Genomic DNA, 88,994 nt, shown 5'->3' on the forward strand with positions numbered 1-88,994 from the left:
CGCCGGCCCGCGCCACGTGCACCTGCATGCCTTCAACAGGCTGGCCGTCGGTGGCGCGCAGCAGGCGCGGGATGCGCCCAAATTCGCCTTCCATAAATGTGGGCAACGCAGTTTTGCCGCTGGCAGGGCCATTCCAGTGGTGGCCGTCGGTCTTGATCGTCATTGCGCCCGGCCCGCCGATTTCCACGTTACCGCCCCTGAGGGTGAGGTAGGCGCCGCCCGTGACGACAAACGTGATTTCCTTCTCCGCCATGACGACCACGCGTTCTCCGGCGGTCGCTTTCAGGTCTTTCGCCGCATTCAGTTGCATTTCGTCGTGCTGGCTCTGCATGAGGAATTTGCCTTTGTGTGCGATTTGGCTGATGCCGTCCGATTGCGCGAACAGGGCCAGCGCTTTGCCGGAATGCAGGTGCATGCGCTGGCCGCTGGTCAGTTGCAGGTGTTGCTGCGCGACGCTATCGAGATTCGTGCCGGCATAGCTGACGATGGTAGCGGGCGTGCTCACGGCCACCCCTGCCGGCGCCGTCAGGCTCAGCGTCGCTTGCGCATCCGGACCTGTGCCCAGGCTGGCGTCCAGGTCCGCCTTCAAGGCCACTTGCGGCGCCTCGTCCACCGCCATGCCCTGATGCGCCGCGGCGTACTGCCCCAGCGTTTTGAACAGGTCCAGGCAGTCCTGCATCAAGGCCAGGTGTTCCGCGCTGCCCATTTGCGAGCCGCAGGCGTCCAGGCGCTGCCACGCCGTCAGCAATAGCGATTTGGCGGTGCGGATCGCGCCACTGTCATTGCTGGTCAGTTCGAACCCGGCGCCGCGCGCGGTCGCACTGCCGTTCGAGCGCGGATGCGTCAGGTAGCCGAGGTTCAGCTGGCTTTGCCCATGCGCGCTGGATAGATGGGCACTGATCTGACCTGGCGTATCGTCCATGCGCAACTGGTTGTAGCGCTGGCGATAATTGTTCTCGGCACTTGCCTTGCCGCCTTCCTTGCTGACGATCCCAGACAGATAGCGGTCGCCCGGCAGCTTGCTGACCCGGCTGAACACTGGCGGCGGCGTGGCGCCGCTGTGGGCGCGGCCGATGATCAGCGGTTTATCCGGATCGCCGCCGACGAAGACGCACAGCACCTGGTCGCCCACGCGCGGCAGCGAGATCGCGCCATATTGCATCCCGGCCCAGTGACTGGCGACTTGCACCCAGGCCGAATCGCGGTCGGTGTTGGAGGCGCCGGCGCCGTTCGCATGCGCATGGTCGGCAGGACGGCAGCCGGGAAAACGGATTTTCACGCGCCCCCGTTCATCGCAATGGATTTCCTGGTTGGCCGGGCCGACCACGGTCACTTATTGCATTTCTGTGCGCGGCAGATCGGTGCGGGGATCATAATGCGGCACGATCTGGATGCCGCGCCGCACGCAAGTAAAGCGGTTGGTGTAGCGCACACCGCGCTCCATGCTTGCCTGTTCCAGGCCAGCGTCGGACTCGCGCCAATGATTCAGCCTGAACAGTTTGCGCACCTTGTCATCCACATCTTTGGGCAGATTGTTGTCGGCTTCGACCCGCATTTCTGTGATGACAAAATCGCGGCCTTCGGGCGGATGCCGGTCTATTTCAGGGTGGCCTGTGATGGTGTTCCACTCGCCGACGCACATGTTGCGGTCGCTGCCTTCTCCCTGAAAACACCTGGCGTCGTATTCGTGCCGCAGCATCCGGGACAGGCCGATGTGCCGATAGTCGAAGCCGTCGCGGCCCGTGTGCGGGGCATCGATCAGGTAGTCGTCGAGACTTGCGGCAAATTGCTTGCCAAGTACGCCCTGGTCGTTGACGTTGATGTCTTCGCTGCTGTAGGTGGCCGCGGGAATGTAGTCCCAGGCGCGCCGGGTGACGCTGCCTGGCGTCAGGGTGCGGATGCCATGCCAGGCGGTGATGGTGTCGTGGCTTTCGGTGGCACTGTCGCGGTGAAAGCGCACGGTGCCGGCGGCATTTTGTGGCAGCCTTGTCGCGTTGTCGAACAGGACCAGCGTATGGGCTGGCGTCGTGCCATCGTGGCCGGGCATGCCGCTGCCCGACCGGATGAACCAGGCGATGCCGCGCCGCTTCCACAACCTGCGCAGAAATGCGCCGGTCGATTCGTTGTACTGCATGGTAAAGGCGCGCGCCGGATAGTCCTTCAATCCATTCATGGTGTATGAAAATGCGCGCGCGGCGACGGGATTGGCCAGGCGCCATTCCTTGAGCAGGATGTGCGTGATCTCGAGTTCGTTGTGCCCACGGAAAACGCGCGTATTGCAGGTCTGGTCCAGCATGGAAAAGGCGTCGCGCACCACCAGCCGGTAGCTCGCCAGGCCGCCATCGCTTTGTCCCTCCATCGCCGCGACGACGATGCCGCAGACCGACCGCAGCTTGCCGCTGTCGGTGACGAAATCGACGGCTACCGGTGCCGCGATGAACTGTTTCAGGGCCAGTCCGGCACGCGTCGATACACAGAGTAGTGAATAGTCGATGCCACCAAACATGGTTTCGACGCCACTGACATGTTGAACCAACAGCAGATTTTCCAGCACCGGCCGGCCGAAGGCGAACCGCAGGCGAATCGGGCGGTTCGCATCGGTGAGTGTGGAGGGAGAATTGGACGTGATCATATCGGGTTCCTCGACGTGCGCGACAGGGTGTTGCTTCGTGTAAATTTAGAATTCCCGTTAGTCTGGTGTCGGCCTGGCGCGTGGATTGTGCGGAAGCGCAAAGCATCGACTCAGCGCTTAGCATGCATGCGCGGATGTCTCGAAAATGCCTCGCTTCGACTTAACGCGCACTTGATTCGCCGCGCACCGCTGCATGAATGAAAAGTTTTAAGTGTCAAATACACGTTAAACTGATGTTTTTCCTTCTACATTGTTTCCCATGAGCGAATTCGTCACGACCCGCGTAGCCCGGGGCACCGGCATCATCACCCTGGACCGCCCGCGCGCCCTCAATTCGCTGTCGCTGGGGATGGTGCGTGCGCTTACTGAAACCTTGCTGGCGTGGCGCGACGACGACCGGGTCAATGCCGTCGTGCTAACCAGCAGCAGCGAAAAGGCCCTGTGCGCCGGCGGCGACATCCGCTTCTTTTACGACGCCGGGCGCGCCACGCCCATGGGCGGCAGCGCGCTGCTGGAAGATTTTTTTACCGAAGAATATGCACTGAACCACCTGATCCACTTCTATCCAAAACCGTACATCGCGCTGATGGATGGCGTTGTGATGGGCGGCGGCATGGGCATCGCCCAGGGCGGACCGGAAACCGGCCTGCGCATCGTCACCGAGCGCACCAAGATGGCCATGCCGGAAGTGAATATCGGTCTGTTTCCGGACGTGGGCGGCAGCCATTTCCTGGCGCGCGCACCTGGTCAACTGGGCCATTATCTCGGCTTGACCGGTTTGACCATCGGCGCGGCCGATGCGCTGTATGTCGGTCTGGCGGATTTGTTTATACCGTTTAGTCAGTTGCCGGCATTGCACGCGCTGATCGATGCGACCGAGGGCGCCGCACTGGCCGCGGCGCTGCGTGAATTTGCCGCGCCGTTCACCAGCCAGGCTGGTGACAGTGTTCTGCGTAGCCAGCGCGGCGCCATCGATGCCCATTTCGGCGCCGCTTCGGTGGGCGCCGTTATGGCGTCGCTGGCGCTTGATGGTGGTGCGTTTGCGCAAGCCGCGCTGGCGGCCATGAAGCTGCGCTCACCGCTGATGATGAGCGTGACGCGCGTGATGCTGGCGCGCGCGCGTGGCATGGATGTCGCGGCCTGCCTGCGCATGGAACGGGATCTGGTGCGACGCACGTTCGAGCACGGGGAAGTGATCGAGGGCGTGCGCGCGCTGGTGATCGACAAGGACAATGCGCCGCGCTGGAATCCGGCGGCGCTGGAACAAGTCAGTGCCGAGATGGTGGAAGCGTTTTTTGCGCCAGTGTGGCCGGCGCATGCGCATCCGCTGCGCGCCCTGGCCGACTAGGACTGTTCGCGGTGGCGCAGTACGACGCGCTCGCTTGGGGCGAAGTGCGCCGCCAGCCGCTCTGCCATGTAGACCGAGCGGTGCTGCCCGCCGGTACAGCCCAGCGCCACCGTCAGGTAGCTGCGGTTATCGGTTTTGAATGACGGCAGCCATTTTTCGATGAAATTGCGGATGTCGGCCAGCAGTTCCTTGGCGCTCGGCTGCGCGTCCAGAAACGCGATGACGGGGGCATCCTTGCCAGTCAGCGGGCGCAATGTGACATCGTAATAGGGGTTCGGCAGGGCGCGCACGTCGAATACGAAATCGGCATCGAGTGGCACGCCCAGTTTGAAGGCGAACGATTCGAAGAACAGCGTCAGCGGCGCGTGTTCGATCTCGGCCAATTCCTTGATCCAGGTGCGCAGTTTATTGGCCGACAGCTCGGAGGTATCGATCACGTGGCCGAGCTGCTCGATGGCCGACAGGCGCTCGCGCTCCTCCAGGATGCATTCGATCAGGGTACGGCGCGACGCCGGGTTTTCGCCCGGGCGCAGCGCGTGCGACAGCGGGTGGCTGCGCCGGGTTTCCGAGAAGCGCGCCACCAGCGAATGGGTATTTGCCGTCAGGAACATCACGTTCAGGTCGTGGCCTGCGTCTTTCAGCGTGCGGATGCTAATCGGCAGTTCCGCCAGCGATTCGGCGCTGCGTGCATCGACCGCCACGGCCAGTTGCGTGGTGCCTTCGCTGTCGATTTTGCTGACCAGTTCAGGCAGCAAATCGGGCGGCAGGTTGTCGACACAATAGTAACCTGCGTCTTCGAGGACGTTGAGGGCCACGGATTTTCCGGAGCCGGAGATACCGGTGATGAGGACGATGCGCATGAGCGCATTTTAACCTAATCCCCCGTCATCGCCTGCCGCTGGCGCTCCATGAACTCCTGCAGCGTATCGATCCCGCGCAGTTGCAGGATGGTGTTGCGTACCGCTGCCTCCAGCAGCACCGCGATATTCCGGCCGGCGGCCACGGGAATGACGACTTTGCGAATCGGCAGCCCCAGCACATCCTCGGTCGGGAACAGGAACGGCAGCCGCTCGACTTCTTCTTCCAGTGCCCCGCGCCGCACCAGGTGGACGATCAGTTTCAGGCGCATCTTGCGGCGCACGGCGGTCTCGCCAAAGATCGCCTTGATGTCGAGCAGCCCCAGCCCGCGCACTTCCAGCAAGTTCTGCAGCAGCGGCGGGCAGCGCCCCTCGATCATGTTCGGCGCAATGCGGGAAAACTCTACGGCATCGTCGGCCACCAGGCCGTGACTGCGTGAAATCAGTTCCAGCCCCAGCTCGCTTTTACCGAGCCCGGAATCGCCGGTAATGAGCACACCCACGCCCAGCACATCCATGAACACACCATGCATGATGGTGCGCTGGGCCAGCTTCTTGGATAAATACACGCGCAGGAAGTCGATCACCTGCGCGGCCGGCAAGGGCGTCGAAAACAGCGGGATATTTTGTTCGTCGCAGATGGCGAGAATGTCGGGCGGTGTTTCCAGGCCCTGTGCGATGATCAGCGCCGGCGGACCGCCGCCAATCAGTTCGCCGATGACATGGCTGCGCGAATTGAGTTTGAGGCGCTGGTAGTAATTTAATTCCTGGTGGCCGAACACCTGGATGCGGCCCGGGTGGATCAGGTTCAGGTGGCCGACCTGGTCGGCGGCCGAGACCACATCCCCGGAAATGAGCCGCTCCCCGCCCGGGAAGCCGGCGAACCAGCCCAGCTGCAGCGTTTCGCGATTATCGTCGTACAGCCGTTGGATGGTCAGCGGGGTCTGCAGCATGAAGAGGTGGTTCCTGTCGTATTGGCGCGCACGCGGCCGGTACGAGACAGTTTAGCCCAGAGCCTGCAGGCTGGGTTGCCAATTGATGATGCGCTGGTACACCGTCTCGGCGTCGGGGTCGGTCAGCAGTGCCGTGCGGATGGCTTCATCGGAGAAGAATTCGGCGATTTCCGACAGGATTTCCAGGTGTTGCTGGGTTACATGGTCGGGAATGAGCAGGAAGAACAGCAGGCTGACCGGTTCGCCGTCGGGCGACTCGAACGGAATCGGCTCGACCAGGCGCACGAAGGCAGCCAGCGGCGACTTCAGGCTCTTGCTGCCCTTGATGCGGCCGTGCGGCACGGCCACGCCATGCCCCAGGCCAGTCGAACCAAGCCGTTCGCGCGCGAACAGATTGTCCGACACGGTCGAGCGGGCGATGCCGTGGTTGTTCTCGAAAATCAGTCCGGCTTGCTCGAAAGCGCGCTTCTTGCTGGACACTTCCAGATCGAGACGAACGCTCTCGATGGATAGAATTTTACTTAAGTTGGTCATAACGTACATAAAATGTTGCAGCGCACCACGGCGCTTGCGAGCCCGAATTATAGGCCTGTTTGCTTCGGAAGTAATTCGAATTCTGCGCCGTTGGCGGGAACACCGGCCACCATATATTCGGCAGAGGGTTAAATCGGCCGACGCTGGGCCGGTGCTGATCACGCCCTTGCGCAATTTCTAATGCGAAATCGAATGTTCTCCATATAAACAATTGATGCGGCGAGTGTTGACCGATGAATCACACTGCCTTGCCCAGGTTTTCAGCATTACCCTTGGCGGATAGCCAGCCTTGCGCTGGCGTAAAGGTGCGCGCGCCGACTGTCGCGCCAATGGCACAGCCGCGTGAAGCGGGGCGGCTATTATTGACGTGCCGTGCGCAGATTGCGCGGCGGCGCGCTGCTGAAGTTGCTGCGCCACGGGTTGATGTCCAGCCCGCCACGCCGCGTGTAGCGTGCATACACGGCGAGTTTATTTGGCTGGCACTGGCGCAGGATATCGACAAAGATCCGTTCCACACATTGCTCATGGAACTCATTGTGCTCACGAAAACCGATCAGGTATTTCAGCAAGCCGGCCTGGTCGATCTGGGGGCCCACGTAATGGATCTGCACGCTGGCCCAGTCCGGCTGGCCGGTCACCAGGCAGTTCGACTTGAGCAGGTGCGACACGAAGGTCTCTTCCACCGGCGCGCCGTGGCGGGCGGCGCTGAGCAGCGTGGGCGTGGGCGTGTACTGGTCAATTTCCAGGTCCAGTCGGTCCAGCAGCAAGCCGTCCAGTTCGCCCATCTTGATGCCCTGGAAGGCGTCCGGTGTGGTCAGCACGATGTGTACCGGTGCGCCAAACGCGGCGCCGAGGTCCTGGCGCAGCAGGGCCAGCAGGGCATCCTCACTTTCCAGCCGGGTCTGGTTAAACGAGTTCAGGTACAGCTTGAACGATTTCGATTCGACGATATTCGGCGACTCGGCCGGCGCCGTGATCGACGCAATCGCCACTTGCGGCTTGCCGCGCAGGTTCAGCCACGACAATTCATACGCGTTCCAGATATCGACGCCAAAAAACGGCATGGTGCCGGTCAGGTTCAGTTCATCACGCTTTTGCTGGCGCGGGATCGGAAACAGCAGTTCGGGCGCGTACTGCGTCTGGTAGGCGGAGGCTTTGCCCAGTGGCGAGAGGTCGACGGTATTGCTCATTGTGTGCGTGGTCTATCCAAGAAAAAGTTGATACACGGGGTTCTTGCTTTCGTCCCAGCAGCGATAGCCGAGGGTCGTCAAAAAGCTGCGGAAGGCGTCCATTTCTTCGGGCGGCACTTGCAGGCCCACCAGAATGCGGCCGACGTCGCCCCCCTGGTTGCGGTAATGGAACAGCGAGATATTCCAGTTCGGCGACATGCTGCCGAGGAAGCGCATCAGCACGCCAGGACGCTCGGGGAATTCGAAACGATACAGCAATTCGCCCTCGGCCAAGGCGCTGCGTCCACCCACCAGGTGGCGGATATGCAGCTTGGCCAGCTCGTCGTGGGTCAGGTCGAGCGTGCGGAAGTCGTTTTCTTCGAAGGTGCGCGCCAGCATGCCCGATTCATTGCGGTTGCTGATCTGCACGCCAACGAACACATGCGCCTTGCTCGAGTCGCTGATGCGGTAATTGAATTCCGTCACATTGCGGTTCGCCACCAGCCCACAGAAGCGTTTAAAACTGCCCCGCTGCTCGGGAATCGTCACGCCAAACACGGCTTCGCGCGATTCGCCCACTTCGGCGCGCTCGGCGACAAAGCGCAGGCGGTCGAAATTCATGTTGGCGCCACAGGCAATCGCCACCAGCGTCTCGCCCTTGACCGGGTTTTTCGACATGGCCGAGCGCTCGATATACGCCTTGGCGCCGGCCACGGCCAGCGCACCGGCCGGCTCCAGGATCGAGCGCGTATCCTGGAACACATCCTGGATGGCCGCACAAATGGCGTCGGTGTCGACAATCACGATCTCGTCGACTACTTCCTTGGCGATCCGGAACGTTTCCTCGCCCACCAGGCGAACCGCGGTGCCGTCCGAAAACAGGCCAACGTCGGTGAGCGTCACGCGGTGTCCCGCCTTCAGGCTGCGCGCCATGGCGTCCGAATCGACTGTTTGCACGCCGATGATCTTGATGTCCGGGCGAATGGCCTTGACGTAGGCGCCGATGCCCGAAATGAGGCCGCCGCCGCCAATGGCCACAAAAATGGCGTGGATCGGGCCGCCGTGCTGGCGCAAAATTTCCATGCCGATGGTGCCCTGGCCGGCGATGACGTCCGGGTCGTCGAACGGGTGCACGAAGGTGAGCTTCTGTTCCTGTTCGAGCGTGATGGCGTGATTGTAGGCGTCCGTGTACGACTCGCCGTGCAGCACGATTTCCACGGCATTGCCGCCATGCGCGCGTACCGCGGCAATTTTAAGCGGCGGCGTGGTGGTCGGCATCACGATCAGTGCGCGGCAACCGAGCCGGGCTGCCGACAGGGCCACGCCCTGCGCATGGTTGCCAGCCGATGCACAAATCACCCCGCGCGCCAGTTGCGACGCCGACAGGTGGGCCATCTTGTTGTAGGCGCCGCGCAGCTTGAAACTGAAGACGCTCTGCATGTCTTCGCGCTTGAAGTAAATTTTATTGTTGAAGCGCTGCGACAGGATCGGTGCCAGCTCGAGCGGCGTTTCGGTGGCCACGTCGTAGACGCGGGCAGTCAGGATTTTTTTGAGATAGTCGATCGTCATGGGGTCTGCAAAGTTGGGTCAGTCGATGGCCAGTTGCCTGGAGCCGGTTGACCTGCGTCCTTGCCGGCGGGTGGCCGGTGGGGCAGGTCGCTACGCGGCGCTGGATGGCAGGCTCGGCGTACCGTGTCGTTGCGATGGGTTTGGATCATTATAATTGAGGGCTCGTCCACCGTTGCCAAAGTCCTCATGATAGAAACTGCCGTCCTTTGGCTGCTGAAAGTAATTGCTGCACCCGCTGTCGGCCTGAGCTCGGTGTTCCTGATTGCCTTTGTTTCCGCTACCTTGTTGCCACTCGGCTCAGAGCCGGCCGTGTTTGCCGTCGTCAAGGCCAACCCCGCCCTGTTCTGGCCGGCGATCCTGGTCGCCACGCTGGGCAATACGCTCGGCGGCGCCTTCGACTATTTCCTCGGCTACCGCGCCAAGGTGGCGTTTGCCAAGGAGCGGTCCACGCGCTGGTTCGCATGGCTGGCCCATTACGGCCCCAAGACCATGCTGCTGTCCTGGGTTCCCGGCATCGGCGACCCATTGTGTACACTGGCGGGCTGGCTGCACCTGGCGTTCTGGCCCAGCGTGTTTTATATGGCCATCGGCAAATTCGCGCGCTACATCACCATGACGGTCCTGCTGCTCTACGTGCCGGATGGGTTCTGGCACCGCGTCGGCACGATGCTGAGCTGATAACTACCTTGAATCGAACATGATCGAACTGAAGTATTTTCCAAGCAATTTCTACAAAGTGCAGATGACGGAGCAGCCTTTGTCGTTCACGCGCAAATTTGTGTTCAATACCAATTTGCCGATGACGTCCGGGTGGGCCGACAAATCCGGCGCCACCTGGTGCGCGATGTACCAGAAAGACGGCGTGCTGACGTTCCGGGCCGGGGAGTGGACCTGTCCGATCGACGGCGAATCGGTGTGCACCCTGGTCGATGGCGCGGACGGCGCGGCGGTGTTTGCGGTCAGCGCGCATGGCAAGCTGCTGTTCGAGCATCGCTATACGTTCAAGAAATGGAAGAAGCTGGCGGATCCGGGATATGCGGCCTCCGATCGCCTGACCGACGATTTCTTTGCGTGGCTATGTGACATCTGGACCTCGAAGGCCCCGGTTCAGAACTGAACGCAGGACGGTACGACGTCAACGCGACAGGCCAGTCTGCCATTTTTTCTTTGCCGCGAGTCAAAAATTTGCAAACGGAATTTTTCTCAACGGCACTTTTAAGGCAGAAGCTGCTGTTGGCCAGATTTGCAAACTGAGCCTTGCCCCGACGTGGTGCAGCGCAATACGCTAGAATGACCCTCCCAGGGACAGTCCTTCCAGCCAAGCTCATCCATGAACGCCCCCGCCAATCTCCACGCCCTGCTTGCCGACGCACCCGACGGTTCCACGCCCGATCGCCTGCGCGAAATTCCGTATAACTACACGTCGTTTTCTGACCGGGAAATCGTCATCCGCCTGCTGGGCGAAGATGCATGGCACACCCTCGACACTTTGCGCGGCGCCCGTCAAACCGGACGCTCGGCACGCATGCTGTACGAAGTGCTGGGCGATATCTGGGCCGTGCGGCGCAATCCGTACTTGCAGGACGACATGCTGGACAACCCGAAACGGCGCCAGGAATTAATCGACGCGCTGCATCACCGCCTGGCTGAAGTGGAAAAACGCCGGGTCACCGTCGATGCAGCGGACGGCGACGACCCGCTCGTGTCTGCCACGCGCAGCAACAATGTGGCGACCTTGCTGGCCGCCGCTCGCCGTGCAGTCGATGATTTCGGCAATGAATTCCGCGCCACCTACGACCTGCGCAAGCGCGCGACGAAAGTGCTGGGGCGCTACACCGACAAGCAAAATATCCGCTTCGACGGCATGCACCGCATTTCGCACGTCACCGACGCCACCGACTGGCGCGTCGAATACCCGTTCCTGGTCCTGGTCCCCGACACCGAAGACGAAATGGCCGGCCTGGTCAAAGGCTGCATCGAACTTGGGCTGACCATCATCCCGCGCGGCGGCGGCACCGGTTACACGGGCGGCGCGATTCCGCTCACACCCATGTCGGCCGTCATCAACACCGAAAAACTGATCGATATCGGCGCCGTCGAAATGACCCGATTGCCAGGCCTCGAGCGCGATTACGCCACCATCTGGACCGGCGCCGGCGTGGTCACCAACCGCGTCTCGCAAGCGGCCGAGAAGGCCGGCTTCGTGTTCGCCGTCGATCCGACTTCGGCCCACGCTTCCTGCATCGGCGGCAATATCGCCATGAATGCGGGCGGCAAAAAAGCCGTTCTGTGGGGCACGGCGCTGGACAACCTGGCTTCCTGGAAAATGGTCGACCCGAACGGCGACTGGCTGGAAGTCACGCGCGTCGGCCACAATCTGTCGAAAATTCATGACGCACCGGACGCGACCTTCGAACTGGCCTGGACCCATCCGAACGCAAAAGGCGAAGCGAAGGAAGCGCCGTTCCGCAAGGAGACCCTGGTCATTGCCGGCAGCAAATTCCGCAAAGAGGGTCTCGGGAAGGACGTCACCGACAAGTTCCTGTCCGGCCTGCCCGGCATCCAGAAAGAAGGTACCGACGGCCTGATCACGTCCGGACGCTGGATTCTGCACAAGATGCCAAGTTTTACCCGCACCGTCTGCCTGGAATTCTTTGGCCAGGCGCGCGACGCCATTCCATCGATCGTCGAGATCAAGGATTACCTGGACGGCTTGCCAGCCAAGGGCGGCCCGGCATTCGCCACGCTGCGCCTGGCCGGCCTGGAACATCTGGATGAGCGCTACCTGCGTGCGGTAGGGTATTCAACCAAATCGAAACGCGGCGTGTTGCCAAAAATGGCGCTGTTTGGCGACATTGTCGGCGACGACGAAAACGCGGTCGCGCAAGCGGCCTCGGAAGTGGTGCGCATCGCCAACACGCGCGTGGGCGAAGGTTTTGTTGCCGTCAGCGCCGAAGCGCGTAAAAAATTCTGGCTCGACCGCGCCCGCACGGCGGCCATCGCCAAGCACACCAACGCCTTCAAAATCAATGAAGACGTGGTCATTCCGCTGAACCGCATGGGCGAGTACACGGACGGCATCGAGCGCATCAATATCGAGCTGTCGATCCGCAACAAGTTGCGCCTGGCCGATGAACTGCTCGACTACCTGGCCGCCGGCAATTTGCCCTTGACCGGCAGCGACGACACCGATAGCGACGACATCGCGTCCGGCGTCGGTCCCGAAGAAATGCTGGGCGACCGCGCCCGCGAAGCCAGCGCGCTGGTGACGCAAGTGCAAGGCCGCTGGCGCTGGCTGCTGGCCAACCTGGATTTGCCGGTCAGTGCCGCAAAAGTGGCGCTGGGCGAACACGGCATGCCCTTGTTCAATCACGGCCTCGATGAGCGCCTGCAGGCGCAGCCCGGCGCGACCCTGTTCGACGTGGTGCAAGACCGTACCGTGCGCGTGTCCTGGAAGCAGGAACTGCGCGCCCCGCTGCGCCAGATCTTCAGCGGCGCCGCCTTCCTGCCGATCCTCGACGCGGCCAGCGCCATGCACAAACGCATCCTGCGTTCGCGCGTGTTCGTGGCGCTGCACATGCACGCCGGCGACGGCAACGTCCACACCAACTTGCCGGTCAATTCGGACGACTACGGCATGCTGCAGGAAGCCCACCAGGCGGTCGAGCGCATCATGAAGCTGGCCCGTTCGCTCGATGGCGTCATTTCTGGCGAGCACGGTATCGGCATCACCAAGCTGGAGTTCCTGACCGCCGACGAAATTGCCGAGTTCCGCGACTACAAGATGCGCATCGACCCGGAAGGCCGTTTTAACAAGGGCAAACTGCTCAACATGCCGGGCGCCCCGGCCGATTTGCGCAATGCGTATACGCCGTCGTTCGGGCTGATGGGCCACGAATCGCTGATCATGCAGCAAAGCGATATCGGCGAAATTGCCACCAGCATCAAGGATTGCCTGCGTTGCGGCAAGTGTAAACCGGTCTGCACCACCCACGTCCCGCGCGCCAATCTGCTGTACTCGCCGCGCGACAAGATTCTGGCGACATCGGCCCTGATCGAAGCCTTCCTGTACGAAGAGCAAACCCGGCGCGGCATCTCGATTCGCCACTGGGAAGAGTTCGAGGACGTGTCGGATCACTGCACCGTCTGCCACAAGTGCGTCACGCCGTGCCCGGTGAACATCGACTTCGGCGACGTGTCGATGAATATGCGCAATTTGCTGCGCAAGATGAACAAGAAGAGTTTTAAGCCGGCGAACAAGGCCGCGATGTTCTTCCTGAATGCCACTGACCCGACCACCATCAATGCCACCCGCAAAGCCATGGTCGACTGGGGTTTCAAGGCCCAGCGCCTGGGCAATGGTTTGCTGAAACAATTTGCCAAGGTGCAGACCAAGGCGCCGCCGCCGACCACGGGCAAAGCCCCGGTACGCGAGCAGGTGATCCATTTTATTAACAAAAAAATGCCGGGCAATTTGCCCAAGAAAACAGCACGCGCGCTGCTCGACATCGAAGACGACAAGGTGATTCCGATCATCCGCGATCCGAAGGCGACCAACGCCGACACGGAAGCGGTGTTCTATTTCCCTGGCTGCGGTTCGGAACGCCTGTTTTCGCAGGTGGGCTTGGCCACGCAAGCGATGTTGTGGGAAGTGGGCGTGCAAACGGTGTTGCCGCCAGGTTACCTGTGCTGCGGCTATCCGCAGCGCGGCGCCGGCCAGTTCGACAAGGCCGACAAGATGATGACGGATAACCGGGTGCTGTTCCACAGGATGGCAAATACCCTCAACTACCTTGACATCAAGACCGTGCTGGTCTCGTGCGGCACCTGTTATGACCAGCTGGCAACGTACCAGTTCGACAAAATTTTCCCGGGTTGCCGCATCATGGACATCCACGAATACTTGTTGGAAAAAGGCGTGAAACTCGAAGGCGTGAATGGCACCCGCTATATGTACCACGAGCCATGTCACAACCCGATGAAGCTGCAGGATTCGGTGAAAACCGTGAACGCTCTGGTTGCCACAGTCGACAATGTGAAGATCGAGAAAAACGAACGTTGCTGCGGCGAATCGGGCACCTTCGGCATCTCGCGCCCGGATATCGCCACGCAGGTGCGCTTCCGCAAGGAGGACGAGATGGAGAAGGGCGCCGACAAACTGCGCGCTGACGGTTTTACGGGCGACATCAAGGTGCTGACCAGCTGCCCATCGTGCCTGCAGGGCCTGTCGCGCTACAACGATGATTCGGGTACCACCGCCGACTACATCGTGGTGGAAATTGCGCGCCATCTGCTGGGCGAAAACTGGTTGCCGGAATACGTGGCACGCGCCAACCAGGGCGGCATCGAACGGGTGCTCGTATGACCGCGCAGCAAGGGTGCGAGTTGTGCCTGCCGCAAGCCGCGCCGGTGTGGACCAATGGCCAGTTCAGCGTGATCCTGGTTGACGATGCCAACTACCCCGGTTTTTGCCGGGTGATCTGGCATGACCACATCAAGGAGATGAGCGGCTTGCGCGGCGCCGAGCGCGCGGCCCTCATGGACGCCGTCAACCAGGTCGAGCTGGCACAGATCGAGGTGCTGCATCCCGAGAAGATCAACCTGGCCAGCCTGGGCAATGTGGTACCGCACCTGCACTGGCACGTGATCCCGCGCTTCCTCGACGACGCGCACTTTCCCAGCCCGGTCTGGGCGGGCGCAGTGCGCGCGACCGATCCGGCTATACTGGCGGCGCGCCGCGCGCTGCTGCCGCAATTGATTGCCGCCATCGTGCGGCGGCTTACCTGATAAAGAATCCCATGATTATCCCGACTGAACTGACCGTCCGCCAGCAATCGAAAGTCCTCGACATCACCTTCGAAGATGGCGCTGCCTTTTCTTTGCCATTTGAATATCTGCGTGTGTACTCGCCTTCGGCAGCCGTCACCGGCCACAGCCCGGGCCAGGAAGTGCTGCAACTTGGCAAGCGCGATGTCGGCATCACGGAGCTGGCGCCGGTCGGCAATTACGCCGTCAAGCCGACCTTCACCGACGGCCACGAAAGCGGCCTGTACACCTGGGATTACTTGTACAAGCTCGGGCGCGAACAGGAAGCCCTGTGGGCCGATTACCTGGCACGCCTGCACATTGCCGGTTTTGCCGGCGACAGCGGCCGCATTGCCGGCACCATCACCCGCGGCGCGGCGGCAGCGGCCGATCTCGGGCTGAAAAGCGGCCCGATCGCACGCAGCAGCGGCGGCGGCTGTGGCCACAAGCATTAATATTTTCCTGCGTAACACTTCTTTTGACTTTCCGTAACGCGTTTGCATCGACCTAGTATGCGTGTCATGATCAAAATGACACCGGGCGTTTGCCCGATGCATTTGAACAGGGGAGAGACACATGAGCGTACGCATGATTATATTGTTGGGTATTTTTGTCTGGGCCCCGATGATGGCCTTCCTGGGGTGGAAGTATCTGCAAACCTTCAACGCGGGCTCGACCAGGCGGCGGGTGCGCCGGCCAATGGTCGGCGAGGTTGACAAGCACGCTATCCCGGATGACTCGCGCAGGCGTGTCTACCGCCGCAACTGAGTGGCAACGCATTGAAAATTCAGCCGCCGCGTGCGTCCGTGATTCCCTGGTTGACGCTTGTATAATGAAGGCAGATCAACCCGGCGAAGCGCTATGACCAATAACACCACCCATTTCGGCTACAAAACGGTTTCCGAGGACGACAAGGTCCACGAAGTCGCGAAGGTTTTCCATTCGGTCGCATCCAAATACGACGTGATGAACGACCTCATGTCAGGCGGCCTGCACCGCATCTGGAAAACCTTCACCATCGCCCAGGCCGGTGTGCGTCCGGGCTTCAAGGTGCTCGATATCGCCGGGGGTACGGGCGACCTGTCCAAAGCGTTTGCCAAACAGGCTGGCAAGAGTGGCGAAGTCTGGCTTACCGACATCAACGAATCGATGCTGCGGGTCGGCCGCGACCGCTTGCTCAATGCCGGCATGATCATTCCCACCATGTTGTGCGACGCGGAAAAGCTGCCGTTCCCGGACAATTATTTTGATCGCGTCAGCGTGGCCTTTGGCCTGCGCAATATGACCCATAAAGACCAGGCGCTGGCCGAAATGCGCCGCGTGCTGAAACCCGGTGGCAAGCTGCTGGTGCTGGAATTTTCCAAGGTCGCCGCGCCACTGCAAAAACCATATGACCTGTACTCGTTCTCGGTGCTGCCGTGGCTGGGCCAGAAAATTGCCGGCGACGCCGAAAGCTACCGCTATCTGGCCGAATCGATCCGCATGCATCCCGACCAGGAAACCCTGAAGACGATGATGGAAACGGCCGGGCTGGAAGGCGTCAAATACTTCAATTTGACGGCTGGCGTTGCCGCACTGCACACCGGCATCAAATATTAGTTTGAAGAGGTAAAGCATGAAAAAGTTTTTGATTGGTATGACACTGGCCGTGGCAGCACTTTCCATGGTCGGTGAATCGATCGCCCGCCCGATGGGTGGCGGCCGCTCGATCGGGCGCCAGTCGTCGTCGGTGAGCCGCATGAACGCCCCCGCACCAGCGCCGCGGCCGGCACCCGCGCAAGCCAATCGTCCGGCCGCGCCGGTCGCTGGCGCCCCGGCCACGCCAGTCAAACAGCCGAGCCGGTTTGGCGGCTTGCTCGGTGGCGCACTGCTCGGCCTGGGCGTGGGCGCGCTGCTGTCGCACTTTGGCATGGGCGCCGGTCTGGCCAGTGCGCTCGGTTCGATCATCCCGGTCATCCTGCTGGGCCTGGCGGCGTTCTTCCTGTACCGCTGGTTCCGTCGCCGCAACGCGCCGGCCAGCGCGCCATTCCAGGGGTTTAACAGCAATCCGCTGCCGGCTGGCGGCGCGCCGGAAATCGGTTCGCGGATGGACCAACCCTACCAGCCGCAGCAGCCAGCGGCCGGCGGCTTCGATACGCCGGCGCCGGCGCCGCATGTGCAATGGGGTGTGCCCGCCGATTTCGACAGCGACAGTTTCCTGCGCACTGCCAAAACATCCTTCGTCCGCCTGCAAGCGGCCTGGGACAGGGGCGATGTCGCCGACCTGAACCAGTTCACGACGCCGGAAGTATTTGCCGAACTCAAAATGCAGATCCAGGAACGGGGCGTCCAGAAAGATTTCACCGATGTGGTGTCGATCGACGCGCAGGTGCTGGGTATCGAGACGGTGAACAACGAGTACATGGTCAGCGTGCAATTTAACGGCATGATCAAGCCGGCGGCGGATGCGCTGGCCGAGCCGTTCGCCGAAGTGTGGAACATGAGCAAACCAGTCAATGGCAGCAGCGGCTGGGTCTTGGCGGGCATTCAGCAACTGCCACAATAAGTTCCTTGCCGCACGGTGCAAGTGCTGCAAGCTGGTAAGATCATAGCCGCCCGCAATCGCTGGGCGGCTTTTTTTTTGAGACGCAAAACCATGTCATCGACTCCCTCGCCAAGCTCCCTGTTTCCGCCACGCCTGATCATGCCGGTGGTAGCGGCCATTAACCATTTGCTGGCCCAGGAAGCATGGGCGCGCGTCACGCTGGGCCTGCACGCCGGCAAGGAAGCGCTGATCGACACGGGTGCGGTGCAACTGCGCATGCGCGTGACGCGCGACGGCATGGTCGAGCCCGGCAGCGACGAAACGCCGGCCACGGTCACCATCCGCGTCAAGCTGTCCGACCTGCCGCTGATCCTGCAAAACCGCGAACGCGCTTTTTCGTACGTGAAAATCGAAGGCGACGCCGAGTTCGCCAACACGATCTCGCAGCTGTCGAAAGGCTTGCGCTGGGAAGCCGAGCACGATCTGGAAAAACTGTTCGGCCCGATTGCCGCCACGCGCCTGGCTGAAGGGGCGCGCACGGCGGCCACTGGCGTCGCCGCCACCGGCAAAAAATTCGCCGAGAACGTCGCTGAATACCTGCTCGAAGAACGCGCTGTGCTGATCCGCCCGAGCCAGGTCAGCGACATGGCCGACGATATTACCCGCTTGCGCGACGACGTCGAACGCGCCGCCAAGCGCTTGGAAAAACTTGAGGCAAGGCTGGCGCTGCGCAGCGTCAGCCCGCCCACCCGCAACCTGGATAGCTGATGATATTGAAATTCCTGCGCCTGTTTAAAATCCTGCGCGTTGCAACGCGCTATGGCCTCGACGAAATCGTCATTTCCGGACTGAACGTTCCCCGCACCGCCAGGCTGATCGACCGCGTCGTGTTCTGGCGCGATATCTCCGCGCCACGCGGCGTGCGCCTGCGCATGGCGCTGGAAGAGCTGGGCCCGATTTTCGTGAAATTCGGCCAGGTATTGTCGACCCGGCGCGACCTGATGCCACCCGACATCGCCGACGAACTGGCCGCGCTGCAGGACCGCGTGCCGCCGTTCGACTCCGACCTGGCCATCGCCCAGATCACGCTGGCCCTTGGCGCCCACCCGAACGAACTATTCGCCAGCTTCGACCGCGTGCCGGTCGCGTCCGCGTCGATCGCCCAGGTCCACTTTGCCGTCCTGCGTGACGGCAAGGAAGTCGCCGTCAAGGTGCAGCGGCCCGGCATGAAGAAAGCGGTCGATGAAGATGTGGCGCTGATGGGTGTCGCGGCGAATCTGGTCGAACGCCTGTGGCCGGAAAGCCGCCGCCTGAAACCGCGCGAAGTGGTGGGCGAGTTCGACAAGTATCTGCACGACGAGCTGGACTTGATGCGCGAAGCCTCCAACGCCAGCCAGCTGCGTCGCAATTTCTCGAATTCGACCTTGCTGATGGTGCCGGAAATGTACTGGGACTATTGTTCCAGCAGCGTTATCGTGATGGAGCGCATGCACGGCATTCCGGTGTCGCAAACCGAGCGCCTGGTGGCCGCTGGCGTGGACATGAAAAAACTCTCCAGCGATGGCGTGGAAATTTTCTTCACGCAGGTGTTTCGAGATGGTTTTTTTCACGCTGACATGCACCCGGGGAACATCCTGGTATCGATCGCGCCGGACAGCTTCGGCCGCTACATCGCGCTCGATTTCGGCATCATGGGCACGCTGAATGACTACGATAAAGATTACCTGTCGCAAAATTTCCTGGCCTTCTTCCGGCGCGACTACAAGCGTGTTGCCGAAGCCCACATCGAATCTGGCTGGGCACCGAAGTCGACCCGCGTCGATGAGCTGGAAGCGGCCGTGCGCGCGTGCTGCGAACCGATTTTCGACCGGCCGCTGAAAGATATTTCGTTCGGTCAAATCTTGTTGCGCCTGTTCCAGACCTCGCGCCGCTTTAACGTGGAAGTGCAACCGCAACTGGTGCTGCTGCAAAAAACCTTGCTCAACATCGAAGGTCTGGGCCGTCAGCTCGACCCTGAACTCGACCTGTGGAAAACCGCGAAACCCTATCTCGAGCGCTGGATGGGCGAGCAGGTCGGCTGGCGCGGCATGCTGGAGCGTTTCAAGGCCGAAGCGCCACGCTACGCCCAGATCCTCCCGCAACTGCCGCGCCTGGTCCACCAGGCCCTGGAAAAATCCGCTGACACCCATGAGCACGACCGCGCGCTGGTCCATATCCTGCAAGCGGAATTGCGCCGCACCAATCGTCTGCTGGCGTTTGTCGCCGGCATCGTGGGCGTGACGGCGGTGACCGTGCTGGCGATTCAGGTCTACCTCCACTTCCCTGGCTGGCAATAAGCCATGGCGGACTTCGCCAGCCGCGATCCGCTCAGCCCGGGCTTCTGGGATGAGCGCTTCGCGCAAGGTTTCACGCCCTGGGACCGGGGCGGCGTGCCGGAACAATTGCGCGTATTCATCGCGGCATCAGCGCCATTGGCGACCTTGATCCCGGGTTGCGGCACCGGCTATGAACTGGCCGCGTTTTGCGGCGCCGGCTGGGATGCCACGGCAATTGACTTTGCACCAGTGGCGGTGGCCAATGCACAAGCGGCGTTGGGACCGTGGGCAGCGCGCGTGGTCGAAGCGGATTTTTTCACCTACGCACCGAACGGGCCGCTCGACCTGATCTACGAACGGGCTTTTCTGTGCGCCATGCCGCGCTTGACGTGGCCGCAGGTCGCGGCGCGCTGGGCGGCCTTGCTGGCGCCGGGCGCGCTGCTGGCAGGCTATTTCTTCTTTGATGATGGGGGCAAGGGCCCGCCGTTCGGCATCGACCGCGTCACGCTCAATGGCTTGTTGACGCCGTATTTCGACTGTACCGAGGATGTGCCCGTGGCCGATTCGATTCCCGTGTTCCGGGGCCGGGAACGCTGGATGGTGTGGCGCCGACGCCAAGGTCCTTGCGTGCCGCATGTAGGCTGACTCCGACTTGACGGTGATCCGTGCGCTGATGCGTCTGACATCAAAGCGTCGGTACACTGGCCCTATGCAGTCAGCGGACTGCCCGCCACATTCAACCAATATCAGGAGATTTCCATGCGTAAATCCATCATCGCAGCAACTATTCTTGCAGCCGCGTCGAGCTTCGCGGTCGCCCAGACCACCAGCCCGACCACCAACGGCGGCGTAGTCAATGAAGGCGCTGCATCGACCAGCGGCACCATGGACGCTAGCAACGCGAAACCGGCCAAGCAGACGGGCAAGCACATGAAGTCCTCATCGAAAAAGTCGGACAAATCGACGATGTCGTCTGGCTCGTCGGGCGCCGCGGGCACCACCGGCACCACCGGCACCACCGGCACCACCGCGGCCGGCACCCCCGATCAGACCACGTCGGGCGCCACCCAGCCTGCTGGCGACCCCAGCATGAAGCGTTAATTACACAGGTTTCGTCTCCGGTCCGCCGGAGCCAGCCAGCGTCTGCTTGAACAGCAGGGGCTGGTTTTTTTATTGCCCGCAACGCATCCGCATGGCGCAGGAGAGACCGATACCTTTGACGCCATGACGAACTGCCGTAGACTCCGCCTCCAATATTGTCTTTGCAAGGATCCGTCGTGCCAGAATCATTTACGCAGCTGGAAAAAGACGCGGTCTACCGCGCCATCGCCCAGCGCCGCGATATCCGCCACTTTATCCCAGGCAAAATCGATGCTGACGTGTTGAACCGCCTGCTGCAGGCGGCGCACCAGGCACCCAGTGTCGGTTTCATGCAACCGTGGCGCTTCGTGCGCATCGTGAACCCTGACGTGCGCCAGGCGATCGTCGACCTGGTGGAAGTTGAGCGCGAACACACCGCAGCGGAACTGGGCGAGCGCGGCGCCGAATTCATGCGCCTGAAGGTGGAGGGACTGCGCGAATGCAGTGAAGTGTTCGTGGTGGCACTGATGGACGGGCGCGAAGCGCATATTTTCGGCCGCCGCACCTTGCCGGAAATGGATCTCGCCTCGGTGGCATGCGCGATCCAGAACATGTGGCTGGCATCGCGCGCCGAAGGCCTGGGCATGGGCTGGGTGTCGCTGTTCGATCCGGAGAAACTGGCAGCCTTGCTGGGGATGCCGGCGGGCGCGAAACCGGTAGCGGTGCTGTGCCTCGGCCACGTCGCTGCGTTTTATCCCAGGCCGATGCTGGAAATGGAAGGCTGGGAGCAGCGCGGCGACCTGGCGCGCATGGTCTTCACCGACGCCTGGCCTGCCGCGCTGTAATGCGTCAGCCTTCCGGGCCGCCGCCGCCCGGAGGGCCGCCGGGCCCGCCGCCCGGCGGCCCGCCTTCGCCACGGCCGCGAAAGCGCATGCCTTCGCCTTCCTGTGACGCCTTGCTGGTCGCGCCGCCAAACCGGTACGACAGCCCGACATAAAACACCCGGCCATCGAATTTGCGCGTGCTGGTTTCTTGCAGCGTGACGGAGTCGACCACGGTTTCCATCTTGTTGCTGTTGAACACGTCGGTGACATTGGCCACGAGTGTCAGCTCTGGCGTCAGGACGTGGCGCAGGCTGACATTCAGGGTCCGGTTCGGCGAGCGGTATCCCTGGCCCGACAGCTGCTTGCCCATCATCTGCAAGGCCAGTTGCACCTGCGTGGCCTGGTTAAACGCAATATTCAGGCGCGCGCGGCCACTCAGCGAATTGGCAGTGCGGGTGGTGAAGACGCCGTTCGTATCCTGCGATCGCTGGGTGCTGCGCGCCAGGTTGCCGCTGGTGTTGATCGTCAGCCATGGCGCCACCTTGCCGTTTACGGTGAACTCGAGGCCGCCCGCGTTGCTGCCCTGGCCATTCTGGCGCGTGGTCAGCAGCACATTGTCGGCGATGAAATAACGGTAGTCGACGATGGCGTCCTTGTCGCGCCGGTAGTAGCCGCGCAGGTTGGTTTCCAGGCCGGCCAGTTTGGTTTCGTAGCCCACTTCGACCGAATCGGTTTGCGTAGGTTTCAGTTTCGGATTGCCGGAGAAAACATTGAATTCGTCGCGGTAGATCACGTAGGGGTTCAGGTCATTCGCGTTCGGGCGGCGCAGGCGGTGCGCGTAACTGAAACGCAGGTTCGACTCGTCGCTGACTTTATAGGTGGCAAACGCGCTCGGCATGAAATTGACGTAGCTGTTTTTCGCTTCGACGTTGCCGGTGAGCTGGTGGATGTCGAGGTCGGTGTACTCGGTGCGCAGGCCGACCAGCGCGCCCCAGCGTTCGTTCAGTTTGATCTGGTACGAGCCGTACAGCGCCGCCACGTTTTCTTCCATGTCGTAAGCATTGCTGCGCTGCGCGTTGCGCGTCGGCGCCAGCGTTACCAGGTCGAGATCGTTGTAGACGGTGTCGACATCGCTCTTGTTGGTGGCAATCTTGTAGCCCAGCTTGGCGGTGCCGCCGCCCAGCGGCCGCTCGTAATCGCCCGTGAAATCGACGATGTGGTTGCTGTTGGCGCTGTGCTGCGCGGCGATGCTGTTGCCGCGGTTGCCGACACCAGCGCCAACCAGATAGGTGTTGGCGTAGTCGCTGTCGCTGGTGTTGTTGGTGGCCGAGACGCGCAGGTCGATTTTCAATGTTTCGCCGGGCAGCGCGCCCTTGTGGTCGTAGCGCGCGCCCCAGGCGTAGTTCTTGCTGTCGCCTTCGCGCCGGGTGCTGCGCGTGTAGTCGCCGATGGTGGTGCCGGCAGCGTCGTCGTTGGTGTAGCGGTCGAGCGAACGCTGGTCGTTGCCGCGGCCGTTGTAGTTCAGGCTGGCGGCCAGGGTGTCGGTCGCGTTCAGGTTGTAGTTGACGGTGCCGTTCGCGCCCACCGAATCGTTCAGGCCGGTGGCGCGCGATTGCTGGGTGCTGTGCAGCATGGCGCCGCTCACCGGGTCGAGCGTTTCTCGGTCCAGCTCGCCCGTGGAATTGCGGCCGTCGTGGCGCACGTTCAGGCCGCCCTGGAAGCCCCAGGCGCCCTGGTTGTAGTTGCCCGACGCGGCGCTGTTGTAGCGCCCGGCGGTGCCTGCGTTGGCGTTGACAGTGGCAAAGCCGCCCGCTTTGCGGTTGCGCCGCATGACCAGGTTCAGGATCGGGCCGCCGCCGGCTTCATTGCCGAACTGGGCGCCCGGGTTGTTGATCACTTCCACCGATTCGATGTCGTCGGCAGCCATGGCGTTGAGCGACGCGCCGCGATTGTCCCCTTGCATCATGGCCGACGGCTTGCCGTCGACCAGGATCTGCACATTGCTGCTGCCGCGCAGGGTGACCGTGCCGTCCGGATCAACATTGACCGACGGGACATTGTTCAGCGCGTCCGACGCGGTGCCATTGGTGCTGGAGATATCGGACTTGACGTCGTAGACCTGGCGGTCGATGCGGTTGGTGGGGCGCTCGGCCACCACGTTGACGGCGGGAACAGGGCGGTCGGCCGTCACAGTGACGGCCGGAATTGCCGGCGCGGTTTTCACGGGGGCGCTTGTATCAGTCGTACTGCTTGCAGCTTGTGCGAAAGCATCGTTCTGCAGCAAAACCGTTCCGGTCAGGCAGCAGGTCAAAAGAATTTTTTGCATGGCGTTTCAAGGTGGGCTGGTCGGGGCCAGCCGTGGGTCGGAAGATTCCGCACAATTGTAGCTTGATGGAAAATGTGAAACGTTTTCATTTTCAAAGATTTACACCGCAAACAAGCCGGGCTGTTGTTTTGCAACGGTCGCGTATGATTAATAATATAATCGTCATACGATCAAACCAGACTCAGCAATGTTCTATTCTTTGACCCGCCTGTTCAATGACCAGGCCGACCAGCACCTGCGCGCCAGGCTGCGCACGCTGTACGCTCTCCTGCTTGCGGCCAACCTGGGCGCGTGGGCCTGGGCGTTCGCCGTTTTTCGCGACCATCCGGCCTTGCTCGCCTCCAGCCTGCTGGCCTGGACCCTGGGCCTGCGCCATGCCATCGACGCCGATCACATCGCCGCCATCGACACCGTCACCCGCAAGCTGGTGCAAGAGGGCAAGCAGCCGATTGCCACCGGCTTCTTTTTTGCGCTGGGCCATTCCACAGTCGTGACGCTGATCGCGCTGGCCGTCGGTGTGGCAGCGGCCGCACTGTCGGCGCATTTCGGGGCAATGCAGAATGTTGGGAGCGTGGTCGGCACGGTCGTTTCGGCGTCTTACCTGCTCCTGCTGGCGCTGTTCAACCTGGCCATCCTGGTGCCGGCGGTGCGCAATTTCCGGGCAGTCCAGCGGGGTGGCGCCTTGCACGCCACCGACCTCGACCTGCTCGGCGGCGGACTGGTGTCCCGGCTGTGCCGCCCCCTGTTCCGCCTGGCCTCGCGCAGCTGGCACATGTATCCTGCCGGCTTTCTGTTCGGGCTCGGCTTCGACACTGCCAGCGAAGTGGCCCTGTTCGCCCTGGCGGCGCTGCAACTGGCGCAAGGCGCGCCGTTGTGGTCGGTGATGGTGTTTCCGGCCCTGTTCGCGGCGGGCATGGCGCTGGTCGACACGCTCGACGGCAACCTGATGATGACGGCATCGGGCTGGGCCCAGCGCCGGCCCATTCGCAAGCTGTTCTACAACCTGACCATTACGCTGGTGTCGGTGCTGGTCGCGTCCGGTGTCGCCGCCGTCGAAATCCTGGGCCTGGTGCGCGAGCGCATGGCCCTGACCGGCTGGTTCTGGGTACAGGTCGGCGCGCTCAACGACCACTTTGGTACCCTCGGCTATGTGATCGTCGCGCTGTTCACGGGGACCTGGCTGGTGGCGCTGGCGGTCTATCGCGTCAAGCGCTACGACCGCATTGAGGTCGTCGTTACACCGGGCGGAGCAACGGCGCGCACGACATGATTATCCTTGCCAGCCCATGGGTTCATCCCTAGAATACGAGCCTTGCAACACGTTTCAGGTCCTGCCGGCGCAATCCGGTGGGTTAATTGGGAAGCCGGTCAGTTTGTTTGTCGAACGATTCCGGCACTGCCCCCGCAACGGTATGTGAAGAACAGGACCGCAATACGCCACTGTGCATCAGCATGGGAAGGCGCGGTCCGGGAACGCCGAATCTGGCGCGCCGCTCACGAGTCCGGAGACCAGCCTGAAATTGTATAAAACGTTTGATCCGCGGTGGGCGGTCAGGTGGTTTGCTGCGGTTTCGTTGCGTCTGCACCCATCTGTTGTTCCGTCCTCCGTCGATCGATCCTTGCCGGCCGCCTGTGCGCTGCCGGCGGAAGTCAACGGAAAGACACCATGTCACACGCTCCCATCGTCATCGACCACGCCGCTGCGCCAACCCGCGTTGCCACCGCATCCACTCTGAAAGCTGCCTTGCTCACCAGCGCGCTGGCGCTGGTCCTGTTGTACGGCATGGGCTTCGCACCGATGACAGCGCTGCACAATGCCGCGCACGACAGCCGCCACTCGGCGGGCTTTCCTTGTCACTGACGGCGGGCGTGGCCGGGCGCAATGCGCGCAGCCCGTTCAACCGGATTGTCAGCACGGCGGTGGCGGCAGGTTTGCTCGCTGGCCTGGCGCTGACAGTGGTGCAAAGGATGCAGGTGACGCCGCTCATCGCACAGGCCGAAACGTATGAAGATGCCAGGCCGGTCGCTGCTGTCCATTCGCACGAACCTGCGCACCAACACGAGCACGCAGCCTGGAAGCCTGAAAACGGCGTCGAGCGCACCTTGTTCACGGTGCTGGCCAATACCACCATGGGCGTCGGGTACGGCTTGCTGCTGTGCGCCGCCATGCTGGTGCGCGGCGGCCGCCCGACGTGGCGCCAAGGCTTGATCTGGAGCGCCGCCTGCTACGTGGTGTTTTTTGCGGCACCAATGCTCGGCCTGCCGCCCGAACTGCCGGGCACCGCGGCCGCGCCGGTGGCAGAACGCCAGTTGTGGTGGTCGCTGACCGCCTTGTCCACGGCCGGCGGCATTGCGCTGCTTGCCTTTGGCCGCAAGGGCATGTACGCGCTGGCCGGCCTGATCCTGCTGGCCGCGCCGCACCTGGCCGGCGCGCCGCAACCGCTGGTGCACGCCAGTGTCGCGCCGCCTGAACTGGCGCACGCCTTTGTCGTTGCCAGCGCACTGGCCAATGCCGCCTTCTGGCTGGTGCTCGGTAGCGCCGTCGCCTTCTTCTTCAAGAAATTCGAGTAGCGTCATGCGTACCCACAACCGCCACGTCTTTATGTGCGTGGGCCCGCGCTGTACCGAAGACGGTACGCGCGCCCAGGCCATGTTTGAATACATGGGCACAAAAATCGATGCCCAGCCCGAGCTGCGCGTAAAACGCACACGCACCCACTGCATGGTCGCGTGCCGCACCGAGGGGCCGCTGATGGTAGTCTACCCGGAAGGCACCTGGTACCAGCGCCTCGACGAAGCGGCCATCGACCGCATCATCGACGTGCACCTGGTGGGCGGCGCAGAAGTGAAGGACCTGGTCTTCCACCGCCTCGGTACGGGTGACACGGAGCCGCAGGATGGCTGACGCAGCACAGCTGGTTTTAATGAGCCACGCATCGAACGACTTGACGGTACTGCATCACGCGCTGGCGCAATTGCCACCCGCTCTGCGTGCAGTCGAAGGCGTCAATTTGCAGGCGGTGACGGACATGGATGCGGTGCTGGCAGGGCCACTGGCCAGCGCGCGCATCGTGATCCTGCGCGTGCTGGGCCGCCTTGGCAGCGTGCCCGGCGTGACCGACCTGGTGGCGCACGCGCGCCGCACCGGTGCGCACCTGATCGCCATCAGCGGCACCGGCGAAGCCGACCCGGAGCTGGCCGCCATATCGACCGTCACGCCAGCGGTACTGAGCCAGTGTATCGAGTACTTCCAGGCGGGCGGCAGCACCAACCTGGCGCAGCTGCTGCGCTATCTGTCCGATCATTTGTTGATGACCGGCTTCGGCTACGCGCCGGCGCAGCGCTTGCCCGAGCACGGCATCTACCACCCCGATCTGGCGCCAGACGCCGGCGTGGCCGACTGGCTGGCGCTGGTTGATCCGGCCAGGCCGAGCGCCGGCATCGTGTTCTACCGCGCCCACTGGATGAGCGGGAACACGCGCTTCATCGACGCCTTGTTGGATGCGCTGGAGCAGCGCGGCATGAATGTACTGCCGGTGTTTACGGCCTCCCTGCGCAGCGGCGACGGCGAATTGCCATCGGCCTTGCGCTATTTCCGCGACGCTGGCGTTGATGTGCTGATCAACACGACGTCGTTCGCGATGGGCGAAATCACGCCCGGCGGCGCCACGCCGGCCGGCTGGTCGGTCAGCGTGCTGGAAACCCTGAACGTGCCGGTGCTGCAGGCGATCACCAGCGGCATGACGCTGGCGCAGTGGACGCAGTCGGCGCGCGGCCTCAATCCGCTCGACGCGGCCATGAACGTGGTGCTGCCGGAGTTCGACGGCCGCATCATCACGGTCCCGGTGTCGTTCAAGGCGCGCGCGGCGGGCATGCCGAGCGAAGTGATCGAATACGAACCGGTGCATGAGCGGGTGGCGCGCGTGGCCGGCATCGCGGCGCGCTTCGCACGCTTGCGCTTTGTGCCGAATGCGCAGAAGCGGGTCGCCTTCATGTTCACCAATTCGAGCAGCAAGGCCGCGCAGATCGGCAATGCGGTGGGCCTGGATGCTCCGGCCTCGCTGATGCGCATCCTCGACGCCATGCGCCTGGCCGGCTATGACGTCGGCACGCTGCCGGAGAGTGGCACCGCGCTGATCCACCAGCTGGTGGCGCGCTGTTCCTACGACGAGATCTACCTCACCGGCGAACAGTTGGCCAATGCCGCCGGCCGTGTGCCGGCCGCGCAGTACGCCAGCTGGTTCGCCGAACTGCCGCAGGACATGCAGGCGCGCATGGTCGCGCAGTGGGGCGCAGCGCCAGGCGTGGCCTACCTGCACGACGATCACCTGGCGCTGGCCGGCCTCGAACTGGGCAACACCTTCATTGCCCTGCAGCCGCCGCGCGGCTACGGCATGGATCCGGACGCGATCTACCACCAGCCCGACCTGCCACCGACGCACCATTACTATGCCCTGTACCGCTGGCTGCGCGACGTATGGGGCGCAGACGCCATCGTCCACGTCGGCAAGCACGGCACCATGGAGTGGCTGCCGGGGAAGGGCGTCGGCCTGTCCGAACACTGCTTCCCGGATGCCCTGCTGGGCGACCTGCCGCTGTTCTACCCGTTTATTATTAACGATCCGGGCGAAGGCTCGCAGGCCAAGCGGCGCGCGCACGCGGTCGTGGTCGACCACCTGACGCCGCCGATGACCACCGCCGATACCTACGGCGCGCTGGCCCAGCTGACCCAGCTGGTGGACGAGTACTACCAGGTCGAAGTGCTCGATCCATCGAAACTGCCGCTGTTGCAGCAGCAGATCTGGGAACTGGTCAAGCAGACCAACCTCAATGCGGATTTGCAGGCGCGACTGCTGCACCACGACCATGACCATGATCATGGCCACGACCATCATCACCACGATCACGATCACGATCACGACCACGACCATGAGGACGGCTTGCCGTCCGCGTTGGCGGAGTTGAAGGGCTCGGACGTGGCGCATCTGATCGAAGACCTGGACGGCTACCTGTGCGAACTCGGTTCGGCGCAAATTCGCGACGGCCTGCACATCCTCGGGCGCGGTCCGGATGCGCAGCAGCTGCCCGACATGCTGGTGTCGCTCACGCGCTTGCCCAACCTCGACATTCCTGGTCTGCAGGACGCGGTTGCTGCCCTGTTTGGCCTGGAGATGACGATGCTGCTCGAGCACAAGGGGCGCCGCATCAACGTCACACCCGCGTTGGCGCGGGTCGCGCACAAGGCGATCGTCACGCGCGCCGATGCGCTCGAAGGGATCGATTCCCTGTGCCTGGCCCTGTACGTCCAGCTGCGCGAGCATGCCTATGCGGACGGCGCGATCGACGCCGTGCTTGATCGCGTCTTCGGCCAGCTCGATGTGGCGGCGCCGTTGCTGCAGCCGGCGCAGCGCAGCACGTCGCCGCTGTTGAAACAGATGGGCAAGGCGCGTGTGACGGCGCCACGCGCTGTGCCGGCTGCGCCGAAAGCGCCGCCGGGTTTTGACGCATTGCGCCGCATCCTGCGCTTTGCCTGCACGGAGCTGGTGCCCAAACTGGCGCGCGCCACCGACGAAATCGACAACCTGCTGCACGGCCTGAACGGTGGCTATGTACCGGCCGGCCCGAGCGGCTCACCCAGCCGCGGCATGGCGCACATCCTGCCGACCGGCCGCAATTTTTATTCGGTTGACCCGCGCAGCGTGCCGTCCCAATCGGCCTGGCGCGTCGGCCTGCAGCTTGCCCACGAAGTGCTGAACCGCCACCACCTTGAAACTGGCGCGTATCCGGAGAGTGTCGCCATCAGCATCTGGGGCACCAGCGCCATGCGGACCCACGGCGACGACGTGGCGCAAATCCTGGCGCTGCTGGGCGTGCGCCCGGTCTGGCGCCTGGAAAGCCGGCAGGTGAGCGGCATCGAAGTGATCCCGCTGGCCGAACTGAAACGCCCGCGCATTGATGTCACCACCCGCATCAGCGGTTTTTTTCGCGACGCGTTCCCGCAGCTGATCGACCTGATCGACGAAGCGGTGAACACCGTCATCGCGCTCGACGAGGGGCCGGAAGACAACTACGTGCGCAAGCACTACCTGAAGGAGCTGGAGGACTGGCTGGGGCAGGGCGTGCAGCCGGACGAGGCGAAACAACGCGCCGCGTACCGCGTGTTCGGCGCCAAGCCGGGCAGCTACGGCGCCGGCATCCTGCCGCTGATCCAGCATAAAAACTGGGAAACTGACGCCGACTTTGCCGAAGCGTATGTCAACTGGGGCGGTTACGCCTATGCGCGCGGCGCGCAGGGAAGCGACCAGCGCGACGCCTTCCGGATGCGCCTGTCGACCATCGAAGTGGCGCTGCACAACCAGGACAATCGCGAACACGATATTTTTGACTCGGACGATTACCTGCAATTTCACGGCGGGATGATCGCAACCATCCGCGCCCTCTCAGGCCAGCAGCCGCGTCATTATTTTGGCGACAGCCACGACCCGGCGCGCGCGCAGGTACGCGATTTAAAAGAAGAGAGCCTGCGCGTGTTCCGCTCGCGCGTGGTCAATCCCAAGTGGCTGGCCAGCATCCAGCGCCACGGCTACAAGGGCGGGCTGGAACTGACGGCCACCGTCGACTATCTGTTCGGCTACGACGCCACTGCCCAGGTGATGGATGACTGGATGTACGAAGACGTGGCGCAAGCGTACGGTTTCGACGAGCAGATGCAGCAGTTTTTGCAGGAAGCCAATCCTTGGGCGCAGAACGCGATTGCCGAGCGCTTGCTGGAAGCGGCCGCGCGTGGCATGTGGGCCGAACCGAAACCTGAAACGCTGGCCCAGCTGCGCGCCTTGTACCTGCACAGCGAAACCCTGTTGGAAGCACGCGGCGAAACGGCACGCAATGGATAACGCATTGACTATACCTTTGACCTTTCCTTTTTCCGCCATCGTCGGCCAGCAGCAGTTGCAAACGGCGCTGCTGTTATGCGCAGTCGACCCGGGCATGGGCGGCGTCCTGATTCGCGGCGACAAGGGCACGGCCAAAAGCACTGCGGCGCGCGCGCTGGCAGCCATCCTGCCACCGATCATCCGCGTGGCTGGCTGCGCGTTCAATTGCACGGGTCCGAATGCACACTGCAGCGTATGTACTGGTGAATCTGGTGTCCCGTCGCCGGTCCCATTTATTACGCTGCCGCTCGGCGCCACGGAAGACCGCGTGCTGGGCAGCCTCGATATCGCCAGCGCGCTGCAGGGCGGCAAGCGGGTCTTTCAGCCAGGCTTGCTGGCCGCAAGCCACCGCGGCATTTTATATATCGATGAAGTCAACCTGCTGGCCGACCACCTGGTCGACGTGCTGCTCGACGTCGCGGCAATGGGCGTGAACTCGGTGCAGCGCGAAGGCCTGTCCATCACGCATCCGGCGCGCATCACGCTGGTCGGCACGATGAACCTGGAAGAAGGCGACCTGCGCCCGCAATTGCTGGACCGTTTCGCGCTGATGGTCGAAGTAACCGCGCCGCGCGACAAGGCGGTACGCTCGGAAGTGGTGCGGCGCCGCATCGCCTACGAAGCCGATCCGGCCGCATTTACGCAGCGCTGGGCGCCGCAGCAGGATGCCCTGCGTGCGCAACTGGCGCGCGCGCAGGCACTGCTGGCGCAGGTGGAACTGGACGACGCCATGTTGGATCTGATCAGCCACCTGTGCTGCGAATTCGAGGTCGCCAGCCTGCGCGCCGACATCGTCATGCACAAGGCGGCGCGTGCGATTGCTGCGCTCGATGGCCGGCTGCGCGTGACGCCCGACGACGTGCGCACGGCCGCGACCCTGGTGCTGCCGCACCGGCGCCGCCGCAAACCGTTTGAACAGCCGGGCCTGGACCAGGATAAGCTCGATGAATTGATGCGCGACGCGGCACCACCGCCGCCGCCGCAGGGTGAGGCGCAACCTGACGACGAGCCGGAAGGTAGCGAGCCGGAAGAGCAGCTGTTTGGTACCGGCGCCGCGGCGCCTGCAGCGACCCTGACCGTCGCCTCCAGCAGTGCCTCTGGCATGACCGGCCGGCGCAGCAGCGCTGCCAACGCCGCGCGCGGCCATGTCGTAAGGGCCGTGCCGAACGCGCAGCCGACCAGCCTGGCGATCCAGGCGACCCTGCGCAGCGCCGCCCTGAGGGAACCCGGCCAGCTGAACGTCTCCCGCGACGACCTGCACCAGCAAGTACGGTCCGGCAAAAGCGCCAACCTGATTTTTTTTGTCGTCGATGCCTCCGGCTCGATGGCGGCGCAGCGGCGCATGGAGGCCGTGAAGGGCAGCGTGCTGGCCTTGCTGACGGACGCCTACCAGCGCCGCGACGAAGTGGCCGTGATCGCCTTCCGCGGTCCCAAGGCGCAATTGCAGCTGGCGCCCACGCGCAGCGTCGAGCGTGCCGAGCAGGGTTTGCGCGAGCTGCCCACGGGCGGGCGCACGCCGCTGTCGCATGCCTTGCAGTTGACGCTGGAGACCCTTGCCACGCGTGCCAAGGATGCGCTGCCGCCGCTGCTGGTCCTGCTCACCGACGGCAAGGCCAACGTCGCGCTGGCCGAGGGCGGCGATCCCTGGCGCGAAACGCTGGAACTGGCTGCCAGGCTGGCTGAACGCGCCGTGCCAACGCTGGTCATCGACACCGAAACCGGTTACCTGAAACTGGGCCGCGCCAAGCTGTTGGCGCAAGCCCTTGGCGCGCAATGCCTGACCCTGGAGCAGCTCACCAGTGAAAATCTGGTGTTGACCATCCGCGCGCAACTCTCGAAAGCATCCACATGATTATCTGTATCGGCGCCGGTCCCGGCGATGTCGCCTACCTCACCCAGCGCGGGGCCCAGCTTATCCGCGAAGCCGACGTCGTCGCCGGCTTCGAAGCGGTGCTCGAGGTCGTGCGCAGCCTGATTCCAGCCGCGGCGCAAACCATCACCATGACTTACCGCGACCAGGTCGCGAAACTCGATGAAGTGGCCATCGAACACCACGCCGGCAAGCGCTGCGTGGTGGTATTCATGGGCGACATCCACTTCAGCGGTTTTCAATACCTGGAGCGGGTGGAGCGTGCGGTCGGCCATCCGGTCGAGTCTCTCCCTGGCATTTCGTCGGCGCAGATTCTCGCTTCGCGCGCAAAGGTGTGTTTCGACGAGACGACCTTCATCACCTTCCACCGGCGCGGCGACCTGACGCCCTTCAAGCGTCACCTGGTGCACGTGCTGGAAGACCAGAGGAATGCCATCGTCATCCCGTGCCCGTGGGATGCGGCCCGTTCGTTTATGCCGTGGCATATCGCGTCCTACCTGATGGAGAACGGCGTGTCGCCATTGCACCCGGTCGAGGTATGGGAAAACCTGACGCGGCATGAGGCCGAATGGCATGGCACGCTGGCCGAATGCGCAGAGCACCGCTGCTCGGACATGAGCATCATGCTGATCCGCACAATGGCGCCGATGGCCAGCCAGATCGAGCCGGCGCCATGAGCGGGATTGTTGTCGCCGGTCACGGCAGCCGCGATCCGGACGCGGTGCGCGAATTTGAAGCACTGGTGGAACTGGTGCGCGCACGCGCGACCGGCCAGGTGGTCACGCACGGCTACCTGGAATTTTCAAGCCCGACTATCGACGAAGCCGTGCGCGCCAACCTGGCCGCCGGCAGCACGGAGATCGCGGTGGTGCCGGGCGTGCTGCTGGCCGCACGCCATGCAAAGAACGACATGCCGGCCGAAGTGCTGGCGCTGGCGCGCGATTTCCCGTCCAACGATTTTCATTTCGGGGCGCCCCTCGGCCTGCACCCGAAACTGCTGCAACTGGCGCAGGAACGCATCGTCGCCGCCGAAGGCACATCGACGCAGACCGTGCGCCGGGCCGACACTTGCCTGGTCCTGGTTGGACGCGGCACGACTGATCCCGACGCCAACGGCGACGTGGCCAAGATGGCGCGCATGCTCGAAGAAGGCATGGGTTTTGGCGCCGCCCACGTGTGCTACTCCGGCACGGCCGCGCCGCTGGTGGGCGATGGCCTGCGTGCAGCCGCGCGCATGGGTTATGCGCGACTTGTCGTGCTGCCTTTCTTCCTGTTCGACGGCGTGCTGGTCAAGCGCATCTACGCCGCGGCCGACGACGTGGCCGAGCGTGAACCCGGCATCGAAATTTTAAAGGCCGGTTACTTCGGCGTGCACCCTTTGCTGGCCGACGTCATGATCGAACGGGCCGCCGAAGCCGTGGCCGGGCGCGCCGCGATGAACTGCTCGCTGTGCAAATACCGCGTCCAGATCGTCGGCTTCGAGCAGCAGGTGGGCGAGCCGCAGCGCGCCCATCACGTCGCGGTGCGCGGCTTGTTAGCCAAAGAGGCCGTGCCGGAGGCGCGCATGGCGGCATATGTGCCGCACCCGATCGAAAAAGAGAGCTTTGAGATTATCGCCGCCGGGCGCGACTGGTCGCCGTTTCCCGCTGCCCAGCTGACCATCCTGCAGCGCCTGGTGCACACCAGCGGCGATTTCGCCGCGCCGGACGATATCTTCTTTTCGCCGGGCGCGGTGGAAGCAGGCATGCGCGCGCTGCTGCGCTGCAAGCGCGTGGTGACCGATGTGACCATGGTGCAGACCGGCCTGAAACGCGCGCTGCTCGAGCAGCTGGGGATCGACACCTGGTGCGGCGTGCATGACCGCGAAACGCATTTGATGGCCGAGGCGCTTGGCATCACGCGCTCGGCCGCCGGCATCCGGCGCGGCTTCGAGAAATTCGGCAACGACGTCGTGGTGGCTATCGGCGACGCGCCGACGGCGATTGCCGAAGCGGTGCGCCTGATCCGCGAGCACGGCTGGCGCCCGCAACTGGTGATCGGCCTGCCGGTCGGCTTTGTCGGCACGCGCGAAACCAAGGAACTGCTGCGTCGCTGCCTGCAGGTGCCACGCATTACCAACAGCGGCACCCGCGGCGGCTCGCCGTGGGCCGCCAGCGTGGTCAACGGCATGATGATTGACGCCGTCAACCTGCTGGCCAGTAGTAATGAAAACCTTGACGGCAGCTGAACTTCAACCGTTTGACTTGGGCGTGCTGGCCGGGAATGGCCTGCGGCGCGGGCGTACCACGGGCAGCTGTGCCACCGCGGCCGTGAAAGCGGCGCTCCACCTGTTGTTGTTCGGGGAGCGCAAGTCGCACGTGGCAGTAACGTTACCGGGGCGGGTTTATTACCTTGTGGTGCCGGTGCAAAGCGTTGCGATGCATGACGACGGCAGGGTGCGTGCCGAGGTCTTGAAAGATGGCGGCGACGATCCGGACAGCACGCACGGCGCCACCATCTTTGCCGAGGTGGCGCGCAACCAGGCCGGCGAGATACGGTTCTTCGCCGGCCCTGGCGTCGGCACCGCCACCTTGCCAGGCTTGCGGGTGGCAGTGGGCGAGCCGGCGATCAACCCGGTGCCGCGCCTGATGATGCGCCAGGCGGTGGCCGAGGTGGCGCAAGGGGAGGCCGCTTTCGATCTGACCATCGGCTGCGAGAACGGCGAGGCCATCGCCAGGAAGACCTTCAACCCCAGGCTGGGCATTGTCGGCGGCATCTCGATCCTCGGCACGTCCGGCATCGTCGAGCCGATGTCGCTGGCAACCTGGATCGCGTCGGTGGAAGTGTATGTGCGGGTGGCGCTGGCGGAAGGGGCTTCAAGCGTGGCTTACCTACCCGGCAAAATCGGGCGCGAGTTTGCGCGCGATGTGTTGGCGCTGCCCGAAAAACGGACGGTGCAGATCGCCAATTTTCTGGGCGATGCGCTGGCGTTTACTGAGACGGCATTGGTGGAAGAGGGCCGGCAGCTGGACGTGTTGTGGCTGGCCGGTCACCCCGGCAAGCTGGCCAAGGTGCTGGACGGGTATTGGGATACCCATTCGAGCAAGAGTGCAATGGCGATGGCGGGCGTGGCCCGCGTCGCGCAAGAACAAGGCTTCGCCGCCGATCTGGTGGTGGCGATGGCGCAGGCAAACACAGTGGAAGCGGCAATGGAAACAATCAAGCATGAGGCAGGCGCGCGCGACCTGTGGATCGAAATCGAGCGGCGCATCAGCGCGCTGGTGCAGGCGCGCGTGCCGTCGGTGCGGCGTGTGGAGGTGCGGCTGTTCGATTTGAGCGGCAACCTGCTGGGAGAAGGTGCGTGAGCGCCCTGGGCATGTTCTGGGGCGTGGGCGTCGGCCCGGGTCCGGCCGGCTATTTGCCGCTGGCGGCGCTCGACGCACTGCAACAGGCCGACCTGATTTACGCGCCGCGTGCGCGTGGCGTCAATGCGTCGGTCGCGCTTCAGTGCCTCGCGGGCGTGCCGATCGATGCATCGAAACTGCGCGACATCGAATTCAATATGGACCCGGACCGCTCGGTGCTCACCGAGCATTATTCGCAACTGGCCGACGGCATCGCCGCGCAGCTTCTGGCCGGGCGCAACGTCGCCTATCTGACCATCGGTGACACGCTGACCTATTCGACCTATGGCTACGTGCTGGCCGCACTGCAGGCGCGCGTGCCGGGCCTGCGCCAGCGCACCTTCCCCGGCATCACCAGTTACGCCGCCGCGGCCGCCGCTTTATCGTGGCCGCTGGGCGAAGGCAAGGAGCGCGTGCTGATCCTGCCGTGTCCCGAGACGGCAGCCGAGCTGCGTATCGAAATTGTCACCCACGACATCGTGGTGCTGATGAAGATCGGCGAGCGCTTGCCGTGGGTACTGGAACTGCTGCGCGAGATGGATATTGCGCGCCACTGCGCATTTGCACGCCGCATCGGCCTGGCTGGCGAGATGCTGGCGAACGGCTTGCACGATCTGGATGCGCAGGACGCGATGGGCTACCTGGCCACGATGCTGATACGACGAACACCAAGAGAGGAACGAACATGAAGGTGTACTTTATTGGCGCCGGCCCAGGTGCGGCTGACCTGATCACGCTGCGCGGCGCGCGCCTGCTGGGCGAAGTCGACATGGTGCTGTACGCCGGCTCGCTGGTGCCGGTGGAGATGCTGCAGCACTGCAAACCGGGGGCCGAGTTGATCGACACCGCCAAGCTGGACCTGGAACAGCAGCAAGCCTGCTACCTGCGCGCGCAGGCGGCCGGCAGCGACGTGGTGCGCCTGCATTCGGGTGACCCTGCCATCTACGGCGCGACTGCCGAGCAGATGCGCCGTCTCGACCTGCTCGGCATCGCGTATGACATCGTGCCCGGCGTGTCGTCGTTCACGGCGGCGGCCGCCGTGGTCCAGACCGAGCTGACCAAGCCGGAAGTGTCGCAGTCGGTGATATTGACGCGGGTGTCGGGACGGGCGTCGGCGGTGCCGGAACTGGAATCGATCGCGCGCCTGGCCGAGCACCGCGCCACGATGTGCATCTTTTTGTCCGGCCCGCACCTGAAGAAAATCGTCACCGATCTGCTGCTGCATTATCCGCCCGAGACCCCGGTGGCGCTGGTCTACCGCGCCACCTGGCCTGAGCAGAAGTCGTATCAGGGCACGCTGGCGACGATACTCAAGGACACCAAGCGCGGTGCCTGGAATCTCACCACGATGATGCTGGTGGGCGCGGCGCTGGGCAAGGAGCAGGCGGCCGAATCGAGCCTGTACTCGAAGGATTTCACGCACCTGTTCCGGGTCGTCAAAAAGCCGAAAAAAGTTGCGGCATGACCCTGGGCATCTGGCTGGTGCGCCCGGAAGCCGAAGCGCTGGCCGCCTGCCTGGCCGCGCGCCTGCAGGGCGTGGTACATCGGCCCGTGGGGGAACAGAAGGCGCAGTTTGCGCAGGCATACCGTCGTCACACCCAATGGATTTTCATTGGCGCGTCCGGCATCGCCGTGCGCTTTCTGGACGGCCTGGCGCAGGACAAGCACAGCGACCCGGCCGTCGTGGTGCTCGATGAAGCGGGCCGGTTTGCGGTGTCGATGCTGGCCGGCCACGAAGGCGGCGCGAATGCGCTGGCCTATCGCGTTGCAGCTAGCGTGGGCGCGGTGCCGGTGGTGAGCACCGCCAGTGAAGCATTGAAACCGCTGGTGGTGGGGATCGGCTGCCGCAAGGATGTGTCGCCAGAACGCATCGAAGCAGCGGTGCGGCTGGCACTGGGAGAACACGGCATCGACCAGGTGCGCGAAGTGGCGACCGTCGATCTGAAAGCGAACGAGCCGGGATTGCTGGCGTTTTGCGCGGCCTTCGATTTGCCGCTGCGCGTGTTCGCGCGCGCCACGCTGGCTGCGCGCCCGTGGGTCAGCAAGCCCTCCGACTGGGTGCGCCAGAACGTGGGCCTGGACGGCGTCTGCGAGCCGTGCGCCCTGGTCGCCAGCCCGCGCGGGCGTTTGCTGGTACCAAAAACAAGCCTGGACGGCGTCGCCGTCGCAGTAGTTCAAGATCAATGGATGGAAATATGAGTGGTGTTTTACATTTGGTATCGGTCGGCCCCGGCTTCGACGATTTGATCGCGCCGCGCGCGGTGGCGGCCCTGCAAGCGAGCGACGTGATCGTCGCCTACGAGTTGTACCTGCGCTGGATCGGCCCGCACGTGGAAGGCAAGGAGATCCACACGCCGCCGCTGACGCAGGAACGCGAACGCGCTTTGCTGGCCATCGAAAAAGCGCGCGGCGGCGCGACCGTCGCCCTCATTTCCAGCGGCGACATCGGCATCTATGCGATGGCGGCGCTGGCCTTCGAAGAGATGGGCGAAGACGATACCTATACGGTGAACGTCATCCCCGGCATCACGTCGGCGAATGCCTGCGCGTCGCTGCTGGGCTCCCCGCTGTCGCATGATTTCGCCACGCTCAGCCTGTCCGATTTGCTGTGCCCGTGGGACTGGATCGAGCTGCGCGCGCGCCACATCGCGCAGGCCGACCTGGCCTGCGTCATGTACAACGTACAGAGCGCGGGGCGCCAGCAGGGCGTCTACCGCGTGCTGCAGCTGATGCTCGAATCGAAGGCGCCGCATACGCTGTGCGGCGTGGTCAAAAACGCATATCGTCCAGGCCAGGAGGTCAGCATTCACCGGCTCGACGAACTGCCGCTACTAAAATTCGACATGCTGACGACCATCGTCGTCGGCAACCGTTTTACCAAGCGCAAACGGGGCTTCATCTACACGCCGCGCGGCTACAACGACTGGTCCGACGGCGAAACCGCCGCGCCCCGTGACGTGTTGCCGCAGGGTGCGGCCTGGGTGTTTTCCGGCACCAGCGACGGCAATGCACTCGCTAACGCACTGGCCGAAAGTTTTCCTGTGGTCGTCTCGGCCGCGACCGAACACGGCGGCGCACTGGCCGCCAATCCGAAGCTGACCGTGTGGGCTGGCCGCCAGGGAGTGGAGGCGCGGCGCCAGGCGCTGGTCGCCAGCGGCGCGCGCGTGCTGGTCGATGCCACTCACCCGTATGCGACGGTGATGAGCGAGCAGTTGGTCGGCCTCGCCCGCGAACTGAGCATCCCGTATTTGCGTTACGAACGCGCCAGCGACTATGCGCCGGCCGACGGCGTCTGGCGCGCCACGCCCGAACTGGCGGCGCAGACGGCCATTGCCAGCGGCCAGCGCATCTTCCTCGCCACCGGCTCGAAGGATCTTGCCACTTACCTGCAGGCGCCGGGCGCGCAGGACAAACAATGGTTCCTGCGCCTGACGGCCGACCCGGAATTGATCGAACGCGCGCTGGCGCTGGGGGTGCCGCGCGAACGCATCTGCGCCATGCAGGGGCCGTTTTCCAGCGCCTTCAACGAAGCACTGTGGCGCGACTGGCAGATCGACTGCGTGGTGACCAAGGATTCGGGCGCGGCGGGCGGCTACGGCGCCAAGGTGGCGGCCGCGCGCGCACTCGGCATCGCGCTGGTGGTGCAGGGGCGTCCAGCGCTGGTCTATCCGCGCATGGCCGGCAGCCTTGACGCAGTCTTTGCGCAGCTGCGCGAACTTGGCATCGCATGAACGGACGCATTCCCGTCACCATCGTCACCGGCTTTCTCGGTTCAGGCAAAACCACGCTGCTGCGCAGCCTGGTGGCGCGGCGCCTGGAGAGAAGGCTGGCGATCCTGATCAACGAATTCGGCGAAATTTCGATCGACAGCGCGCTGGTGCAGGACGCGGATGACGACCAGGTCCGCATCCACGATTTCACGCACGGCCTGATCGCATATGGCGACGACAACCAGTTCGTCCCGGCCATGCAGGCGATCGCCGCGCGCCGCGCCCAGGTCGACCACGTGCTGATCGAGACGTCCGGCCTGGCGCTGCCGACTGCCGTCATGGAGCGCCTGCAGGGGCCGGAGCTGGGCGACCATTTCATCCTCGACGCGACCCTGGCCGTGGTCGACACGCCCTTGCTGCTGGCCAGCCAGTTCGACACCGGCGATGCAGTGGCCGCCATGTTCGCGCGTCAGCTGGAAGCGGCCGACGTGGTGGTGCTGAACAAGATCGACGCGCTGGACGATGACGCGCTGCTGCTGGCGGAGGCGCGCGTGCGCGAGGGCGCGCCGAACGTGCGCTTCATCGAACTGGCGTATAAGGCGCAGCTCGACGTGCGCCTGGCGCTGGGCCTGCGCCTGCATCAACCGACGCGTACCGAACACCAGCACGCATACGCGCCGCTGGCCGCCGTCCCGGGGCCGCAAGCGAGCGTGCTGGGTGGCCAGCGCCGTCTCGACGGCCATGTCCACTCCGGCATGGCCGCGCACAGCCATGGCCTGGCGACGCATAAACACTTTCATGAACAGGACCCGGGCTGGTTGTCGTTTGTGTTGCGCAGCGAGGCGCCGCAGGCGCTGGCCGTGCTGAAGGATGCGTTGCAGCAGACGGCGTTGGCGGAGCCGGTCCTGCGCTGCAAAGGGTTTGTGCAGTGTGTCGACAGCGGGACCATGCTGGTGCAGGGGGTGCGGGCGCGGATCGACGTTAAGCCGGATGCATCGAAGCCGGCGCGTTCGGAACTGGTTTTCATCGGTTACCACCTGAGCCGCACGAAAGTCGCCGCCGTGATGTCCCGTGTGACCGGCACGCGCTGGAGCTAGCGACAGGCGAAAAAAAGCCCGCGTGGCGGGCTTCATAATCGCTGCTTCTTGTATGGACGGGTGGCGCCGGGCGCCTTCCAGACTTCTGTTTCTTCCTCGTGAAGAGGTCCTCATTGAAACATCTGGTTTAAGTTTCGGCAACACTTTGTCCGCCATGCGGCGCGAAAAACAACAAATGGATGCGCTGCGCGGGCAGCGCTTGCGGAGGGGGCAGGGCACCTTGGCCGGCTAGCGCCACAAAAGCTTTATAATTCAGGGTTTTGACGATTTTTGCGGAGTATTGAATGCCGATTTATGCCTACCGCTGTGAAGAGTGCGGCTTTGCCAAGGATGTGCTGCAGAAGCTGTCCGACCCGGTATTGACCGATTGCCCGGAGTGCGGCAAAAGCACGTTCAAGAAGCAATTGACCGCGGCCGGCTTCCAGCTCAAGGGGAGCGGCTGGTACGTCACCGATTTCCGCGGCGGCAACAAGCCGCCTGCCACCGGCACGGCTGTCTCGTCTGGCGAGAGCAAGGCCGCCGACACCAAGACTGCCGAATCGAAGTCCAGCGACAGCGCACCGGCAGCAGCGGCCGCCAAGCCGGCGGCGACCGACAGCACCCCGAAATGACTATCTGAAAACACTGGTCCTCACAACAATGCGTAAATATTTTATTACCGGCCTGCTGGTCCTGGTGCCCCTGGCGATTACCGTCTGGGTGCTGAACCTGGTCATCAGCACGATGGACCAGTCGCTGCTGATCGTGCCTGAACGCTGGCAGCCGCATACGCTGATCGGCTTCGAGATCCCGGGCCTGGGCACGATCCTGACGATCCTGATCATTTTTGTGACCGGCCTGCTGACCAATAACCTGGTTGGCAATTACGTTCTGCGCCTTTGGGAGAGCCTGCTCAAGCGGATCCCGGTGGTCAGCTCGCTGTATGGCAGCGTCAAGCAGGTGTCCGATACGCTGTTTTCGTCGTCCGGAAATGCCTTTCGCAAGGCCGTGCTGATTCCCTACCCGCACGCCGATTCGTACACCATCGCGTTCCTGACCGGCGTGCCGGGCGGCGACGTGAAGAACCACCTGGTCGGCGACTACGTCAGCGTGTACGTGCCGACCACGCCGAACCCGACCTCCGGCTTTTTCCTGATGATGGAAAAAAGCCGCGTCGTCGAACTGGACATGTCGGTCGACGCGGCGCTGAAGTACATCGTCTCGATGGGCGTTGTTGCACCAGAATAAAAGAACAACGGCGCCGACCACGGCGTCATATTGACAACTTAAGGATCTAACTATGTCTTCCATGCGTACCAACTACTGTGGCCTCGTGACCGAAGAGCTGCTGGGCCAAACCGTCAGCCTGTGCGGCTGGGTGCATCGTCGCCGTGACCACGGCGGCGTGATTTTCATCGACCTGCGCGACCGCGAAGGCCTGGTGCAGGTGGTCTGCCACCCGGACAATGCTGCTGTCTTCCAGGCCGCGGAAAACGTGCGCAACGAGTACTGCCTGCGCATCACCGGCACCGTCACCAACCGCCTGGAAGGCACCGTCAACAGCAACCTGAAGTCGGGCAAGATCGAAGTGACGGCCACCATCGTCGAAGTGCTCAACGCATCGGTGACGGTACCGTTCCAACTGGACGATGACAACCTGTCGGAAACCACCCGCCTGACCCACCGCGTGCTCGACCTGCGCCGCCCGCAAATGCAGAACAACCTGCGCCTGCGTTACAAGGTGACGATGGAAGTGCGCAAGTACCTCGACAACCTGGGTTTCATCGACATCGAAACGCCGATGCTGACCAAGTCGACGCCGGAAGGCGCACGCGACTACCTGGTGCCGTCGCGCGTGAATGCCGGTAAATTCTTCGCGCTGCCGCAGTCGCCGCAGCTGTTCAAGCAGCTGCTGATGGTGGCCAACTTCGACCGCTACTACCAGATCACCAAGTGCTTCCGCGACGAAGACTTGCGCGCCGACCGCCAGCCTGAATTCACCCAGATCGACTGCGAGACCTCGTTCCTGACCGAGCAGGAAATCCGCGACCTGTTCGAAGACATGATCCGTATGGTCTTCAAGAACACGCTCGATATCGACCTGCCGAACCCGTTCCCGGTCATGGATTACGCCACCGCCATGGGCATGTACGGCTCCGACAAGCCGGACATGCGCGTCAAGCTGGAGTTCACCGACCTGACCGAGGTGATGAAAGACGTCGACTTCAAGGTGTTCGCCGGCGCCGCCAATATGGTCGGCGGCCGCGTGGTCGGCCTGCGCGTCCCGCAGGGCGGCACCATGCCACGTTCGGAAATCGATGCGTACACGCAGTTCGTTGCGATCTACGGCGCGCGCGGCCTCGCTTACATCAAGGTCAACGAGAAAGCCAATGGCCGCGATGGCCTGCAGTCGCCAATCGTGAAAAACCTGCATGACGAAGCGCTGGCCAAGATCATCGAGCAAACCGGTGCGCAAGACGGCGACCTGATTTTCTTCGGCGCCGACAAGGCCAAGGTCGTCAACGACGCGATTGGCGCGCTGCGCGTCAAAATCGGTCACTCCGAGTTCGGCAAAAAGGCTGGCCTGTTCGACGACGTGTGGAAGCCATTGTGGGTGGTCGACTTCCCGATGTTCGACTACGACGAAGAGTCGGGCCGCTGGACCGCCACGCACCACCCGTTCACGGCGCCGAAAGACGGCCATGAAGACATGCTCGAAACCGATCCGGGCGCCTGCATCGCCAAGGCCTACGACATGGTCCTGAATGGCTGGGAACTGGGCGGCGGTTCGATCCGTATCCACCGCGAAGAAGTGCAGAGCAAGGTATTCCGCGCGCTGAAAATCGACGCGGAAGAAGCCCAGCTCAAGTTTGGTTTCTTGTTGGACGCGCTGCAATACGGCGCGCCGCCGCACGGTGGCCTGGCCTTTGGCCTGGACCGTATCGTGACCATGATGACCGGTTCGGATTCGATCCGCGACGTGATCGCGTTCCCGAAAACCCAGCGCGCGCAGTGCTTGTTGACCAATGCGCCGTCGGAAGTCGACGAGAAGCAGCTGCGTGAACTGCACATTCGTTTGCGTGGTGCTGAGCCGAAGGTGGCTTAAACTTATCGCCTCCCTCTGCACGTCATCCCCGCGCAGGCGGGGACCCATAGCAACTTCGCGCAGCGTTATCGCTTCATCGTAAGTGGCATGGATCCCGGCCTTCGCCGGGATGACGGTTTGTAGGTTGGTGGTGGAAGATTGTTCCTATTCCCGCCATGCCATCGCACAAAATCCCCATCTCCATCCTGGTCGTGATCCACACGTCCGACCTCGACGTCCTCCTCATCGAACGCGCCGACCGCGCCAACTTCTGGCAATCCGTCACCGGCTCCATCGACGCCCCCGACGAACCCTTGCTCGAAGCGGCCATCCGCGAACTGTTCGAAGAAACCGGCATTGTTGCTGATGGAGCAAGCATTATCCTGCGCGACTGGTGTCTTTCCAACATCTACGAAATCTACCCCACCTGGCGCCACCGCTACGCCCCCGGGGTCACCCAGAACACCGAACACGTTTTCTCCGTCTGCGTTCCGCGCGACATTCCCATCCTCCTGTCCCCGCGCGAACATGTCGCACACGCCTGGCTGCCGCTGCTGGAGGCGGCCGACCGCTGCTTCTCGTCCTCGAACGCGGAAGCGATCCTGCAGTTGCCACGCCATCTACAATAATTGTCCATAACTGTTGTTCATAAGATACTCAACAGTTTGACTTCCCTGCAATATTGACCTATCGTAAATTCATCCCGCAGGCGTATGCCATGCGCGGACCATCCTGCTGCGTCAGACGGCTGCATTGCCGTCCCGTGTCCGACACAAAGGCGCGCCAACTCTGGGGAGAGAACTGTTGAACAATGCATCAGCGCAGACCGAGCTTCAGGTCAAATCGATGAAGAACGTAAATGGCTTGTTGGAGATCGAATTACCTGGGGGCCTGATTTTGACGGGACCCTGTCTGCTCGCGCCACTGCCGCCCTCTGCCGCATCCCGTCTGCGCGCCGATGCGGTGCCGGATCACCTCTGGATGGTGGACGGCGCCGGGCACGACGTGGCCGCCTAAAACGCGTGACTGGCCTGCAGGCGTGCCAGCAGCGTGCGTTTGACCGGCGCGCTGATGCTGTCGCCTCGAATGCGCGGGCGTGGCGCCGGGACGTCGAAGGTTTCTGTTCCATTTGACCCGAGCAGCACGACCCGGTCGCTCAGGTGCAGCGCTTCGTCGATATCGTGCGTGACCAGTAAAATCGTCAGCCGCCTCGCCGCTGCTACCCGCAGCAGCACATCCTGCAACTGCATGCGCGTAAAAGCGTCGACGCTTGAGAACGGTTCGTCGAGCAGCAGCACGCGCGGCCGCGTGGACAGGCCGCGTGCAATCGCCACGCGTTGTGCCTGGCCGCCCGAGAGCTGGTGTGGCAGGGTGTCGCCGAAGCCATTCAAACCGACGTCGCCCAGCAACTGCTGCTGGTCGGCACCGCCGCCGAACGCGATGTTTTGCGCCGCCGTCAGCCACGGGAACAGGCGCGGCTCCTGGAAAATCAGGCCAATCTCGTCATGTGGCCCCTGGATTGGCACGCCATCGAGCAGCACGCGGCCGCGGTAGGCGGTATCGAGTCCGGATGCGATCGTCAGCAGGGTGCTCTTGCCGCAGCCGCTCGCGCCCACCAGGCTGACGATTTCACCCGCATGCAAGGTGAGCTGGATATCGCGCAGGATCTGACGCTCGCCGTGCTGCTTGCTGGCGATCGATACGTCGAACAGCGCCGTCATGGGTTCGTCGCCTGGAAGCTGTCGCGCCAGGATAAATAGCGCCGCTCCAGCGCGCGCAGGCCGCTGTCGCTGGCTTTGCCCAGCAGTGCCAGCAGCACGATGGCGGCAATCACGATATCGGCGCGGCTGGTTTCGCGCCCGTCCGACAGCAGGTAGCCCAGGCCCCGGCTGGCGGCAATCAGTTCGGCCGCCACCATGAACATCCAGGCCAGGCCCAGGCCATTGCGCAGGCCCGTCATCAGCGACGGCAGCGCGGCCGGCAGCAGCACGCGCCGCAGCAGCGCGCCGCGCCCGAGGCGGTACAGGCGCCCGACTTCGACCAGCTTGCGGTCCACGCCGCCGATCCCGGCCACGGTGCCCATGTACACCGGGAAGAAAGCGCCGATGGCGATCAGGACCAGTTTGGGCGCTTCGTCGATGCCCAGCCACAGCAGCAGCAAGGGCACCCAGGCCAGCGAGGGAATCGCGCGCAGCGCCTGCAGGGTGGGGTCGAGTATGGCATCAAGGCGGCGGCTCAGCGCAACGGCCGCGCCAAGCAGGATGCCCAGCGCGGCGCCGCTGGCAAAGCCGATGGCGACCCGCAGCGCGCTGCTGGCCACGTGCGCGGCCAGGCCATGTTCAGCCAGCGCGATGATCGTCTGCAGCACCTGGCTGGGCGCAGGCAGCAGGTTGGCCGGAACCGCGCCGCTGCGCACGCCCACTTCCGCCGCCACCAGCATGGCCGCCGGCAGCAGCAGGCCCAGTGGGAAGCGCCAGCCGTGCCGCGCCGGCGTTCTCGGCAAGCGCAGTGCGCGCGTGTTCATGTCTTGCGCGCGATGTAGGGCTGGGCGAAGCGGGTGTCGACCAGGCCGTTGATGACTGCGGCAATATCGGTACCCGGCTTGACCAGCGCTTCATCGCGCAGGATCGGCGCGGCCAGCTGCAGCGCTTTGACGTGTTCGCTCGATGGCTGCGGATTGGAAAAGTCGCTGCGCAACTTGATTTGCAGGAGCGCTACCGGCAGCGATACCTTGGCTTCTTCGGACAGGATCTTGGCGCCGGCGACCGGGTTGGCGATCAGCCACAGGCGCGCCCGTTCGTAGTTCTGGATGACCTTGGCCACGGCGGCCGGCTGCTCCGCCAAAAAGGCCTGGCGCACATTCAGGAAGCCGTAGGTATTGAATGCCACATTCCGGTACAGGAGGCGGGCGCCGCCTTGCAGCTCGCTGGCCGCCATGTGCGGATCGAGGCCGGCCCAGGCATCGACCTGGCCCTGTTCCAGCGCTGCGCGGCCGTCGGCATGCTGCAGGCTGACGTGTTCGATGTCGCTGCGCTTCAAGCCCACGCTGGCCAGTGAGCGCAGCAGGAACAGATACGGATCGGTGCCCTTGGTGGCGGCGACTTTTTTGCCCTTCAAATCGGCCAATGTCTTGATCGGCGAGTCTTTGCGCACCACCAGCGCGGTCCATTCGGGGCGCGAAAAGATGTAGGGCGTCGTGATCGGGTTGCCGTTTGCCTTGGCCAGCAGGGCGGCCAGGCCGGCGCTGGAACCGATGTCGATGCTGCCTGCGTTGAGGTATTCGAGCGCGCGATTGCTGCCCGCGCTGAGCACCCATTTGATATCGGTGCCATCAGCCTTGAAGGCTTCTTCCAGCCAGCCGAAGTGGCGCAGCACCAGGCTGGTGGGCGAATAATAGGCGTAGTCGAGGCGCAGCTCTTTCAAGGGTGCGGCCAGCGCCAGGCGCGGCAGGGTGGCGAGGGCGGCCAGTTGGAGCAAGGTTCTACGCTGCATGGAGGTCTTTCAGGAGGGGAGGATCGATGCGGACCTGGCGGCCCGGGTGCTGCGAAGGGAGGCGCGGTCCGGTGCCGAACAGCTGTTCGCGCAAGGTGCCGTCGATGTCGCCCGGGCGGTAGCGGCCGCGTTCCCGCAGCGCGGGCACGATCAGGTCGACCACGTCGCGCATGCTGTCATGGGCCACCGCGAAGGCCAGGTTGAAGCCGTCGATGCCGGTGGCGTCGAGCCAGCTTTCGAGCTGGTCGGCTACCTGGGACGGATCGCCGACGATGATCGGGCCGCGCCCGCCAAGGCCGATGAACAGCGCCGCTTCGCGCACCGTCCACACCTTCGACGGGTCGGCCGCGCTGAGCGACGCCAGCGCCGAGCGGCCGGCGTCCGTGTCGATGTAGTCGATGGTGGCGTCCAGCGCGAGCTTGCTGAAATCGACCCCGGTCCAGCCAGACAGCAGCGTGAGTGCCGCCTCGATATTGATGTGACGTTCATAATCGGCCAGTTTCGCGCGCGCTTCGGTTTCTGTTGGCGCGGTGACGATCAGCGCCTGCGCATACACCAGCAGCGCGTCGCCGTCGCGCCCGGCCGCAGTGGTGGCGGTCCGGGCCTGGTCGACGTACTGCTTGACGATTTTTTTGCTGGGGCCACTGAGGAAGGTGGCCTCGGCGTGGCGCGCGGCAAAGGCGACGCCGCGCGGCGATGCGCCGGCCTGGTACAGGAGTGGCGTGCGCTGTGGCGACGGTTCGCACAGGTGAATGCCCGGTACGGTGTAGTGGCGGCCGCGATGATGGATGGGGTGAACCCGTGCCGGATCGGTGTAGACGCCGCGTTCCTTGTCGCGCACCACGGCGTCATCGTCCCAGCTTTTTTCCCACAATTTATAGACCACGTCGAGGTATTCGTCGGCCAGGTCGTAGCGCGCGTCGTGCCCCAGTTGCTGGTCCAGGCCCAGGTTGCGCGCCGCGCTGTCGAGGTAGCCGGTGACGATATTCCAGCCGATGCGCCCGCGCGTCAGGTGGTCGAGCGTCGAGATGCGGCGCGCAAAAGTATAGGGATGTTCATAGGTCAGCGCCGCGGTGACGCCGAAGCCCAGGCGGCGCGTGGCGTGCGCCATCAGGGGCACCAGCGCCAGCGGGTCGTTCAGCGGCACCTGCACGCCGTGGCGCAGGGCCGCATCGACGCTGCCGGCGTACACGTCGTACACGCCCAGCACGTCGGCCAGGAAAATCGCGTCGAAGCCGCCGCGTTCGAGCAGTTGGGCCAGTTCGACCCAGTGATCGGGGTCGGTGTAGCGATGGCTGGTGTCGCGCGGATGGGTCCAGAGGCCGGGCGACTGGTGCCCGGCCGCGTTCATCTGGAAGGCATTGAAACGGATCGGCTTCATGGCAGGCTGGCCTGTTTTGCCGGGGCGGTTCCTTCCAGCACCAGCTGGTAATCGGTCTTGGCGTAGCCGGCAAAATATTTGTTGGTGACGGCCAGGAATTCGCGCGAGCGGTACGCCGCGGCGATGTCGCGCGCAAACGGTTCGTCCTTGTCGGCCGTGCGTACCGCCACGCGATTGACGTAATTGGCCGAGACCTTTTCCTTGGCCAGCGCGTCGGTCAGTTTCAGGCGCGACGCCAGCGCATAGTTGCCGTTGATGAAGGCGTAGTCGGCGTCATCGAGCGCGCGCGGCAACTGCGCCGCCTCCAGTGGCAGCAGCTTGATCTGCCGGATATTGGCGGCGATGTCCCGTTCGGATGCGCGCACCGGATCGAATTTTTCGCGCAGCTTGATCCATCCGAGCTGGTCGAGCATGACCAGGGCGCGGGCCTGGTTGGTGGGGTCGTTCGGCAGCGCCACCGTGGTGCCGGCTTTTACTTCCGCCAGTGCCTTGTGCTTGCGGCTGTAGATGGCGATCGGCGCGGTCGGCACCGTCACCAGGTCGGTCAGGGCCAGCTTGTGGTCAGCCGAGAATTTGGTGAGGTAGACGATGTGCTGGAACACGTTCGCATCGAGCGCCCCTTCGGCCAGCGCGAAGTTCGGCTGGATGTAGTCGTTGAATTCGATCAGGCGCACCTTATAACCCTGCTTTTCGAGGATGGGCTTGATGCCCAGTTTGACCTGGTCGGCGTAGGGACCGGCACTGGTGCCGATGACGATTTCTTTCGGGTCTTTGGCGTAGGCGCTGGCACTGACGGCGATGGCAAGGGCAAGGGCGGGAATAGCAAGGCGCATGATGGAGGTCCGGTTAGCGTTGGTCGATATGTCTGGCGATGCGGGTGCCGGTGAACTGGATCGCCTGCACCAGCGCGATGAGGACCAGCACGGTGATGACCATGACGTCGGTCTCAAAACGGTAGTAGCCGTAGCGGATGGCCAGGTCGCCGATGCCGCCGCCGCCCACCACGCCGGCCACGGCCGAATACGACAGGAAGCTGATGGCCAGCACCGTCAGGGCCAGCACCAGGCCGGCGCGCGCTTCCACCAGCAGCACGCGCAGGACGATCTGCAGTTCGGAGGCGCCCATCGCGTGCGCCGCTTCTATGACGCCGCGCGGCACATCGCGCAGGTTCTGTTCGACCAGGCGCGCAAAATACGGGATGGCCGCCAGCGACAGCGGCACGGCCGCTGCCAGCGGCCCGATCGAGGTGCCGGCAATGAAGCGCGTGAACGGCACCAGGGCGACCAGCAAAATAATGAAGGGGAAGGAGCGCACCGTGTTGACGAACCAGCCCAGGATCAGCGCGGCGGGGCGGTTTTGCAGCGACTGGCCGTCGGCCACCAGAAACAGCAGGATGCCGAGCGGGCCGCCCAGTACCAGCGCGGACGCCAGGCCGATGCCGAGCATGGTCAGGGTCTGGCCCAGCGCGACCGTCAATTCCGGCAACAGCGTCAAGAATTTTTCAAGCATGGATCGCCTCCTGCCGGGCGGGCGCCGTGCCGTACTGGGCCAGTTCACGGCCCAGCGCGGTACGGCGGATGCCGGTGTCGGCCAGCGCAAACTGCTCGGCAATGGCGCCATCCTCGATGACTGCGACGCGGTTGCAGATGGCGCCGAGTACGGCCAGCTCGTGGCTGACGATGACGATGGTGACGCCAAGTCGCCGGTTGATGTCGCGCAGCGTTGCCAGCAGCGCGCGCGTGGTGTCGGGGTCGAGCGCGGAGGTCGGTTCGTCGCACAGCAGCACCGCCGGGCGGCTGGCCAGCGCGCGGGCAATCGCCACGCGCTGCTTCTGGCCGCCGGACAGCTGGGCCGGATAACTGTGTTCCTTCTCAAGCAGGCCGACCAGTTCCAGGCATGCGTGCACGCGCTCGCGTACCTGCGTGGCCGGCGTCTTGTGAATGCGCAGCGGGAAGGCGACGTTGTCGAACACGGTGGCGTTTTGCAGCAGGTTGAACTGCTGGAAAATCATGCCGATGTTCTGCCGGGCCGAGCGCAGCGCAGCCTTGTTCAGGCCAGTCAGTTCGCGTCCATCGACAGTGACACTGCCGCTGTCCGGGCGCTCGAGCAGATTGATCAGGCGCAGCAAGGTCGATTTGCCGGCGCCGCTTTTGCCGATCAGGCCAAACACGTCGCCCGGCCAGACCTGCAGCGACACATTGCGCAGCGCGTGAAAACGCTGGCCGCGCGCCAGCGCAAACGATTTCTTCGCGCCCTCAATGGTAATAACAGGGTGCATGGTCACGAATACGGCGTCGGTGTCGGCAGGGTGCCGTCCAGGGCGTAGCGGCCCAGGTCGCGGATCTTGTAGTCGATCGGGTCATGCAGCGTGTGCACGCGCGCGTTGCGCCAGAAACGGTCGAAGCCCAGTTTGGCAGACGTGGCGCGCGCGCCGGCCAGCTCGAACATCTGGCTGCTGATTTCGATGCCGGCGCGGTGCGCCAGCGCTTTCGCTTCGGCGCCGGCGACCGCGACTGCTCCCCGTTCCGGTGCCGTCAGGGCGGCGCCGCGCCGGAAGGCCCGTTCCAGCAAGCTGCCTGCGTGGTCGCTGGCCAGTTCGGCGGGCCGCAGCAACAGCCACAGCTGGCCGTAGCGATGCTGGACCAGCGGATCGTCGCTCGCTTTCTCGACCCCGGACGCGAACCAGGCGCGCGCCTGTTCGCTGGTGTAGCTGCGCGCCGCCTCGAACGCGCCCTGTGCGATGCCCAGGTACAGATTGGTCATGATCAGCTGCGCCACCTGCGAGCGCAAGGTGGCCTGCGGCGTGGGGGCTTGTCCCGGCAGTTGCAGCACCAGCTCGCGTGGCAGGTGCACGCCGTTAAACCGCACATTGCCGCTGTCGGTCTGGCGCTGGCCGAAGGCGTCCCAGTCGGGCTGCACCTCGACGCCGGTGGCATTGGCCGGCAGCACGCCGATCAGCGCGGCGCCGGCCGCTTCATCCCAGGCGGAGACGGTAAGCCAGTCGGCGCCCACTGAGCCGGACGAAAAGCTTTTGATGCCATCCAACGTAAAACCGTCGGCGTGCGCGGTGGCGATGGTGCGCTTGTCGAGCGGGTTCAGCGCATTCCCCCAGAACAGCTGGTCACGCACGGTGGCCGTCAACAGGCGGCGCTGTTGTTCCTCGCTGCCATACAGCGTGATGCCGGCCAGCTGAAGGTGATGAAAGCCGAACACGTGGGCCAGCGCGCTGTCGGCCCGGGCCAGGATACGGATCACGGCATACACGGTTTCCCAGCTGGCGCCGGCGCCGCCGAATTCAGTGGGAATCGACAGCGTCAGCAAGCCGGAATCACGGATCAAGGCCCGTTCTTGCGCTGCATGGCCGCCAGCGTGGTCGCGTGCGACGGCCGTCGTGGCGAGGCGCGCGGCCAGCGCGTGCGCAATGCGCAATGGGTCGTCGGTTTGTAACTGGAGCACGGTGTCAGGCATGGAAACGCAATCGTAGGAAGTCGATGTTTCTTATCCTGCGCCGCGCTGCGCGTTATGTGAACGAAGATATCTGCTCATCGATATGCGTAAACCGCGCGAACAAAAACCGTATATCCAATTTCGAAACCATTCGTTTTCATTTCGCCGGGCCAGACGTAGCCTTTGCCACCATCACCACACTTTTACAATATGACTGTCATCCTGATCAGCGGCAGCCCGTCGCCCGCCTCCAGCGGCGCCCGCCTGCTGCACCACATCGGCGCATGCCTCGCATCGCACGGCCATGAATGCATTCGCCTGCAGGTGCGCGACCTGCCCGCCGCGGCGCTGCTGCATGGCGATGGCAGCGACCCCGCCATCGCGCGCGCCCTGGCGCAAGTGGAAGCGGCCGATGCCGTGGTCATTGCCACGCCGATCTACCAGGCATCCTTTGCCGGCATCCTGAAATGTTTTCTCGACCTGCTGCCGCAAGAAGGCCTGGACGGCAAGCTGGTCTTGCCGGTGGCCACCGGCGGCAGCCAGTCGCACCTGCTGGCGCTCGATTACGCACTGCGGCCCGTCTTGTCTGCGTTGGCAGCGCGCTTCATCCTGCCCAGTATTTATGCGGCCTCAAGCCAGCTGGTGTGGCATGCCGAGGACGGCTTGCAGCTCGACGCACCGATCGCCAGCCGGGTCACGCGCGGCGTCGAGCAGTTGTCCGCCGAATTATTTGCGCTGGCGCTGCGCCGCCCGCGCCAACTCGATCCACTCACTGCGATTGCCTGACACCTTATGAGCAAACTGAACGAACGGCGCCACGCCCTCTCCCTGATGGGGGCAAGCCTGCTCGCGGCGGGCTTGTCGACCAAGGCATTCGCCCAGCCGGCGCGCGAGCTGCGCATCGGCTTCCAGAAATACGGCACGCTGACGATACTGAAAGGGCGCGGCACGCTGGAGCAGCGCCTGGCGGAGAAAAACATCACCGTCAAATGGACCGAGTTCCCGGCCGGCCCGGTGCTGCTCGAAGGACTGAACGTCGGCAGCATTGATTTCGGCACGGTCGGCGAAGCCCCGCCGATTTTTGCGCAGGCGGCCGGCGCCAACCTGGTCTATGTCGGTCACGAACCGCCGTCGCCGAAAACCGAGGCGATCGTCGTGCCCAAAGGATCCACCTTGCGCACGCTGGCCGACCTGCGTGGCAAGAAGATCGCGGTGAACAAGGGATCGAACGCCCACTATTTATTGGTCAAGGCGCTGGAGAAAGCCGGGATTGCCTACACCGACGTTCAGGTGGTGTTCCTGGCGCCATCCGATGCGCGCGCCGCGTTCGAGCGCGGCGCCATCGACGCCTGGTCAATCTGGGATCCCTTCCTGGCAGCGGCCGAAAAGCAGCTGGGTGCACGCGTGCTGGCCGACGGCACCGGGCTGGTGGCCAACCACCAGTTTTACCTGGCAGCGCGCCCGTACGCGGAGAAGCAGAGCGAGATCGTCGCCATCGTGCTCGATGAGTTAGCCAAAGTGGACGCCTGGGGTAAAACCCATCCTGCCGAAGTGGCTGCCATCCTGGCGCGCCAGACCGGCCTCGATTTGCCGGTGGTGGAGCTGGCGGCCAGTCGCTACAGCTATGGCGTGACGCCGCTGTCGCCCGCCGTCATCAGCCAGCAGCAAGCCATCGCCGACACGTTTACGCGTTTGAAACTTATTCCCACATCGATCGTGGTCAAGGACGCCCAACTGGCGTCGCGACCTTAGGAGCATACATGAACATTTTCTGGTTTATCCCCACCCACGGCGACAGCCGCTACCTCGGCACCGCCAAGGGCGCCCGCACGGTCGATGCCGATTATTTAAAACAGTGCGCGGTGGCGGCCGATACCCTAGGCTACGACGGCGTGCTGCTGCCGACCGGGCGCTCCTGTGAAGATGCATGGGTGGTGGCGTCGTCGCTGATGTCGGTAACGCAAAAACTGAAATTCCTGGTCGCGATCAGGCCTGGCCTGTCCAGCCCCGGCCTGGCGGTGCGCATGGCGTCTACCTTCGACCGCCTGTCGAACGGGCGCCTGTTGATCAACGTCGTCACCGGCGGCGACCAGGGCGAACTGGAAGCGGACGGCGTGTTTGCCGACCACGCCAAACGCTACGAAATCTCGGACGAATTTTTCCGCATCTGGCGCGCCACCATGGCCGGCGAGGGCGGCGCCGCCGGTTACGATTTCGAGGGCAAGCACCTGCAAGTAAAGGGCGCCAAGACACTGTACCCACCGGTGCAAAAACCGTATCCGCCGCTGTACTTCGGCGGCTCGTCCGAGCCGGCCCACGAGCTGGCGGCCGAGCAGATGGACGTGTATCTCACCTGGGGCGAGCCGCCGGCCGCGGTGGCCGAGAAGCTGGCCGACATCCGCCAGCGCGCAGCAAACCATGGCCGCACGGTGCGCTTCGGCATCCGCCTGCACGTGATCGTGCGCGAGACCAACGAGGCCGCGTGGCGCGCCGCCGACGAGTTGATCAGCCACCTGGACGACGAGGTCATCGCCAAGGCGCAGGCGGCGTTCGCCAAGATGGATTCGGTGGGCCAGCAACGCATGGCCGCGCTGCACGGCGGGCGGCGTGACAAGCTGGAAGTGTCGCCCAACCTGTGGGCCGGCGTGGGGCTGGTGCGCGGCGGGGCAGGCACCGCGCTGGTCGGCGACCCGGAGACGGTGGTGGCGCGCATGCGCGAATACGCAGACCTCGGTATCGACACCTTTATTTTGTCCGGCTACCCGCACCTGGAAGAATCGTACCGGTTTGCCGAACTGGTGTTCCCGCTGCTGGGCAAAGGCAAGGCGGCAGGGGAGCAGTCGATCACCGGACCGTTCGGCGAGATGATGGCCAGCGATATTCTGCCAAAACGCGTCCCCGACCATACCGGGCAGAAGGCGGCCTGATGAAACGCTTGTCCGCACTGGCGCCATGGGCCTTGCCGCTGGCCCTGATCGCGGTGTGGGAAATTGCCGCGCGCATCGGCTGGCTGTCCAGCCGCATCCTGCCCGAACCGTGGGCCGTGGCGCAAGCCTTCTGGACCCTCACCGCCTCGGGTGAATTGTTGCTGCACCTGCGTACCAGCCTCTGGCGCGCGGCCAGTGGATTTGCCATCGGCGCCGGCGCCGGCCTGCTGCTCGGGATGTTGACCGGCAGCGTGCGCCGGGCCGAAACGCTGCTCGACACCACCTTGCAAATGGTGCGCAACATTCCCGCGCTGGCCCTGATTCCGCTGGTGATTTTGTGGTTCGGCATCGACGAATCCGCCAAGCTGTTCCTGCTGGCCGTGGGGGTGTTCTTCCCCGTGTACCTGAATACCTTTCACGGCATCCGGTCGGCCGACCAGTCGCTGGTTGAAATGGCAAAGAGTTATGGCGTGTCGGGCTGGCCCTTGTACCGGGACGTGATTTTGCCGGCCGCCTTGCCTTCCATCCTGGTGGGCGTGCGCTTTGCGCTCGGGCTGGTGTGGGTACTGCTGATCGTGGCTGAAACCATTTCGGCGCAGTCGGGCATTGGCTACATGACCATGAATGCGCGTGAATTTCTCCGCACCGACATCGTGCTGGTCGGAATTTTGCTGTACGCCCTGCTGGGCAAAGGCGCCGATGTGCTGGCGCGCGCCCTGGAACGGCGCTGCCTGCGCTGGAATCCGGCTTACCGCTAAGGAGAAACTGATGAACACCAACCTCCTCGAACAGGACACCCTGGGTGCTGCCGCCGCACGCGGCGTGGCGCTGGCCTTGCACCAGGTGCGCAAATCGTTCGGCACGCGGCGCGTGCTGGACGGCATCGACCTGACGCTCGCGCCCGGCGAATTCGTTGCCGTCGTCGGTCGCAGCGGCTGTGGCAAGAGTACCCTGCTGCGTGCCATCGCCGGCCTCGACCAGCTCGATGCCGGCACCATTCAAGGCAGTGGCGCGATGCGCATGATGTTCCAGGAGGCGCGCCTGCTGCCGTGGAAATCGGTACTCGACAATGTGCGCCTCGGAACTGGGGACAGCCAGGCCGCGATGGCGGCCCTTCAGGCAGTCGGCCTGGCCGGGCGCGCATCCGACTGGCCGGCCGCGCTGTCCGGTGGCCAGAAGCAGCGGGTGGCGCTGGCGCGCGCGCTGGTCCACCGGCCGCCCTTGCTGTTACTCGACGAACCGCTGGGCGCGCTCGATGCACTGACCCGCATCGAGATGCAGCGCCTGATCGAGTCGCTGTGGCTGGCGCGCGGTTTTACGGCGGTGCTGGTGACGCACGACGTCCAGGAAGCCATCGCGCTGGCAGACCGCGTGCTGGTCATCGAGCAGGGACAGATCGCGCTGGATGTGACCATCGACTTGCCGCGCCCGCGCCGGCGCGATGCCGCGTTTGCTGCGCTGGAGACCCGGCTGCTCGATCGCCTGCTGGCTGTTTGAAGCGGGCTGCGCACGATAGACACTTGTTCCGGAATGCAAGTGTCGGATGGGGTTAGAATGTTCCCATGAAGATTCGTGTCGCGACATACAACATCCACAAAGGTGTTTCCTCCATCGGCAACCGTCCCCGCGTGCTGGCGCTCAAAAAAGCGATCGGCCTGTTTGGTGCGGACGTCGTTTTCCTGCAGGAAGTGCAAGGCAAGCACGACCATTTCTCGGCCAAGTTCGGCGCCGAAACGCGCGGACGGCGCCAGTGGCCGGACGGCGCCCAGCATGAATTCCTGCGCGGAGACATGTCGCACTCGGCGTATGGGATGAACGCCATCTATGACCATGGCCACCATGGCAATGCCCTGCTGTCGAGCTTCCCGATTGCCAGCCAGACCAATGATGATGTCTCCGATCATGCTTACGAGCAGCGCGGCATTTTGCACTGCATCCTGGAAACGGAGACTTGCAAGGTGCACTGTTACGTCGTTCACCTGGGCCTGTTCGAAGCCGGACGTGGTCGCCAGACCGATTTGCTGATCCAGAAAGTGCTGGCCACAGCGCCGCCGGATGAACCCGTCATCATCGCCGGCGATTTTAACGACTGGCGCAACAACCTGTCGGCGCGCCTGCGCGAGGCGCTGGGGGTGTGCGAAGTGTTCGATGAACTCGGCAAATCGAATATGATCGGCGATCTCGCACGGCGCCTCGTCGGGCGCGGCAAGACCGTCAACCCGGCGCGTACCTTTCCGGCCGCCATGCCATTGTTGCGACTGGACCGGATGTATGTGCGTGGTTTCAAAGTGGAACAGGCGCAAGTGCTGCACGGCCCGACCTGGGCGCGGCTGTCGGATCACGCACCGATCGTTGCCCACCTCGCGCTGTCCTGATCGGCATGCGTTCGGTCCAATACGTCGCCAACAACACCGTGACGCTGCTGGAAAGCGGCGTGCAGTTTTTCCCCGCATTGCTGGCCGCCATTGATGGCGCCGAGAACGATATCCTGTTCGAAACCTATATCTGGGCCACCGACGAGAGTAGCGCCAAGGTCGAGGCGGCACTCATCGCGGCTGCCAAACGGGGCGTCAAGGTGCGCGTTGTGGTCGACTGGTTCGGGACCGGTAACGCCACGACCAAGCGCTTGCGCGAGGCGTTTTGCAGCAATGGCGTGCATTACCGCGTGTTCAATCCGTGGTTTAGACGCGGCATCAGCCGCACGCACCGCAAGATCACCGTGGTCGACAATGCCATCGCCTTTGTCGGCGGCATCAACATCAACGATGACTGGCTGTGCGACTACAAGCCGGACGAAAAATTGCCGGCGCCACGCTGGGATTTCGCCGTCAAGGTGACCGGACCGCTGGTGGCGCAGATCCACCTGGAAGCCCAGGCGCAGTGGGCGCGCGTTGGGCACCTGGACGTGCTCAAACGCATGAATCTGTTCCGCGTCTTGAAACAAGTGCCGCCGGGCGAGGGCGATGGCCCGATGCAGGCCGGCTTTGTGGTGCGCGACAATTTGCGCAACCGCCGCACCATCCAGCGCGCGTATCTGAAAGCGCTGGGCGGCGCCAAACACAGCATCCTGCTGGCCAACCCATATTTTGCGCCCGGCCGTAAATTCCGCGAGGCGCTGGCCAAGGCAGCCGAGCGCGGCGTCGATGTACAACTGCTGATCGGCGTGGGCGAATTCAAGTTGCAGGATGCCGTGGCGCACTCCTTCTATCCCAAGCTGATGGCGTCCGGCGTCAAAGTGTTTGAATACCGCAAGACCCAGCTGCATGCCAAAATTGCCGTGGTCGACAATGACTGGGCCACCGTCGGTTCCAGCAACTGTGATGGCTTGTCGCTGTTCGTCAACCAGGAAGCGAATGTCGTGGTCAAAGATGCCGCGTTTGCCGCCACCGTGCGGGTGCACATCCAGCGCGGCATCCTCGATGGCGCCGCCATCGGCGACGATGAGTTGAAACAGATGAGCTGGGCGCGCCGGACCAGCTATGCGGGTGCCTATCTTGCCTATAAACTGGCGATGCGGGTTTTTTCGATAGGATATGCATGAGTGACACCAACGTACGCATCGACAAGTGGCTGTGGGCCGCACGTTTCTTCAAAACCAGGTCGCTGGCCACCGATGCGGTCGATCGCGGCCGCGTGCGCCTCGATGGCGACAGCATCAAACCGTCGCGCACCGTCAAGCTGGACGACAAGCTGACCATCGACAACGGCTCGAATGTGTGGGAGGTGCTGGTGACCGGCATCTCCGACCAGCGCGGCTCGGCGACGATTGCCGCGACCCTGTATCAAGAGACGCCCCAGAGTATCGAAAAGCGCGAGAACGACCAGACGGCGCGGCGCCTGTTCCGCGAACCGGCACTCGACATCAAGGGCCGTCCAAGCAAACATGACCGGCGCGCCATGGGCAAGGCCAACGGCTGAGTTCGCGCCGAAGATAGAACCGCGCCTCTAAAGTTCAGGTTTGACTTTTGCGCCCCATTAGATAATAGTACGAGCGTTCGCAATTTTTCGGAACGGTTTGGAACTTGTCGTCATTGCAGGGGCATCACATCACTACCACAGCCAAATTCATGCGCAAGGGAGAACTGACACGGGCAGCGATTCTCGATGTCGCGCTCGAGCTCGCCAGTCGCGAAGGCCTCGAAGGTCTGACCATCGGCCTGCTCGCGGACAAGATGAACATGAGCAAATCCGGCGTGTTTGCCCACTTCGGCTCGCGCGAAGACTTGCAGATGGAAGTGCTCAAGCTCTATCACCACCGTTTCGAGCAGGAAGTATTTTTTCCCAGCGTGAAAGAATCGCGCGGCATTCCGCGCCTGCAGGCCATGTACGCCCGCTGGATTAAGCGGGTATCGGTGGAAATTGCCTCGGGATGCATCTATATTAGTGGAGCCGTTGAATACGACGACCGCCCCGGTCCCATCCGCGAAGAGCTGGTGGCCATGGTGCGGGCCTGGCAGGGCGCGTTGCTGCGCTGCGTCCAGCAGTGCATTGACGCCGGCCAGTTGCAGCCCGACACCGACGCCCAGCAAATGGTGTATGAAATGTACGGGCTGATCCTGGCCCTGCACCACGATGCGCGCTTCTTGCGCCGCCCCGGCAGTGTCGACCGGGCCAAGTTAGGATTCGACCGTCTGCTCGAGAATTACCGCAATACCAGTCAAGTGAGTGTCAGCCTGGAAGGCTGATACTCGTTCCGCTTCAGATTCAATTTAAAACCACACGCTTTTCAGGAGATCACCATGGGTCAGTACGTCGCGCCAATCCGGGATATGCAATTCGTCCTGCACGAGTTGCTCAATGTTGCCGAGGAATTCAAGGGCATGCCCAACCATGAAGAAGTCGATGCCGACATCATCAATCAGGTCCTGGAAGAGGGCGCCAAGTTCACCCAGGACGTGCTGTTCCCGCTGAACCACTCGGGCGACCGCGAAGGCTGCCATTTCGATGCCGCCACCAACACGGTCACGACCCCGAAAGGTTTTAAAGAAGCGTACCAGCAGTACGTCGACGGCGGCTGGGCTGCGCTCGGTTGCGATCCGGAATACGGCGGCCAGGGCTTGCCGATCACGCTGAACAATTCGTTCTACGAAATGCTGAACTCGTCGAACCAGGCGTGGACCATGTACCCGGGCCTGTCGCACGGCGCCTACGAGTGCCTGAAAGAACACGGCACCGACGACCAGAAAAAATTCTACCTGCCAAAACTGGTCTCGGGCGAGTGGACCGGCACCATGTGCCTGACCGAATCCCATTGCGGCACCGACCTCGGCATGCTGCGCTCGAAAGCGCTGCCGCAGGACGATGGCTCGTGGCTGATCACCGGCTCGAAGATTTTTATTTCGGCCGGCGAACACGACATGTCGGAAAACATCATCCACCTGGTGCTGGCCCGTGTGCCGGATGCGCCGGAAGGCTCGAAAGGCATCTCGCTGTTCCTGGTGCCGAAGTTCCTGCCGAATGCTGACGGCAGCGTCGGCGAGCGCAATGCCATTACCTGCGGCGCCATCGAAGAAAAGATGGGCATCCACGGTAACTCGACCTGCCAGATGAACCTGGACGGCGCACGCGGCTGGATCATTGGCCAGCCGAACAAGGGCCTGAACGCCATGTTCGTGTTCATGAACGCGGCCCGCCTGGGCGTGGGCATGCAGTCGCTCGGTTTGACCGAAGTGGCGTACCAGAACGCACTGATCTACGCAAAAGACCGCATTCAAATGCGCAGCCTGTCGGGCGTGAAAGCACCGGACAAGCAAGCCGATCCGATCATCGTGCACCCGGACGTGCGCAGGATGTTGCTCACTGCAAAAGCATATGCCGAAGGCGCGCGCGCTTTCTCGTCGTATGTCGCGTTGCAGATCGACCGCGAGCTGAACCACACCGACGCCGATGTGCGCAAGGAAGCCGCCGACGAAGTCGCGCTGCTGACGCCTGTCATCAAGGCCTTTATTACCGATAACGCCTGGATTGCCACGTCGGAAGCCATGCAAGTATTTGGCGGCCATGGCTACATCAGCGAGTGGGGCATGGAACAGTATGTGCGCGATTCCCGTATCAACATGATCTACGAAGGCACCAACACCGTGCAGTCGCTCGACCTGCTGGGCCGCAAAATCCTGATGGACAACGGCGCCAAGCTGCGTAAATTCGGCGAGAAAATCAAGGCGTTCGTCGAAGACAACGGCCTCGACGAAAACATGAGCGAATTCATCACGCCGCTGGGCGAGCTGGGCGACAAGGTCACCAAGCTGACCATGGAAATCGGCATGAAGGCGTTCCAGAATCCGGACGAAGTCGGCGCCGCCGCCGTGCCTTATCTGCGCGTGGTTGGTCACCTGGTGTACAGCTACTTCTTCGCCCAAATGGCCAAGATCGCGCTGGAGAAGCAGGATTCGGGCGACACGTTCTACAAGTCGAAACTGGGCACGATCCGTTTCTACTTCGCGCGCCTGTACCCTGAAACCGCGATGCTGATCCGCCAGGCCCGTTCGGGTTCGGCGAATTTGATGGCGATGGAAGCTGACCTGTTTTAAATAACCCCCTCCCGCGTCATCCCCGCGAAGGCGGGGACCCATACCATGCGCGCAGCACCACCAAAGCATGCGTGCTACAGGCCCCCGCCTCCGCGGGGGTGACGAAGCAAACAAAGGAAACTATTTATGTCGAATTTCACCGTCAAAAAAGTCGCCGTCCTCGGCGCGGGCGTGATGGGTGCGCAGATTGCTGCGCACTGCGTCAACGCCAAGGTACAAGTTGTCCTGTTCGACCTGCCGGCCAAGGAAGGCCCGAAAAACGGCATCGTCCTGCGCGCCATCGAAAACCTGAAAAAACTCTCGCCTGCCCCGCTGGGCAACAAGGACGACGCTTCCCTGATCGAAGTCGCCAACTACGACGACAACCTCGATGTCCTGGCAGGCTGTGACCTGATCATCGAAGCCATCGCCGAGCGCATGGACTGGAAACACGACCTGTATAAAAAGGTCGCGCCGCACATCGCGCCGAACGCGATCTTCGCCTCGAACACCTCGGGCCTGTCGATCAACAAGCTGGCCGACGGCTTCGACGCCGAATTGAAGGCACGCTTCTGCGGCGTCCACTTCTTCAACCCGCCGCGCTATATGCACCTGGTCGAACTGATCCCGACCGTCGACACCCGTCCTGAAATTCTCGACCAGCTCGAAACCTTCCTCACCTCCGTGCTCGGCAAAGGCGTCGTGCGCGCCAAGGACACCCCGAACTTCATCGCCAACCGCGTCGGTATCTTCGGCATGCTGGCCACCATCCACCAGGCCGAGAAATTCGGCCTGTCCGTCGACGTCGTCGATGACCTCACCGGCGCAAAATTGGGTCGCGCGAAATCCGGCACCTTCCGTACCGCCGACGTGGTCGGCCTGGACACGATGGGCCATGTGATCAAGACCATGCAGGACACGCTGCAGGACGATCCGTTCTTCAGCATCTATAAAACGCCTGACGTCCTGGCCAAGCTGGTTGCAAAAGGCGCGCTGGGTTCGAAAACCGGCGGCGGCTTCTACAAAAAAGTCGGCAAGGATATCCAGCGCCTCGACTTCGCCACGGGTGAATACGTCACCGGCGGCGGCAAGGCCGACGACATCGTCGCGCGCATCCTCAAAGAAAAAGACCCGGTTAAAAAATTCAAGGCCATGCGCGCATCGACCAATCCACAGGCGCAGTTCCTGTGGGCGATCTTCCGCGACGCCTTCCATTACATTGCCGTGCACCTGGGCAGCATTGCCGACAACGCGCGCGACGTCGATTTCGCGATGCGCTGGGGCTTCGGCTGGAACGTCGGCCCGTTCGAAACGTGGCAGGCCTCTGGCTGGAAGCAGATCGCCGAATGGGTCAAGGAAGACATCGACGCCGGCAAGGCGCTGACCAATACACCGCTACCAGCATGGGTGTTCGAAAAAGACGGCGTGCATACGCCAGAAGGTTCGTACTCCGCCGCCAGCAACAGCTATGTGCCGCGCTCCACCCTGCCAGTGTACGAGCGCCAGGCGTTCCGTGCGCCGGTGCTGGGCGCGGGCGGTCAGGATGCCAAGACCGCTGGCACCACCGTGTTCGAAGACGAATCGGTGCGTCTGTGGCACTCGGGCGATGAAGTCCTGGTCATCTCGCTGAAAACCAAGATGCACGTCATCGGCGATGGCGTCATCAAGGGCATCCAGCGCGGCCTGCTTGAGGCCGAAAAAGGTTTCAAGGGTCTGGTGATCTGGAATACCGACGCTGCCGAAGGCGGCGCCTTCTCGGCCGGCGCCGACCTGCAATCGGCCCTGCCAGCCTTCATGGCCGGCGGCGCGAAAGCGATGGACCCGATCATCAAGGAGCTGCAGGACACCTTCATGAAGATGAAGTACTCGAACGTGCCGGTGGTGGCTGCTGTCGCGGGCCTGGCACTGGGCGGCGGCTGCGAAATGGCGCTGCATGCGTCGAAACGCGTGGCGTCGATCGAGTCGTACATCGGTCTGGTGGAAGTGGGCGTGGGCCTGATTCCTGCCGGGGGCGGTTTGAAGGAAGCGGCAGTGCGCGCCTTCACGGAAGCGAAGGGCAACGACATCCTGCAATTCCTGAAAACCGGCTTTACCAATGCGGCCACGGCCAACGTGTCGAAGTCGGCACTGGAAGCGAAAGCCATGGGCTACCTGAAGGAAGACGACATCATCGTCTTCAACGCCTACGAGCTGCTGCACGTGGCCAAGGTACAGGCGCGCGCCATGTTTGACGCAGGTTACCGGGCACCGGTCCAGCGTCCGGTGGTGGCCACGGGCCGCTACGGCTGGGCGACCATCCGTGGCCAGCTGGTCAATATGCGTGACGGCGGCTTCATCTCGGCGCACGACTACAAGCTGGGCGACATGATCGCGGAGATCGTCTCCGGCGGCGATATCGACCAGGGCAGTGTCGTGAACGAACAGTGGTTCCTCGACATGGAGCGCAAGGCTTTCCTCGAACTGCTGAACAACCCGAAATCGCAGGAACGGATCATGGGCATGATGCAGACCGGCAAACCCGTTCGCAACTAATCGCCGAAACTACAGGATAAAAACCATGAGCAAACAACTTCAAGACGCCTACATCGTCGCCGCGACCCGCACGCCGATCGGCAAAGCACCACGCGGCATGTTCAACAAGACCCGCCCGGACGACCTGCTGGTGGCCGCCATCCGTGGCGCCATGGCTGCCGTGCCGAATCTGGACCCGGCACTGATCATCGACGCCATCATTGGCTGCTCGTTCCCGGAAGCCGAACAGGGTTTCAATATTGCCCGTAATTCGGTGATCCTGGCCGGCTTGCCAAACACGGTTGGCGGCGTGACTGTCAACCGCTACTGCGCCTCGGGCATCACCTCGCTGGCCATGGCTGCGGACCGCATCCGCGTCGGTGAAGCCGACGTGATGATCGCCGGCGGCGTCGAATCGATGTCGATGGTGCCGATGATGGGCCACCACCCGTCGATCAACATGAACACGTTTAAAGACGAAAATGTCGCGCTGGCCTACGGCATGGGCCTGACCGCGGAAAACGTCGCCAAGCAATGGAAAGTGTCGCGCGAAGACCAGGACGCGTTTGGCCTGGAATCGCACCGCCGCGCCATCGCCGCCCAGCAGGCCGGCCTGTTCAAGGACGAGATCACGCCGGTCGAAATCACGACCCGCACGCCTGACCTGACGACCGGTGAAATCAAGGTCAAGACGCGCATGGCCGACACCGACGAAGGCCCGCGCGCTGACGCAAGCATGGAAGGTATGGCCAAGTTGAAGCCAGTCTTCGCTGCCAAAGGTACCGTCACCGCGGCAACGTCGTCGCAGATGTCCGACGGCGCTGGCGCCCTGATCCTGGTCAGCGAAAAAATCCTGCGCGAGCACAACCTGACACCGCTGGCGAAATTTTCGTCGTTCGCCGTGCGCGGCGTGCCGCCTGAAATCATGGGCATCGGACCGAAGTTCGCCATTCCTGCCGCGCTGGCCGCGGCCGGCATCACGCAGGACCAGCTCGACTGGATCGAACTGAACGAAGCATTCGCCGCCCAGGCCCTGGCCGTGATCCGCGACCTGAACCTGGACACCCGCAAAGTGAACCCGATGGGCGGCGCAATCGCCCTGGGCCACCCGCTCGGCGCCACCGGCGCGATTCGCGCCGCCACGGTCGTCCACGCACTGATCCGCAACCAGCTGAAATACGGCATGGTCACGATGTGCGTCGGCGCCGGCATGGGCGCCGCCGGTATCATCGAACGCGTGTAAGTTACAGCGCGATCTGACAGAAGGGCGCTGCGGGAAACCCAGCGCCCTTTTTATATCGTTACACGCGAACCGTCACCCCGGCGCAGGCCGGGGCCTATACCACGCTAGCTAAATCGCCAGCGCAAAAACAAAAGGGACACAAAAAAATGGATATCCTCAGCAAAACCGAAAACGGCGTCCTCACGCTCCAGTTCAACCGCCTCCCGCGCAAAAACGCCATCACCGCCGTCATGTACCAAACCATGGCCGACGCCCTGGTCGCCGCCAACGACGACAAGACTATCCGCGCCATCCTGCTCGCCGGCCAGCCCGAAATCTTCACCGCCGGCAACGACCTCGACGACTTCATGAAGAACTCGGCCCCGGTCCCGGGTGTGGCGCCTGAAAGTCGACCTGTATTCCAGTTCATGCGCGCCCTGATCGGCTGCACCAAACCCGTCATCGCTGCCGTTTCGGGTGCTGCCATCGGCATCGGCACCACGCTGCTGCTGCACTGCGACCTGGTCTACTGCGCCGACAATGCCAAATTCTCGATGCCCTTTGCCCAGCTTGGCCTGTGTCCGGAATTTGGTTCCAGCCTATTGTTCACGCAACTCGCAGGTTACCCGCGCGCCGCCGAAAAACTGCTGCTCGGCGACGCCTTCACGGCCCAGGAAGCGTTCGAGATGGGCCTGGTCTCGAAAGTATTGAGCGCCGACGAGCTGCTGCCGTTCGCGCAAAAACAAGCCGCGCGCCTGGTTGCGCTGCCAGCCGCCTCGGTGCGCACCACCAAGGCGCTGATGCGAGCGCCACGCAAGGAAGCCACGCTGGCCGCCATTGCCGCCGAAAATGCACGCTTCGGCGCCATGCTGCTGGCGCCGGAAGCGAAGGAAGCCTTTACGGCGTTCTTCGAGAAGCGCAAGCCGGATTTTTCGACGTTCGACTAAGCGTTGCGCCCTGATGGCGACGCGCAGACCAAAGGCAAACGCCTGCCGCGTCGCCGCATTTCAGTGCGCCCCTCTGGCCGATGACATTCCAGGAACCACGCGGCGCCTCCTGCATGACGTGCAGTGGTGTGAGACGCAAGGCGTCGACCTGGTGGTATTTCCCGAATGTTTTTTGCAGGGATACACGACCGATCGGCATCTGATTGCCAACCGGGCCATTGCGGCAGACAGCCCGCAATTGCAGGCATTTGCAGCGACGTTTGCAGGGCTGACCCCCGATCTGATCGTGGGCTTCATCGAGCGGCGCGCGAACGGTTTTTACAATGCGGCTGCCGTCATCCGCGGCGGCGAGCTTGTCGGCATCTATGCCAAGAATCACCCCAACGAACAGGCGTTTTTGCCCGGAAATGCCAGTCCGGTCTTCCAAACACGCGCTTTCACCTATGGCATCAACATCTGCGCCGATGCCAATTTCCCCGCTTGCGCCCAACGCGTTGCCGATCTGGGCGCGCAACTGATCTGTTATCCGCTGAATAACTTGCTGGCGCCAGCCACCGCCGATCGATGGCGTGCGCGCAGCGTTCTCAATCTCCAGGCGCGTGCTGTTGAAACCGGGTGCTGGGTCGTGTCGTCCGATGTCGTCGGGCACCACGACGCGAAGTTGAGTCACGGTTGTACCTGTATCGTGAGCCCGGTCGGCGCCATCGTGGCCAGGGTGATGGAAGGACGTGAGGGCGTGATCGTCCACGATATAGAATAAACTTTTCGTGTTCCTGGCAGCCGGCTCGTGCACCCGGGCTAATGCCATTCGACAAGGCAGACGATCATGCGAGTCACGCTCGCGGCATCCTTATCGGCCATTGCGCTGTTGTTCGGCATGTTGGCGCTATTCGAGGTCGGACGACGCATCGGCAAGCGGGGACTCGCGCGTGACAGCGACGGCGTGGCGAAGGGCACCGGTCCGGCCGAGGCGGCCGTATTCGGCTTACTCGGCTTGCTGCTGGCATTCACGTTTTCCGGCGCCGCGTCGCGCTTTGAAGCACGGCGCCACCTGATCACCGAGGAGGCGAATGCGATCGGGACGGCCTACCTGCGCATCGACTTGCTGCCCCGTGACTCCCAGCCGGAAATGCGGCAACTGTTTCGCCGCTACCTGGACCTGCGCATCGCTACCTATCAGGATGTGCAGGACGGCGCCGGCATGCGCGCCAGGATTGCAGAGGAAACGGCCTTGCAAAAAAAGATGTGGGCGGCGGCAATCGCTGCAAGCGCAGGCGACGCCAGCGGACACGTGGCGCGCGTGCTGCTCCCGGCACTGAACGCGTTGATCGACATCACCACGACCCGGGCCACGGCGACGCAGAACCATCCGCCCCGTATTATTTTTCAGTTGCTTGCAAGCCTGTGCCTGGTCAGCGCGGCGCTGGTCGGCTACATCACCTGCGCCACCGCGCGGCGCAACTGGTTTTCGATGCTGATTCTCGCGATCAGCATGTCGCTGACCTTTTACGTGATCCTCGACCTGGAGAACCCGCGCTTGGGGCTGATCCGAATCGACGCGGCCGATCAGGTGCTGGCCGAGCTGCGCGAGAGCATCCGGTAACCGTGCCAGCAGTCCTCGGCGCGAGCTGGGAACAGGGCGCGTAAAGTTTTGCGCAAACCAGCCGTTAATGGAGCAGATAGCGGCGCCCGTTCCGGATTGCCGACGCCCTGTATTGACTCTCCCGCGAGGCTGTTTTGATCGTTACCGACTCCCCTGATTTCTGGGCCATGATGGCGCAGATTGACATCATCGACCGCCACGGCCCCGCGCCGGCGGAGCTGGTGCGTTATGTCGGCATGGTCAATACGGCCTTGCAGGTGGAGGCGATTCCGGGTGCGGCCGAGGCCCCGCCCGACTTCCTGCGCGACATGCAGACGGCGATGGCGCACATCCCTTCATCGGTTCTCGCGATGCTCGATGGCGCGCTGCTGGGGGTGTATTTCAGTACCGGGCTGGGGTCGTCGGCCATCACCGACGTTATCGTCAACCATGACGGACAGATACTCGGCTCCGTGGTGATGCTGGACCTGGACGCGTTCATGGACCGCACCGCAAACGCCTGGGCCACCTGGAAGGAAAACACGCCGTTTTCAAGCAGCTCGCAGCTGCGCCTGGAAGTGGAAATTGCCGATGGCGCCGACAACACCCGCGCGAATGCCATGCAGTTCTTGCTGCTGCATGAATTCGGCCATGTGCTCACGGCCGGTAAACAGTTCTTGCCGATCTGGTGGCTGCCGCCGGAAGCCATGAAACAGACCGGCGACTATGATTTCCTGCGCCTGGGCTGGCAGATCGATGCGGACAAGCGCATCGTGCCCAAGCTGGAAGAGGATTTTGCGGAGCGCAGCGGAATTTTTTATTACGCTACCCAAGGCCTGGACGACGCCGCCATGCTGTCCGCGTACCGCGCGCTGCAGGACACGTCTTTTCCGTCGCTGTACGCGTCGACCAACGCCTTCGACGACTTCGCCGAAACGTTTGCGACCTACGTTCATTCGGTCATGCTGGGCAAGCCGGCGCGCGTGCGCATCGTCAGCGATGACAGCGTGTACCTCGAGCGTGAATCGTTCTGGTCGAGTCCGCGCTCGGGGCCGAAGCGGGCGTTCATGCAGGCCTTATTGGCCGCTTGAGCCCGCGCCCCAAATGCGTCACCCTCGCGCAGGCGGGGGCCCATACCACCTATGACGAGTGTAGCGATAAAGCGAAGGTGCTATAGGTACCCGCCTGCGCGGGTATGACGGTTTTTAGGCCAACCGTCCAGGCACGCTGCATCAAGCCACCCGCGTATCGCCCCGCACGCTTTCGAGCAGCGCGCGAAACGCCGTGAACACCTTCTGCATGACCGGTTTCTTATAGGCGTACATGTCGACCGGGTCCATCCCGTGCACGATCATCGCATTGTCGATCTCGAAAATGAGCAATTGACCGTCCGCGGTCTCGGCGCAATCGATGCCGACGTACTCGAGGCCGATGCGGCGGTTGATTTCCGCCAGCGCGGCGCGGTGGCGCTTGGCGAATTGCTGGTCGAAGTGCAGCATGCATTCGGCTTCCTGCTGGCGCTTCTCCAGGCTCTCTGCCATCCCCGCATTCAGGTAGTGGATCATCCAGTGCTTCGAAATGGCAAAGTGACAGATGTAGGGCACCCCTGCGATAAGCACCACACGGTACTTGCGAAACAGGCCGTCGGCACCGCTGTAGTCGATGAAGCGCGACAGGTAGAACTCGTCCCCGCCAACCCGGTGCAAATACGCAGCCAGTTCGCCGGAATCGGCTACCTTGTCCAGGTTCGTACCCGCATGCGAACCCAAAGGCCGCACGATCAACGGAAACGCGTCGCCCGGCAGCAGTTCCTGTACCGTGATATCGCCTGCCGCCAACGCCCCCAGCGAACCGCGGTCGGTGCGGATGGTCTTTGGCAGCAGCATGCCGTCCACGCCTGCTAGCGCCGCGCAGACGCCGTCGCGCGACAGCACCGCGATGTGTTCGGGACGATTGATGACGGGCCGCGGCCAGTTCGCCACCAGTTGCGCCACCAGCGGCAGCAAGTCGCGGTTCGCTTCCGATTCGGCAATCGCGACGAGCAGCACGTCGTGGTCCGGTACCGTCTCCGGCCATTCGGTATCGAGCGTCAGGAACAGCATGTCCAGCGCCACGTCCGCGTCTTCCAGCAGAAATTCGATCGGCGTATTCGACATCAGGTCGCCCGGTCCCATGATGGTCAGCAGGCGCAATCGCGTGGGCAGTTTCGAGGGGATCGTGTACAGCGGATCGATGCGGATCGCTTCCATCTGCACGGCCAGCGCCGCCTCGCGCTCGCCAGTTAATTGCAGCACCGTCGAAAAATCGAATACGGCGTTAGCGTCGTCCGGATTGGCCTGGGCGCGCGCCAGCAGTTCGGCGCCGAGGGGCCGCAGGTCGACGTCCATGAACGCCTGGCGCATCAGCGGCGCGACGCCAATCAGGGAGGAAGTGGAGTGCATGCAGGGTCTTTGGTATAGGTGTAACCGGCCGCGATGACGGCGGCGATGAGGATCTCGATGTCGGCGTCTTGCGTACGGTGGTTGACGATGGCGGCGCGAATGGCCAGCTTGCCGTCGATGACGGTGGTGGACGGCGCGGCAATGCCTGCTTCGTGCAGGTCGGCCACGATTTCGCGGTTGATGCGGTCGGCATCGCCGCACACGTAACGAAAGCAGACGATGTTCAGCGCCACCGGCGCGAGCAGTTCCAGTTCGGGCGACGCGTCCACCCGGTCGCGCAAATAACGCGCCAGCCGGCAGCACTGGCTGATCGACGCGCCGATGTGCTCGGTGCCCAGCACCGTGAACGTCATCCAGGTTTTAAGGGCCCGGAAACTGCGCGACAGATCGGGACCCAGGTCGCACGGCCAGACATCGCCGCCGGCCAGGCCACGCGCGTCGCGCTGCAGGTAGTCGGCCGAGGCGGCAAACGCGGCGCGGTGCTGCGCGCCGTCGCGCACCAGCAGAAAGCCGGCGTCGTACTGGACTTGACCCCACTTGTGGAAATCGAAAGCGAGCGAATCGGCGCGCTCGATGCCGGCCAGCAGCGGCGCGATATCGGGCGCCAGCATGCCCAGCGCGGCGTAGGCGCCGTCGACGTGGAGCCAGATTTTTTCACGCGCGGCGAGGTCGGCGATGTCGTGCAAGGCATCGACCGCACCGACATCGACTGTCCCGGCGCTGCCGATGACCAGGAAGGGCGTGCGGCCGGCGCCGCGGTCGGTCTTGATCTGGCGCTGCAAGGCCTTGACGTCCATCTGCTGGGCCGCATTGACCGGGATGCGGCGCAGGGCATTGCTGCCCAGCCCCGCCATTGACATCGCGCGCGCCACCGAGTTGTGCGTGGCAGCCGAACAGTAGGCCACCAGTGCGGCGCCTTTTTCGCCCAGCCCGGTACGCCGGTAATTGGCGCCCAGCGCATGGGTCAGCGCAACCAGCAGACCCATGTAGTTGGCCATCGAGGTGCCGGTAACGAACACGCCGCTGGCCGTGTCGGGAAACGCGAACAGTTCACGCATCCAGCGCACCACCTGCGCTTCGACTTCGAGCGGCATCTGGTCGCGCCCGCCGACGTTGGCATTCAGGCCGCCGGCCAGCATGTCGGCCAGCATGCCGACCGGCGTGCCGCCGCCGTGCACCCAGCCCATGAAGCGGGGGTGGGTATTGCCGACCACGTGCGGCAGGATGTCCTGCATGACGCTGGCGTGCACGCTGGCCAGCGCGCGCGGCGCGGCCGGCAGCGGCGCATGGAACAGCTGGCGTGTGGCGGCGGGAATCGGCTGCCACACCGGGCGCGCGCGGATGTGTTCGATGTAGTCGAGCATGTCGGCGAGCATCTGCTGGCCCTGCTGGCGAAAGGCGGGCCAGTCGCGTGGGTCGAGGTTGCCGTCGGCGGGGGAGGTTGAGTCACGATGCATGTATCGACTGTACCAGATCGCTTGCGTGGCGCGAAACTGCAGTATGCACGGTAGATGGTACGAAACGCTTTATACTTTAATTTTGTAAACACGCGGCGGCCACGTGATGCGAAACACCGTTCAGCAAGCTCACCCCTCGTTTTTGTCCGGTGGCGGCGAGATGGGCGCCTTGATGCGCGCATTCGACTGGGCCGCAACACCGCTTGGGTCGCCGCACACCTGGCCGGCGATCCTGAAAACCAGTGTCCGCATGCTGTTGACCAGCAGTCACCCGATGTTCATCTGGTGGGGGCCGCAACTGATCCAGTTCTACAACGATGCCTACCGGCGCACGATGGGGCCGGAACTGCACCCGGGCGCGCTCGGCCAACCAGGGCGCGAATGCTGGCCCGAGACCTGGCACATCATCGGTCCCGATATTGCGTTCGTCATGGAAGGACGTGGCGCCACGTGGCATGAAAACACGCTGGTGCCGTTTACGCGTCACGGCAAGCGCGAAGAGGTGTGGTGGACTTTTGGTTTTAGTCCGATCGAGGATGACGCTGGTGTCCATGGCGTGCTGGCGATCTGTTCCGAAGTGACCGAAGCCCACCGCCATACGGCTGAGCTGGAAGAGAGTTACCGGGCGCTGGTGGCGTGGATGGAGTACGCGTTCTGTGTGCTGGAGGTCCTGTTCGACGCTGCCGGGAAGGCGGTCGACTACCGTTACCTGGAGACCAATCCGGCTTTCGAAAAACAAAGCGGCATCGTCGGCGCAACCGGCCGCACGATCAGGCAGATCGTGCCGGACATCGAAGACTTCTGGCCGCGCATGTACGGCGAGGTGGCACGCACCGGTACGCCCCAGCGCGCGGTGCACCAGGCCGCCGGCCTGGGCAAGTGGTTCGAAATTTTCGCCTTCCGCATCGGTGCGGAAGGCGCGCACAAGATCGGCGTGCTGTTCAAGGACGTCACCGACCAGACCCGCGCGGCCGAGGCCCTGCGCGGCATCGCAGCACGCCAGGAGGTGTCGCTGCGCCTGGCCGATGCGCTGCGCGACCTGTCCGCGCCCGACGACATCGTGGCCACCGCGTGCCTGATCCTGGGCAGTGAGCTGGGTGTCGCGCGGGTGCAGTACGCGGCGGTCGACGCCGCCCAGCAAGGCTTCCTGGTGGCCCTGGGCTGGTGCCGGGCCGGCGTCGCGCCGATGCCGTCGACCACCTTGCGCCTGAACGACTTCGGGCCGGAGGTGGTGACGGCGCTGTTCAATGGCGAAGCGATGCGGGTCGACGATGTGCGCACCGATCCGCGCACGGCGCCTTTCGCCGCGGCCTATGCCGGCATCGGCGTGCGCGCCAACCTGGCCATTCCCGTGCTCAAGGGCGGCGAGCTGGTCACGATCTTGAGCCTGCACGACGATGTCGCGCGCGCGTGGAGCGACGAGGATGTGCTGGTGGCGCGCGACATGGCCGAGCGTACCTGGAACGCGATGGAGACCGCGCGCGCGCAGGAAGCCTTGCGCCTGGCAGTGCGGCGCAAGGACGAATTTCTGGCGATGCTGGCACATGAATTGCGCAATCCGCTCGCGCCGATCAGCGCAGCCGCCCAGCTGATGACGATGTTCGAGCTGGCGCCCGCCAGGGTGCGCCAGACCAGCCAGGTGATCCAGCGCCAGGTCGCGCACATGACGGCGCTGGTCGACGATCTGCTGGACGTGTCGCGCGTTACGCAGGGACTGGTGCACATCACGCGCGCACCGCAGGACATGCAGACCATCCTGGCCAACGCAGTGGAGCAGTCGCGCCCGCTCATCGAGGCGCAGGGTCACCTGCTGTCCATCGCGCTGCCGGCGCAAGCGGCGCAGGTGGACGGCGACGCCAAGCGCCTGGTACAGGTATTTGTCAATTTGCTTAACAACGCAGCCAAATACACGCCGGCCGGCGGTGCCATCCGGCTGACGATGGACGCCGACCAGGACGAGGTACGCGTCATGGTCGAGGACAACGGCGTCGGCATCACGCCCGAGCTGCAGCCCTGTATTTTCGATATTTTTACCCAGGGCGAACGCAGCATCGACCGCGCCACCGGCGGACTTGGCCTCGGGCTGGCGCTGGTCAAAAGCCTGGCCGAGCTGCACCACGGCAGCGTGACATGCGTCAGCGCCGGGGTGGGACAGGGCAGCCGCTTTACGGTGCGCCTGCCGCGTTGCGCTATCGGCGTGCAGGCCGCGCCCGTTGGCGCGCCGGTGCCGGCTCCCTCAGCCACGCAGGGAGCATTGCGCATCCTGCTGGTCGACGACAATATCGATGCGGCGCACATGCTCAAGGATGTGCTGGAACTGGGCGGTCATGAGGTCGCCGTTGAACATGACCCCTTGCGCGCCATCGAACGGGCCGCGCACGGGCAGTTCGACGTCGGCTTGCTCGACATCGGTTTGCCCGGCATGGACGGCAACGCGCTGGCGCGCCACCTGCTCGCGCAAGCGGCCACCAGGCACATGGTGTGCATTGCCGTGACCGGTTACGGGCGCGAGCAGGACCGCGCGGATGCGCTGGCAGCGGGCTTCCGGCACCACCTGGTGAAACCGGTCGACGTCGGGCACTTGACCAGCCTGCTGGCGCGCCTGCACCAGCCATAAGGCCAGTGTCAGTGTCACAATGAATGCGCTACACTGACCGCTCGTACCGACAGCGGAGGTCACCATGGAATCGCGCCTGCACCAGATTTTCCCGTCGCTCACCGAAGACCAGTTCGCCATCCTGCAGCGCTACGGCGAGCGCCGCCAGATTCCCGCCGGCAGCGTGTTGTTCACGCAGGGCGAGCGCCATATCGCGATGTACGTGGTGCTGGCCGGGAAGATCGAAATCTCCCGCGGTAGCGCCATCGCCTCGCACGTGATCGGCACGCACGGCCCCGGCAGTTTCACCGGCGAAGCGGGCACGCTGGCCGGCCGCGCTGCCATCGCTACCGGCACCGCGTTGGTCGATTGCGATGTGATCGTTATCGATGAGGTGGCGTTGCGTACCCTCGTGATCTCGGAAGCCGACCTGTCGGAGACCATCATGCGCGCCTATATTTTGCGCCGGATGGTGTTCATCGCAGACGAGACCGGCGGCCTGATCCTGATCGGCTCGCAGGACGATGCCGAGACCCTGGGCCTGCGCTCCTTCATCACCCGCAACGGCCAGCCGGCGGCGTATTTCGACGTCGACCGCCACCCCGAAAGCGCGGGCCTGATGGCGCGCTTCGGCATTCTTCAAGGCGAGACGCCAGCCATCATCCTGCCCGACGGCCAGGTGTTCAAGCGGCCCACCATCCGCGCGCTGGCCGATGCCACCGGCATCAGCCCGGACCGGCTCGACGGGCGCAGCTTCGATGTCGTCGTGGTCGGCGCCGGCCCCGGCGGCCTGGCCGCGGCCGTGTATGCCGCCTCCGAAGGCCTCGCGGTCGCCGTGCTGGAGCGCGCCGCACCCGGCGGCCAGGCCGGCACCAGCTCGAAAATCGAAAATTACTTTGGCTTTCCGACCGGGATCTCGGGCCAGGCGCTGGCTGGACGCGGCCTGTCCCAGGCACGCAAATTCGGCGCCGAAGTGGCGGTGCCCGTGTTCGCCGTAAAGGTCGACTGCGCTGGCGAGCATGCCAACGGTTACGCCATCACGCTCGATAACGACGAGACCATCCATGCGCGCACCATCGTCGTGGCCACCGGCGCGCGCTATCGCAAGCCGCCCTTGCCGGAGCTGGCGCGCTACGAAGGGCGCGGCATTTATTACAGCGCCGCCTTCATGGAAGCGACCTTTTGCAAGAACGAAGAAGTCGTCGTGGTCGGCGGCGGCAATTCAGCTGGCCAGGCCGCCGTGTTCCTGTCGCGCCATGCGCAGCACGTGCACATCTGCGTGCGCGGGCCGGGCCTGGCGGCCACCATGTCGCACTATTTAATCCAGCGTATCGACGCGGCGCCGAATATCACGCTGCATGCGCACACCGAAGTCTGTGCCCTGCATGGCGACGGCCACCTGGCCGAAATCGCCCTGTGTACCCATGGCGCCGCAGCGCAGCGCCTGCCGGTGCGCCACCTGTTCCTGTTCCTCGGTGCGGAGCCGAATACCGATTGGTTGAATGCCTGCGTGGCGCTGGACGACAAGCAGTTCGTGCTGACCGGGGCCGACGTGCCGCCACAGGCATGGTGTTCGGCGCGCGCGCCGTTTGCGCTGGAAACGAGCCGGCCGGGCATTTTTGCGGTGGGCGATGTGCGCAGCGGCTCGGTCAAGCGGGTCGCCGCGGCGGTCGGCGAGGGCGCCGCCGCTGTCGCATCGCTGCACCAGGTTTTAGCTTTGTAAAGACTGTCAATCAGGGCCAAAAGCCCGATAATGCGTTTTTATTCAGGAGACCAGCATGGCCAACGACGAGAACAGCAAGGCAGACCAACCGGCCAGCCCGGCGCGGCGCCGCATTTTCCAGGCCGCTGCCGCCGTGGGCGTGGCGGGCGGCTTGCCCTCGCTGACTGAGGCTGGCGCCAGGCCGGCATCGGCCGGCTCGCTCGACGCCAAGCTGAAAGCCAACGTCAAAAACGTCGTCGTCATCTACCTGGAAAACCGCAGTTTTAATAACCTGTTCGCCGATTTTCCCTGCGCGACGCCAGCGCCGGCACCCACTGCCCAGAAAGACCGCGACGGCAGCGTGTTGCCGACGCTGCCGAAGATCTGGGGCGGCATGGTGCCGGGCCGCCAGAACCTGGGCGGCAAGGAGTACCTGATCACGGAAGACCAGGTCAGCGGCCTGCCGAATGCGCCGTTCAAACTGACCGATCTGGACGGCAAGCCGCTGCCGGAAGGCGTCGTCACGCGCGACCTGTGGCACCTGTTTTACCAGAACCAGATGCAGATCAACGGTGGCCGCAACGACGGCTTTGCAGCCTGGGGCGACACAGGCGGGATGGTCATGGGCTATTACGGCGAGAGCAGCAAGAACCTCGGCTTGTGGCAGATCGCCCGTGAATTCACGCTGTGCGACAATTTTTTCATGGGCGCGTTCGGCGGCTCGTACCTGAACCACCAGTTCCTGATCAGTGCGCGCGTGCCGGTGTATCCGGATGCCGCCAACTCGCCGGCCGCGAAAAAAATCGCCGTGCTGGCCGATGGTCCCACCGGAGTGCGCCTGGCGGTGGCGGCCGATTCGCCCGCCTCGGCGCTGGGCGGCAAGCCGAAATACGTGAACAGCGGCGCCATCACGCCGGACGGTTTTGCCGTCAACACGATGGCGCCACCCTACCAGCCAACCTGGGTGCGTCCGGCCCCCGGCGGCGACCCGGCGCACGCCGACCCGAGCGATGCATCGGTGCTGCCGCCGCAAACCTACGACACCATCGGCGACCTGCTGTCGCGCCGTGGCGTCGACTGGGCCTGGTACGGCGGCGCCTTCCAGGCTGCGCTCGACAAGCGCGGCGAAGGCACCAAGCCAAACTTCCAGGCGCACCATCAGCCACTCAATTATTTCAGGCAGTTTGCGCCGGGCACGCCTGCGCGCGCAGCCCACCTGCGCGACGGCGGCCTGGGCGACAGCCCGATCTCGAACAAATTCATCGCCGACGTGGTTGCCGGAAAACTGCCGCCAGTGGCGTTCTACAAGCCGCAGGGCAATCTGAACCTGCACGCGGGTTACTCGGACATCGAATCGGGCGATGCGCATATTGCGAATGTCATCGAACACCTGAAAAAATCGCCGCAGTGGAAGAACATGGTCGTGCTGATCACCTTCGACGAAAACGGCGGCTGGTGGGATCCGGTGGCGCCGCCGCAAGGCGACCGTTGGGGCCCGGGCACGCGCATTGCCGCGCTGGTCGTCTCGCCGTTCGCCAAGAAGGGTGCGGTCGACCATAATTTCTACGACACCACCTCGATCCTGCGCTTCATCACGCGCGTGCACAGCCTGCCGCTGCTGGAAGGCATCGTCACGCGCAACGAGGCGTTTGCCGCGCGCGGCGCGCGTCCACCCGGCGATTTGACGGGTGCGCTCAGCTTTCGCGCGTGACGCCTAATTCATGCTTATTCCGGATATCTAAGTTTATTTCCAACGGGCTAGCGTGCGCTGCCTCGACAATTGCGTCGATAAACTTGTGGTTGCATTGATATTGATCAGTTGGTAAGAATTTTCTTCCACTGTCAACAACATCAGACCAACCACCGGAGCAAAAAAGCATGGAAAAGCATAAAGTATTGAAGGCAATGATCAGCGCCGGCGCGGCCGCCATCATGTTCGGCACGCTGCCCGTTTCGGCGCAGACCAATCCGACCAGCGACAAGGCGAACAGCAACCCGGAAACGAATATCCCGCAGGACGGTACCAGGCAGTCCGGCATGAGTGGGATGGCCGGCGCCACGGCCAGCGGCAGCATGCTGTCCAGCGCCGACAAAAAAGCAATCATCGACATGGGCATGGCGAACATGGCCGAAGTGGAAGCGGGCAAGATGGCCGTGACCAAGTCGCAAAGTGCCGACGTCAAGGCGTTTGCCCAGCAAATGATCGATGACCATGGCAAGGCGCTGGCCGACGTGCAGGCGCTGGCGCAAATGAAGGGCGTGACGCTGTCAACCGAACTCGATGCCAAGCACAAGGCCATGGCGGCCAAGCTGGATAAGCTGTCAGGCGACAAGTTCGACAAGGAATACATGAAGAACGCCGGCGTGGCGGATCACAAAGCGGTGCACGCAACGCTGATGAAAGACCAGAAAGCCGCCAAGGATGCCGACGTCAAGGCGCTGGCTGGCAAGATGCTGCCGACGGTCGAGCAGCACATGAAGTCGGCAGAAATGATCACTGCCAGGAAGTAATGATGGACTGATAAAAGCCCGGTGCGTGTCCGGGCTTTTTTTTTATTCAGGCTGTGGTGATCGCGCCTGCATGAGCGCGCCGATCTTCACACCGGCGCTTTCGGCACTCAGTCTGGCAGCAATTTGCACCCGGTCGGCCGCGCTGTCGTCCTGGTTGATCTTCCACTTGCCGTCCAGGCGCGCGAGCGGGATTTCGATGCCGACGATGGCGCTCAGCATGGCGTCGATATACGGCCGTGGTGCGTCCTCGACGGCCCAGGGTTCCGCGCGCGGCGCTTCGAAGCGGTCGGTCAGGCGATTGACGAAGGCCAGCAGCCACTCTTTGTCCTCGATCGCCGTCAGGGTGCCGCTCGCGTGCACGGTGGCGTAATTCCAGGTCGGGACCACTTTGCCGCTGATGGCTTTTTCGGCGAACAGCGACGGCGAGATGTAGGCCGACGGACCCTGGAAGATCGCCAGTACCTGCGTGCCGGTCAGGCGCCACAGGGGATTGGCGCGCGCGACGTGCGCGCGCAGCACGCCGAACGGCGCAACTGCGGTGGGCGCGCCCAGCTCGAACGGGATGTGGTCGGCCGCCAGGCCATCGGGTCCGTGCGTGACCAGCGTGCCCAGCGGGTGCTGGGTGATCAACGTATGCAGCACATCGAGGCGGGTTTCGACGAAACGGTGCGGGTTGTACATCAGGCGTGCTCCTCGATGACGATGACGGTTTTCAGGGAATTGGCAATATAACAGCGCTCGTGCGCTGCGTGGTGCAGGGCCGCGATGGCAGCGGCATCGGGCAGATTGGCTCCACTGAACGCCAGCGCGGGACGCAGGCGGATCAGCGTCATGGCGGTCTTGCCGTCGGCATCGACATCCATCTCGCCGATGGCCGGATCGTCATAGGCATCGACAATGTAGCCGTGCTGCGCGGCCAGGGACAGAAAAAACAGCATATGGCAGCTCGATACGGACGCGACCAGCGCTTCCTCAGGGTCGACCGCCGCCGCATCCGACATCGGCAGCGGCACCGACAGGGGAGAGGAGGATGCGGGCACGGTGGCGCCGCCATCGAAGTCCCAGGTATGGGCGCGGCTGTAACGCTGGTCGAGGAAGGGTTGCTTGCCGCGGCGCCAGGCCAACCGCGCTGTGAACTGTTTCATGCTGTCCTTTCAAAGGGTTTTCAAAGAGCGTTCACGGCTATGGTAACGCGATATACTTGGGCCATGACGATTACCCGCTGCAGCTGGGCCAATATGGCCAATCCCCGCTACCTTGCCTACCACGACAAGGAATGGGGCGTGCCCTGCCACGACGAAAACATCCTCTTTGAAATGCTCAACCTGGAAGGCGCACAGGCCGGCCTGTCATGGGAGACCATACTCAACAAACGCGATACCTACCGGCTCGCTTTCGATGGCTGGGACCCGGAGACCATCGCCGCCTACGGCCCGGACAAGGTGGCCGAGCTGCTCGCCAACCCCGGCATCGTGCGCAACCGCCTGAAGGTGGCGGCCACCATCACGAATGCCCAGGCTTACCTGCGCCTGCGCGCGCAGGGACAAACGCTCGACAGCTATCTGTGGGCCTTCGTCGACGGCCAGCCCATCGTCAACCGCAGCGGCGAACGGTTCGCCAAGACCGAGCTGTCCGACCGCCTGTCGAAAGATTTATTGAAACGCGGTTTTAAGTTCGTCGGCTCGACCATCATCTATGCTTACATGCAGGGCATCGGCATGGTGGACGACCACCAGCCGCAGTGCTTCCGCCACGCGTCCCGCTAATGGACTGGCAGGGCCGCAAACGATTTACCCTGTTTGACGCCGACTACGGCGACGGCAGCGGCTGCGCCGCGCGCATTGCGCAATGGCGCGCCGACCCGGCTCGCTCCACCCACTTGCACGTGATTGCCGTGGCCAACGGCCTGATGCCCGGCTTTCACCGCATCCCCCAGCCAGACAGCGCCGTCACGCTCGACCTCATCGCGCTGCCGCTGGCCGACGCGCTGGCGCAAATGACGGCCAGCCTGGATGCGATCCGTCTGCACCACGCTACGGGCCTGGCGTTCGCGCGGCCGCTGGCGCGCATCACGGCGCTCGGTGCACGGCTCGACGCGGCCGGGCTGGACGCTGCGCAAATCGACGCATTGCAAGCGCAAGGGTTTGTTTTCGATGGCCAGCAAGCCCGCTTCGCCAGCCGTAAGCCGCGCCTGGCCACCACGCCGGTACCGGAGCGGCGCGCCGTCGTCATTGGCGCCGGCCTGGCGGGCGCCGCCGCCTGCGAGCGCCTGTGTGCGCGCGGCTGGGACGTCACGCTGGTCGAACGCCACGCGGCGCCGGCAATGGAAGCTTCGGGCAACCTGGCCGGCATCTTCATGCCGCTGCTCTCGCGCGACGACAATATCCCGACCCAATTGACGCGCGCCGCGTATCTGTACGCGCTGCGCTATTGGGACACACTCGGGGGCATCGGCGCAACAATCGAGGGTGCCGCGTGCGGTGTTCTGCAACTGGCGCGCGATCCGCAGCATGCTGTCGTCCAGCGGGCGCTGGCCAGCGCGACCGCCTATCCGCCGCAATTTGCGCAGTGGCTGGAACGGCCCGATGCCGAAGCGCGGCTGGGCCATCCCGCGCCCGATGGCGGCTGGCTGTTCCGCCAGGGCGGCTGGGCGCGTCCGGGCAGCGTGTGCGACGCCATGCTCGATGCCTGTGGTACGCGCCTGACGCGAAGCTTCAACAGCGGCAGCGTGACGCTCCAGCGCGCCGGTGCCGGCTGGCTGGTCAAGAATGCAGCAGGTGAGACGATCGCCAGCGCCGCCACCGTCATTCTCGCCAACGGCCCCGGCGCGCGCGCGCTGGCGCAGGCGCACACGCTGCCCCTGTCCGCGGTACGTGGACAGGTGACGCATATCGACGCCGCCACTGCCCCCGCGCTGCCGCTGGTGCTGTGCCGCGAGGCCTACATCACGCCGCCATCCCAGGGCGTTTGCAGCTTCGGCGCCAGCTACGATGCCGACGCCGATCCCGAACTGCGCGCCAGTAGCCAGCAAGCCAACCTGGACAATATCCGCGACCTGCTGCAGGACGCCGGCATCGGCGTCGGTGCGCCTTTGCGCGGGCGTGTCGGATTTCGCTGTGTCGCGCCCGATCGACTGCCGCTGGTGGGCCGCCTGCCCGACGTCGACGCCGCCGGCGGCCGCGAACGCCTGCGCGAGGTGCCGCGCCATCCCGGCCTGTATGCCTTGCTGGGTTACGCATCGCGCGGCCTGATCTGGGCGCCGTTGGCGGCCGAACTGCTGGCGGCCCAGCTCGAAGGCGAAGCGCTGCCACTGGCGGCCAAGCTCGTGGACGCGCTCGACCCTGCCCGCTTCGTGCTGCGCTCGCGCCGTATTCAACAAAAACCAACAGATGGCGACGACTTCTGATCCAATAGCACAAAGCACGCGCAGCGCCACCGTATAATTGGCTTGCGGCAACTCTTTGCCGGATCGGAGGGCAGTACTGATGGACGACACGCCGCACGCACACGACCTGTTCGTGTTCCTCGCATCGACCGCGCACGACATGAAAAATTCGATCAGCGTGGTGTCGGGCACGCTGGAGCGGCTGCTGGGCGATGCCGCACCCGGCTCGCCGCTGCGCGACAGTGCAGCCTATCCGGAGATGGCGCAGATGCTGTATCAGACGCGCCGCCTGAACGACAACCTGATGCAACTGCTGGCCCTGTACAAAGACGTCGGCACGCCCGCCTATCCGCTCGATATCGCTTTCACTGACGTGGCGCAGCTGGCAGAGCAGGTCGCCGCGAATAACCGCGTGTTGCTCGAAGCGCGCGATATCACCCTGGAGATCGATGCGCCGCCCGGACTCTGCTGGCACCTCGATGAAGACCTGGTCATCGGCGTGGTCAACCACGCCATCAACAACGCCACGCGCTACACGCGCGACCGCATTCGGCTGTCGATGATGGGGGGCGACGGCATGCTCGAGATTCGCGTCGAAGACAATGGCGCCGGCTTCCCGCCCGCGCTGCTGGCCGCCGGCGCTGTTGCCGGACGCACGCGGGCGGTCGATTTCGGCGCCAACAGCGCCGGCCTGGGCCTGTATTTTGCGACCGAGGTGGCGAAGATGCATGCCCACCGCGGCACGCCCGGCACGGTGCGCCTGGAGAACGGCGGCCGCTTGAGCGGCGGATGCTTTGTGTTGCGCTTGCCATGAACACGCGCGAACCGCCGGCGACGACGCTCAAGGAAGTGTCGTGGGCCGACAAGAGCTACCTGATCGTCGACGACTTCGTCGGCGTGCGCCAGCTGTTGCGCGAGAGCCTGCGCAACCTGGGCGCCCGGAATATCGACCAGGCGTCCTCCGGCGGTGAAGCGATGAATCTGCTGGGGCGCATCCGCTACGACGTGGTGCTGTGCGATTACAACCTCGGCGAGGGAAAAAATGGTCAGCAGGTGCTGGAAGAGGCGCGCCAGCGCAACCTGCTCAACCCCAGCAGCGTGTGGATGATGGTGTCGGCCGAAAAGAGCACCGAGTCGGTGATGGGGGCGGCCGAGCACCAGCCGGACGCCTACCTGATCAAGCCGATCACCGAAGGCGTGCTGCTGACGCGCCTGAACCGGGTATGGCACAAGAAGCAGGTGTTCCGCCCCATCGACCAAGCCTACGGCGAAAAGGATTATTTGCGCGCCGCGCGCCTGTGCGACGAAGAGATCGCGCGCGGCGCGCAGAAGGAGGGCGGCAACGTGCACCGCATCGAACTGCTGCGCATGAAGGCGCGCCTGATGGAGAAAAGCGGGCAGCCGATCAAGGCGCGCGAGGCGTACGACGAAGTGCTGGCCGAACGCGAGTACCAGTGGGCGCGCACCGGCCTGGCCAAGATCCGCATGGCCAACGGCGAGCTGGAACAGGCACGCCAGCTGTTCCAGGGTGTGATTGCCGAAAATCGCCATTACATCGATGCCTACGACCAGCTGGCGCTGGCCTACCAGCAGATGGGGCAGCTGGAGGAAGCCTGTTCGGTGCTGGAACGGGCAGCGCGCCTGTCGCCCAATTCGGTGCCGCGCCAGCGCCATTTCGGACAGGTGTGCCTGAAACTGGGCAATGTGGGCATGGCGGAGAAGGCGTTCAGAAAATGCATCGCGATCGGTGAATACTCGTACCTCAAAACGGCGGACGCTTATCTGGGCCTGGCGCGCGTATGCGGCATGAAGAACGAACCCAAGGAAGCCCTGCTGCTGCTCGGCCACGCCCAGCGCGAGTTCCCGACCGACGACGTGCGTCTGCGCGTCAAGATCACCGAGGGCATGGTCTACCACGAGACCGGCGACTACCGGCGTGCGCGCAAATCCGGCGACGAGCTCGAGGAAATGCTGGCGCTCAGTCCCCAGCGTCCCGACACCGCCACCTGCATGGAGATGGCAACGCTGCTGTTTGTCGTCGGCGTCAAGGAGGCGCCGGTCGAGTTGCTGTGCTACGTGATCCGCAACAACCACGACAGCCTGCTGCTGCAGGACGAGGTCCAGCGGATTTTCGACAAGGCGCGCATGGGCGAGGAGGGCGTCGAGCTGATTCGCGCATCCAAAAAAGAAGCGGCCGACCTGATGAACCAGGGCGTGCTGCTGTGGAAAACCGGGAAACTCGACGAAGCAATCGCCTGGATGCGCACGGCGCGCGCCACCTTGCCGAACAACCTGCGCATCCTGTTCAACGCAGCGCAAATACTGGTGTCGGCGATGCAACAGAACGGTTATCAGATCATGCTGGCCGACGAGGCGATCGAGGTGCTGCTGCATGTCGACCGCATCCATCCGGGGCAACAGCGCTTTGCGCAGTTGATGGAGCAGCTGGCCTTGCTGGCGCCGGATGGCACGCTCCCGCCCGCTGACGATGCGCCAGCCGATTGATATCAAGTCTTGTCGTTCTTCGGCTTTGCGCGTGCTTTCGATGCCTGCTCGGCCGCATCTGCTGGTGCCTTGGCGGCGGCCATCGCTTCCAACGTTCCTGGATTGCCACCAACGCTGGCATCCCTTGCCACCTGAATCCTCTCTCCAAACCCGTGCTCCTCCAATGCCTCCACTGCTGCCGCCAGCACCGCCGAAAGAGGGTAGGGCAAGTCCGCATCCAGGCTAGCGGCCGCCGCCGCCGTGGCCAGCCAGCAGCGCTGCAAGTGCGGCACCATCGACCGTCCGAGCTCGCTCAGCTGAACCAGCCGCTGACGTGCATCGAGCTTGCCGGCAGCACTGGTCACCAGGCCCTGTTTTATCATCAGCGCCACCGTCTGCGTCGCGGCCGGCTGGGAGAGGCCAGTGTGCGCCACGATTTGGCCGATTGTTAGCGGCGCCTGCGCGATCAGGGCGCGCATGATGGGCGTGTAGCGAGGGCGGTAGTCGAGTCCTGCTTGCACGTACGAAGCCTCGACCGCGCCGTCGAGCAATTCAATAAGATGGCGCAATTGCGTTCCGAGTCCCTGTTTCACGTTTGCCTGGCTTTTGCGTCACGCAGCTTGATACATTGGCCTTCACGCATGGCGCGCAGCAACAGGATAGCGCTGACGACCGTCATCAGGATCAAGGTGACGACCGAGCCTTCCAAACCGTAGGCGCCACCGGTCAGCCAGTCAGGGCCTGTCAGGCGTAATTGCAGGAGACCATGTGCAGCGTTGCCCGAGGTCGGCAGCGAGAGAACGCCATCCGAGACAAAGTTCCAGGAAAAATGCAAGCCGATGGGCAGCCACAGGCGGCGCGATTGCAGGTAGGCAGCCGCAAACATCACCCCGGCAATGACCGTGTTGCCCACCGCGAATGCGGTCATGCCTTCATTCGGCAGGTGGGCCAGGCCGAATAGCAGGGCCGAAATAACGATGGCCAGCCAAGTACCTTGTGAACGTTCGCACAAGCGGAAAATCACGCCGCGGAACAGGATTTCCTCGATCAGCGCCACAAACATCATGTCGGTAAAAGCCTTCGCACACGCGCGCCAGTTGGCGGTGCCGATCACGTCAAAGTCGCCCGCCAGCGCCACAATGCCGACGGCGCCCAGGAACAGCAGCGTGCCCAGTGCCAGTCCCGCACCGAGTTCGATCCCTTGTGCCGGTCCATGCAGTTCCGTCACAGCACGCCTCTCGATCCTGCGTACATAAGCAATGTAGCCAACCAAGCCCAGCGCTGCTGCCAAAAGCGGCGGCCAAAACGCCCGCAAGGCCCGGTCGGGAATCTGGTGGGAAAGGATCAGCACCAGCGCAACCGGGATGCAGACAGCGAGCATTGCGAGCACGATGCGCACACTTGAAAAGCGCGTGACGCCGCGATGCACGGGCAAGGAAGACAACTTGCGATCAGGGGACGCAGCATACACAGTCATGGAAGCCTGGCACAGTTAAGTTATCGGTTCGGTAAATATATAAGCGCTTATATTATTTGTCAAATCCTATCTCGCATGGACAAATGTGTCTGCTCCAGATGGATAGTTGCCCTCGCTATCCCGGGCCACGGCGCAAGTCATAGTAGGGCTTGGCGATTTGGCTCATCGTGCCGTCGTGGCCATCTGGCCGAGGCTGTGTAAAAACGCACGCTGGCTGGCTAGCGCGCTACACGCGACCGAAAGCGGAAGTTCCCGAGATCATGTACACGCCGGCCTCTTGTGTCGAACATGATTGTTTTATGCCCGACTTGATTGTTTGTCCACAGGATCACTGTGCATTTATTTAGCCCGAGTGACAATACGAGCATTTTTCCTTAAAGAAATTTGCTAGTCTGGCTGATCTGGAACGACGCATTGCCGACGACCTCGGCGAGCAGGTGCGCGCGTTTCCGTCACCCCGGATGATTTTAGGTCGAAAGAACTTCATGAACATGTCTCACCCCGCGACATCGGCGGCGCTGATCGCTGTCCTGTTTTGCCTGTTTCGTCCAGGCGCCGACGCCCAGGAAATCTACAAATGGACCGACCCGAACGGCAAGGTCCACTACGGCGACCGCGCGGCGGCACCCGAGGCCAGCCAGAAAATCCATGTCACAGCGGCGCCAGTTGTGCTGCCACCGGCGACCCAGTCCACCGTGTCGGCGTTGCCGCAGCCAGATAATAAAACCAGGTCGGTGCGGGTCAATCCCGCCCTGGTCGGGTCGTCGTGCAAGGGTTTGATCGACAAGATTGCAGCTGTCCCGGTCGGCCAGGGCTGGCAGGCGCTGTCCCGCGAGTTCAACAGCGCCTGTCCGGGTATCGCTTACGAATGTGTGGAATATGTGTCGAACCCCCAGAACAATCAGTGCAACTGGATCGAGCGCAAGGACGGTAATGTCCTGAACCGGAACAAGTACCCCTAAGTGTAACGGCACGCGTTTGAAAACGGGCGTGCTCGCATTCGACGCCATTTTTGGCTCAGATTAAGTACAAATGATCGTAGAGTCGTGCTCACGCTATCTGCAAATGCGCTTGCAATCGACGGCGCCGGCTCGAATTCCATGGCGGCCTGCTCGCGCTAACTGCAAGCCCCAAAAGGTCACGTAGATCGTCTCGTTTGGGTCTGGATAACCAGGCGCCGATGTCTCGAAGGTGCCGTATCAACCCATGTGAGACACGAAAAGCGTCTCAATGGCAGCGCCGCGCATAGGTGTACCTGCACGGTACAATCGCCCGAAGGCAACTTCCGCTTTCGGTCCAGGCTGTGTAAAAACGTAAATTGCTGTAAACGAAACCTGACCGGTAAACGTTAAGCCAGCATCTCATCATCCGGGGTGCGAAATGAAGCGCTTTATCGAAGGTGAAGACCGAGGTCAGTCCACGATGCTCCCCGAGCTACTGGACGACTATGTCGACGAAGACAACCAGGTCAGGGTGGTCGATGTATTTGTCGATCAGCTTGACCTGGCCAGCCTTGGATTCGAGCGTGTGCAGCCCGCGTCAACGGGCCGGCCTGCATACCATCCGAGTGTCATGCTCAAGCTTTACATCTACGGCTATCTCAATCGAATTCAATCGAGCCGGCGCCTGGAGCGCGAAGCGCAGCGGAACGTCGAATTGATGTGGTTGACGGGATGTCTGAAACCGGACTTCAAGACGATCGCCAACTTCCGAAAACACAACGGCAAATCGATCCGTAATGTATGCCGTCAGTTCGTCGTCTTGTGCCAGCAGCTCGACCTGTTTTCGGATGCCGTCGTCGCTATCGACGGCAGCAAATTCAAAGCGGTGAACAGCCGCGATCGCATTTTCACTGACGCGAAACTCAAGCGACGGATGGAGGAGATCGAAGCGAGCATTGGTCGTTACCTGGCCGAGCTCGACAGCGCCGACAGGCAGGAGCCCGGCGCCGCAAAGCCGAAACGCGTGCGGCAGGAAGAGAAGAAAGCGGCATTGAAATTGCAAATGGCTTCGCTCAAGGAAATTGAAGCGCAGCTTGTAGATACGGGCGAAAAACAGATTTCGTTAACTGATCCGGATGCCCAATCCATGATGACACGCGGCGGCGGCATCGTCGGGTACAGCGTGCAAACGGCCGTCGATGCAAAGCACCATTTGATCGTCGAACACGAGGTGACAAACATCGGCAACGACCGCGATCAACTATCCGGAATGGTCAAAGAAAGCGCGTGAGGCAATCGGCACGACCGAGCTGATAGCGCTGGCCGACCGGGGCTATTTTAGTGGCAAGGAGGTCCTGGCATGTCATGAAGCAGGCATAGCAACTCTGGTGCCCCCAACGAAGACCTCCACTGCCAAGGCAGACGGTCGATTCGACAAAGCCGACTTCATCTAGAACCCAGAGAAAAATGCGTATCGCTGCCCAGCGGGTCAATCACTCATCTGGCGCTTTGCGACCGTTAAAAAAGGCATGACGAATCACAGGTGCTGGAGTTCAAATTGCAAGAGCTGCGTACTTAAAGAAAAGTGCACGCCGAGTACCAATCGCAGTGTGACCCGCTGGGAGCATCAGGATGTGCTTGAGAACATGCAGGCACGTCTCGAGCAAACGCCGGATGCCATGCGTATTCGACGTTGTACGGTTGAACATCCCTACGGCACCATCAAAGCCTGGATGGGGGCGACGCATTTCCTAAGCAGCGGTTTGGAGCGAGTGAAGACCGAGATGAGCCTGCATGTACTCGCCTATAACCTCAAGCGACTGGTCGCTATCCTCGGCATTGCGGATATGATGAAGGCCATCAAGACTTTTATCCATTTCTGGGGCCTAAAAGCGGCGCTTCTGGCGGTCGCCTTAGGGAAACGCTGATTAATTAAGGCGCTCCCGTTCCCGCCGGTGCCGCAACCTGAGACAATAACGGTACGTTCCCT

At 63.4% G+C, this 88,994-nt stretch carries 80 protein-coding genes, 1 pseudogene and 1 riboswitch; of the genes and pseudogenes, 59 read left to right on the forward strand and 22 right to left on the reverse strand.

The annotated features are described in order from the left end of the window. On the reverse strand, positions 1-1,333 hold a 1,333-nt coding region (locus tag V6M87_RS22005), incomplete at its 3' end, for a DUF2345 domain-containing protein (RefSeq protein ID WP_332878811.1). Continuing rightward, the gene (locus V6M87_RS22010; protein ID WP_332878812.1) at positions 1,334-2,632 is read right to left on the reverse strand and encodes a type VI secretion system Vgr family protein; all 1,299 of its coding nucleotides are present in this window, start codon (positions 2,630-2,632) and stop codon (positions 1,334-1,336) included. A gap of 259 nt (positions 2,633-2,891) precedes the next feature. On the opposite strand from V6M87_RS22010, the gene V6M87_RS22015 reads away from it, so the two are divergent. Next, entirely contained in the window at positions 2,892-3,980 is a 1,089-nt protein-coding gene (locus tag V6M87_RS22015) for an enoyl-CoA hydratase/isomerase family protein (RefSeq protein ID WP_332878813.1), read from the forward strand. On the opposite strand, the gene rapZ is transcribed toward V6M87_RS22015, so the two are convergent. The 5 genes from rapZ to ilvA form a co-directional block, all read right to left on the reverse strand. Then, positions 3,977-4,840, reverse strand: coding sequence for an RNase adapter RapZ (gene rapZ / locus V6M87_RS22020; protein WP_332878814.1), 864 nt, complete (start codon positions 4,838-4,840; stop codon positions 3,977-3,979). The genes V6M87_RS22015 and rapZ overlap by 4 nt on opposite strands. A 14-nt stretch (positions 4,841-4,854) precedes the next feature. Continuing rightward, positions 4,855-5,790 (reverse strand): HPr(Ser) kinase/phosphatase, encoded by a 936-nt coding sequence (hprK, locus tag V6M87_RS22025; protein ID WP_332878815.1) that lies wholly within the window; start codon positions 5,788-5,790, stop codon positions 4,855-4,857. 51 nt (positions 5,791-5,841) lie between these two features. Continuing rightward, positions 5,842-6,324, reverse strand: coding sequence for a PTS sugar transporter subunit IIA (locus V6M87_RS22030; protein WP_332878816.1), 483 nt, complete (start codon positions 6,322-6,324; stop codon positions 5,842-5,844). A 359-nt stretch (positions 6,325-6,683) separates the two neighbouring features. Further along, the gene (queF, locus tag V6M87_RS22035) at positions 6,684-7,514 is read right to left on the reverse strand and encodes an NADPH-dependent 7-cyano-7-deazaguanine reductase QueF (RefSeq protein ID WP_332878817.1); all 831 of its coding nucleotides are present in this window, start codon (positions 7,512-7,514) and stop codon (positions 6,684-6,686) included. Positions 7,515-7,526: 12 nt separating this feature from the next. Beyond that, positions 7,527-9,062, reverse strand: a complete 1,536-nt coding sequence (gene ilvA / locus V6M87_RS22040) for a threonine ammonia-lyase, biosynthetic (protein WP_332878818.1) — start codon at positions 9,060-9,062, stop codon at positions 7,527-7,529. A gap of 186 nt (positions 9,063-9,248) precedes the next feature. On the opposite strand from ilvA, the gene V6M87_RS22045 reads away from it, so the two are divergent. The 13 genes from V6M87_RS22045 (at position 9,249) to bluB (ending at position 21,631) form a co-directional block, all read left to right on the forward strand. Then, a complete protein-coding gene (locus V6M87_RS22045; RefSeq protein WP_332878819.1) occupies positions 9,249-9,740 on the forward strand; it encodes a YqaA family protein in 492 nt (163 codons plus the stop codon). Between the two features lie 19 nt (positions 9,741-9,759). Beyond that, on the forward strand, positions 9,760-10,179 hold the full coding sequence (locus tag V6M87_RS22050; protein ID WP_332878820.1) for a hypothetical protein: 420 nt from the start codon (positions 9,760-9,762) through the stop codon (positions 10,177-10,179). Positions 10,180-10,392: 213 nt separating this feature from the next. Next, on the forward strand, positions 10,393-14,427 hold the full coding sequence (locus V6M87_RS22055; protein WP_332878821.1) for an FAD/FMN-binding oxidoreductase: 4,035 nt from the start codon (positions 10,393-10,395) through the stop codon (positions 14,425-14,427). Next, positions 14,424-14,849 (forward strand): HIT family protein, encoded by a 426-nt coding sequence (locus V6M87_RS22060; protein WP_332878822.1) that lies wholly within the window; start codon positions 14,424-14,426, stop codon positions 14,847-14,849. The genes V6M87_RS22055 and V6M87_RS22060 overlap by 4 nt, the downstream gene beginning before the upstream one ends. Before the next feature lie 11 nt (positions 14,850-14,860). After that, positions 14,861-15,322, forward strand: coding sequence for a DUF971 domain-containing protein (locus V6M87_RS22065; RefSeq protein ID WP_332878823.1), 462 nt, complete (start codon positions 14,861-14,863; stop codon positions 15,320-15,322). Positions 15,323-15,443: 121 nt separating this feature from the next. Then, positions 15,444-15,635: a hypothetical protein gene (locus tag V6M87_RS22070; RefSeq protein ID WP_332878824.1), complete on the forward strand. Its 192-nt coding sequence runs from the start codon at positions 15,444-15,446 to the stop codon at positions 15,633-15,635. Positions 15,636-15,728: 93 nt separating this feature from the next. After that, entirely contained in the window at positions 15,729-16,466 is a 738-nt protein-coding gene (gene ubiE, locus V6M87_RS22075; RefSeq protein WP_332878825.1) for a bifunctional demethylmenaquinone methyltransferase/2-methoxy-6-polyprenyl-1,4-benzoquinol methylase UbiE, read from the forward strand. A gap of 16 nt (positions 16,467-16,482) precedes the next feature. Continuing rightward, positions 16,483-17,412 carry a Tim44 domain-containing protein gene (locus V6M87_RS22080; protein WP_332878826.1) on the forward strand — a complete coding sequence of 310 codons (930 nt, stop codon included), beginning with the start codon at positions 16,483-16,485 and terminating at the stop codon, positions 17,410-17,412. A gap of 90 nt (positions 17,413-17,502) precedes the next feature. Further along, on the forward strand, positions 17,503-18,159 hold the full coding sequence (locus tag V6M87_RS22085) for a ubiquinone biosynthesis accessory factor UbiJ (protein WP_332878827.1): 657 nt from the start codon (positions 17,503-17,505) through the stop codon (positions 18,157-18,159). After that, a complete protein-coding gene (gene ubiB, locus V6M87_RS22090; RefSeq protein ID WP_332878828.1) occupies positions 18,159-19,727 on the forward strand; it encodes a ubiquinone biosynthesis regulatory protein kinase UbiB in 1,569 nt (522 codons plus the stop codon). Before V6M87_RS22085 ends, ubiB begins: the two co-directional genes overlap by 1 nt. A 3-nt stretch (positions 19,728-19,730) precedes the next feature. Then, positions 19,731-20,351 carry a methyltransferase domain-containing protein gene (locus V6M87_RS22095; RefSeq protein WP_332878829.1) on the forward strand — a complete coding sequence of 207 codons (621 nt, stop codon included), beginning with the start codon at positions 19,731-19,733 and terminating at the stop codon, positions 20,349-20,351. Positions 20,352-20,465: 114 nt separating this feature from the next. Continuing rightward, positions 20,466-20,807, forward strand: a complete 342-nt coding sequence (locus tag V6M87_RS22100; RefSeq protein ID WP_332878830.1) for a hypothetical protein — start codon at positions 20,466-20,468, stop codon at positions 20,805-20,807. A gap of 176 nt (positions 20,808-20,983) precedes the next feature. Continuing rightward, positions 20,984-21,631 carry a 5,6-dimethylbenzimidazole synthase gene (bluB, locus tag V6M87_RS22105; protein WP_332878831.1) on the forward strand — a complete coding sequence of 216 codons (648 nt, stop codon included), beginning with the start codon at positions 20,984-20,986 and terminating at the stop codon, positions 21,629-21,631. 4 nt (positions 21,632-21,635) lie between these two features. Here the strand turns inward: bluB and V6M87_RS22110 are convergent, their stop codons facing one another. After that, positions 21,636-23,834 carry an outer membrane beta-barrel family protein gene (locus V6M87_RS22110; RefSeq protein ID WP_332878832.1) on the reverse strand — a complete coding sequence of 733 codons (2,199 nt, stop codon included), beginning with the start codon at positions 23,832-23,834 and terminating at the stop codon, positions 21,636-21,638. Between the two features lie 289 nt (positions 23,835-24,123). Here V6M87_RS22110 and V6M87_RS22115 point away from each other — a divergent pair, with 289 nt between their 5' ends. From V6M87_RS22115 to V6M87_RS22205, 19 genes are all read left to right on the forward strand, one after another. Then, on the forward strand, positions 24,124-25,206 hold the full coding sequence (locus V6M87_RS22115) for a HoxN/HupN/NixA family nickel/cobalt transporter (RefSeq protein ID WP_332878833.1): 1,083 nt from the start codon (positions 24,124-24,126) through the stop codon (positions 25,204-25,206). A gap of 39 nt (positions 25,207-25,245) precedes the next feature. Continuing rightward, positions 25,246-25,467, forward strand: a riboswitch (cobalamin riboswitch). A gap of 135 nt (positions 25,468-25,602) precedes the next feature. Next, complete coding sequence (locus V6M87_RS22120; RefSeq protein WP_332878834.1) at positions 25,603-25,797, forward strand: CbtB domain-containing protein; 195 nt, start codon at positions 25,603-25,605, stop codon at positions 25,795-25,797. After that, the gene (locus V6M87_RS22125; RefSeq protein WP_332878835.1) at positions 25,788-26,507 is read left to right on the forward strand and encodes a CbtA family protein; all 720 of its coding nucleotides are present in this window, start codon (positions 25,788-25,790) and stop codon (positions 26,505-26,507) included. Before V6M87_RS22120 ends, V6M87_RS22125 begins: the two co-directional genes overlap by 10 nt. 4 nt (positions 26,508-26,511) lie before the next feature. Further along, the gene (locus tag V6M87_RS22130; protein WP_332878836.1) at positions 26,512-26,841 is read left to right on the forward strand and encodes a (2Fe-2S) ferredoxin domain-containing protein; all 330 of its coding nucleotides are present in this window, start codon (positions 26,512-26,514) and stop codon (positions 26,839-26,841) included. After that, entirely contained in the window at positions 26,834-30,829 is a 3,996-nt protein-coding gene (locus V6M87_RS22135; protein ID WP_332878837.1) for a cobaltochelatase subunit CobN, read from the forward strand. The genes V6M87_RS22130 and V6M87_RS22135 overlap by 8 nt, the downstream gene beginning before the upstream one ends. Next, a complete protein-coding gene (locus tag V6M87_RS22140; protein WP_332878838.1) occupies positions 30,822-32,720 on the forward strand; it encodes a magnesium chelatase subunit D family protein in 1,899 nt (632 codons plus the stop codon). Before V6M87_RS22135 ends, V6M87_RS22140 begins: the two co-directional genes overlap by 8 nt. Beyond that, on the forward strand, positions 32,717-33,415 hold the full coding sequence (locus tag V6M87_RS22145) for a cobalt-precorrin-7 (C(5))-methyltransferase (RefSeq protein WP_332878839.1): 699 nt from the start codon (positions 32,717-32,719) through the stop codon (positions 33,413-33,415). The genes V6M87_RS22140 and V6M87_RS22145 overlap by 4 nt, the downstream gene beginning before the upstream one ends. Then, a complete protein-coding gene (locus V6M87_RS22150; RefSeq protein ID WP_332878840.1) occupies positions 33,412-34,965 on the forward strand; it encodes a precorrin-8X methylmutase in 1,554 nt (517 codons plus the stop codon). The genes V6M87_RS22145 and V6M87_RS22150 overlap by 4 nt, the downstream gene beginning before the upstream one ends. After that, complete coding sequence (gene cbiD / locus V6M87_RS22155; protein ID WP_332878841.1) at positions 34,943-36,082, forward strand: cobalt-precorrin-5B (C(1))-methyltransferase CbiD; 1,140 nt, start codon at positions 34,943-34,945, stop codon at positions 36,080-36,082. The genes V6M87_RS22150 and cbiD overlap by 23 nt, the downstream gene beginning before the upstream one ends. After that, positions 36,079-36,810: a precorrin-2 C(20)-methyltransferase gene (cobI, locus tag V6M87_RS22160; RefSeq protein WP_332878842.1), complete on the forward strand. Its 732-nt coding sequence runs from the start codon at positions 36,079-36,081 to the stop codon at positions 36,808-36,810. The genes cbiD and cobI overlap by 4 nt, the downstream gene beginning before the upstream one ends. Continuing rightward, positions 36,807-37,586 (forward strand): precorrin-4 C(11)-methyltransferase, encoded by a 780-nt coding sequence (gene cobM / locus V6M87_RS22165; RefSeq protein ID WP_332878843.1) that lies wholly within the window; start codon positions 36,807-36,809, stop codon positions 37,584-37,586. Before cobI ends, cobM begins: the two co-directional genes overlap by 4 nt. Then, on the forward strand, positions 37,583-38,320 hold the full coding sequence (locus V6M87_RS22170) for a cobalamin biosynthesis protein (protein ID WP_332878844.1): 738 nt from the start codon (positions 37,583-37,585) through the stop codon (positions 38,318-38,320). Before cobM ends, V6M87_RS22170 begins: the two co-directional genes overlap by 4 nt. Further along, positions 38,317-39,852 (forward strand): precorrin-3B C(17)-methyltransferase, encoded by a 1,536-nt coding sequence (gene cobJ / locus V6M87_RS22175; protein ID WP_332878845.1) that lies wholly within the window; start codon positions 38,317-38,319, stop codon positions 39,850-39,852. Before V6M87_RS22170 ends, cobJ begins: the two co-directional genes overlap by 4 nt. Continuing rightward, positions 39,849-40,928 (forward strand): CobW family GTP-binding protein, encoded by a 1,080-nt coding sequence (locus V6M87_RS22180; RefSeq protein WP_332878846.1) that lies wholly within the window; start codon positions 39,849-39,851, stop codon positions 40,926-40,928. The genes cobJ and V6M87_RS22180 overlap by 4 nt, the downstream gene beginning before the upstream one ends. Positions 40,929-41,212: 284 nt before the next feature. After that, positions 41,213-41,539: an FmdB family zinc ribbon protein gene (locus V6M87_RS22185; RefSeq protein WP_332878847.1), complete on the forward strand. Its 327-nt coding sequence runs from the start codon at positions 41,213-41,215 to the stop codon at positions 41,537-41,539. 28 nt (positions 41,540-41,567) lie between these two features. Beyond that, positions 41,568-42,155 carry a DUF502 domain-containing protein gene (locus V6M87_RS22190; RefSeq protein WP_332878848.1) on the forward strand — a complete coding sequence of 196 codons (588 nt, stop codon included), beginning with the start codon at positions 41,568-41,570 and terminating at the stop codon, positions 42,153-42,155. A gap of 52 nt (positions 42,156-42,207) precedes the next feature. After that, positions 42,208-44,013 carry an aspartate--tRNA ligase gene (aspS, locus tag V6M87_RS22195; RefSeq protein WP_332878849.1) on the forward strand — a complete coding sequence of 602 codons (1,806 nt, stop codon included), beginning with the start codon at positions 42,208-42,210 and terminating at the stop codon, positions 44,011-44,013. 155 nt (positions 44,014-44,168) lie between these two features. Continuing rightward, positions 44,169-44,621, forward strand: a complete 453-nt coding sequence (gene nudB / locus V6M87_RS22200) for a dihydroneopterin triphosphate diphosphatase (protein WP_332878850.1) — start codon at positions 44,169-44,171, stop codon at positions 44,619-44,621. 175 nt (positions 44,622-44,796) lie between these two features. Beyond that, positions 44,797-45,009: a hypothetical protein gene (locus V6M87_RS22205; protein ID WP_332878851.1), complete on the forward strand. Its 213-nt coding sequence runs from the start codon at positions 44,797-44,799 to the stop codon at positions 45,007-45,009. On the opposite strand, the gene V6M87_RS22210 is transcribed toward V6M87_RS22205, so the two are convergent. From V6M87_RS22210 to V6M87_RS22245, 8 genes are read right to left on the reverse strand one after another with little or no spacing between them, the layout of a single operon-like run. Beyond that, on the reverse strand, positions 45,006-45,713 hold the full coding sequence (locus tag V6M87_RS22210) for an ABC transporter ATP-binding protein (protein WP_332878852.1): 708 nt from the start codon (positions 45,711-45,713) through the stop codon (positions 45,006-45,008). The two genes, V6M87_RS22205 and V6M87_RS22210, sit on opposite strands and share 4 nt — an antisense overlap. Then, entirely contained in the window at positions 45,710-46,516 is an 807-nt protein-coding gene (locus V6M87_RS22215) for an ABC transporter permease (RefSeq protein WP_332878853.1), read from the reverse strand. Before V6M87_RS22215 ends, V6M87_RS22210 begins: the two co-directional genes overlap by 4 nt. Continuing rightward, the gene (locus V6M87_RS22220; RefSeq protein ID WP_332878854.1) at positions 46,513-47,484 is read right to left on the reverse strand and encodes an aliphatic sulfonate ABC transporter substrate-binding protein; all 972 of its coding nucleotides are present in this window, start codon (positions 47,482-47,484) and stop codon (positions 46,513-46,515) included. The genes V6M87_RS22215 and V6M87_RS22220 overlap by 4 nt, the downstream gene beginning before the upstream one ends. Beyond that, entirely contained in the window at positions 47,474-48,865 is a 1,392-nt protein-coding gene (locus V6M87_RS22225) for an LLM class flavin-dependent oxidoreductase (protein ID WP_332878855.1), read from the reverse strand. Before V6M87_RS22225 ends, V6M87_RS22220 begins: the two co-directional genes overlap by 11 nt. Next, positions 48,862-49,698, reverse strand: a complete 837-nt coding sequence (locus tag V6M87_RS22230; RefSeq protein WP_332878856.1) for a MetQ/NlpA family ABC transporter substrate-binding protein — start codon at positions 49,696-49,698, stop codon at positions 48,862-48,864. Before V6M87_RS22230 ends, V6M87_RS22225 begins: the two co-directional genes overlap by 4 nt. 13 nt (positions 49,699-49,711) lie before the next feature. Further along, positions 49,712-50,374 (reverse strand): methionine ABC transporter permease, encoded by a 663-nt coding sequence (locus V6M87_RS22235; protein WP_332878857.1) that lies wholly within the window; start codon positions 50,372-50,374, stop codon positions 49,712-49,714. Continuing rightward, a complete protein-coding gene (locus V6M87_RS22240; protein ID WP_332878858.1) occupies positions 50,367-51,143 on the reverse strand; it encodes a methionine ABC transporter ATP-binding protein in 777 nt (258 codons plus the stop codon). Before V6M87_RS22240 ends, V6M87_RS22235 begins: the two co-directional genes overlap by 8 nt. A gap of 2 nt (positions 51,144-51,145) precedes the next feature. Beyond that, positions 51,146-52,333, reverse strand: a complete 1,188-nt coding sequence (locus V6M87_RS22245; RefSeq protein WP_332878859.1) for an acyl-CoA dehydrogenase family protein — start codon at positions 52,331-52,333, stop codon at positions 51,146-51,148. Positions 52,334-52,522: 189 nt separating this feature from the next. On the opposite strand from V6M87_RS22245, the gene ssuE reads away from it, so the two are divergent. The 16 genes from ssuE (at position 52,523) to V6M87_RS22325 (ending at position 69,101) form a co-directional block, all read left to right on the forward strand. Further along, positions 52,523-53,098 (forward strand): NADPH-dependent FMN reductase, encoded by a 576-nt coding sequence (gene ssuE, locus V6M87_RS22250; RefSeq protein ID WP_332878860.1) that lies wholly within the window; start codon positions 52,523-52,525, stop codon positions 53,096-53,098. Between the two features lie 6 nt (positions 53,099-53,104). Then, on the forward strand, positions 53,105-54,064 hold the full coding sequence (locus tag V6M87_RS22255; protein ID WP_332878861.1) for a sulfonate ABC transporter substrate-binding protein: 960 nt from the start codon (positions 53,105-53,107) through the stop codon (positions 54,062-54,064). An 8-nt stretch (positions 54,065-54,072) separates the two neighbouring features. Next, a complete protein-coding gene (ssuD, locus tag V6M87_RS22260) occupies positions 54,073-55,239 on the forward strand; it encodes an FMNH2-dependent alkanesulfonate monooxygenase (RefSeq protein ID WP_332878862.1) in 1,167 nt (388 codons plus the stop codon). Next, entirely contained in the window at positions 55,239-55,997 is a 759-nt protein-coding gene (gene ssuC, locus V6M87_RS22265; protein WP_332878863.1) for an aliphatic sulfonate ABC transporter permease SsuC, read from the forward strand. Before ssuD ends, ssuC begins: the two co-directional genes overlap by 1 nt. Before the next feature lie 10 nt (positions 55,998-56,007). Continuing rightward, on the forward strand, positions 56,008-56,736 hold the full coding sequence (locus V6M87_RS22270; RefSeq protein WP_332878864.1) for an ATP-binding cassette domain-containing protein: 729 nt from the start codon (positions 56,008-56,010) through the stop codon (positions 56,734-56,736). 65 nt (positions 56,737-56,801) lie between these two features. Then, positions 56,802-57,614, forward strand: a complete 813-nt coding sequence (locus V6M87_RS22275) for an endonuclease/exonuclease/phosphatase family protein (protein ID WP_332878865.1) — start codon at positions 56,802-56,804, stop codon at positions 57,612-57,614. A 5-nt stretch (positions 57,615-57,619) separates the two neighbouring features. Next, the gene (gene clsB, locus V6M87_RS22280; protein ID WP_332878866.1) at positions 57,620-58,780 is read left to right on the forward strand and encodes a cardiolipin synthase ClsB; all 1,161 of its coding nucleotides are present in this window, start codon (positions 57,620-57,622) and stop codon (positions 58,778-58,780) included. Then, complete coding sequence (locus tag V6M87_RS22285; protein ID WP_332878867.1) at positions 58,777-59,157, forward strand: RNA-binding S4 domain-containing protein; 381 nt, start codon at positions 58,777-58,779, stop codon at positions 59,155-59,157. Before clsB ends, V6M87_RS22285 begins: the two co-directional genes overlap by 4 nt. Before the next feature lie 149 nt (positions 59,158-59,306). Beyond that, positions 59,307-59,924, forward strand: coding sequence for a TetR/AcrR family transcriptional regulator (locus V6M87_RS22290; RefSeq protein ID WP_332878868.1), 618 nt, complete (start codon positions 59,307-59,309; stop codon positions 59,922-59,924). Between the two features lie 54 nt (positions 59,925-59,978). After that, a complete protein-coding gene (locus tag V6M87_RS22295) occupies positions 59,979-61,769 on the forward strand; it encodes an acyl-CoA dehydrogenase C-terminal domain-containing protein (protein WP_332878869.1) in 1,791 nt (596 codons plus the stop codon). A gap of 126 nt (positions 61,770-61,895) precedes the next feature. After that, positions 61,896-64,280, forward strand: a complete 2,385-nt coding sequence (locus tag V6M87_RS22300) for a 3-hydroxyacyl-CoA dehydrogenase/enoyl-CoA hydratase family protein (protein ID WP_332878870.1) — start codon at positions 61,896-61,898, stop codon at positions 64,278-64,280. Positions 64,281-64,305: 25 nt separating this feature from the next. After that, complete coding sequence (locus V6M87_RS22305) at positions 64,306-65,502, forward strand: acetyl-CoA C-acyltransferase (RefSeq protein ID WP_332878871.1); 1,197 nt, start codon at positions 64,306-64,308, stop codon at positions 65,500-65,502. Between the two features lie 146 nt (positions 65,503-65,648). Then, the gene (locus tag V6M87_RS22310) at positions 65,649-66,428 is read left to right on the forward strand and encodes an enoyl-CoA hydratase (protein WP_332878872.1); all 780 of its coding nucleotides are present in this window, start codon (positions 65,649-65,651) and stop codon (positions 66,426-66,428) included. Positions 66,429-66,441: 13 nt separating this feature from the next. After that, positions 66,442-67,188 carry a carbon-nitrogen hydrolase family protein gene (locus V6M87_RS22315; protein ID WP_332878873.1) on the forward strand — a complete coding sequence of 249 codons (747 nt, stop codon included), beginning with the start codon at positions 66,442-66,444 and terminating at the stop codon, positions 67,186-67,188. A gap of 66 nt (positions 67,189-67,254) precedes the next feature. Further along, positions 67,255-68,031: a bestrophin-like domain gene (locus tag V6M87_RS22320; protein ID WP_332878874.1), complete on the forward strand. Its 777-nt coding sequence runs from the start codon at positions 67,255-67,257 to the stop codon at positions 68,029-68,031. 167 nt (positions 68,032-68,198) lie between these two features. Next, positions 68,199-69,101 carry a hypothetical protein gene (locus V6M87_RS22325; RefSeq protein ID WP_332878875.1) on the forward strand — a complete coding sequence of 301 codons (903 nt, stop codon included), beginning with the start codon at positions 68,199-68,201 and terminating at the stop codon, positions 69,099-69,101. Between the two features lie 141 nt (positions 69,102-69,242). On the opposite strand, the gene V6M87_RS22330 is transcribed toward V6M87_RS22325, so the two are convergent. Continuing rightward, on the reverse strand, positions 69,243-70,451 hold the full coding sequence (locus tag V6M87_RS22330; RefSeq protein ID WP_332878876.1) for a RimK family alpha-L-glutamate ligase: 1,209 nt from the start codon (positions 70,449-70,451) through the stop codon (positions 69,243-69,245). Further along, positions 70,430-71,908: a pyridoxal phosphate-dependent decarboxylase family protein gene (locus V6M87_RS22335; protein WP_332878877.1), complete on the reverse strand. Its 1,479-nt coding sequence runs from the start codon at positions 71,906-71,908 to the stop codon at positions 70,430-70,432. Before V6M87_RS22335 ends, V6M87_RS22330 begins: the two co-directional genes overlap by 22 nt. 106 nt (positions 71,909-72,014) lie before the next feature. Here V6M87_RS22335 and V6M87_RS22340 point away from each other — a divergent pair, with 106 nt between their 5' ends. The 4 genes from V6M87_RS22340 to V6M87_RS22355 all read left to right on the forward strand — a co-directional run bounded on the left by V6M87_RS22340 (position 72,015) and on the right by V6M87_RS22355 (position 78,717). After that, entirely contained in the window at positions 72,015-74,525 is a 2,511-nt protein-coding gene (locus V6M87_RS22340; RefSeq protein WP_332878878.1) for a hybrid sensor histidine kinase/response regulator, read from the forward strand. Between the two features lie 64 nt (positions 74,526-74,589). Then, positions 74,590-76,227 carry an FAD-dependent oxidoreductase gene (locus tag V6M87_RS22345; RefSeq protein WP_332878879.1) on the forward strand — a complete coding sequence of 546 codons (1,638 nt, stop codon included), beginning with the start codon at positions 74,590-74,592 and terminating at the stop codon, positions 76,225-76,227. A 55-nt stretch (positions 76,228-76,282) separates the two neighbouring features. Further along, positions 76,283-77,917: an acid phosphatase gene (locus V6M87_RS22350; RefSeq protein WP_332878880.1), complete on the forward strand. Its 1,635-nt coding sequence runs from the start codon at positions 76,283-76,285 to the stop codon at positions 77,915-77,917. A gap of 167 nt (positions 77,918-78,084) precedes the next feature. Continuing rightward, positions 78,085-78,717, forward strand: a complete 633-nt coding sequence (locus V6M87_RS22355) for a DUF4142 domain-containing protein (RefSeq protein WP_332878881.1) — start codon at positions 78,085-78,087, stop codon at positions 78,715-78,717. 42 nt (positions 78,718-78,759) lie between these two features. Here V6M87_RS22355 and V6M87_RS22360 read toward each other — a convergent pair whose 3' ends face one another. Together V6M87_RS22360 and V6M87_RS22365 are read right to left on the reverse strand one after the other, a co-directional pair. Next, positions 78,760-79,398: an FMN-binding negative transcriptional regulator gene (locus V6M87_RS22360; RefSeq protein ID WP_332878882.1), complete on the reverse strand. Its 639-nt coding sequence runs from the start codon at positions 79,396-79,398 to the stop codon at positions 78,760-78,762. Further along, positions 79,398-79,862 (reverse strand): OsmC family protein, encoded by a 465-nt coding sequence (locus V6M87_RS22365; RefSeq protein ID WP_332878883.1) that lies wholly within the window; start codon positions 79,860-79,862, stop codon positions 79,398-79,400. The genes V6M87_RS22360 and V6M87_RS22365 overlap by 1 nt, the downstream gene beginning before the upstream one ends. A gap of 63 nt (positions 79,863-79,925) precedes the next feature. Between V6M87_RS22365 and V6M87_RS22370 the strand changes: the two genes are divergently transcribed. The 4 genes from V6M87_RS22370 (at position 79,926) to V6M87_RS22385 (ending at position 84,607) form a co-directional block, all read left to right on the forward strand. Then, positions 79,926-80,483, forward strand: a complete 558-nt coding sequence (locus V6M87_RS22370) for a DNA-3-methyladenine glycosylase I (RefSeq protein WP_332878884.1) — start codon at positions 79,926-79,928, stop codon at positions 80,481-80,483. Then, positions 80,483-82,123, forward strand: a complete 1,641-nt coding sequence (gene mnmC / locus V6M87_RS22375; protein ID WP_332878885.1) for an FAD-dependent 5-carboxymethylaminomethyl-2-thiouridine(34) oxidoreductase MnmC — start codon at positions 80,483-80,485, stop codon at positions 82,121-82,123. The genes V6M87_RS22370 and mnmC overlap by 1 nt, the downstream gene beginning before the upstream one ends. 79 nt (positions 82,124-82,202) lie before the next feature. Next, entirely contained in the window at positions 82,203-82,916 is a 714-nt protein-coding gene (locus V6M87_RS22380; protein ID WP_332878886.1) for a sensor histidine kinase, read from the forward strand. Further along, the gene (locus V6M87_RS22385; RefSeq protein ID WP_332878887.1) at positions 82,913-84,607 is read left to right on the forward strand and encodes a tetratricopeptide repeat protein; all 1,695 of its coding nucleotides are present in this window, start codon (positions 82,913-82,915) and stop codon (positions 84,605-84,607) included. The genes V6M87_RS22380 and V6M87_RS22385 overlap by 4 nt, the downstream gene beginning before the upstream one ends. 2 nt (positions 84,608-84,609) lie before the next feature. Here the strand turns inward: V6M87_RS22385 and V6M87_RS22390 are convergent, their stop codons facing one another. Next, positions 84,610-85,179: a MarR family winged helix-turn-helix transcriptional regulator gene (locus V6M87_RS22390; protein ID WP_332878888.1), complete on the reverse strand. Its 570-nt coding sequence runs from the start codon at positions 85,177-85,179 to the stop codon at positions 84,610-84,612. Beyond that, positions 85,176-86,030, reverse strand: coding sequence for a CPBP family intramembrane glutamic endopeptidase (locus V6M87_RS22395; protein ID WP_332878889.1), 855 nt, complete (start codon positions 86,028-86,030; stop codon positions 85,176-85,178). The genes V6M87_RS22390 and V6M87_RS22395 overlap by 4 nt, the downstream gene beginning before the upstream one ends. A gap of 518 nt (positions 86,031-86,548) precedes the next feature. Here V6M87_RS22395 and V6M87_RS22400 point away from each other — a divergent pair. Further along, positions 86,549-87,025: a DUF4124 domain-containing protein gene (locus V6M87_RS22400; protein ID WP_332878890.1), complete on the forward strand. Its 477-nt coding sequence runs from the start codon at positions 86,549-86,551 to the stop codon at positions 87,023-87,025. 418 nt (positions 87,026-87,443) lie between these two features. Next, positions 87,444-88,932 (forward strand): annotated as a pseudogene (locus V6M87_RS22405) (IS1182 family transposase). Positions 88,933-88,994 lie beyond the last annotated feature (62 nt).

Source organism: Massilia sp. S19_KUP03_FR1 (assembly GCF_036688685.1).
Classification (GTDB): Bacteria; Pseudomonadota; Gammaproteobacteria; order Burkholderiales; family Burkholderiaceae_D; genus JALYUM01.

Excerpts from the sequence above, each read along its gene's own strand:
- V6M87_RS22225 (WP_332878855.1), bottom strand. The coding sequence starts at position 48,865 with ATGAAGCCGATCCGTTTCAATGCCTTCCAGATGAACGCGGCCGGGCAC.
- V6M87_RS22370 (WP_332878884.1), top strand. The coding sequence starts at position 79,926 with ATGACGATTACCCGCTGCAGCTGGGCCAATATGGCCAATCCCCGCTAC.
- V6M87_RS22220 (WP_332878854.1), bottom strand. The coding sequence starts at position 47,484 with ATGCAGCGTAGAACCTTGCTCCAACTGGCCGCCCTCGCCACCCTGCCG.
- V6M87_RS22065 (WP_332878823.1), top strand. The coding sequence starts at position 14,861 with ATGATTATCCCGACTGAACTGACCGTCCGCCAGCAATCGAAAGTCCTC.
- V6M87_RS22120 (WP_332878834.1), top strand. The coding sequence starts at position 25,603 with ATGTCACACGCTCCCATCGTCATCGACCACGCCGCTGCGCCAACCCGC.
- clsB (WP_332878866.1), top strand. The coding sequence starts at position 57,620 with ATGCGTTCGGTCCAATACGTCGCCAACAACACCGTGACGCTGCTGGAA.
- V6M87_RS22015 (WP_332878813.1), top strand. The coding sequence starts at position 2,892 with ATGAGCGAATTCGTCACGACCCGCGTAGCCCGGGGCACCGGCATCATC.
- V6M87_RS22380 (WP_332878886.1), top strand. The coding sequence starts at position 82,203 with ATGGACGACACGCCGCACGCACACGACCTGTTCGTGTTCCTCGCATCG.
- V6M87_RS22290 (WP_332878868.1), top strand. The coding sequence starts at position 59,307 with ATGCGCAAGGGAGAACTGACACGGGCAGCGATTCTCGATGTCGCGCTC.
- V6M87_RS22315 (WP_332878873.1), top strand. The coding sequence starts at position 66,442 with ATGGCGACGCGCAGACCAAAGGCAAACGCCTGCCGCGTCGCCGCATTT.
- V6M87_RS22255 (WP_332878861.1), top strand. The coding sequence starts at position 53,105 with ATGAGCAAACTGAACGAACGGCGCCACGCCCTCTCCCTGATGGGGGCA.
- V6M87_RS22215 (WP_332878853.1), bottom strand. The coding sequence starts at position 46,516 with ATGAACACGCGCGCACTGCGCTTGCCGAGAACGCCGGCGCGGCACGGC.
- V6M87_RS22070 (WP_332878824.1), top strand. The coding sequence starts at position 15,444 with ATGAGCGTACGCATGATTATATTGTTGGGTATTTTTGTCTGGGCCCCG.
- V6M87_RS22365 (WP_332878883.1), bottom strand. The coding sequence starts at position 79,862 with ATGAAACAGTTCACAGCGCGGTTGGCCTGGCGCCGCGGCAAGCAACCC.
- V6M87_RS22285 (WP_332878867.1), top strand. The coding sequence starts at position 58,777 with ATGAGTGACACCAACGTACGCATCGACAAGTGGCTGTGGGCCGCACGT.
- ilvA (WP_332878818.1), bottom strand. The coding sequence starts at position 9,062 with ATGACGATCGACTATCTCAAAAAAATCCTGACTGCCCGCGTCTACGAC.
- ubiE (WP_332878825.1), top strand. The coding sequence starts at position 15,729 with ATGACCAATAACACCACCCATTTCGGCTACAAAACGGTTTCCGAGGAC.
- V6M87_RS22325 (WP_332878875.1), top strand. The coding sequence starts at position 68,199 with ATGATGGCGCAGATTGACATCATCGACCGCCACGGCCCCGCGCCGGCG.
- V6M87_RS22050 (WP_332878820.1), top strand. The coding sequence starts at position 9,760 with ATGATCGAACTGAAGTATTTTCCAAGCAATTTCTACAAAGTGCAGATG.
- V6M87_RS22335 (WP_332878877.1), bottom strand. The coding sequence starts at position 71,908 with ATGCATCGTGACTCAACCTCCCCCGCCGACGGCAACCTCGACCCACGC.
- ubiB (WP_332878828.1), top strand. The coding sequence starts at position 18,159 with ATGATATTGAAATTCCTGCGCCTGTTTAAAATCCTGCGCGTTGCAACG.
- V6M87_RS22310 (WP_332878872.1), top strand. The coding sequence starts at position 65,649 with ATGGATATCCTCAGCAAAACCGAAAACGGCGTCCTCACGCTCCAGTTC.
- V6M87_RS22360 (WP_332878882.1), bottom strand. The coding sequence starts at position 79,398 with ATGTACAACCCGCACCGTTTCGTCGAAACCCGCCTCGATGTGCTGCAT.
- cobM (WP_332878843.1), top strand. The coding sequence starts at position 36,807 with ATGAAGGTGTACTTTATTGGCGCCGGCCCAGGTGCGGCTGACCTGATC.
- V6M87_RS22345 (WP_332878879.1), top strand. The coding sequence starts at position 74,590 with ATGGAATCGCGCCTGCACCAGATTTTCCCGTCGCTCACCGAAGACCAG.
- V6M87_RS22180 (WP_332878846.1), top strand. The coding sequence starts at position 39,849 with ATGAACGGACGCATTCCCGTCACCATCGTCACCGGCTTTCTCGGTTCA.
- V6M87_RS22055 (WP_332878821.1), top strand. The coding sequence starts at position 10,393 with ATGAACGCCCCCGCCAATCTCCACGCCCTGCTTGCCGACGCACCCGAC.
- V6M87_RS22130 (WP_332878836.1), top strand. The coding sequence starts at position 26,512 with ATGCGTACCCACAACCGCCACGTCTTTATGTGCGTGGGCCCGCGCTGT.
- ssuE (WP_332878860.1), top strand. The coding sequence starts at position 52,523 with ATGACTGTCATCCTGATCAGCGGCAGCCCGTCGCCCGCCTCCAGCGGC.
- V6M87_RS22210 (WP_332878852.1), bottom strand. The coding sequence starts at position 45,713 with ATGACGGCGCTGTTCGACGTATCGATCGCCAGCAAGCAGCACGGCGAG.
- V6M87_RS22240 (WP_332878858.1), bottom strand. The coding sequence starts at position 51,143 with ATGCACCCTGTTATTACCATTGAGGGCGCGAAGAAATCGTTTGCGCTG.
- ssuC (WP_332878863.1), top strand. The coding sequence starts at position 55,239 with ATGAAACGCTTGTCCGCACTGGCGCCATGGGCCTTGCCGCTGGCCCTG.
- cbiD (WP_332878841.1), top strand. The coding sequence starts at position 34,943 with ATGAAAACCTTGACGGCAGCTGAACTTCAACCGTTTGACTTGGGCGTG.
- V6M87_RS22085 (WP_332878827.1), top strand. The coding sequence starts at position 17,503 with ATGTCATCGACTCCCTCGCCAAGCTCCCTGTTTCCGCCACGCCTGATC.
- V6M87_RS22060 (WP_332878822.1), top strand. The coding sequence starts at position 14,424 with ATGACCGCGCAGCAAGGGTGCGAGTTGTGCCTGCCGCAAGCCGCGCCG.
- queF (WP_332878817.1), bottom strand. The coding sequence starts at position 7,514 with ATGAGCAATACCGTCGACCTCTCGCCACTGGGCAAAGCCTCCGCCTAC.
- V6M87_RS22340 (WP_332878878.1), top strand. The coding sequence starts at position 72,015 with ATGCGAAACACCGTTCAGCAAGCTCACCCCTCGTTTTTGTCCGGTGGC.
- V6M87_RS22100 (WP_332878830.1), top strand. The coding sequence starts at position 20,466 with ATGCGTAAATCCATCATCGCAGCAACTATTCTTGCAGCCGCGTCGAGC.
- V6M87_RS22235 (WP_332878857.1), bottom strand. The coding sequence starts at position 50,374 with ATGCTTGAAAAATTCTTGACGCTGTTGCCGGAATTGACGGTCGCGCTG.
- aspS (WP_332878849.1), top strand. The coding sequence starts at position 42,208 with ATGTCTTCCATGCGTACCAACTACTGTGGCCTCGTGACCGAAGAGCTG.
- V6M87_RS22330 (WP_332878876.1), bottom strand. The coding sequence starts at position 70,451 with ATGCACTCCACTTCCTCCCTGATTGGCGTCGCGCCGCTGATGCGCCAG.
- V6M87_RS22030 (WP_332878816.1), bottom strand. The coding sequence starts at position 6,324 with ATGACCAACTTAAGTAAAATTCTATCCATCGAGAGCGTTCGTCTCGAT.
- V6M87_RS22135 (WP_332878837.1), top strand. The coding sequence starts at position 26,834 with ATGGCTGACGCAGCACAGCTGGTTTTAATGAGCCACGCATCGAACGAC.
- V6M87_RS22245 (WP_332878859.1), bottom strand. The coding sequence starts at position 52,333 with ATGCCTGACACCGTGCTCCAGTTACAAACCGACGACCCATTGCGCATT.
- V6M87_RS22170 (WP_332878844.1), top strand. The coding sequence starts at position 37,583 with ATGACCCTGGGCATCTGGCTGGTGCGCCCGGAAGCCGAAGCGCTGGCC.
- V6M87_RS22295 (WP_332878869.1), top strand. The coding sequence starts at position 59,979 with ATGGGTCAGTACGTCGCGCCAATCCGGGATATGCAATTCGTCCTGCAC.
- V6M87_RS22230 (WP_332878856.1), bottom strand. The coding sequence starts at position 49,698 with ATGCGCCTTGCTATTCCCGCCCTTGCCCTTGCCATCGCCGTCAGTGCC.
- hprK (WP_332878815.1), bottom strand. The coding sequence starts at position 5,790 with ATGCTGCAGACCCCGCTGACCATCCAACGGCTGTACGACGATAATCGC.
- V6M87_RS22045 (WP_332878819.1), top strand. The coding sequence starts at position 9,249 with ATGATAGAAACTGCCGTCCTTTGGCTGCTGAAAGTAATTGCTGCACCC.
- V6M87_RS22350 (WP_332878880.1), top strand. The coding sequence starts at position 76,283 with ATGGCCAACGACGAGAACAGCAAGGCAGACCAACCGGCCAGCCCGGCG.
- V6M87_RS22400 (WP_332878890.1), top strand. The coding sequence starts at position 86,549 with ATGAACATGTCTCACCCCGCGACATCGGCGGCGCTGATCGCTGTCCTG.
- ssuD (WP_332878862.1), top strand. The coding sequence starts at position 54,073 with ATGAACATTTTCTGGTTTATCCCCACCCACGGCGACAGCCGCTACCTC.
- V6M87_RS22010 (WP_332878812.1), bottom strand. The coding sequence starts at position 2,632 with ATGATCACGTCCAATTCTCCCTCCACACTCACCGATGCGAACCGCCCG.
- cobJ (WP_332878845.1), top strand. The coding sequence starts at position 38,317 with ATGAGTGGTGTTTTACATTTGGTATCGGTCGGCCCCGGCTTCGACGAT.
- V6M87_RS22115 (WP_332878833.1), top strand. The coding sequence starts at position 24,124 with ATGTTCTATTCTTTGACCCGCCTGTTCAATGACCAGGCCGACCAGCAC.
- V6M87_RS22140 (WP_332878838.1), top strand. The coding sequence starts at position 30,822 with ATGGATAACGCATTGACTATACCTTTGACCTTTCCTTTTTCCGCCATC.
- mnmC (WP_332878885.1), top strand. The coding sequence starts at position 80,483 with ATGGACTGGCAGGGCCGCAAACGATTTACCCTGTTTGACGCCGACTAC.
- V6M87_RS22270 (WP_332878864.1), top strand. The coding sequence starts at position 56,008 with ATGAACACCAACCTCCTCGAACAGGACACCCTGGGTGCTGCCGCCGCA.
- rapZ (WP_332878814.1), bottom strand. The coding sequence starts at position 4,840 with ATGCGCATCGTCCTCATCACCGGTATCTCCGGCTCCGGAAAATCCGTG.
- V6M87_RS22190 (WP_332878848.1), top strand. The coding sequence starts at position 41,568 with ATGCGTAAATATTTTATTACCGGCCTGCTGGTCCTGGTGCCCCTGGCG.
- V6M87_RS22385 (WP_332878887.1), top strand. The coding sequence starts at position 82,913 with ATGAACACGCGCGAACCGCCGGCGACGACGCTCAAGGAAGTGTCGTGG.
- V6M87_RS22185 (WP_332878847.1), top strand. The coding sequence starts at position 41,213 with ATGCCGATTTATGCCTACCGCTGTGAAGAGTGCGGCTTTGCCAAGGAT.
- V6M87_RS22080 (WP_332878826.1), top strand. The coding sequence starts at position 16,483 with ATGAAAAAGTTTTTGATTGGTATGACACTGGCCGTGGCAGCACTTTCC.
- V6M87_RS22355 (WP_332878881.1), top strand. The coding sequence starts at position 78,085 with ATGGAAAAGCATAAAGTATTGAAGGCAATGATCAGCGCCGGCGCGGCC.
- V6M87_RS22300 (WP_332878870.1), top strand. The coding sequence starts at position 61,896 with ATGTCGAATTTCACCGTCAAAAAAGTCGCCGTCCTCGGCGCGGGCGTG.
- V6M87_RS22095 (WP_332878829.1), top strand. The coding sequence starts at position 19,731 with ATGGCGGACTTCGCCAGCCGCGATCCGCTCAGCCCGGGCTTCTGGGAT.
- nudB (WP_332878850.1), top strand. The coding sequence starts at position 44,169 with ATGCCATCGCACAAAATCCCCATCTCCATCCTGGTCGTGATCCACACG.
- V6M87_RS22145 (WP_332878839.1), top strand. The coding sequence starts at position 32,717 with ATGATTATCTGTATCGGCGCCGGTCCCGGCGATGTCGCCTACCTCACC.
- V6M87_RS22305 (WP_332878871.1), top strand. The coding sequence starts at position 64,306 with ATGAGCAAACAACTTCAAGACGCCTACATCGTCGCCGCGACCCGCACG.
- V6M87_RS22320 (WP_332878874.1), top strand. The coding sequence starts at position 67,255 with ATGCGAGTCACGCTCGCGGCATCCTTATCGGCCATTGCGCTGTTGTTC.
- V6M87_RS22275 (WP_332878865.1), top strand. The coding sequence starts at position 56,802 with ATGAAGATTCGTGTCGCGACATACAACATCCACAAAGGTGTTTCCTCC.
- V6M87_RS22150 (WP_332878840.1), top strand. The coding sequence starts at position 33,412 with ATGAGCGGGATTGTTGTCGCCGGTCACGGCAGCCGCGATCCGGACGCG.